General features: G+C 58.4%; 98 protein-coding genes and 1 tRNA gene (2 of these 99 only partly in view). 53 read left to right on the top strand and 46 right to left on the bottom strand.

Annotation, left to right across the window (positions count from 1 at the left end):
* From mutY to GRX76_RS03835, 6 genes are all read left to right on the top strand, one after another.
* On the top strand, positions 1–420 hold the final stretch of the coding sequence (mutY, locus tag GRX76_RS03860; RefSeq protein ID WP_160152104.1) for an A/G-specific adenine glycosylase. Its footprint begins 720 nt before the window's first position; 420 of the gene's 1,140 nt are visible here — the last part of the coding sequence; the start codon falls outside the window, past its left edge; the stop codon is at positions 418–420.
* A gap of 17 nt (positions 421–437) precedes the next feature.
* Positions 438–719, top strand: a complete 282-nt coding sequence (locus GRX76_RS03855; protein ID WP_160152103.1) for an oxidative damage protection protein — start codon at positions 438–440, stop codon at positions 717–719.
* Between the two features lie 109 nt (positions 720–828).
* Positions 829–904: transfer RNA gene (locus tag GRX76_RS03850), tRNA-Phe, on the top strand.
* A gap of 235 nt (positions 905–1,139) precedes the next feature.
* Positions 1,140–1,928: a hypothetical protein gene (locus GRX76_RS03845; RefSeq protein WP_160152102.1), complete on the top strand. Its 789-nt coding sequence runs from the start codon at positions 1,140–1,142 to the stop codon at positions 1,926–1,928.
* A 30-nt stretch (positions 1,929–1,958) separates the two neighbouring features.
* Positions 1,959–2,402: a hypothetical protein gene (locus GRX76_RS03840; protein WP_160152101.1), complete on the top strand. Its 444-nt coding sequence runs from the start codon at positions 1,959–1,961 to the stop codon at positions 2,400–2,402.
* A 218-nt stretch (positions 2,403–2,620) separates the two neighbouring features.
* Positions 2,621–2,995: a hypothetical protein gene (locus GRX76_RS03835; protein ID WP_160152100.1), complete on the top strand. Its 375-nt coding sequence runs from the start codon at positions 2,621–2,623 to the stop codon at positions 2,993–2,995.
* 114 nt (positions 2,996–3,109) lie between these two features.
* Here GRX76_RS03835 and GRX76_RS03830 read toward each other — a convergent pair whose 3' ends face one another.
* The 11 genes from GRX76_RS03830 to GRX76_RS03780 form a co-directional block, all read right to left on the bottom strand.
* Entirely contained in the window at positions 3,110–4,132 is a 1,023-nt protein-coding gene (locus tag GRX76_RS03830) for a FecR domain-containing protein (RefSeq protein WP_160152099.1), read from the bottom strand.
* Entirely contained in the window at positions 4,132–4,680 is a 549-nt protein-coding gene (locus tag GRX76_RS03825; protein WP_160152098.1) for an RNA polymerase sigma factor, read from the bottom strand. Before GRX76_RS03825 ends, GRX76_RS03830 begins: the two co-directional genes overlap by 1 nt.
* Before the next feature lie 124 nt (positions 4,681–4,804).
* Positions 4,805–7,699, bottom strand: a complete 2,895-nt coding sequence (locus GRX76_RS03820; RefSeq protein WP_160152097.1) for a TonB-dependent receptor — start codon at positions 7,697–7,699, stop codon at positions 4,805–4,807.
* Between the two features lie 155 nt (positions 7,700–7,854).
* Positions 7,855–8,694: a 23S rRNA (adenine(2030)-N(6))-methyltransferase RlmJ gene (locus tag GRX76_RS03815; protein ID WP_160152096.1), complete on the bottom strand. Its 840-nt coding sequence runs from the start codon at positions 8,692–8,694 to the stop codon at positions 7,855–7,857.
* Positions 8,695–9,002: 308 nt separating this feature from the next.
* A complete protein-coding gene (locus GRX76_RS03810; RefSeq protein ID WP_160152095.1) occupies positions 9,003–11,936 on the bottom strand; it encodes a VWA domain-containing protein in 2,934 nt (977 codons plus the stop codon).
* Positions 11,937–12,307: 371 nt separating this feature from the next.
* A complete protein-coding gene (locus GRX76_RS03805) occupies positions 12,308–13,468 on the bottom strand; it encodes a DUF3570 domain-containing protein (protein WP_370463945.1) in 1,161 nt (386 codons plus the stop codon).
* On the bottom strand, positions 13,455–13,622 hold the full coding sequence (locus tag GRX76_RS03800; protein WP_201276963.1) for a DUF4266 domain-containing protein: 168 nt from the start codon (positions 13,620–13,622) through the stop codon (positions 13,455–13,457). The genes GRX76_RS03805 and GRX76_RS03800 overlap by 14 nt, the downstream gene beginning before the upstream one ends.
* A gap of 72 nt (positions 13,623–13,694) precedes the next feature.
* Complete coding sequence (locus tag GRX76_RS03795) at positions 13,695–14,180, bottom strand: TlpA disulfide reductase family protein (protein ID WP_160152093.1); 486 nt, start codon at positions 14,178–14,180, stop codon at positions 13,695–13,697.
* A gap of 45 nt (positions 14,181–14,225) precedes the next feature.
* Complete coding sequence (locus tag GRX76_RS03790) at positions 14,226–14,882, bottom strand: outer membrane beta-barrel domain-containing protein (RefSeq protein WP_160152092.1); 657 nt, start codon at positions 14,880–14,882, stop codon at positions 14,226–14,228.
* The gene (locus GRX76_RS03785; RefSeq protein ID WP_236250539.1) at positions 14,852–15,742 is read right to left on the bottom strand and encodes an SH3 domain-containing protein; all 891 of its coding nucleotides are present in this window, start codon (positions 15,740–15,742) and stop codon (positions 14,852–14,854) included. The genes GRX76_RS03790 and GRX76_RS03785 overlap by 31 nt, the downstream gene beginning before the upstream one ends.
* A gap of 3 nt (positions 15,743–15,745) precedes the next feature.
* Positions 15,746–18,451, bottom strand: coding sequence for a PD40 domain-containing protein (locus GRX76_RS03780; protein WP_160152091.1), 2,706 nt, complete (start codon positions 18,449–18,451; stop codon positions 15,746–15,748).
* 298 nt (positions 18,452–18,749) lie between these two features.
* On the opposite strand from GRX76_RS03780, the gene GRX76_RS03775 reads away from it, so the two are divergent.
* The 15 genes from GRX76_RS03775 (at position 18,750) to GRX76_RS03705 (ending at position 37,015) form a co-directional block, all read left to right on the top strand.
* Positions 18,750–19,985 (top strand): hypothetical protein, encoded by a 1,236-nt coding sequence (locus GRX76_RS03775; protein ID WP_236250538.1) that lies wholly within the window; start codon positions 18,750–18,752, stop codon positions 19,983–19,985.
* A 4-nt stretch (positions 19,986–19,989) separates the two neighbouring features.
* The gene (locus GRX76_RS03770; RefSeq protein ID WP_160152090.1) at positions 19,990–22,563 is read left to right on the top strand and encodes a LamG domain-containing protein; all 2,574 of its coding nucleotides are present in this window, start codon (positions 19,990–19,992) and stop codon (positions 22,561–22,563) included.
* Positions 22,564–22,595: 32 nt separating this feature from the next.
* Entirely contained in the window at positions 22,596–24,167 is a 1,572-nt protein-coding gene (locus GRX76_RS03765) for a general secretion pathway protein GspF (protein ID WP_160152089.1), read from the top strand.
* Between the two features lie 41 nt (positions 24,168–24,208).
* Positions 24,209–25,258: an FAD:protein FMN transferase gene (locus tag GRX76_RS03760; RefSeq protein WP_160152088.1), complete on the top strand. Its 1,050-nt coding sequence runs from the start codon at positions 24,209–24,211 to the stop codon at positions 25,256–25,258.
* A gap of 166 nt (positions 25,259–25,424) precedes the next feature.
* A complete protein-coding gene (locus GRX76_RS03755) occupies positions 25,425–25,892 on the top strand; it encodes an AraC family transcriptional regulator (protein ID WP_236250537.1) in 468 nt (155 codons plus the stop codon).
* A complete protein-coding gene (locus GRX76_RS03750) occupies positions 25,864–28,050 on the top strand; it encodes a hypothetical protein (RefSeq protein WP_236250536.1) in 2,187 nt (728 codons plus the stop codon). The genes GRX76_RS03755 and GRX76_RS03750 overlap by 29 nt, the downstream gene beginning before the upstream one ends.
* Positions 28,047–30,998 (top strand): tetratricopeptide repeat protein, encoded by a 2,952-nt coding sequence (locus GRX76_RS03745; RefSeq protein WP_160152086.1) that lies wholly within the window; start codon positions 28,047–28,049, stop codon positions 30,996–30,998. The genes GRX76_RS03750 and GRX76_RS03745 overlap by 4 nt, the downstream gene beginning before the upstream one ends.
* On the top strand, positions 30,985–31,638 hold the full coding sequence (locus GRX76_RS03740) for a tetratricopeptide repeat protein (protein WP_160152085.1): 654 nt from the start codon (positions 30,985–30,987) through the stop codon (positions 31,636–31,638). Before GRX76_RS03745 ends, GRX76_RS03740 begins: the two co-directional genes overlap by 14 nt.
* Before the next feature lie 3 nt (positions 31,639–31,641).
* Positions 31,642–31,911, top strand: coding sequence for a hypothetical protein (locus GRX76_RS03735; protein ID WP_160152084.1), 270 nt, complete (start codon positions 31,642–31,644; stop codon positions 31,909–31,911).
* Positions 31,912–31,985: 74 nt separating this feature from the next.
* Positions 31,986–32,672, top strand: a complete 687-nt coding sequence (locus tag GRX76_RS03730) for a MotA/TolQ/ExbB proton channel family protein (protein ID WP_160152083.1) — start codon at positions 31,986–31,988, stop codon at positions 32,670–32,672.
* Between the two features lie 62 nt (positions 32,673–32,734).
* Complete coding sequence (locus GRX76_RS03725) at positions 32,735–33,274, top strand: biopolymer transporter ExbD (protein WP_160152082.1); 540 nt, start codon at positions 32,735–32,737, stop codon at positions 33,272–33,274.
* Positions 33,271–33,792: a biopolymer transporter ExbD gene (locus tag GRX76_RS03720; protein ID WP_160152081.1), complete on the top strand. Its 522-nt coding sequence runs from the start codon at positions 33,271–33,273 to the stop codon at positions 33,790–33,792. The genes GRX76_RS03725 and GRX76_RS03720 overlap by 4 nt, the downstream gene beginning before the upstream one ends.
* Before the next feature lie 16 nt (positions 33,793–33,808).
* Entirely contained in the window at positions 33,809–34,825 is a 1,017-nt protein-coding gene (locus GRX76_RS03715; protein WP_160152080.1) for an AgmX/PglI C-terminal domain-containing protein, read from the top strand.
* A 324-nt stretch (positions 34,826–35,149) separates the two neighbouring features.
* Positions 35,150–35,947, top strand: coding sequence for a LuxR C-terminal-related transcriptional regulator (locus tag GRX76_RS03710; protein WP_160152079.1), 798 nt, complete (start codon positions 35,150–35,152; stop codon positions 35,945–35,947).
* A gap of 273 nt (positions 35,948–36,220) precedes the next feature.
* On the top strand, positions 36,221–37,015 hold the full coding sequence (locus tag GRX76_RS03705) for a LuxR C-terminal-related transcriptional regulator (protein WP_160152078.1): 795 nt from the start codon (positions 36,221–36,223) through the stop codon (positions 37,013–37,015).
* Positions 37,016–37,400: 385 nt separating this feature from the next.
* Here GRX76_RS03705 and GRX76_RS03700 read toward each other — a convergent pair whose 3' ends face one another.
* A complete protein-coding gene (locus GRX76_RS03700; RefSeq protein WP_201276898.1) occupies positions 37,401–37,790 on the bottom strand; it encodes a DUF2237 family protein in 390 nt (129 codons plus the stop codon).
* Between the two features lie 2 nt (positions 37,791–37,792).
* On the bottom strand, positions 37,793–38,440 hold the full coding sequence (locus GRX76_RS03695; RefSeq protein ID WP_160152077.1) for a DUF2939 domain-containing protein: 648 nt from the start codon (positions 38,438–38,440) through the stop codon (positions 37,793–37,795).
* A 347-nt stretch (positions 38,441–38,787) separates the two neighbouring features.
* Here GRX76_RS03695 and GRX76_RS03690 point away from each other — a divergent pair, with 347 nt between their 5' ends.
* The 9 genes from GRX76_RS03690 (at position 38,788) to GRX76_RS03650 (ending at position 48,540) form a co-directional block, all read left to right on the top strand.
* Entirely contained in the window at positions 38,788–39,537 is a 750-nt protein-coding gene (locus GRX76_RS03690; protein WP_160152076.1) for a hypothetical protein, read from the top strand.
* Between the two features lie 146 nt (positions 39,538–39,683).
* A complete protein-coding gene (locus tag GRX76_RS03685) occupies positions 39,684–40,472 on the top strand; it encodes an RDD family protein (RefSeq protein WP_160152075.1) in 789 nt (262 codons plus the stop codon).
* Positions 40,469–41,467 (top strand): stage II sporulation protein M, encoded by a 999-nt coding sequence (locus tag GRX76_RS03680; RefSeq protein WP_160152074.1) that lies wholly within the window; start codon positions 40,469–40,471, stop codon positions 41,465–41,467. Before GRX76_RS03685 ends, GRX76_RS03680 begins: the two co-directional genes overlap by 4 nt.
* Positions 41,464–43,101, top strand: coding sequence for a DUF4129 domain-containing protein (locus GRX76_RS03675; RefSeq protein ID WP_160152073.1), 1,638 nt, complete (start codon positions 41,464–41,466; stop codon positions 43,099–43,101). Before GRX76_RS03680 ends, GRX76_RS03675 begins: the two co-directional genes overlap by 4 nt.
* Positions 43,098–44,465: a DUF4350 domain-containing protein gene (locus GRX76_RS03670; RefSeq protein WP_160152072.1), complete on the top strand. Its 1,368-nt coding sequence runs from the start codon at positions 43,098–43,100 to the stop codon at positions 44,463–44,465. Before GRX76_RS03675 ends, GRX76_RS03670 begins: the two co-directional genes overlap by 4 nt.
* Positions 44,462–45,490, top strand: a complete 1,029-nt coding sequence (locus GRX76_RS03665) for a MoxR family ATPase (RefSeq protein WP_160152071.1) — start codon at positions 44,462–44,464, stop codon at positions 45,488–45,490. Before GRX76_RS03670 ends, GRX76_RS03665 begins: the two co-directional genes overlap by 4 nt.
* Positions 45,487–46,815 (top strand): DUF58 domain-containing protein, encoded by a 1,329-nt coding sequence (locus GRX76_RS03660; RefSeq protein WP_160152070.1) that lies wholly within the window; start codon positions 45,487–45,489, stop codon positions 46,813–46,815. The genes GRX76_RS03665 and GRX76_RS03660 overlap by 4 nt, the downstream gene beginning before the upstream one ends.
* A gap of 38 nt (positions 46,816–46,853) precedes the next feature.
* Positions 46,854–47,327, top strand: a complete 474-nt coding sequence (locus tag GRX76_RS03655) for a hypothetical protein (protein ID WP_160152069.1) — start codon at positions 46,854–46,856, stop codon at positions 47,325–47,327.
* A 118-nt stretch (positions 47,328–47,445) separates the two neighbouring features.
* On the top strand, positions 47,446–48,540 hold the full coding sequence (locus GRX76_RS03650) for a hypothetical protein (RefSeq protein WP_160152068.1): 1,095 nt from the start codon (positions 47,446–47,448) through the stop codon (positions 48,538–48,540).
* A gap of 69 nt (positions 48,541–48,609) precedes the next feature.
* On the opposite strand, the gene GRX76_RS03645 is transcribed toward GRX76_RS03650, so the two are convergent.
* The 5 genes from GRX76_RS03645 to cysK form a co-directional block, all read right to left on the bottom strand.
* Positions 48,610–49,194 (bottom strand): outer membrane protein, encoded by a 585-nt coding sequence (locus tag GRX76_RS03645; RefSeq protein WP_160152067.1) that lies wholly within the window; start codon positions 49,192–49,194, stop codon positions 48,610–48,612.
* A 105-nt stretch (positions 49,195–49,299) separates the two neighbouring features.
* Positions 49,300–49,575, bottom strand: a complete 276-nt coding sequence (locus GRX76_RS03640; RefSeq protein ID WP_160152066.1) for a type II toxin-antitoxin system HicB family antitoxin — start codon at positions 49,573–49,575, stop codon at positions 49,300–49,302.
* A 248-nt stretch (positions 49,576–49,823) separates the two neighbouring features.
* Positions 49,824–50,114: a hypothetical protein gene (locus tag GRX76_RS03635; RefSeq protein WP_160152065.1), complete on the bottom strand. Its 291-nt coding sequence runs from the start codon at positions 50,112–50,114 to the stop codon at positions 49,824–49,826.
* A 117-nt stretch (positions 50,115–50,231) separates the two neighbouring features.
* Positions 50,232–51,068: a 3'(2'),5'-bisphosphate nucleotidase CysQ gene (gene cysQ / locus GRX76_RS03630; protein ID WP_160152064.1), complete on the bottom strand. Its 837-nt coding sequence runs from the start codon at positions 51,066–51,068 to the stop codon at positions 50,232–50,234.
* Between the two features lie 235 nt (positions 51,069–51,303).
* Positions 51,304–52,221, bottom strand: a complete 918-nt coding sequence (cysK, locus tag GRX76_RS03625; protein ID WP_160152063.1) for a cysteine synthase A — start codon at positions 52,219–52,221, stop codon at positions 51,304–51,306.
* A 145-nt stretch (positions 52,222–52,366) separates the two neighbouring features.
* Between cysK and GRX76_RS03620 the strand changes: the two genes are divergently transcribed.
* The 11 genes from GRX76_RS03620 to GRX76_RS03570 all read left to right on the top strand — a co-directional run bounded on the left by GRX76_RS03620 (position 52,367) and on the right by GRX76_RS03570 (position 63,395).
* Positions 52,367–53,074 carry a lysoplasmalogenase gene (locus GRX76_RS03620; RefSeq protein WP_236250535.1) on the top strand — a complete coding sequence of 236 codons (708 nt, stop codon included), beginning with the start codon at positions 52,367–52,369 and terminating at the stop codon, positions 53,072–53,074.
* 83 nt (positions 53,075–53,157) lie between these two features.
* The gene (gene yrfG / locus GRX76_RS03615; RefSeq protein ID WP_160152062.1) at positions 53,158–53,814 is read left to right on the top strand and encodes a GMP/IMP nucleotidase; all 657 of its coding nucleotides are present in this window, start codon (positions 53,158–53,160) and stop codon (positions 53,812–53,814) included.
* A 196-nt stretch (positions 53,815–54,010) separates the two neighbouring features.
* Positions 54,011–54,391 carry an RNA-binding S4 domain-containing protein gene (locus GRX76_RS03610; protein ID WP_160152061.1) on the top strand — a complete coding sequence of 127 codons (381 nt, stop codon included), beginning with the start codon at positions 54,011–54,013 and terminating at the stop codon, positions 54,389–54,391.
* 350 nt (positions 54,392–54,741) lie between these two features.
* A complete protein-coding gene (locus GRX76_RS03605) occupies positions 54,742–56,271 on the top strand; it encodes a serine protease (RefSeq protein ID WP_160152060.1) in 1,530 nt (509 codons plus the stop codon).
* A gap of 41 nt (positions 56,272–56,312) precedes the next feature.
* Positions 56,313–56,789, top strand: a complete 477-nt coding sequence (locus tag GRX76_RS03600; protein WP_160152059.1) for a DUF4124 domain-containing protein — start codon at positions 56,313–56,315, stop codon at positions 56,787–56,789.
* 140 nt (positions 56,790–56,929) lie between these two features.
* Positions 56,930–57,808 (top strand): Hsp33 family molecular chaperone HslO, encoded by an 879-nt coding sequence (hslO, locus tag GRX76_RS03595; protein WP_160152058.1) that lies wholly within the window; start codon positions 56,930–56,932, stop codon positions 57,806–57,808.
* Positions 57,809–58,198: 390 nt separating this feature from the next.
* Entirely contained in the window at positions 58,199–59,746 is a 1,548-nt protein-coding gene (locus GRX76_RS03590) for a phosphoenolpyruvate carboxykinase (RefSeq protein ID WP_160152057.1), read from the top strand.
* Positions 59,747–59,978: 232 nt separating this feature from the next.
* On the top strand, positions 59,979–60,659 hold the full coding sequence (locus GRX76_RS03585; RefSeq protein WP_160152056.1) for a DUF4381 family protein: 681 nt from the start codon (positions 59,979–59,981) through the stop codon (positions 60,657–60,659).
* A 28-nt stretch (positions 60,660–60,687) separates the two neighbouring features.
* Positions 60,688–61,419, top strand: coding sequence for a D-Ala-D-Ala carboxypeptidase family metallohydrolase (locus GRX76_RS03580; RefSeq protein WP_160152055.1), 732 nt, complete (start codon positions 60,688–60,690; stop codon positions 61,417–61,419).
* Positions 61,420–61,524: 105 nt separating this feature from the next.
* Positions 61,525–62,685: an AI-2E family transporter gene (locus GRX76_RS03575; protein ID WP_370463943.1), complete on the top strand. Its 1,161-nt coding sequence runs from the start codon at positions 61,525–61,527 to the stop codon at positions 62,683–62,685.
* A 170-nt stretch (positions 62,686–62,855) separates the two neighbouring features.
* Entirely contained in the window at positions 62,856–63,395 is a 540-nt protein-coding gene (locus tag GRX76_RS03570; protein WP_160152053.1) for a DUF3833 domain-containing protein, read from the top strand.
* A gap of 26 nt (positions 63,396–63,421) precedes the next feature.
* Here the strand turns inward: GRX76_RS03570 and GRX76_RS03565 are convergent, their stop codons facing one another.
* The 7 genes from GRX76_RS03565 to glnA form a co-directional block, all read right to left on the bottom strand.
* The gene (locus GRX76_RS03565) at positions 63,422–64,237 is read right to left on the bottom strand and encodes a hypothetical protein (RefSeq protein WP_160152052.1); all 816 of its coding nucleotides are present in this window, start codon (positions 64,235–64,237) and stop codon (positions 63,422–63,424) included.
* Positions 64,238–64,272: 35 nt separating this feature from the next.
* Complete coding sequence (locus GRX76_RS03560; RefSeq protein WP_160152051.1) at positions 64,273–65,061, bottom strand: hypothetical protein; 789 nt, start codon at positions 65,059–65,061, stop codon at positions 64,273–64,275.
* 85 nt (positions 65,062–65,146) lie between these two features.
* Positions 65,147–65,482, bottom strand: a complete 336-nt coding sequence (locus GRX76_RS03555; protein WP_160152050.1) for a zinc ribbon domain-containing protein YjdM — start codon at positions 65,480–65,482, stop codon at positions 65,147–65,149.
* Between the two features lie 165 nt (positions 65,483–65,647).
* Positions 65,648–67,066: a nitrogen regulation protein NR(I) gene (glnG, locus tag GRX76_RS03550; RefSeq protein WP_370463951.1), complete on the bottom strand. Its 1,419-nt coding sequence runs from the start codon at positions 67,064–67,066 to the stop codon at positions 65,648–65,650.
* A 101-nt stretch (positions 67,067–67,167) separates the two neighbouring features.
* Positions 67,168–68,250: a nitrogen regulation protein NR(II) gene (glnL, locus tag GRX76_RS03545; RefSeq protein ID WP_160152048.1), complete on the bottom strand. Its 1,083-nt coding sequence runs from the start codon at positions 68,248–68,250 to the stop codon at positions 67,168–67,170.
* Positions 68,251–68,575: 325 nt separating this feature from the next.
* Positions 68,576–69,292 (bottom strand): DUF4124 domain-containing protein, encoded by a 717-nt coding sequence (locus GRX76_RS03540; RefSeq protein ID WP_236250534.1) that lies wholly within the window; start codon positions 69,290–69,292, stop codon positions 68,576–68,578.
* Between the two features lie 164 nt (positions 69,293–69,456).
* The gene (gene glnA, locus GRX76_RS03535) at positions 69,457–70,863 is read right to left on the bottom strand and encodes a glutamate--ammonia ligase (RefSeq protein WP_160152047.1); all 1,407 of its coding nucleotides are present in this window, start codon (positions 70,861–70,863) and stop codon (positions 69,457–69,459) included.
* A gap of 427 nt (positions 70,864–71,290) precedes the next feature.
* On the opposite strand from glnA, the gene thiI reads away from it, so the two are divergent.
* The 3 genes from thiI (at position 71,291) to GRX76_RS03520 (ending at position 74,624) form a co-directional block, all read left to right on the top strand.
* On the top strand, positions 71,291–72,772 hold the full coding sequence (gene thiI / locus GRX76_RS03530; protein ID WP_160152046.1) for a tRNA uracil 4-sulfurtransferase ThiI: 1,482 nt from the start codon (positions 71,291–71,293) through the stop codon (positions 72,770–72,772).
* A gap of 169 nt (positions 72,773–72,941) precedes the next feature.
* Positions 72,942–73,325 (top strand): VOC family protein, encoded by a 384-nt coding sequence (locus tag GRX76_RS03525; protein ID WP_160152045.1) that lies wholly within the window; start codon positions 72,942–72,944, stop codon positions 73,323–73,325.
* Positions 73,326–73,463: 138 nt separating this feature from the next.
* On the top strand, positions 73,464–74,624 hold the full coding sequence (locus tag GRX76_RS03520; RefSeq protein ID WP_160152044.1) for a hypothetical protein: 1,161 nt from the start codon (positions 73,464–73,466) through the stop codon (positions 74,622–74,624).
* 115 nt (positions 74,625–74,739) lie between these two features.
* On the opposite strand, the gene GRX76_RS03515 is transcribed toward GRX76_RS03520, so the two are convergent.
* The 4 genes from GRX76_RS03515 to GRX76_RS03500 form a co-directional block, all read right to left on the bottom strand.
* Entirely contained in the window at positions 74,740–75,264 is a 525-nt protein-coding gene (locus tag GRX76_RS03515; RefSeq protein WP_160152043.1) for an energy transducer TonB, read from the bottom strand.
* Complete coding sequence (locus GRX76_RS03510) at positions 75,257–77,338, bottom strand: S9 family peptidase (protein ID WP_160152042.1); 2,082 nt, start codon at positions 77,336–77,338, stop codon at positions 75,257–75,259. The genes GRX76_RS03515 and GRX76_RS03510 overlap by 8 nt, the downstream gene beginning before the upstream one ends.
* A gap of 70 nt (positions 77,339–77,408) precedes the next feature.
* Entirely contained in the window at positions 77,409–80,213 is a 2,805-nt protein-coding gene (locus tag GRX76_RS03505) for a TonB-dependent siderophore receptor (RefSeq protein WP_160152041.1), read from the bottom strand.
* A gap of 94 nt (positions 80,214–80,307) precedes the next feature.
* Entirely contained in the window at positions 80,308–85,590 is a 5,283-nt protein-coding gene (locus GRX76_RS03500; protein WP_160152040.1) for a hypothetical protein, read from the bottom strand.
* Between the two features lie 398 nt (positions 85,591–85,988).
* On the opposite strand from GRX76_RS03500, the gene GRX76_RS03495 reads away from it, so the two are divergent.
* The 4 genes from GRX76_RS03495 to GRX76_RS03480 are packed head-to-tail and all read left to right on the top strand — an operon-like array spanning position 85,989 to position 89,179.
* Positions 85,989–86,864 (top strand): MipA/OmpV family protein, encoded by an 876-nt coding sequence (locus GRX76_RS03495; RefSeq protein ID WP_160152039.1) that lies wholly within the window; start codon positions 85,989–85,991, stop codon positions 86,862–86,864.
* Entirely contained in the window at positions 86,773–87,231 is a 459-nt protein-coding gene (locus tag GRX76_RS19385) for a DUF3019 domain-containing protein (protein ID WP_370463942.1), read from the top strand. The genes GRX76_RS03495 and GRX76_RS19385 overlap by 92 nt, the downstream gene beginning before the upstream one ends.
* Complete coding sequence (locus GRX76_RS03485) at positions 87,231–87,998, top strand: response regulator transcription factor (RefSeq protein ID WP_160152037.1); 768 nt, start codon at positions 87,231–87,233, stop codon at positions 87,996–87,998. The genes GRX76_RS19385 and GRX76_RS03485 overlap by 1 nt, the downstream gene beginning before the upstream one ends.
* Positions 87,998–89,179, top strand: coding sequence for an ATP-binding protein (locus tag GRX76_RS03480; RefSeq protein WP_160152036.1), 1,182 nt, complete (start codon positions 87,998–88,000; stop codon positions 89,177–89,179). Before GRX76_RS03485 ends, GRX76_RS03480 begins: the two co-directional genes overlap by 1 nt.
* Before the next feature lie 99 nt (positions 89,180–89,278).
* On the opposite strand, the gene GRX76_RS03475 is transcribed toward GRX76_RS03480, so the two are convergent.
* On the bottom strand, positions 89,279–89,860 hold the full coding sequence (locus GRX76_RS03475; RefSeq protein ID WP_160152035.1) for a hypothetical protein: 582 nt from the start codon (positions 89,858–89,860) through the stop codon (positions 89,279–89,281).
* Positions 89,861–89,862: 2 nt separating this feature from the next.
* Positions 89,863–91,104, bottom strand: coding sequence for a TIGR03032 family protein (locus GRX76_RS03470; protein WP_236250532.1), 1,242 nt, complete (start codon positions 91,102–91,104; stop codon positions 89,863–89,865).
* A gap of 406 nt (positions 91,105–91,510) precedes the next feature.
* Here GRX76_RS03470 and typA point away from each other — a divergent pair, with 406 nt between their 5' ends.
* Entirely contained in the window at positions 91,511–93,319 is a 1,809-nt protein-coding gene (gene typA, locus GRX76_RS03465) for a translational GTPase TypA (protein ID WP_160152034.1), read from the top strand.
* A gap of 68 nt (positions 93,320–93,387) precedes the next feature.
* Here the strand turns inward: typA and GRX76_RS03460 are convergent, their stop codons facing one another.
* The 6 genes from GRX76_RS03460 to GRX76_RS03435 all read right to left on the bottom strand — a co-directional run bounded on the left by GRX76_RS03460 (position 93,388) and on the right by GRX76_RS03435 (position 100,676).
* A complete protein-coding gene (locus GRX76_RS03460; protein WP_236250531.1) occupies positions 93,388–95,922 on the bottom strand; it encodes a TonB-dependent siderophore receptor in 2,535 nt (844 codons plus the stop codon).
* Positions 95,923–96,334: 412 nt separating this feature from the next.
* Entirely contained in the window at positions 96,335–97,807 is a 1,473-nt protein-coding gene (locus tag GRX76_RS03455; RefSeq protein WP_160152033.1) for a VCBS repeat-containing protein, read from the bottom strand.
* Positions 97,808–98,003: 196 nt separating this feature from the next.
* Positions 98,004–98,612, bottom strand: coding sequence for a hypothetical protein (locus tag GRX76_RS03450; protein ID WP_160152032.1), 609 nt, complete (start codon positions 98,610–98,612; stop codon positions 98,004–98,006).
* Positions 98,613–98,678: 66 nt separating this feature from the next.
* Positions 98,679–99,239 carry a glutathione S-transferase family protein gene (locus tag GRX76_RS03445; protein ID WP_160152031.1) on the bottom strand — a complete coding sequence of 187 codons (561 nt, stop codon included), beginning with the start codon at positions 99,237–99,239 and terminating at the stop codon, positions 98,679–98,681.
* A gap of 143 nt (positions 99,240–99,382) precedes the next feature.
* Positions 99,383–100,138 (bottom strand): VIT1/CCC1 transporter family protein, encoded by a 756-nt coding sequence (locus GRX76_RS03440; RefSeq protein WP_236250530.1) that lies wholly within the window; start codon positions 100,136–100,138, stop codon positions 99,383–99,385.
* Between the two features lie 7 nt (positions 100,139–100,145).
* Positions 100,146–100,676 carry a macro domain-containing protein gene (locus GRX76_RS03435; RefSeq protein ID WP_160152030.1) on the bottom strand — a complete coding sequence of 177 codons (531 nt, stop codon included), beginning with the start codon at positions 100,674–100,676 and terminating at the stop codon, positions 100,146–100,148.
* Positions 100,677–100,844: 168 nt separating this feature from the next.
* On the opposite strand from GRX76_RS03435, the gene GRX76_RS03430 reads away from it, so the two are divergent.
* Positions 100,845–101,945: a diguanylate cyclase gene (locus tag GRX76_RS03430; protein WP_160152029.1), complete on the top strand. Its 1,101-nt coding sequence runs from the start codon at positions 100,845–100,847 to the stop codon at positions 101,943–101,945.
* Positions 101,946–101,997: 52 nt separating this feature from the next.
* On the opposite strand, the gene GRX76_RS03425 is transcribed toward GRX76_RS03430, so the two are convergent.
* Positions 101,998–102,387, bottom strand: coding sequence for a thioesterase family protein (locus GRX76_RS03425; protein WP_160152028.1), 390 nt, complete (start codon positions 102,385–102,387; stop codon positions 101,998–102,000).
* Between the two features lie 281 nt (positions 102,388–102,668).
* Here GRX76_RS03425 and GRX76_RS03420 point away from each other — a divergent pair, with 281 nt between their 5' ends.
* Positions 102,669–104,348 carry an NAD-dependent malic enzyme gene (locus GRX76_RS03420; protein ID WP_160152027.1) on the top strand — a complete coding sequence of 560 codons (1,680 nt, stop codon included), beginning with the start codon at positions 102,669–102,671 and terminating at the stop codon, positions 104,346–104,348.
* A gap of 236 nt (positions 104,349–104,584) precedes the next feature.
* Here GRX76_RS03420 and GRX76_RS03415 read toward each other — a convergent pair whose 3' ends face one another.
* From GRX76_RS03415 to GRX76_RS03395, 5 genes are all read right to left on the bottom strand, one after another.
* Entirely contained in the window at positions 104,585–105,448 is an 864-nt protein-coding gene (locus tag GRX76_RS03415) for a polyphosphate kinase 2 family protein (protein WP_160152026.1), read from the bottom strand.
* Positions 105,449–106,051: 603 nt separating this feature from the next.
* Positions 106,052–107,947 (bottom strand): DUF885 family protein, encoded by a 1,896-nt coding sequence (locus GRX76_RS03410; RefSeq protein ID WP_160152025.1) that lies wholly within the window; start codon positions 107,945–107,947, stop codon positions 106,052–106,054.
* Between the two features lie 81 nt (positions 107,948–108,028).
* On the bottom strand, positions 108,029–108,883 hold the full coding sequence (locus GRX76_RS03405) for a mechanosensitive ion channel family protein (RefSeq protein WP_201276897.1): 855 nt from the start codon (positions 108,881–108,883) through the stop codon (positions 108,029–108,031).
* A gap of 266 nt (positions 108,884–109,149) precedes the next feature.
* A complete protein-coding gene (locus GRX76_RS03400) occupies positions 109,150–110,199 on the bottom strand; it encodes an NAD-dependent epimerase/dehydratase family protein (RefSeq protein WP_160152024.1) in 1,050 nt (349 codons plus the stop codon).
* 47 nt (positions 110,200–110,246) lie between these two features.
* Positions 110,247–112,373: a prolyl oligopeptidase family protein gene (locus tag GRX76_RS03395; protein ID WP_160152023.1), complete on the bottom strand. Its 2,127-nt coding sequence runs from the start codon at positions 112,371–112,373 to the stop codon at positions 110,247–110,249.
* A gap of 96 nt (positions 112,374–112,469) precedes the next feature.
* On the opposite strand from GRX76_RS03395, the gene dtd reads away from it, so the two are divergent.
* A complete protein-coding gene (dtd, locus tag GRX76_RS03390; RefSeq protein ID WP_160152022.1) occupies positions 112,470–112,916 on the top strand; it encodes a D-aminoacyl-tRNA deacylase in 447 nt (148 codons plus the stop codon).
* Here dtd and GRX76_RS03385 read toward each other — a convergent pair.
* Positions 112,847–113,962, bottom strand: a complete 1,116-nt coding sequence (locus GRX76_RS03385; protein ID WP_236250529.1) for an aminopeptidase — start codon at positions 113,960–113,962, stop codon at positions 112,847–112,849. The genes dtd and GRX76_RS03385 overlap by 70 nt on opposite strands.
* Positions 113,963–114,113: 151 nt before the next feature.
* Between GRX76_RS03385 and GRX76_RS03380 the strand changes: the two genes are divergently transcribed.
* Positions 114,114–114,347, top strand: a complete 234-nt coding sequence (locus GRX76_RS03380) for a hypothetical protein (protein ID WP_160152021.1) — start codon at positions 114,114–114,116, stop codon at positions 114,345–114,347.
* A gap of 90 nt (positions 114,348–114,437) precedes the next feature.
* Here GRX76_RS03380 and GRX76_RS03375 read toward each other — a convergent pair whose 3' ends face one another.
* Together GRX76_RS03375 and tatC are read right to left on the bottom strand one after the other, a co-directional pair.
* Entirely contained in the window at positions 114,438–115,073 is a 636-nt protein-coding gene (locus GRX76_RS03375) for an alpha/beta fold hydrolase (protein ID WP_160152020.1), read from the bottom strand.
* 236 nt (positions 115,074–115,309) lie between these two features.
* Positions 115,310–115,343, bottom strand: partial view of a twin-arginine translocase subunit TatC gene (tatC, locus tag GRX76_RS03370; RefSeq protein ID WP_160152019.1) — the 3' end only. Its footprint extends 716 nt past the window's final position; 34 of the gene's 750 nt are visible here — the last part of the coding sequence; its start codon lies beyond the right edge, outside the window; its stop codon occupies positions 115,310–115,312.

Here is a 115,343-nt window from a genome sequence, read left to right as displayed (position 1 = left end):
GAAAAGCCTGAGCGCCAGACTACCCTGTTGCTGATCGAGCACGACGGCGAACTCTACCTGGAACAGCGCCCCGCCAGCGGCATCTGGGGCGGCCTGTGGATACCACCACAGCTGGAAGGGGACGACGGCGGCGAAGCCAGCGCCCAGGAGTGGCTGGCCGCACAAGACCTGGATGCCAGCGAGGTTCAGGCCCTGCCGCCCATGCGCCACACCTTCAGCCACTTTCACCTGGATATCCACCCGGTGTGGATAAGTCTGCCGCGCAAACCCGCACAGGTGGCAGAAGGAGCCAGCGGCTGGTATAAACTGCGCCAGCTCGACCGGCCCAGATCCGGACAGGATCTCGGATTGCCGGCACCCATTGCCAAGCTGGTTAAACAGCTCGTAGCGTTTCGGGACCCTTTGCTGGCCCCGTGCTGAATAAGTTAGGAGAACCCATGTCCCGTACCGTCTTCTGCCGCAAATATCAGGAAGAACTGGAAGGCCTCCCCAATCCGCCCTTCCCCGGCCCCAAAGGCCAGGACATCTTTGAGAACGTCTCCGCCAAAGCCTGGCAGGAGTGGATGGCCCACCAGACCATGCTGATCAATGAAAAACGCCTCAACATGATGGAGCCCTCCTCCCGCGCCTACCTGGCAGAACAGATGAGCAAATTCTTCAGCGGCGAAGATTACGACGCCGCTGACGGCTATGTACCCGAGCAAGATGGCGACAAGTAAGCAACCGCTTACCAACTGAAAAAACTATTTATCAATCAAGGGGTTGACTCCCCCAGAAGAGCAGGTTTAATACGCGCCTCGCTGCAGGGGACACCCCGAATAAAGCGAAGCCCAGATAGCTCAGTCGGTAGAGCAGGGGATTGAAAATCCCCGTGTCGGTGGTTCGATTCCGCCTCTGGGCACCATACAAAAAAAGCCCCATTCGCAAGAATGGGGCTTTTTTTGTATCCGTTGTCCGGAGCCGGCTGAGAACCACCGCGGTTCGACTAATCGCGCCAGCGATTTGCAACGAGCACGAAGTGCGAAGCCCGCAGGGTCGTAATAGCCCTTAGGCTATTACGATTCTTCCGCCCCCGCAGAAGCCCGGCATCACTTCAACTCGACTACCCTGCACTAAAGCCCCCAATCCCTAGTGCACCCATGCCCAACCTCTTCAGACTCCTCCTGTTCCTCTGCCTGTCGCCACTGGCAACGGCCGAACCGCAAAAACTCTTCGAACAGGTAACTCCCGAAGAAGAACAAAGAATCTACCAATACAACCAGCCCTCCATCGACCGAAAAATCTACTACGCGTCCCGCTACCGCATTGTCCGCGTCAACACCAAGCTACTCGAATCCGAAAACAATGAATTCACCCTCAATCCATTCGAAGATCAACAAATGGATGTAGTGACTCTCAAGGTCAACAGGGATCAATCAGGCGGATCTATTCACTGGGAGGGAATCTGGAAGGACTGGGAGCGAGTAACCGGGAAAACGATGCCAACGGCCAAGGCGCCACAGAGCAAGCCACTCGAAAAAGACGAGATTCGCCGGACGCTCAAAATTGAACTGCGCGCATACGTCTGGCATTTCAACCCGGATACCGGCGAAGCAATCAATCCCGGTAATCTGCACCGCAAATACCAGGAACTCGATGGTAACGATGCCGAGGAACACCAAAAGCTCAAAAAAATCAGTCGACACTCTTTCAGGACAATTACCGGGAGATTTTTTATTCTGGGTGGCGACAGCTTTGTATTAACACCTCTCGAATTTACACCGAGGTACCACCTGATTTCCATCCCAAATCCGGATCGCTACCTGGGGATAGACACGCCCTACCACCAGCTGAGCGAGGAGAACCAGCGCAGAGTAAGAGAAGCGCAGGCTTTCATCGACAGCCTCCCCCCATCCAACCCGAACAAGAAAGTGCTCGAAGATATTTAACCTGCTCAAACAATACAAAGGAACAAGACCATGAAACGTATTATTTTCGTTTTATTTATTCTTCTCTCTGGCCCAAGCTGGGCTGAGAAGTTTGGTGTTAATAGTGGGAGCTTTAATTTCGAAGCTACAGAAATATTTGAGTGCAAGAGCCTCAAAGCAAGCGCCCAATACAGACATTATGCAAGCAAGTGTTTAGAGTTTTTCGAGAATAGCGCCAAGCAAAGTCTAGAGACGGAATATCTTAAGCTACTCTCAAGCATTACCAGTGTCACTGGTAATCTGGAAGATGCACAAATTAAATGGCATGAAGATTCAATTGTACAGTGCAAACTGGAAGACTCCGCAATCAGGTCAAGCTCCGAAACAGATAGTGATACGAATTGGAATAATAGAATGTGCATGCACAATCAATATATACAACGCACAAAGTATTTGAAGCGCAAACACATAGAACACTCTGACTTTATCAAGTGAAGTCCATCTCGCAAGCTTAAGCAGCATACTGCAGATTTTCAGGCGCTTACCCCAGCAGTTTCCGCGACGAACCAATCCACAAAATCAGCTCCCGGTGAATCGCACTTTAAATACAGAGAACGATAACCCCATCACACTATCAAGCCTTTCGTTCAGCATAAATTCATCCACATACGTCAGAATTACCCCTACAAATTTTCACAATTGTTGGAGAAACCATGAACAAGATTCTTACCGCCGCGGTGATCAGCCTGGTATTTTCTGCGCCAGCCCTGGCCGACAAGCCTGACGTTACCGGCAAGGAAATGAAGGAAGCCAAGGTATCTGCGGAAGCCAAAACCGGCACGGAAAAGCAGGCTTTGATAGCTGCAGAAAAGCGCCAGATGGCAGAAGACAAGGCGATGAAAGCCAAGGAAAAGCGCAATAGCGCAGAAGAACCAACGGAAGAAGGCAAGGAAAAAATGCCCAAGGGGCTCGAAGCACAGAGCGCCAAGAAGGCAGAGCAGGAACGCAAGGAAATGGACAAGGGATCCGAACAGGGCCAGGCCGCACGTGCTGAGAACAGCAAGAAGTGGTGGCAGTTCTGGAAGTAACTATTCTGAAAGTAATTATCTAAGCGTCCCAGACGCCCCCTGACCCAACCGCACCCATACAAAAAAGCCCGGGCATTCATAGATTGCCCGGGCTTTTTTGTCCGCTATGCGCGGCTATTCATCCACGGTTCCCGGCCAGATAACCACGCGCCCGTCTGGCTCTTTGAATACCCGGACCGGTAACGACTGCTCCAGCATCGCCACCAGGGTATCCGCCTGGTCGGCATTAAATGCAGTGGTTACCCGCAGTTTTTCCAGTTCGCGGGTACCGATAATAATGCGGTGCTTGCGGTAGCGGTTGGCATCGGCGACCACTTCTGACAGAGGTGCATCGCGGTAACTGAATTTGCCCTGGCGCCAGCCGGCCACCCGGCCCGATTCCACACTGCGCACCGGACTCAATCGGGATTCACTGACACTGACTTGCTGGCCAGCGAGCAGGCGGACTTTATCCGCCGGCGCATTGCCCGACTCCTTCTGCCGGGCGACATCCACAATACCTTCCTCAACGGTTACCTTCACTTCACTGCCGCTGCGCACATCAAAGCGCGTACCAACCACGCGTACCTCGGCACCCTTGGCGATGACATAAAAAGGCCGGGTCGGGTCTTTGGAAACGCGGAAGAAGGCCTGTCCTCGCAACAATTTTACGTCGCGCCGACCACTTGAAAAGCTTGTCTCGATGGCAGTATCGCCCCCCAGGGTAACTTCGCTGCCGTCCTCCAGGGTGATGTTGCGCACCTGGGCCAGTGCCGAAGTGTACGCCTGGGCGGCGGGCTCACTTTGCCAGGGCGCCAGGTACAGGGTGCCGACGGCGAGCATCAGGGTGCAGGCGAAGGCGAGGCCGGTTACCGGTGAGACACCGAGAAAACCCTGCAGCTTTGCCAACAGGCTGCCGAAGCCAAGCGGCTGGCGCAGGCGCGCGCCCTCTTCACTGGCGGCCAGCGCCGCGAGGCTGCGATCTATCTGTTGCAGACGCCGGTAGGCACCGCGGTTCTGTGCCTGCTGCATCCAGGCATCAAACGCAGACTGCTCACTGCTATCCAAAGCGCGCTCACTGCGGCGCATAAACCACTCGCGGGCCTCGGCTTCCACCTGCCGGATATCACGCTGCGGGTGACTGTTCCCAGCCGTCATCACAATTCTCCACCGTGCACACGCAGCGCTTCCTGACAGCCAGCCAGGGCTTTCGCTACGTGCTTTTTCACTACTGTTGCCGAGAGCCCTTCCCGGCGCGCGATTTCCGCGTAGGAGAGTCCATCGACACGATTCATCAACAATAATCGCCGCCGCTTGTGGGGCATATTCCACAGGGCACGGCTGATCAGTCCCAGAAACTGGCGGCCGGAAGCCACCCGCTCGGGGCTGCGACTGTCCTGTTCGCGATCTGGATCGCCCTGTACCGATTGCGCATAACTCTCGCGCACCTGCCCTTTGCGCAAGGTATCTATGGTGGCGTTGTGCACTGCGCGATACAGGAAAGCCCTGACGTGCTCTATGTCGCCGACGCGGAGCTGGGGCGCCATCCGCGCAAACGCTTCCTGCACCAGATCTTCGGCCTCGCTGTACGACAATCCGAACTTGCTTACCGCGTATCGACACAGCTCCTGGTGATACTCGCGGTAGTAATAATCCAGATCTTTGTCGTTATCGGTCGCCAATTGGCTGGCCCATGCTGTCGCCATGGATTCTCTTCACCATCATTTTTGTTGTATTTGGCTGCTTGCTTTAGCGAAATCTACTTCTCTCGCCGGTATGACGGCCAGGCCTCGGCAATCGTCCCCCTTTTGAAAAATAATCGGAGCCAAATCAATCGAACCGCAAGCCAACACGCAATCCGAACATGCGCGGCGCGCCATAGTAGTAAACGGGTGTTGCGGCATCGGCCTCCTGTACATCGTTGGCGGCGGCGATATTGGTGAGATTTTCGCCGTAGAGGTCAAGCCACCAGTTGCCCGCAAGTGGCTCCAGTTTGATGCCGGCGCTCCACAGGCTGTTGGCCGGGCGGCGGTCGATATTGCGCGCGGGGCCGGCAGGATCAGGCAGCCATTCTCCGCTTTGGTTGTCGAGCAGCAGGCCGTCGCGATCGCCGCGATTGGCTTCGGCGAAATACATGGCATCCGCATAGTGCAGGCCAAGCCGCGCGGTCGCCCGCCCCCAGCTACCCAGAGGCAACTGGTGGCGGTAGTTGAGGCCGAGACTCAGCTCCGGCACCTGTTTCAGCTGATTGCCACTGAAGTCCACCAGATCGGGGATCTCTGCATTGCCGGCATCGGGATTCCAGGTCTGGCCGTAGCCGGGGAATTCGTTATCCACGGCGAGGAAGCGGTTGTAGTGGGCATCCAGCCACGATAGGAACCCGGTGACGCGGCCGTTGCGGCTGCTGGCCCAGTTGAGCTCCAGTTCCAGGCCGCGAATGGTGGCCGAGGGCGCGTTGGTGCTGCGGATCAGCTCGGTGCCGTCCTCTTCGACGGCAACACCGGAGACCTGCAAATCCCGGTAGCGGGTATCGAACAGGGCGCCGTTCAGGGTCATGGCGCCATCCAGCAGCCCGAGTTTGAAACCCAACTCCACATTGGTGCTGGTTTCGGGGCCAACGTAGGCTTCACCCGCATTGTTGCGCGCGACCAGGGCCTGCAGGGCCGACTCGAATGCGGGGTCCTGGGGGCCGCTGAATGTTCCTTTGAGGCTGGCGCCGTCCTGCACAATACCGGGCTTGAAGCCCTCGGCGTAATGGAGATACAACAGGGTGTCTTCTAGCGGGCGGTAGGACAGCCGCGCCATGGTGGTGGTGCTCTGCCAGGTGTGATCCACGTCGTTATAGTTGGCCACATAGCACTGCCCCGCGGCCGCGGAAGCGCGGTTGACGGCGATCTCCCCCAGCTCGCCCCCGCGGTCGCTGCGGATCAGGTCCGGGCAGGCGATATTGCGACCGCCGCGGTCGTAGCGCTGGTCACGCCCGCTGCGGGCGCCGAGGCTGATCATCCAGCGCGACGTAAAATCGTAATCCAGCTGGCCGTAGAAGGCGCTGAGGCGGGTACCGCGATTCGGTTGCTGGAAGCTGTGCGCCGGGGCGCCACCCCAGCCGCTGCCGTCCGGATTCTGGTGCTCGAGATCAAAGCGGATACGGTTTCGTTCCTCAAACCCGAAGTAGGCCAGCATCCAGCGCAGGTCCTGCTCGTCATCGCTCTTCAATTGCAGTTCGTGCTGATGCCCGCGGTACTCGGACCCGATGGTGCGGTTGCTCTGGTGATAGACGGCGGGGTCCGTTTCACTGCCGACCGCGCCGGTGCCATCGGCATCCCAATCCTGTGAGCGCTCCAGCGTACCGAGACCGGCGATATACGCAAGACTCGCACCGCCCGGCAGCGTCCATTCCAGGCGACTGCGCAGGGAGTCCTGATTCAGCAGGGTTTTACCCGGGGTGTCGATGGTGACAGGGGTATCGTAATCCACCACCGGCAGGCTGCCGGCGCCGCGGTCTTCGAAACGCTCGTAGCTCAACCACCAGTGCAGGTCATCGCGGATCTGCCAGCTGGAACCGAGGCGATGGCTGAACAGGTCGGTGTTGTTGTAGCGCTCACTGCGGTCGGCAGAGACCGAATCCCTGGTATATTCGGTATAACTGTCTGCGCGTACGGATACCGCCGCCCAGCGCAGGGCCCAGTTGTCGGTCACCGGTGCGTTGGCAACCGCGGTGACTTTCTGCTGGTGATAATTGCCGAGGGTCACGGACAGGTCCGACGACCACTCCGGCTCCGGGCGCGCCGTGTGGTAATTGATTACGCCACCGGTGGAATTACGACCAAACAGGGTGCCCTGGGGACCGCGCAGCACTTCCACCCGATCCAGGTCATAGAGCAGCACCGCAGAACCCTGTACACGGCTGCTGAAAACCCCGTCCACATGGGTAGCCACCCCGGAATCCCCCGCCTCGGTGTGATTGTCGGAACCGACCCCGCGCAAATACAGCATGGACGCGGTGTGGTCCCCGTTGCGCGCCACCTGCAGACTGGGCACCTCGGCGGCCAGTTGCTCCAGGCTATCGATATTCCGCGCTTCGAGGGTGGCTCCGCTGAGGGCCGTCACCGTCATTGGGGTCTGCTGCAGATTAGTGCGGCGTTTGCTCGCCACCACTTCCACTTCTTCCAGTATTGGCCGGGTCTCTGGCGTGGCTGCCGGTGAAGCGTCTTGTTGCGGAAACTTTTGCGGAGCCTTGGGCGGCAGTATCACCATTCCCTGGCCGTCGACCTGGCGGTAGCGGAACCCGGACGGCCCGAGCAGTGCGGCCAGCGCCGCCTCTGCGGTAAAGCGGCCATTTAACGCTGGCGCCAGCTGTGTGCTCTGCGGCTGCGCCCCAAGCATTACTGCGAGACCGGTGTGGCGAGAAAACGCCAGCAGCGCTTGATCCAGCGGCAGCGGGGGAATTTCGAAGGTATAGAAAGTAGAGGTGGCAGTGTCTGGCGACGGCGTACTGGCAGCGGCATGGACGGTTTCCGACGCCGAAAAAGCATTATCCGCCACGGCAGCGGCCAGTGGGCAGACACCGATTGGTGCCGCCAACAGCAAAGTGCGGAATGACCTGTGGCAGGTCTTGAACATAGGCATGTCGTCATCGCTGCCCCGCACGCTGGCGGGAATTCCGGATACGCGATGGCGACACGCAAAACCGCTCTCAACCGCTACGCTCTGCAAAAGCAGCATGAGCAGTTAGAGAACCAGCGTCGAAAATCAGGTCACGTTCCGGCTTGATTATTGTTCTGGCCGGAAAACATACAACAAGAATCTGCGGGGTGACAAGTTGAGACGTGCCGCCCCGGGGGATCCGCCCCCTCTTTGGTAACTCCCGATCTGCAACCCTATTCGGCAGCGAGGGTCACACAGCGGTAATGGGAGCCACCATCGGCACTCAGATCTGCCGCCAGCTGGGGCAGCAGCTGGTCCATCTGCCCGCGCAGGGTCCAGGGCGGGTTGATCACGATCATTCCGGCGGAAGTCATGCCGTGCCCCTCGGCGTCGGCGCAGATACCCAGCTCGAACAATTCGATATTGCGAATAGCGGTAGCCGCCAGCTGCTTCTCCAGCGCATCGATGCGGCGGCGCTCCACTACCGGATACCAGAGGGCGACCGTCGCAGTGGCCATCTTGCGATGGATCAATTTCAGCGCGTCGACCACCCGCTGATAGTCGTCCTTCTGCTCATAGGGCGGATCGATCAACACCAACGCGCGGCGGGCGCGACTCGGCAGCAAGCTCGACAGCCCCTTGAAACCATCCTCCTCGCGCACCTGGTACTGGCGCCCGCGGGGCAGGTTCTGTCGCAGTTTTTCCGCATCGCTGGGGTGCAACTCAAACGCCCAGGCCTTGTCCTGCGGGCGCAGCATCTGTGCGGCAATCAACGGCGAACCCGGGTATTGCTGCAGCGCTCCCTCCGGGTTCAAACCCTCGATCAGGCGCAGGTAATTCTGCAGCCCCGGCAGCTCACTGGTTTTGAACAGGCGACCGATACCATTCAGGTATTCGCAGTTTTTCTGCGCCATGTCCGACGCCAGTGCATAACTGCCGGCACCGGCATGGGTATCGATATAGTCGAAAGGTGCTTCTTTCCTTTGCAGGTAAGAAATAACTTCCACCTGCACGCAGTGTTTGAGCACATCGGCAAAATTGCCGGCGTGAAAACCGTGGCGATAACTGAGCATAAGACCCACCCGGGGCAAACAAATTCAGAGGTAAAACACTGCCGGATAGGGCTGGGCAGTGGCGGGCAAGTCACCAAGAGAGGCCGGTGCTCACCGGGAGCGGGCGAACTTTAGGGGGCTTTTTAGCGGGTGACAATTATTTTTTGATCAGCGTGTTTGAATTGCCGCCTGTGAAATTTACCTAAATTACCGCAAACGAATTCTTCGACAATAAAAAAGGGGCAACCACTATGGATTGCCCCTTTTCTCAAAGTGGAAATGATTTTCCTTATTCAGTCAAATCATTTCCTGCACCGGTTTGCTTTTGCTTAAAGCCCTACCGGCACTGGAGTGTATTGGGTGGTGGTATCACCAACGCCCAACTTTCCATTGGCATTGTTACCCCATGCCCAGATGAAACCATCTGATTTGACGGCAAAAGAGCTGGCCTCATCGGCGTCGACATCGATCCAGTCAGATTCCAGCCCAACTTGCACTGGAACTGTTTGGGTTGCCGTCATGGTGCTGCCAAGCCCTAACTGGCCATTGCTGCCCAGTCCCCACGCCCACAGGGTACCATCCGATTTAACGGCCAAAGAGTGAGCGGATCCCGCGGCGGCGTTTATCCAGTCGGTATCGGTACCTACCTGGGTAGGTTCAGCGAGGTAACCTGCAGACAACAGTTCGCTGTCCACACCCAGCCTGCCATTACTGCCTTGTCCCCATGCCCACAAGCTGCCGTCAGATTTGATGGCGAGAGTATGATAATAACCACCTACCACACTGGACCAATCGGTATCTGTACCAACCTGAGCAGGGCTGAGCTTGTTTTCTCTATCACCAACACCCAGCTCGCCAGCATTATTGTAGCCCCAGGCCCACAGAGAGCCGTCGGACTTGATTGCGAATGAGGTGCTATACCCAGCAAATACATTTGCCCAATCGGTTTCCTCGCCCACTTGCGTGGGGACGTCGCGATGCACTTCGTCTCCAAGGCCGAGCATTCCGTAGTGATTGTTACCCCAAGCCCACAAACTACCGTCGGTCTTGGTTGCCAAATACGAGCTAGTACCAATGGCGGTGAAATTTTTCCAGTCGGTTGCAGAGTCAACCTGAACTGGAGCGTTCACATTGCGAAGAGACCAGAGAGTCCCATCGGCCTGCAGCCCTATATTGTCGGCGACTTTCACCCAGTTGGATTCAGTACCCACTTGAATCGGCAGCACTTCATTGGCACCCCAGCGCCACAAACTGCCATCAGCCTTTATTGCGAAGGTCCTATAGCTCGCAGCCACTCGCCCCTCTGAAGTGGATCCAACCTGGAAGCCCAGTTCTACCGCGTAGGTGGTCGCCATACCGGTATTGGGATCTCGAACCGTCAGTTTGGTCGCACCGGTACTGGTGCCGCCAGTAATCTGTACGCTTTCACCAGTGTCTTGCGACAAAGTGGCCAACGACGGATCTTCCAGAGACCAGCGACACTGTGCACAGGAAATTTCGGCGGTCAGTCTAATGGTTTGTTCTGACTGCAGGTTTATAGCGCTATCCACTGAAATGGAACCATCCGGACCACGTACAGGAATACCCACCTGCAGACTGGCTTGCTTGGAAAGATCGGGCAACTCGGCCACCTCGACTTTCACAGCACCCTCACTCAGTTGAGTCCCGGAAGCAATAGACAGCAGTGACTTACTGGAATCTTCAGAATCCACTGCCAAGCTCATTTGACCGTCGAGGTTCTCCAGCGTCCACATGAAATTGAACGGCGGGTTTGACCAACGCACTCGTGCAGAAAGCTCGTAGCTCTCACCAGGCAGCAGCGCATCCTTGGGAGCAGCAAACAGCAGTTCTGGCATTACATTGGTGAATCCAGTCGCGTCGAAACTACCGGTAAGAGAGGTGACACAGTTCACGTCCAGCTCGGAGCAAAGCAAATTGTTTTCAATGCTGATGGTAACGCTGTGATCACCTGCACGTTTGGGAGTCGCGTAGTAGAGGAAATATAGGCCCTGTGTCAGGCGCTCTACCTCGGCAGTGATCTGTTGAAGGCCATACTCGACTTCGCTGTAGTCATTCACGCTGAAGAGACGCTTAGATGCCAATTCACGATCAGCATCGGTGATGACGTCCAGCTTCTCGCCCAGAACAAGTTGAACCAGCGGATCCAGGTTGATTTCATTGCCAACCGTCAAGGCAAAGAAGTCTTTTTCACCTTTGACAGAGAGCGCCGCGTCAAGGGTAGATTTAGCAGCAGAGTCGTTACCGTCGGTAATAAGAATCAACGCACCATGATTTACCTGGCTCAGTGAGAAGCTGTTATCCCAGCGGCTGAAGCCATCGGCCACAGCTCCATAAAGGTTGGTAGAAGGACCGCCGCCAGTAATGCCGTCGATTGCCGCTTTTAGTTTCTCTTTATCGCTACTGAAAGTACTTACCATACGAATAGTATCGTCAAACACATATACCGCTATTCGCTGGTTCTCAATCAGGTTATCAACAATTTTTGCCGCTGCGGCTTTCACTTCCACCAGGTCGGCCGCAGTCAGACTCACACTGACGTCGAGCATCAATACGGTATCAAGCTGGTAGGGAATCTGGTCAATGGGTTCTAGGTCGAGGAAAGCCTCACGCGGAACAATCGGAGCGTTGTCCTCTTCCACAATGAAGTCTTCCACTTCCAATACAGTGACTGGCTCACCACTAGTGCGATCAACAACTCGCTGAATCATTGTCACAATGGACGGGCTAGTTGCGGTAATGGTGTAGGGAACAAGGTTCACCGCGAGTTGGCTGCTGGCCACAATTTCACAATCTGCAGAAATAGGGCCGGTAGTGTACACACCGGTAACGGCGTCATAACTACCATCACAGCCCATTACATCTTCTACGATATAGCCGGCGTCAGCCTGAGACAGGGTAAAGCTGGCAGTAGCGCCTTCTTCGACCGTTGCGGTGGCCGGTTCTGCAGCAAGGCCAAACCCAAGCGCAGTTGTTACTTCAAAAGTAGTGGTTTCGCTACCGCCACTGCTGCTGGAGCTGGAGCCACCGCTACTAGAACTGGAGCTACTGCTGGAACTGGATCCACCGCTGCTGGAGCTGGAGCTGGAGCTAGAACTACTGGAACTGGAACTGCTAGAACTGGAGCTAGAGCTGGATCCCCCACTGCTGCTCCCACCACCACTATCGGAACCTCCGCCGCCTCCGCCACCACAGGCGGCGAGTACCAGTGAAAACGAACAGGCGAGTAGCAATCGGCTGTACATAGAATCCCCCAAATTTAAATAAATTTCCGGCCCACCAATCGGTGTTGCAAGGCTGAGCTGGCAGTCTTTTTCGTTATGCGGATCAACACCTCTCGCAGATCCATGTCAGCACAGCACTCAAAAACAGCACTAAACGAGAGGAGAGAACAATACGCGCGGGTGGGAGGTTATCGATGGGGGAAAAAACCGACAATAGCCCTTTTTAGTCATTTTTCTCAGAAACTTTGCCAACTCGATCGGATAATGATCACATTGACTGCGTGATGCGCATCACAGTTAGCCCTAAAGAGGTGGGGATGCCAAGAAAGGAAGACTCAACATGCGGGCATGTAGCTACCTGATAGCCACTGCCCACAAATTGATCAGAACATCTAGAACCACATGGACCAGAAGAGGCGCACCACGTGGGCATTGAAGTGGTAGGCAGGCTCGTCACCGGGGAGGTAGTCGCCGCTGCCAGTGTGCACGCGCACATCGTGGAAGTCGTCGTAGTCGAACAGCACGTAGTCCCAGTAAAGATTAACGGTGTTCTTGCGATCAAACAGGGCCCAGCGTTCCGGCAGCAGGTAGGAAGCGCCGATGCCGATGGCGGTGCTGGTGAAGTCGCTCAGCTCTTTGTCGCGGGCGCGGAAGTTGGTGGCATCCAGGTAGGGAAAGAGGTCGCTGTAAAAATCCGCTCCGGTCTGTTTGTAGAAGCGCAGCTTGCCCTCGAGGATCAGGTTTTCCGCTTCCAGGGGGTGGGTGTAACGGAATTCCAGGTTGTCGGAACTGATGCCCCAGCTGTCGGCATAGCGACGGTACTCGCTTTTGATCGCTGCGCGGTAGGGCAGGTGGTATTTGGCCCTCAGTGCCACGGCATCGCTGTTGCGGGTGGTGGGGTAGAGTTCCGCCTGGTAACTGAAGCCGGTTCCGGAATTGGGGTCCAGGTAGCGCACGCTGCGATAGGGATTATTCAGAAAGCCCTCATCCGCCACGGTTTCTACGCTTAGTTCGGCGATCAGTTTGGTGGTGAGAATCTGGCTCCAACCGATGGAATAGCGACGGTGCTCGGCCTGGGCAAGAAAGTCCTCGTCGCCGTTGCGCATGACATCGTCACTACCCAGGCTGACGCGCATGGACAATGAACTGAGGTCGCCGAAGAAATCCTGCGATATGCCGAAACCGACAGTCTCGGCCTGGTAGTCGTCTTCACTGGAGTTGGTGTAACTCAGGCTCATGGTGGTTTTATCCACCAGATATTCCGCGCCCAATGAATACTCGTCCCGCTGCTCACTGTAGGGGCTGGCGGTGGCCTGCACATCGATGGAAGCGCCGGAGATCATGTCCACATAATAATTGGCAGAAAGAGATACCTTGTTGCCAATATTCTTGCGCACCAACACCGAAGGGCCATCAATGGTGACCCCGCCACCACTGTAGGAGTGGTACATGGTATCCGCGCGTTCCTCCGGCAACACCGCCGCAGAGGAGTGAATAGAAAATAAAAAGAGTGCTAGTGCACTGAGGCATTTTCTGTAATTAGTTGCAGCCACAACCGCCTCCGGATCCACCTTCTGCACCGCGTGCGGCTTCGCGCGCTTCATACACGTGGTTCATGTAGCCGGCGGCCACCGGATCGCGCTCGAAACTCATGATCGGGTCCGCGAGATAGTGCCGCTCGTAAGGTTTTACCCAGGGCTCCGGCATCACGGTTTCGCAACCGGCGAGAATCGCGAACAAAGGTAAAGACAGGCAGATAAGGAAGCGCTTGGCCATGGATTATTCCCGGATCAATTCCTTGATGATTTTTTTGTACTCGGCCTCATCGCCACTGCGGTAGCCCTTGTGCACGTAGCGCACCTTGCCGTCGCGGTCGATAAACACCGAGGTAGGCATGGCTTCAACGCCAAAGAGCTTGCTGACGTCGCTCTCGGCATCAAACAGCACCGGAAATTCCACCGGGATTTTTTTCAGCATAGCCTGGGCATCTTCGCGGTTGGCATCCACATTCACACCCCACACCTGAAAACCCACCGGCTCGTAGCGCGCGTGCAGATCACTCAGTAGCGGCATTTCCTCGCGACAGGGCCCACACCAGGATGCCCAGAAGTTCAGCATGATCACTTCGCCGCGCTGTTCGCTGAGCTTCAGGTTGCCGTCGTTAAGGGAAGCCAGGGTAAAGTCGCTGGCGGGGGCACTGGCCAGCGCCGGCGCGCCCGCGAGAAGGGCAGCACTGGTACAGAGGGCGGCAATCAGGTTACGCATCGGGTTACTCCATTTTTTCTTTTATAAGCCGTACAGAAATCAAATTTAGAAATAGATCGAAAAGCCCAACTGGGTAGAGAGATTATTAGTTCGCAGTGGCTCGCCAAAAATCTCGTGCTCGAAAATGTGATCGCGCACATCCAGGCGCAGGGCCAGCCAGTCCTGGGCCAGCACGCGCACGCCGGCACCGACGTTGTAGGTGAAGTGCTCTTCATCGGCGAAACTGGTATTGCCAATGCCGCCGATCAGGTAGAGGTTACTGTTCAGTGCCCACTTGTCGAAAATGAAAATTTCCCCGGGCATAAAGTTCCAGGCCAGGGACAGGTTATACATGGAGAGCTCGCGCTCTTCGTCGGTCAGCAGTGGGGCTGAGCCGCTCAGTTTTTCGTAACTGGTTTCCCCCAGCTTGGTCTGGCCGTAGCCCGCCTCCATAAAAAAATCTTCGTTGATATGGTAGGCCAGGCTGCCGCCGATCAGGCGACTGCTGCCGAAATCCTCGACACTGATGATACCGCCCGCATACACGGTTAACTCGAAGTCTTCGGTGTCGATTTTCGCTTCGCGAATTTCCCGCCGCTCCAGATCCGGCGAGATAATCTCGTCGATTGCTTCATCTCCCTGAGCCAGGGCGCCACTGGCACAGGACGCCGCCAGCAACAAGCCGGCGAATGTTACATAAATACGTCGAATCCCAATTTCCATTCGACTATCTCCTGATTGTTTTCCCGCGAGGTAAGCAGGTAGTGATTGGCAGCTTCCACACGCAAAGCAAAGCGACGGGAAAGATAAGCGGTAACACCGACACCGGTCAGCATGGTGGTGTCCTGGCGGTCTTCGGTGGCGACGATGGTGGCATTGGGGGAGGTGCTATTGATACCGGTGCCCAGCAGAAAATAGGGCGAAACCCGCCACTGAGGGAAGGGTTTGTGCAATACCGCCACTTGATAGGTCTGGCTATCGGAATAGGCACCGATGGTCTGCGCCGCGCGCAATTCCGCCGAAAGATTCGCGGTAAAGCGATACCCCAGTGACACCCCCAGGGAGTTGGCACCGGCAAAATCCCCGTAGGAAAAACCGAGACGGAGCCCCTGCTCACGATAGTCGTCGATCCCCGGGGTGGGCACCACCAGCTGCTCGCCCTCCGGGGTATATACTTCATCCAGTTCAGCGATTTTTGCCCAGCCGGTTTTACCGCTGCGGGTCATGACCTTGACCCAGTCGGTGCGGCGTTTCAGCAGCCACAGGGGCTCACCGTATTCCACTACGTGATCAATCACGTAACCGCGCCCGGGGCCGGTGTAAAGGTTCAGGAATACAGCGCCGACGATCACCTGCTCGGCGTCGCTGGCAAGACCTTCCGGCTGACGCCCGCCGAACTGCTGTGCGGAGAAGCTATCAATAACTCCCGCGCTATCTTCCTGCACCTGTAGATCTCGCCCATCCGCGTGACTCTCGCTGGCCAGGAGCGGACCGACAAACAACAGGCCGGCGACCAGTGCCGCCAGCCGCATGGATGTCGTTGAGAGTATACGGAAGGAATATTTTCCGGGCTGCCAATTCATGACTCAGTTGACCGGTGCTTCAAAGGGATTGTTGTAATACTGCGCACCGATATCCAGCCACTCTGAAATCAAACGCAATTCCGCAGCGGACAGTTCACCGGCGTGGAAGCCATCCGCTTCAAATACCTCGAAGAAGCGACTGGCATTCGCGCCATTGGTATCCATGATCCGCTGAATGTCGACGGTAACCATAACAGGAATCGGGTTGCCATCGGCATCCAGAATTAACTCGCCGTCCTCATCGGTTTCAAACAGCAGGTTGCCGTTGTCGTCGGTATCCTGCACCAGCACATTCTGTACCGCGCCGTCGCGCAACTCTTGAATGGGGTTGTCGAAGATCAACTCCACGTAGGAGGTACTGTAATTGGTGTTTACGCCGGACTGATCACTGCGCAGGTCCAGCTGCCCCGGCGGTACCTGGGCCATGCCGGCAGCATCGCGGTTGCTGTGGCAGCCAGTGCAGGTACGGTCTTCCAGTACCGTGCCCATATCATCGGTAATCTCCCGCGGCAGATCCCAGATGGGCTGGATGTGGGTGGGGTAGTGGATAACCGTGCGGCAATCCGCGCTCCAGGCGCTCTGGCAGGCGACGCTGATCGGCGCCGGCGTCAGCAACTCGCTCATCAACAGTTCGCTGCTGGGGTCTTTTGCCCGCAGCGCGGAATCCGTCCACAGGTCACTGAATTTCAAATCTCCTTCCAGTACCGGGTGCCCGGCTACCCGCGCCATCAGTTGCGCCATGGTCTCGCCCATTTGTGCATTCAGCGCGGGCTCGGTGTTGGCGAAGGGCGCCTCGCTGGTGGGCGCGCCGGCCCAGGCCGCTTCCGGCTGCTTATCGTCACGCCCGTGGGGCACTTCGCTGTCGCGGCTGTGGCAGCCCTGGCACTGCCTGATTTCGCCGGCGCGGAACTGCAGCCAGTTGTTGTGACGACCGACAATGCGACGGCCATTGGCATCCACCACCGAAATCGCCAGCGGCACATCCGCGGGCACCTTCACCCGCACCGAACCGTCTGGCTGAATCGGGGTGTAGCCGATGATCTCGCGCATCAGTTGGCTGCGGTTGCGACCGAAGGCACTGCGGTCGAAATCCAGGGTATCGCGATCGGGAATCCCCACCGCTTTCACTACTCGGAGGAAACGCGCCGGGCGCTCGCCGGCGGACGTCTGCAGCGGGTCTGCCACCGCGGCGATATCCAGTGCGGGCTCGCCGTCAAAATCGTAGACGCTGCGAATATCCAGAATCGCCATTCCCTCATCCACCAGGTCGCGGTCGATATCAATACCGGGGATAGGCTCGGGAACGAATTCGGCCACCGGACGGGTATCCGCAGTGACGGCTTCGGAAATCATCTGTCCCTCAACCGGCTGGATAATGGGCCGCTGGGTACCCTCGACATAGTCGTAAATCCACAGACCATACAGCGGATCCGCGGGCACGATATCCGGCGTGGCCAGCCACTCTTCGGTACAGGGTTGCGGCAGCTCGGTTTCCGGGTCGATTACCCGACACTCGCTCCAGCTGACCAGCAGGCGGCTGGTGCCATCGTGAAAGGCCCAGGCATTGGCAAACAGGCCGTGGGGGGAGAGACCACCGTCGGTGATGACCTGCAGTACCGACAGAGACTCCTGCCCCTGCAGCACGCCCGCCTGCTCCGGCTCACTGTAGGCCTCGGTGAAATTGTCGGCATCGATGACCACCATATCGCCGCCGAAGGTAATCCCCTCCGGGGAACGTAGGGTGACGAGAATGCGACCATCTGGCATCTGCTGGGGTTTACTGAAGGTGGCCACAACCGGGTCACTTTGCGGATTGGCACTGAGGCCGGTGGCCTGGCTGTGATAACCGTATTGGAACTGCAGGTCGGTGCCATCGGGTTTGACGGTGTACAGGCTCAGGCGATCGACACCGCCCATATTGTCCCAGCGATTGAACAGGATGCGGCCATTAAACAGAACCGTTGGGGAAAGATCGTGGCTCTGGTTGTAGGAAATCTGTCGAATATCGCTGCCATCCGCTTCCATCACGTGTAGTACGAAGGCAGGTTCATCCAGGTTTTCCGCCAGGGCAGAAAACTGTGGCTTGTTGTCATCCAGCAGTAACGCACGGGAGCGTCGCTGGCGAGTAGAGGTAAAAACGATGCGGCCATCGGGCAAAAATGCCGGGGCGATATCATCCCCTTCTTCGGCAATCAGGTCAGACTGGATGGCCCGCTTTAATTCCGCGGAAGCAAAATCGTACAGCCAGATATTCCAGCTGGGCTGTTCATCGTCATCCAGCCCTTCGATATCCGGCGCGCGCATGGCGAATGCCATGGTGCTGCCATCGGCGGATACCGTCAGGTCTTTAACGTCGTAACCGCCCTCGAAAATAACTCCCGCCTCTTCGTCGCTGACGAACAGATTTTCCGTCAATACCCGCTCATCGGCGCTGGCGGTGGCGCGATCGCGCAGCACCAGTTCAGCGCCGGGATTAAACGAAGAGGGCGCGTAGATACTGTCACCCATCAGCAGGTCGTCTTCGTTCCGGTTCAGCGTGCGGCGCACATAGGCTACCGGGTAATCCACCACCACCGGATCCTGCGCCTGATCACCACCGCCGAGACTGGAGCCTTCACCGCTGCCACCGGAACAGCCCGTCAGCAGCGCAAGCGTCCATAGCGCAGACAGTCCGCCAATCGTCCGCAGCTGTGTATAAAAATGATTCAAATAGGTACCCTCGTCCAAGTCTCCAATCAGCTTTTCCGTAGTGAACACTCACCTTGTTTACGTCGCTATAACTGGACTTACGTCTGCCATATTTACACAGAATAATTGCGCCTGATTCTCGCGATTGACCGCCTTAGTCTCAAGCGATGCACATGGTTTTTGCCAACCAGCACACGCTTTAAATTTTTACCGCTGGTGAATCCTTGTGCATTCATTAGTATCCGTTGCCAATTGCCTGACTGTTACAAAAGTCAATTAAACGCTGCGCTACAAGCACAACACCAAAGCGATCATTACCATGAAAATAAAATCGCCCGCTGCGCGCCTGCTATGCGCGGCGACCGCCTGCCTTGGCACCCTTGCCGCCATCAGTGCCAACCCGGCCCTGGCGGGAGCGGAAGAACAGGCAGCGCAAATCCACAGTCGTCTCACCGGGGTCAAGCCGAGCGTGGGCGTACTCACCGCCATGGCCGAAGAAATTGCCAATGGCAATGCCGAGGTAGCGGCGCATCTCGCGATGGACAACGATGCCTTCTATAACGTCACGCTGAAAAACCTCGTTACGCCCTGGACCAACCGCGACGGTGACAACTTCGCGCCGCTGAACGATTACACCGCAACCGTCATCGGTATGGTGCGCGACGATGTCGACTTCCGTGAGATTCTCTCCGGCGACATCCTCTATACCGGCACCGGCGCCTCCGGGCTTAACCTGCCGGCCTACAGCAACAGCAACAACAACCATTACGAAGCCTTGGAAAACAGTGGTTATCCGCTACAGAGCGCTCTCCAACGCCAGCCCCAATCCTCCGTAACCGGCCTGCCCAGCGAGGCCACCGCCGGGGTGATGACCACCCGCGGCGGCGCCAAGGCGTTTTTCTATGCGGGCACCAACCGCGCCATGTTCCGCTTTACCCTGATGAATCACCTGTGCCGGGACCTGGAACAGGTGCACGACACTTCAAGGCCGCCGGATCGCATTCGCCAGGATGTGAGCCGCAGCCCCGGTGGCGACAGCCGGGTATTCCAGAACAACTGTATCGGCTGCCACAGCGGCATGGATCCCATGGCCCAGGCCTTTGCCTACTACAACTTCGCCTACGATGTGGAAAATGACCCCACCGGGGAAAACGGCCAGATCGATTACAACCGCAGCGGCGATACCGACCCCGCAACTGGCACACGCGTACAGGCCAAAAACCACATAAACAGCGCCACCTTCCCCTATGGCTTTGTGATTCCCGACGACAAGTGGGACAACTACTGGCGGCAGGGACCCAACATGCACCTGGGCTGGAGCGAAACGCTGCCCGGCTCCGGCAATGGTGCCAAGTCCATGGGGCAGGAGCTGGCCAACAGCCAGGCCTTCGCCCAGTGCCAGGTGACCAAAGTCTTTGAACAGGTGTGCCTGCGTGCACCGGAAGATCAAGCGGACCGCGACCAGATCGAAAACATCACCAGCAACTTTACCGGCAACGGTTACAAACTGAAGCAGGTGTATGCGGACACTGCGGTTTACTGCGCGGGAGAATAAGAAAATGCACAACGATACCGCACAATTCCAGCTCAGCTTCAGCACCCTGTTTGCGCGCCCGCAACTGCGTAAGTCCGTGCTGCGCCGCACTGCGCTACTCTCCTGCGTGTTTGCATCAGCGCTGCTGGTCGCCTGCTCCGGCGGCAGCGGCCAGGCCACGGAAGAGTTGCCCAATACCAATCCCGACAGCGGCGACACCAGCTATTCCGGCCCGGCACCGGAAAGCGAAGATGTGCAGAATTACAAACGCTATATCTGGGACAACCTGGCAGCGGAAAACCGCTGCGGCAGCTGCCATATCGAGGGTAACCAGAGCCCGCGCTTTGTACGCGGCGACGATGTCAACCTGGCCCACGGCGAAGGTCGCGAACTGGTCAACCTCGGCAGCCCGGAAGATTCCCGCCTGGTCACCAAGGTGGCCAGCGGCCACAACTGCTGGCTCGCCAGCCCCGATGCCTGTGCGGAAATCATCACCAATTACATTGAGGAGTGGGCGTCCGCTGCCGGCTCTGTGGCCAGCAGCATTACCCTGACCGCGCCGACCGAGCGCGAAGTCGGTGCGAGCAAAAGCTTCCCCGCGTCCAGTGCGAACTTTGCAACGACCGTCTACCCATTGCTGGAAGAGTACTGCTCCGGTTGTCACAGCGAGGATGCCGGTACCGCACAGCAGCCGTATATTGCCAGCGCCGACGTCGACCAGGCCTACGAGGCCTCCAAGGCGCGCATGGACCTGGACAGCCCGGAAAAATCCCGGCTCGTGGTCCGCCTCGGTACCGACTTCCACAATTGCTGGAGCAACTGCAGCGAGAACGCCGATACCATGGCCGCGGCCATCAAGAATTTCGTCGACGGTATCGCGGTCACCGAAGTGGACCCCAACTGGGTGATCAGTAAAGCGCTCTACCTCACCGATGGCATCGTCGCCAGTGGTGGCGGCCGTATCGAGAACAATGCCATCGCGCTTTACGAGTTCAAATCCGGCAGCGGCACCGTGGCTTACGACACCTCCGGGGTTAACCCGGCGATCAATCTCAATCTGTCTGGCGATGTGGAGTGGCTCGGTTCCTGGGGCATTCAGCTGAACGGCGGCAAGGCCCAGGGCGCCACCGCCACCAGCAAACGTCTGTTCGATACCCTGAGCGGCACCGGCGAATACACCATCGAGGCCTGGGTAGCCCCGGCCAATGTGGTGCAGGAAGGTCCGGCGCGGATCGTGAGCTACTCCGGTGGCAACGACATCCGCAACTTCACCCTTGGCCAGGCGATGTACAACTACACCTTCCAGAACCGCAACGATGCCAGTACCGACGCCAATGGTATGCCCGCGCTAATCACCGAGGACATGGCCGAGCGGGCCCAGGCCACCCTGCAGCATGTGGTCGCCACCTTCGATCCGATCAACGGCCGCCGCCTCTACGTCAACGGCGAATTCACCGGCGACGCGGATCCGGTTGCCCCAGGCCTGCTCTCCACCTGGGACGATACCTTTGCGCTGGTGCTGGGCTCCGAGGCCTCCAACGATTTTGCCTGGCAGGGCTCTATCCGCCTGCTGGCGATCCACTCCCGCGCCCTGAACCAGGACGATATCCTCACCAACTTTGAAGCCGGCGTCGGCGAGAAATACATGCTGCTGTTCAAGGTGGAAGAGCAGACCGACGTACCCCAGGGTTACGTCATGTTCGAAGTGCAGCAGTACGACAACCACGGTTACCTGTTCAGCGAACCCAAGTTCATCACCCTGGAAGACGGCGTAACTCCCGACGGTGTAGTGATCCAGGGCATGCGTATCGGCATTAACGGCCGCGAGGCCGTGGTCGGCCAGGCTTGGGCAAATCTCGATACCACCGTGACGGCCACCGATTACGACCCGGCCAGCGGCCAGAAACTTTCCCCACTCGGCACCATCATCACGCTGGAAAAAGGTCCCACTTCCGACGAGTTCTTCCTGACCTTTGAACGCCTGGGTAACGAGGAATTTGTGCGCATCGAAGCCACCCCCGCGGCACCGGCTACGCCGGCAGACCTCGCCCCGCAACCGCGCATCGGCATCCGCCGTTTTGAACAGATTCACGCAGCGCTGTCTGCGGCCACCGGCATCTCCAGTGCCAATAGCGCCGTTGTCGAGACCTGGGAAAAGGTGAAACAGCAACTGCCTGTCGAAGCGGACGTGCGCGGCTTCCTCGCCGCACAGCAGATGGGTATTACCCAGCTGGCGGTGAAGTACTGCAGCACCCTGGTGGACGACACCAGCGCCCGTGCCAGCTACTTCCCCGGCTTTGATTTCTCCGCCGCAGCCAGCAGTGCGTTTGACACTGACGCCAAACGCGCGCAGATCATCGATCCGCTGCTGGAAAAACTGCTCGGGCGTCCGATTGCCTGGCCTGCGGCAGTTGGCGGCCACACCGCACAACTGGCCACGGCGCCGGATGAGAGCGCGGTGCGTGCGGAACTGGATGAATTGATCAACATCATGACGACCTGCAGTAGCGGCACTGCTTGCGACGCCGCCCGCACCGCGACCACCGTGAAAGCCACCTGTGCGGCTGCCATGGGCAGCGCGATGATTCTGATTCACTGATAACCGGCGCTACCGCACCGGGGAAATAGAACATGAGCAAGAAAAAACATTTCGAACTGGATCAGCCGCTGCGCCACCCGGACCACCACCGCCCGGTGAGCCGACGGGACTTCCTCGGCCAGGGTTTCCGCGCCGGTATGGCCACCGTTCTCGGTGGCTCTGTCTTCAGCCTGTTTGCCAACCCCCAGTTGGCCCGGGCCGAATTGTCATCGGACCTGGAAGCCATGCGCGCACTCTGTGGCGTGAGTAAAAACGGTGCTGGAAAAATTCCGTTTATCTGCTTCGACCTGGCGGGGGGCGCCAACATTGCCGGCTCCAATGTGCTCGTCGGTAAGCAGGGCGGACAGCTCGACTTTCTCAGCACCGCTGGCTACAACAAACAGGGACTGCCCGGGGACATGCTGCCGTCACTGACCGATGCCGCCGGTAATTCCTTCGTCAACACCGACCTTGGTCTCGCCTTCCACAGCGACAGCCAGATGCTGCGCGGTATCTTGGAAAAAGTCGCCGCCGGTACCGCCGCCTCCATCAACGGTGCGGTGATTCCCGCGCGCTCGGAAAACGACACCGGCAACAATCCGCACAACCCCATGTACGGTATCAACCGCGCCGGCGCCAACGGCTCACTGTTGGCACTGATTGGCTCCCAGACCAGCGAATCCGGCGGCAACTCCATGGCCCCCATGGATCTGATCAACCCGGAAGTGCGCCCCACCAAAATCGATCGTCCGTCCGATGTAACCGGCCTGGTCGACGTGGGTGACCTGGTGGGACTGCTGAGCCAGGAGGATACCGTTGCGGTAATGGAATCCATGTACCGCATCTCCAGCGCCAAGCTCGGCAAGGTCAACACCCGGGTCAGCAACGACGCGGTGATCAAAGACCTGGTGAAGTGCGGCTATATGAAAAGCGCGGACCTTGCCGACCGTTTCGGCAACCCCAGCGCGCTGGATCCGGCGCTGGATCCGGACATTGTCGGGGCCTCCGGTATTTTCTCCACCGAAGAATTTCTCAACGACCGCGAGTTTCAGAAAGCCGCCTCCACCATGAAACTGGTGGTCAACGGTTACGCCGGTGCCGGCACCATCACCATGGGTGGCTATGACTACCACACTGGCGACCGCGCCACCGGCGAGCTGCGCGATCTGCGCGCGGGCCGCTGTATTGGCGCCTGTCTGGAGTACGCCGCCAAAGTGGGCCAACCGCTGATGGTGTACGTGTTCAGCGACGGCTCCGTCTTCAGCAACGGCATGGTGGATGATTCCATCAATGGTCGCGGCAAGGGCGTCTGGACCGGCGACAACCAGCAGACCGCCGCCTCCTACTTCCTGGTTTACAATCCCGCGGGTCGTCCGGCACTGCTGGGTGGCACTGCGGACCAGCAGGCCCGCCACCAGCAACTGGGTTACATGCGCGCATCCGGTGATGTGGAAACCGCAGGCAGTCCGGCGGCCAACAACGTCAACCAGTTGGTACAGACGGTGGTACTGAATTACATGGCGCTGCACGGTGAGCAGGGGAATTTTGCCAGCCTGTTCCCCAACCATGGATTGGGTAATGCAAGCCTTATGGACAGCCTCACGGCGTTTGCTCCGATCCAGTAACCACCGCTCCAGCAACAAGCGCAGCAATAAAAGATCTAACGATGTACCTCGCTCGCCCTTTTTTTCCTTTTGTACTGTCTCTCCTCGGCCTGCTTAGCGCAGGCCTGGCACAGGCGGAACCGGAACAGGAAACCGGCTCCGACCACTGGCACTACGACAAGCAGGCCATTATGGGCACCGAGGTGCACCTGCAGTTCTGGATGGAAGACGCGGATAAGGCGGCGGAAATCAATCGCGCCGTTATGGATGAATTTCGCCGCATCGACAATCACTTTTCCCCCTACAAAAAAACCAGCGAGCTGTCGGAGCTCAATCGCATTGTCTCCGAGGGTGAAAAAAGGGTGGCCATTTCCCAGGAAATGCAGGACATCATCCAGAAATCGCTGTTTTACAGTGAAAAAACCGGCGGTGCCTTTGACATCACCTATGCCACCCTCGGCAGCCTGTACGACTTCCGCAAAGGCGAAAAGGCAGACCAGCAAACTACAGACTCCCTGCTGCCCGCGATCGATTACCGGCACCTGAAACTGGATCGGCAATACCGCATTCTCGAAGTCAGCGACAAACGCACCAAAATAGACCTCGGCGGTATCGCCAAAGGTTACTCGGTGGATCGCGCTGTCGCCATTCTGCAACACTACGGGATTGAAAATGCCAGCGTCAGCGCCGGTGGCGACGCCCGTCTGCTGGGTGACAAACGCGGTAAGCCCTGGCTGATCGGCATTCGCCACCCGCGGGACAAAAGTAAAAATGCAGCGGTGATACCGCTGGAAAACACCGCCATTTCCACCTCCGGGGATTACGAGCGCTTTTTTATCGATGACGACGCACACCGGGTACACCACATTTTCAACCCGGCCACCGGCAAGCCCGCGGATACCGATGCCAGCGGTGAACCATCTGACGAAGACAAGCTGATCAGTGTCAGCGTCATAGGTCCACAGGGCTTCGATACCGATCCCCTGTCCACCAGTGTCTTCGTACTCGGCAAGAAAAAAGGACTGGCATTGATTGAAGAGATGCGCGGCTTTGAAGCCATCGTCATTGACGCCAACCACCGGATGTTTTTCAGTAGTGGGCTGCAACCCTAATTGCCAACTGGATCACACCGGAAACGCGGAGCCCTGACATAATCACGGGGCATATTTTGTACTTTAAAACTATTAACATTCAGGCTTTTCCATGCTTTCCCTGCGCCGCCTTTTGAAATCATTCCGCCCCCTGCTGGCCCTGGCCGCCGTTTCAGCGGCCGCAACTGTGTCAGCGCAGAGCGATGACTTTCCCGGTAAGGATCTGGAAGACCTGAAGCAGGACGTTCTCAAACTGAACCGCGATCTGCTGGTACTGGAAGAAGACCTGCTGTTTCCGGCCCAGAGCCAGGTAGCCGTCTATGTCTCCATGGATGTGGGTCATTTTTTCGACCTGGACACCGTGAAGCTGCACATCGACAACAAACTGGTAGAAACACACCTCTACACCGAGCACCAGAAAAAGGCCTTGGTCCGCGGCGGCATCCAGCCGCTGTTCAAGGGCAACCTCAAATCCGGTGAGCATACGATTACCGCTTTGTTCACCGGTACCGGTCCAGAGCAGCGCGCATTCAAGCGTGCTGCGGCACTCACACTGAAAAAAACCGACGAACCCGCGGTAATCGAGCTGCGCATTTCCGACTCCAGTGGCAAACAGCAGCCGGAGTTTGAAGTGGTGCAGTGGCCAGCGCCCTGAACGGCCGGCCACCATGCAGATTGCTGCCGTGTTGAAGCCAAGCGCCCTCGCCCTGTCCATTACCCTGCCCATTGCCCTGGCCACGTTTTGTGCCAGCACCTCTCTGTGGGCCAGCGACAATGCACAGTCACTGGCACAGGCCAGGCAACAGGACCAGGCATCGCAACAGATGCAACCGGGTCAAAAATTCCAGCAGGCCCAGGACATGCGTTATGGCGCCGCGCTGTATCACTATTTTCAGGGCAATACCTTTGATGCCCTGAGCACCCTGATGGTGTCTGATCTCCGTGGCGGCATTGCCCATCACGCCGACAATGCCGACTTGATTCGCGGCGGCATCAGCCTCGCCTTCGGTCTCGAGCGCCAGGCTGCCGAACTGTTTGAACAGCAACTGCAGAAAGCGGCCGACGAAGACAACCAGCAGCGTATTGCGCGCTTTCGGGAAATCGCCTGGCTGAAACTGGCAACACTCAACTATCGCCATCAGAACTGGGACACCGCAGCGCTACAGCTGCAGAAGTCGGGCGCTATTCACCAGTCCAGCCTCACCCTGAACCTCGCCATCCGCAGTGGTGATCTCGAGCAGGCGCAACAGCTGCTGGCGATGTCAGATTTGCCGCTGGCGGAACAGGTGCTTGGCCACAGCAACCTGGCAGCGGCCTATGCGAGACAACAACAGCTGCCCACAGCGGCCGAGGAATACCGCCGCGCCGCCGCGCTGGTGGAACAGAATCCCGACGCTGACGACGAGCTGCACATTCTGCGCGACAAGGCCCGCATTGGCGCCGGTTACGCACTCGCATTGAACAATGACTACCCGGCGGCGGCGGCGGAGTTTCGCAGCGTCCGCCTCGATACGCCCTGGTCCGCCGACGCCCTGCTCGGTCTCGGCTGGGCATCGGTCAACAGTGGTTCGCATCAGCAGGCCGTTGATGCCCTGGGGTACCTGATCCAGCAGAACCCCCTCTCGCCCCAGGTACAGGAAGCGCTACTGGCACTGCCCTACAGCTACGAAGAACTGAAGCGCCCGAAGCTGGCGCTGCAGTCCTACCAGCACGCCGAACAGCAATATCAGCAGGCATTGCAGGATCTCGATGCCCTGCAGCAGGCCTCCGCAGAGCTGCCGTTTCCCCCGCCGCAAGACCACAGCACCCTGAATCTGCAGCGCTACGGCTGGCTGGAAGATGCGGAGACGCCGACACTGATCCGCGACAACCAGCGCTACCTGTTGCAGATGATGCAAAGCGACCGCCTGCAATTACAGCTGTCGGAGCTGCGCGACCTGCAGCAACTCACCCGGGTGCTGACCCGCTGGCAACAGCGGCTGCCGGAATTTCACAACCTGATCGACGAGCGCGAACAGCGCCGCGTTGGCATTATTCAGCAACACGACAGCGCGCAGTACGACCAGCAAGTACAGATTGCCGAGCAGCAGCTGGCAAAATTGCAGCAGTCCCTGCGGCGTATCGAGGCCGATGAAGACGGCCTTGCCATGCTCGCCAGCGTCGGTGGTGAAACCGCGGAATATCTGGAAATGCTGCGCGCAGCCGAGGCCCGCTACCAGCGGCTCAGCGCCGCCGGCAAAACCAGCAAGTACCAACAGCAGACCCTGGCGCGTGCCCGCGGCATTCTGCAGTGGCAGTCGGCGGATCAGTACCATGCAAACCTGTGGCAGCAGCGCAAAGCCGTCACGGCGCTGGAACAGGAACTCACAGAAGCCGCGCGGCGACAACGCAAGGTGGCAAGAATTTCTGCGAAGGCACCGCAGCTGAATCTGCTTACCGGTAGCGTGGATGACGCGGGCCTGCGCCTTGCGGAACAACAGCGTGCCGTTGATCGCGCAACCAGATTGATTGAAGGCCAGATCCGCCGCGACCTGATCGAGGCACTCACCAGTGCCAAACAGCGCGTGCAGCAGTATATGGCCCACACCCGCCTGGCAATTGCGCGGATGCAGGATGCCAGCATGCAGGGACTCTACAAGGCACCATCCCCTTCTCCCGCACCTGCACCTGCACCTGCAGATCAGGTTCCTGCAGATGCAGTGCCGACAGACGAGATGTCAGTAGAGAAGAAGCTGGTAGAAAACCCGCAAACAGGTCCCGGTACGCTCGAACAGCCGGCAAGCCCGACCAATGACACAGAGGCGGAGTTGTGAAGCCCGTTTTTTCCCGTCGCCAGCCACCGCAACTTGTAAGCGCACGCAAAAGATTACTGGCCCTGGCCATTTGCACCGGCGCCCTGATCAGCGGTTGCGCCAGTCAGTTCGACCCGGGCACCACCCTCGCCGACCTGCCTGCCGCCAGCCTGCCGCCGGTGGAGCCAGACGTGCAGATGCCAGCGGTCGAATTGCCGGCGCTGATCGCAAGCTATGAACGCGCCCTCGCCGCCAACAGCGACCCGAAAACCCGCCGCCAGATTCAGCTGCGTCTCGCGGATCTGGAAATGGAGCGCACCGAGCAGCTGCAGGAAGACAACCCGGAAATGGCCGTGGCCTACACCGAAGCGGTGCGCCACTATGAGGCGCTGCTGCAGACCTCGGCCGACGACGATTATCTCGCTTACCGGTTGGCCCGCGCACGCGCCCTCGATGGCAATAGCAGCGGTTCTCTGGCGGCACTGGAAAACATTGTCGACACCGCGCCGGAATCGCCCTTTATTGCCGAGGCCCTGTTCCGCCGCGGCGAGGCAGCGTTTGGGCAGAAAAAATACCGCGCGGCAGAGCGCGATTTCGCCGCGGTACTCGCTGAGGGTGACACTCCCTTTGCACAGAATGCCCGTTACATGCTGGGCTGGAGCCGCTTCAAGGACGCGCGCTACCGCGAGGCCAGTGACACCTTCCTGGTGCTGATGGATGAGCTGCTGGCAGAACAGCAGCCAGAAAAGCGTGCCCTCGATCAACTGGAAAAAGGTGAGCGCCGGCTGGCGGACGATACCCTGCGCGTGCTGGCACTGGGCTTCAACTATCTCGGCGGTGCCGAGGTCATCGAGTCTTTCAATCCCCAGTCGCCTACCGGCGCATCCACCGGCCGCAGCTACCAGCACCAGTTGTATCGTGCACTGGGGGACTGGTACGCAGAAAGTGAACGTTATCGTGACGGCGCCCAGACGTTCCTGACCTATGTCGAGCGCAATCCACAACACGGCCAGGCCCCGGCCATGCACGTGCGCGCGGTGGAGATCCTGCAGCAGGGCAACTTCCCCAGCGAAGTGCTGCCGGCAAAGAGAGATTTTGTCACACGCTACGGTATTCGCAGCCTTTACTGGCAGAATGCCGACGACAGTCTGCGCGACAGCTTGCGCACGCAACTCAAACCCTGGCTGGAAGAACTGGCGCGCTTCGATCACGCCCGCGGCCAGGCGCTGGCGAAAGAAGCGGCTACCGAGCGCAGCGGGCGAAAAAACCGCTCGCGCAACGACGTCAAGGTGATTGCCAAAGCCCAGCAGGAATCCCGGGCCGCTTTCCTCACCGCGGCCGCCCTGTACGGCGAATTTACCCAGACCTTCCCCGACGACGAAAAAACACCTCAGCTTACCTTCCTGATGGCAGAGTGTTTCAACGAGGCTGGGCACTACGCCCGCGCCTTTGACGCTTATACCCGTGTCGCCTGGGATCTGCCCGTAACCGGCGCAGCCAGTGCCCAGGCCACTGAGGCGGGATACGCGGCCATCCTGATGGCCGGGAAAATGCACCAGCAGGAGAAGAACCCGGAACAGGCCACCCTGTGGTTGGATCGCAAAACCGAAACCAGCCTGCGTTTCGCCGACAGCTGGCCCATGGACCGCCGCGCGCTGGCGGTTCAGCTGGATGCTGCACACAACCTGTTTGAACAGTACCGCCACGCCGAAACCATTGCCGCTACCGAAAAGGCGGCGGCCTGGCAGCCGCCCCCCGATGCCAAACAGCGCCGCACCATCATGATGCTGCTGGGGCACAGTTACTTCGAAATCGACAATTTCTCCGCGGCGGAAAATGCCTATACCCAGCTGCTCGCAGGTATGGCGTCCACCGACCCGGAATATCTCAATACCCGCGACCGCCTGCAGTCGTCCATCTACAAACAGGCCGAAATCATACTGCGGCAGGTGCACCTGACCACCAGCGACATGGAATTTGTCGCGCCCACGGAAGACGCCATAGCGCTGCTGCTGCGGGTGCGCGAGAGCGGTCGCTCCAGTATCGCAGCCACCGCCCAGTACGATGCCATCACCCAGTTGGTGCGCTTGCAGCGCTGGCCGCAGGCGCGCACCGAGCTGGCGGATTTCCGCCAGTATTACCCCGACCACAAACTCACTCCGTCCCTCGCCGCCAAGGCGGTCGCCATATACCAGGGCCTGGAAATGCCTGGGGCGGCGGCAGAAGAATTGATGGCACTGGCCAATAGCGATAGCGACCCGGCGGTGCGCCGCGACTCCCTGTACCTGGCCGCAGAGCAGTTCGAGCAATCCAACAACCCGGCAAAAGCCATCGAGGCCTATCGCCAGTATGCGCGCCAGTGGCAGGCACCCGCGGTACAGAACCTGGAAGCCCAGCGCAAACTGGTGTCCCTGTATGAAAGCGCCGGGAACCAGCGCGAGCGCAACCTGTGGCTGCAAAGCCTCGCGGGCAACAAGGTTTCCGAGCCCCGCGGCCGCTATCTGGCCGCCTTTGCCCAGACCGAGCTGGCCGGACAGAGTTACGCCCGCTTCCAGCGCCTGGCGCTGACCCTGCCACTGAAGCAAAGCCTGAAAAACAAAAAACAGGCGATGGAAGCCACCGTGGCCGACCACAAAAAAATACTGGCTTTCGGGATTGCCGAATTCACTACCGCAGCCAACTTCCGCCTCGCGGAAGTCTACCGCCAGCTGAGCCGTGCACTGATGGACTCCCAGCGCCCCAACGGGCTCAGCCCACTGGAACTGGAACAGTACGAAATCCTGCTGGAAGAACAGGCCTACCCGTTTGAGGAAAAAGCCATCGAGCTGCACGAAGCCAATGTCAAACGCACCGCCGACGGTGTCTATGACGACTGGGTGAAGAACAGCTTCTCCTCCCTGGAAAGCCTGCTGCCAGCGCGCTACCGCAAACCGGAATCCACTGTGGAGTGGAGCGATGCTGCATACTGATATGAAAAACCTCAAACACCTCGGACTGGTCGCGGCACTCTCGGTATTGCTCGCCGCCTGTTCCAGCAATCCGGAAACCCCGCAGGTATCCGACATACCCGCAGCGGTTGTGGATGAAAGCGGCCAACGGATCGTTTCCCCAAACCCCTATTTAGCGGAAAAAGCGAGCGTGCCGGATGCCGCGCAACAGGCGCTGTTGCGCGCACGACAGTATTTCGAAGCCCAGCAATTCAGCGCGGCGGAGACCGAACTGCAACAGCTTGTGGCACAATGGCCGGCACTTTCCGGTGCCTGGTTGAACCTGGCCAAGGTGCAACTGAAGCTGAAACAACCGGAACAGGCGGAGGCAAGCCTCAAGCAGGCAGTCGCCGCCAATGAAAATAATGTGTTTGCCTGGAACTCACTCGGCGTTTTACTGCGTGACCAGGGTCGATTTGACGAGGCGCGCACTGCGTATGAAAGTGCCTTGGCGCGCTGGCCAGACTTTGCAACAGGCCACCGCAACCTGGGTATTCTGTTTGACCTGTACCTGCACCAACCGGATCGCGCTTTGCAGCACTACCGCGAAGCCAAGGCATTGGAAACCGAAGAAGACCGGGTACTTGCGGGCTGGATTGTGGATCTGGAGCGGAGGCTGTAACTGATGAAACAATGGTTAGCAGTGTTACTGCTCCCGCTGTCCTTTTTTGCCAGTGCCCAGGAGGAAGGCGGTGAAGTGATCACCCTGGAATCCACCATCATCGGCAGCCAGGAACAACCCAAGGTGCTGTACATCATTCCCTGGAAACAGGCCAACAGCCTCGAGAAAATTGAAAGCACCTTACCCAATGCCATCAACCACAGCTTCCAGCATCAGGAATACTCGGAATTGCAGAGGGAAATAAAGCTTTTGCAGCCCGAAAAAAGTGAATAAGAAACCATTCACGAATAAATCACGAATCATCAAATTTTAAAATCATAAAATCTTTAAGTCCCGGAGATTTGACCATGGAATTCATCAACACACTGCTGCGATTCTTCCAGAACGGCGGCGCCTTTATGTATCCCATTGCCCTGGTGCTCGTTATTGGCATAGTGCTGGTGGTGGAGCGCTGGGTATTCCTGTCGCGGGCCAAAATCGCCAACCGTCGCGCCTATGGCCAGATACTGCCAATGATGCAGCAACGCAACTTTGCTGCCGCCCTCAAATTTTCCCAGAACGAAAAGGCCCCCATGGGCCAACTGGTGGCTGCCGGCATTTCCACCGCGCAGCACGCGCGCAAGGATGAAAATATCGCAATGGCCATCGAAGAAAGCATTCTCGAAGCCGTGCCACGCCTGGAAAAGCGCACCAACTACCTGGCCACCCTCGCCAACATCGCCACCCTGCTGGGCCTGCTCGGTACCATCATCGGCCTGATCGCCGCGTTTACCGCCGTGGCCAATGCGGATCCATCAGAAAAAGCCAGCATGCTGTCTTCCAGTATTTCCGTGGCCATGAACACCACCGCATTCGGCCTGATTTCCGCGATCCCGCTGCTGCTGGCTTACTCCATGTTGCAGAACAAAACCAATGAAATCATCGACAGCCTGGAAATGGCCGGCGTGAAGTTTCTTAACCTGATTACCCTGACCCGCGGTCAGAAAGCGGATGCGACCGCTCGCCCCGCGACCAAAGCCGGCACCCCGGCCTGAGCGTGGACCGCGCGTCTTCAACGCGACACCGCAATCGTTAAGAAACCGAACAAGAGAGAGCCATGGCTATCCGACGCAGGCTGGAAACCGATCCGGATCTGGACATCACCTCATTTATGAGCCTGATGACCGTACTGGTGCCGGTACTACTTCTGAATATGGTGTTTTCCCATATCTCCGTGCTGAACCTGAATCTGCCCGGATTGAGTGACGCCAGTACCCAGGAAGAAAAAGAAAACCGGCAACTGGAATTGGTGCTGCGCGCCAGCCACATCGACATCAACTATCCGGCGGGGATTCGCGTGAAACGAATTCAGCACCGGGACGGCAAGCCGGATTTCAAGCTGGTGTCGGATGTATTGCAGGAAGTGAAGCGCAGCCTACGGGAAAAAGATATCGACAAAAAAGACCTGGTTATTCTCTCTGAGCCGGGCACCCCTTACCGCACCCTGGTGAGCGCCATGGATACCGCGCGCTCCTTCCGCACGGTAGTGGCGGCCTCGGTGGTGGATGCGGAATTGTTCCCGCAGATTTCCCTCGGCGATGCCCCGCTTCAGGGTGGGCAGGCGCAACAAGAACAGCGAGCAGGCAACGGCATATGAAAGCGACGATCGGCGGCAAGCTGAAAGGACGCAAGCAGCGCAGGCACAAGCAGACCAAGCTCAACCTGGTTTCACTGATGGATATTTTCACCATTCTGGTGTTCTTCCTGCTGGTGAACTCCTCGGACGTAGAAGTATTACAGGCAGACAAAACCATCACCCTGCCGGAATCCACTTCCACACAAAAGCCAGAAACCACTACGGTGGTACGAGTGAACGGTGACCAGTTGATGGTGGGTAACCGCGTGGTCGCCAGGGTGGGCGAAATCCCCCAGAGCCACGAACAGATCAAACCGCTGCTGGACGAGTTGAAATACCTCGCCAGCCGCGCGGAGCCCTTGCCGGAAGACAAGCAAGCGGTCGGCCGCCCCATCACTATTCTGGGGGATGAAGAAGTGCCCTACGCACTGCTGAAGCAGATCATGAACACCTGCGCTGCGGCGGACTACCGGGATATCGACCTCGCGGTAACCCAAACCGCAGCCCAGGATCCCGCCGCACCTGCGGCCGGCAGCTGAACGGAGGCCGTATACGATGAGTCATGCAGCCACCGCCGGCAGACCGGCACTGATGCCCTGGCACTATTACAACTCCATACTGCCCTGGGCCTCGACGGAAGAAGAGGACCAGCGCTTTAACAAATTTCTCAAGGTGGGTTTCGCCGCCTTTGTAGTGGTTGGGGCCCTGTTTACGTTTATTCCGGCAGCGGAGCTTACCCGGGAACAAAAAGAGCAGTTACCGCCGCAACTGGCACGGGTGATTCTGGAGAAAAAAGAATTGCCAAAGCCGGTAGAAAAACCCAAGCCAAAACCGGTTGAAAAGAAAAAAGAAAAACCCAAAGAGGTCAAACAGGAAAAGCCCAAGCCAATCGAAAAACCAAAGCCGGAGCCGATAAAAACCGTCAAGCCCAAACCCCTGACGGAAAAGGCACCCGCCGCGGAAGTGGCCAAGGCGCGGGAGAAGGCCGCCAACAGCGGCCTGATGCAGCTGCAGGACGAGCTGATGGATATGCGCGATAGCCTCGATGTATCCGAGGTAGCCAATGCCAACAGCCTGGCCAGCGGCGCCGCGACCGCACAGAAGATCGATCGCTCGCTGATCAGTGACAAATCCAAGGCCTCCAGCGGCGGTATCAACACTGGGCAGCTGAGCCGCAATACCGGCGGTTCCGCCCTGTCCGGTCGCGAGACGACTAAGGTGCAAGTGGCCGAGGCCACAGCCGCGGCAAAATCCAGCGGCAAAGAGGCGCGCCGCGAGCGGGGCACTCGTGGTGAAGAGTCCATTCGCCAGATTATGGAGGCCAACAAGGGCGCCATTTTTGCCATCTACAACCGCGCCCTGCGCCGGGATCCTACCCTGGCCGGCAAGGTAACGGTAAAACTGGTGATCGAGGCCAACGGCACCATCTCCGGTATTAGCCTGGTGAGCAGTGAGCTTGGCGACGAGGACCTGGAGCGCAAGCTGCTGGCGCGGATCCGCCTGATCAACTTCGGTGCGGCCAATGTGGAGAAATCGACCCTGAATTATTCCATCGACTTCCTGCCCTCGTGAGAGAGTAGCGTCTCTCGCGTTCCCCCAAGGCGTCAGCGCCCGCTGACGCCTGCTAGTCAACACCGACACCCGGTAGCGCTAGAGGTAGTACTCCTGCCGAGCCCGCCGGGGATCCAACAGCCCCGGACTTTCCTGTCTTTCCTCTAGCAGTTAGAGCAATTTCTTCGCGCTTAACAGATTCCGTTTGCGTATCCTCCCGCAGTTCTGGTACAAAAGTCTCACAAATAAAGTGACGACGATCACAAAATACGCACACCTCAGGCGACACGTCGGTTAATCCAGTCGCATCAGGGTGCTTGGGGCGATATCAAGGGATCTGTACTGGTGACCAGGGAAATTCTCGACAACAAACCGCAAACCAACTTGTTGACCGATGTCTGGGATCAGCGCAAAGAAACCTTTGCCAACGCAAAGGCAGAGCCCTCAGAGTTCCGGGCGGACGAGTTGATGGGAGCCATGTTCCGCAATGGCCCGGGTTATCACTATATATTCGACCTTTATGACTTGAGTCTGGTACACATCAGCCCCAAGGTTGCGGAAATCCATGACCTGGATCCGGAGACCGTCACCTTCCAGGATATCCTCAACCAGGTGCACCCGGATGACATGCCGTTTGTCGCCCGCGCGGAGGAAGCCGCAATCCGGATGTTTCAGGATGAAATTGGCATCGACAAGGTTAAGGACTACAAGATCTCCTACTGTTTTCGCTTTCGCGTCAAAAGCGGACAGTACCGCCTGTTCAGCCATCAAGCCGTCGTTCTCTCTACCGACAACCAGGGCGCTATCAGCAAGGCGCTAAATATACATACGGATATTTCACACCTGGTCAGCGAAAATAATTACCAGTTGTCGCTGATCGGAATGAATGGCCATCCCTCCTATCTCAATATTGATGTGGAAGGCCCGCATTCATCGGCACAGTCCAACAACCCCAAATTCAGCGAGCGGGAAATTTCGGTGATTCGCCTGATCGCCAAGGGACTGACCAGTGCGGAAATCGGTCGTCGCCTGACGCTCTCGGAATACACCATCAAGAATCATCGCAAGCGGATCTTAAAAAAGAGCGACTGCCAGAATATGAGCCAGCTGTTGAGCAGCGGCATGCTGGACGGTTTATTGTGAAAAGCCCGTGATTTCGGCATGACTGATTGCACCTTCTTCTGCATGACCGACTGCCATTAGTGAACCAACTGACAAAAATACCTTTTTATGACTCACAATCTTCGAGTCGTCTACAAATACTGCGTACCGAATTTAAAGTTATCTGTGCCAAATAGCCCTTTTTTGCTATAAATGTCACCTCAAATCTGTGCTACGCATCAACATTTTTGACGCAGAAGGCAGCTTTGCCAAAGTCACAGGCAGACCAACAATAAAACGAAGCGGGCAGTCACCATGGAAACGATGGATCTGCAACCGGAACAGAGTCTGATTCACCGCGCCTGGTGTAATGTTCCAAGTTTTTTTGCCTCCCGGGAAGTCGCGCAGCAGCGGCAAAAGCTGGATCAGTTTATTGCCTCTGTATTCAGTTCCGGTGCCTGTTACTACTACGTCCTGGACTTTTTCAGGCTCGGCGAGCCAATGCTGGTTAGCCCCTCGGTAGAAACCATTCTCGGCCTTGATCCCCAGGCCACCACTATTCAGTCGATCATCGAAAGAGGGCACCCGGACGACCTGCCGTTCGCTTCCAGTGCCGAAGAAACCGCGCTTTACATCCTCAGAAACCAGATCGGTATGGATCGGGCCAAAAATTACAAGATTTCCTATAGCGGGCGTCTTCGTGTGGCCGATGGTAGCTACCGGCTATTCAATCACCAGGCACTGATTCTGGATACCGACGACGAATTTGGCGTGGCCCGGGTTCTGGGTATCCACACCGACATCACCCACCTCACAAAAAAAAGTAATTACAAGTTATCGCTGTTAAACATGCTGGGTGGAGAAAGCTTTTTAAATATTGATGTGTTTGCGGACAAGCAGAGCATCATGGCGTCGCCGCCGCCGTTTACCGCACGGGAAATGGATGTAATCACGCTGCTGGCAGAAGGTAAGACCAGCGCTGTCATCGCGGACGCGCTGAACATATCGACCAACACGGTAAAAAATCACCGGAAAAATATTTTGCAGAAAGCCGACTGCAAGACCACCGGACAGCTGATGTCCAAATGTATCAGTGAAGGATTGATCTGATATTAGCTACTAGTAGCCACTACAGAACCACCGCGGTAAATTTGGTCGCGAACTGCATCACCCTTTTTCCAAGATGATTCGAAAGGGCTATTGCCTGAGCGGCGGAGTGAGCGCATCCTAACTCCTGAGCACACCGGTTTCAGATATTTATTGTTTGACCGGTTTGGAAAGGACACCGCGCTCACCAACATTTTCTCATCCTGTGAGTTGGTATTAGCCGCAAGGCTGGCTCTGAGTAAGCCGGGATCGCTTGCTACAGAGCTTTTTTATTTTGTACATCGTTTCGGGTCTTTTATCCCGTTCAGTCCGGCCACCCCGGGCTGGTCTCTCCTTTCAAAACCCCGGTTAAAATCCCCATTCAAATTCGCTGTTCGATTTCACCGGTTTAATTCAGGTCCGCCGCATAGCGACGCAGAATTTCCAGGGGCACGATTTCCAGAGCTTTCATATGTGTGCGCTGTAAATAAACGCGCGGTGCCATATCGGCTTTCTCGGCCTCAAGCCAACGCGCCGCGCACAGACACCAGCGGTCTCCCGGGTTCAAGCCGGGGAAACCGAATTCTTCCACCGGGGTACTGAGGTCATTGCCGCGCTCCCGGGAAAAGGTCAAAAAATCCTTCGTGACCTCCACACACACCGTGTGAGAGCCCAGGTCCTGATCGTTGGTGTTGCAGCAACCGTCACGGAAGAATCCGGTCAACGGGTCGGTGCTGCAGGGTATCAGCGGATCGCCGAATACATTGACTGATTCGTGCATTTCCAGTGCCATGGCCATATTTATTCTCCCCCGGATTGTTCATTGATCAGGCTGATATCCACCAGCCGCCAGCGCAGTCCGTCGCGACGCAACTGTAATTGCACGCGCCTGCGCTCCGCCTCGGAACCACAGGTGACTTCCACCGTATTCACACTGCTAAAGGCCCAGCTTTGCAGCTGCCAGCGCCGGTTGCGTTCATTGCGCTCGGCTGACTCCGGACTTTGCGCACTATCCGCAGGCTGCTTGCCGCTCGGCGCCGGTGAACCCGAATGCGGTTGCTCACGCGGAGTTTGCGCCCTGCCACCCAACGCCGACTCCAGATTGCGTTCCAGTTGCCGCCAGTCACGCCGCCCCTGAATCAGGTCGGAGATACCTTGCGGGCTGACCAGCCTTTCCACCAGCGGCTTGAGAATCAAATCGGAACCCGCTGTGAAGAGCCCGTCCAGTTCCGGCGGCAGGTTCGCCCCCATGGACCCGCGCATTTCCTCGCGCAGGTCCTGCAGAATATTGCTGCGCAGCGTGGGAAAGTCCACATAGCGTTCCAGTGTGGCTACATCTTCACTCTGTGCTGCCGCAATCAGTTGCCGGGCGGAATACCAGGGCAACGCCGCGTAAACAACCCCCAGCAATATCACCAGCAAGCTGCCGCGAGCCAACCATTTTCCCATTTCTATACCTCGTTCATTCCTGATCGCTACCCGGCTGTGGTCGACCAACAGATCCCGGGCCTGGCGCAGGATAGCCACGAAATAGTCGCGAAATAGCCGCCGGACAGTTGTTGTTCAAGTAGCGGTCACCATGGAGCGCAATAGTATCCTCGCAAGGCCCCCAATTACAGGCGCTTACACCACCGGGGATATGGCGCCAAAGGGGCTAATACCTGTGTTATCGTTGCAGACCCTGTTACTGATGCCCGCGTCCTGCCAAGCGGGTACAGGAACTTCGGCTGGTGACGTCACCGCGACCCACCGCCAGTAAAAAAAGACAAAAAACGTTCGAGCAAGGAATTTCGACCATGAGTGATATTTATAACGCGCCCCAGGCTGAGCTGGCGGCGGATGAAGTCAGCAGTGCCAACATGGGTTCCATTCCCAAGGCACTGGCGGGGGACTACCAGGTTAACGTCGGCGACACTATCAGCGAAGCCTGGGCGCGCACCAAGGGTAACAAGGGCACCGTATGGCTGGGCGTCCTGCTGTACCTGGTGGCTTATATCGGTATTTCGGTGGTCGCCACCATGATTACCGGCCAGTCCATCACCGACCCCGATGCCAACCAAGGCGTCGGTGCCATCCTCTCCAACCTGATTATTGTGGCTGCCAGCGCACCGCTGGGTGCCGGCATGATGATGATCGGGGTCAAGATCGCCCGCGACGAACAGGTTTCCGGCACCGAGGTGTTTGCGCACTTCGACAAAATCCTGCCGCTGGCAGTGTGCATGATCCTGACTTATCTGCTGGTTACCCTGGGCTTCATCCTGCTGGTGCTGCCAGGTATTTACCTGATGGTGGGTTACTGCATGTCGATTCCGCTGATCGTGGACAAGAACATGGGCCCCTGGCAGGCACTGGAAACCTCCCGTAAAGCCGTTACCAAACATTGGTTCCCGGTATTCGGTTTCCTGATTGTGATGCTGCTGTTGTACGTGGCCGGCTTCCTGGCACTGCTGATCGGTCTGATCTGGGCAATCCCCACCCTGGCCATTGCCTACGGCGTGCTCTACCGCAACATGTTCGGCGGTGCCGAGTCCAATCCGGAAGTCTGAACAGACAACCCGTGATCGCCGTCAGCTCTTTCGGGCAACAGGGTTTCCGCACTGGCATATTGCCAGGGGGAAACCCGACCCCGGATTGCACTGACGGCGCTTCGCGGCTCCAGTGACTCGACCGCTTAACTGCAGTACACACCCCCATGCAAAACCATTCCTTTTCCAGCCCACCACAAGATTCCGCCGACAGCCCCGGGCTCGACACCCTGTACGAGATTGAAACCCCAGAGGGCATCGACCTGACCGCCCAGGTGGCCGGACCAGTGCCGCGCATCCTCGCCTACGCGGTGGACCTTTTCTATCGCACGCTGGTGCTGCTGGTGCTGGGTATTGCCCTGGCGTTTGCCGGCAAGGCGGGCGTCGGTTTCTGGCTGCTGGGTTCTTTTTTGCTGGAGTGGTTCTACCCGGTCATTTTTGAAGTGTTCCGCGGCGGGCAAACCCCGGGCAAGCGGGCATTTTCCCTGGCGGTGGTGAACGATAACCTGACCCCGATTACCTGGGGCGCTTCCATCATGCGCAACCTGTTGCGCTTTGCGGATTTTCTTCCCTTCGGTTATTGCGCCGGTATTCTCAGCATGTCCTGCAGTCGCCACTTTCAAAGACTGGGCGATTTTGCCGCGGGTACCATCGTCATCTACCGCGAACAACCCGCGACGGCCGCAGAGCTACCCAAAGTGGCACCAGCGCCACCACCGCGCGGGCTGCGCACCGCGGATCAGCAGGCCATAGTCAGCCTCACCGAACGCAGCCGCGAACTGAGCCTGGCGCGCCAACAAGAACTCGCAGACCTGCTACAGCCGATTACCGGCAAAGACTGCGAGGCAGGGCTTAAACAGTTGCACGCGATCGGTCGCTGGCTGCTGGGTGCCAGAGACTCCGGAAGCGACACACCACAGCAGAAAAACCAGCACAATAAAACGGATCGCCCATGAAGCAGCGGGACTTTGAGCAGCGCCATCAGGAGCAGTGGCTACAGCTGGAAAACTGGCTCGCAGGCTATGAAAAAAATACCGTGCAGCATGGCGCGGCGCTGCAAGATCTCCCGGCCAGTTATCGCCGCCTGTGTCAGCAGCTGGCGGTCGCCAAGGAGCGTCATTACACCAGTAATCTGGTGACGCGACTGAATCAACTGGTGATGCAGTGCCACCAGCGTATTTACCAACAGAAATCCATTTCCAGAAATCGCTGGTTGGAATTTCTGTTCGCCGGTTTCCCCCGCGCGCTGCGGGAACAGGCGCGCTTTGTATGGCTGGCTTGTGGGCTTTTCCTGGCCCCGGCACTGGTGATGGGGCTGGGCAGCTACTGGAATGACGCACTGATTTACGCGGTCATGTCCCCGGAGCAGGTCATGCAAATCGAATCCATGTACGACCCCGCCAACCGCGTGCTGGGCCGCGAGCGGGGTTCCGACTCGGACCTGCTGATGTTCGGCTTTTATATCAAGAACAATATCGGCATCGCCTTCCGCACCTTCGCCTCCGGCATTCTGTTTGGCCTGGGTTCGATTTTTTTCCTGGTATTCAACGGCATTTATCTCGGCGCGGTATTCGGGCATATCACCCGGGTCGGTTTTGTCACCACTTTCTATCCGTTCGTGATTGGCCACGGCGCCTTCGAATTGACAGCCATTGTGTTCGCCGGCGCCGCCGGGCTGCTGCTGGGACATTCGCTGGTTAACCCCGGCAACCGGAGCCGGCGACAGGCACTGCGGGAAGCCGGTCGCGAGGCGATGAAAATCATGTACGGCACTTTCCTGATGCTGGTGATCGCCGCGTTTCTCGAGGCTTTCTGGTCGTCCAGCACCCAGGTTAGTATCGCGGTAAAACTGGCGGTGGGCGCTTTCTTCTGGCTCATCGTAATAAGCTACTGCCTGCTCGCCGGTCGCAATCAGACACCAAGCGCAACCGCCACCGGAGGTCCACTGTGAACCTCGATCGCCTCGCGGTACATGCGCGTCTGCGCTCCAACTGGGAATCCGTGGATCTCGGCATACTGCTGGCCCGTCGCCACTGGCTGCAAATGGCCATCCTGTGGCTGCTGCCCGCCGCCGCCATATTCCTGCTACTCGCCCTGTTGTTTCCCGACAGTCCCAATTGGGTAGCCACCTTCCTGTGGTGGCTGAAACCAATGTTCGAGCGCTTGCCACTGCTTGTGCTCAGCCGCGCGCTCTTCGCCGAGCACATTGGCTACCGTCAGGCTCTGGGATTGTTTCGCCGCGCCAACGGCCGCGACTGGTTTTCCTGGCTGAGCTGGCGCCGCCTCAGTTTTACCCGCAGTTTCGATATGCCGGTTACGGTACTGGAGAATTCCACCGGCAAAGCGCGCACTACACGCCTCGCCCTGCTACATCGCAAAACCGCCAGCACCGCCAGCTGGCTGCATATTGTCGGTGCCCATATCGAAATGATTCTGATACTCGGTCTGGCGGCACTCTTTTATCTGCTGATACCGGAGCAACTGGAAATCGACTGGCTGCCAATCCTGAGCCAACAGGACCCTATTTACAGCTGGATTGCCAATGGCTCTACCCTGCTGATCATGGCTGCGGTAGCGCCTTTCTATATCGGCGGTGGTTTCATGCTCTACATCGGCCGCCGGGTAGACCTGGAAGCCTGGGATATCGAAATCCACTTTCGCAAAATGCGCGCCCGACTCGACAGCAAAAAACATGCGGCGACGGACAAGTCCCGCGCCCATGACAAACCCACCGTTGGTGCGGCCACCGCGCTTGTGTGCGCGGTTATCCTGGGCAGCGCCGCACTCATGGGCACTCCGCAACCGGCGCTCGCCGACCCAGTCACGCCCGCCCAGGCCCAGGAATTGATCGACGAAACCCTGGCCGAAGAAGCCTTTCACCAAACGGAGAGTGTCAGCGGCTGGCGCCTGAAGGAATTTGAATCCCGGGAATACCGCTTCCCGGAGTGGATGATTGCGTTTATCGAGTTTTTGGAAGGTCTTGGCGAAGACGACGACGAACTAGAAGCGGACACCGAAACCGACAGCGCCATAGGACCGCTGCTTGCCGGGATCATTGAAGTGCTACTCTGGGCCATCGCCGCAACGCTGGTGCTTTACCTGTTGTGGCAATTCCGAAACACCATTCGCCGCGGTATCGGCTTCAGGCCGCGAAAAAAGGCGGGTTCAACACAACAGCGCCCGCAAACCCTGTTTGGGCTGGACGTACGCAGTGAAAGCCTGCCGGATGATGTCACCGCCGAGGTGCTGAATCTGTGGCACGGCGGTGCCCAGCGGGAAGCCCTGGGGTTATTGTACCGGGCCAGCCTGTCCCATCTGATTTCCCATTTTGAATGCGATTTTCAGGATCACTTTACCGAAGCGGAATGCGCGCAGCTGGTGCGGGAAGAGGCAGAGCAGGATGCGCGCCTGCAGCCGGCACTGGTGCAATTCTTTGGCCTGCTGACCGCCACCTGGCAGCAACAGGCCTACGCCCATCGCCCGCCGGCCAGTACAAAACTGGAATCTCTCTGCGATCAGTGGCAAAGCGTGTTTTCACCGCGGAATATTCCCGCTGCGCAGAATGATGGGAGGGCAACGTCGTGAAGCTTGGACGCATCGCCATCGCCTGGGTGCTGTTGCTGCTGGCGGCCGCCGCGACACTGTTTCTGTTTTTCTTCGAGCGTTATACCGAAGAGCTGGATCGGGGATTTGGCCCCGAGGCCCGGCGCAATCCTTACCTGGCCGCCGAGCAATTTCTTACCCGGGTAGGGATTCGTTACCGGCGCGCCGACAATATTGCCGCGGCGAGCGCCCTGGGAGACAACGATATCCTGTTCCTCACCAGCTCCAGCCAGATCTACAACGCCAGCCGCGGCCAGGAGCTGTTGGGCTGGATAGAGCAGGGCGGTCAGGCCATTGTCATCGCCCACGGCAGCGATGCGGACAACGAACAGGATTACCTGCTGGATATGCTCGGGCTGGAAATAGCCCGCGGCGAAATGGATCTTTATTTCAACCAGCAGGTGCGTGAAGTCTTCGGCGATGAAATCACTGAGATAGAAATCAAAAAAACCAGTGACATGATGCGCGATCACAACCGCAAATTGGCGGAGCGCGAGCAGAAAAAGGAAAAAGAACAGGAAGACGAGGAGGCAGCAGACTCTGCCGAGGAATCCGCGCAAGAAAACATCGAACCCCGCAACCCGGACATAGACCCGGAGCGACTGATCAATCTCACCAGCGACAGCGGCGCCAGCTACGCGCTGTTTTTTGACACCGCTAAAGTGTTCACCCACGAAATGATGAATGGTGAATACACCGATACGCAGGTCGAAGGTAACCGACTGCACTGGGTTCCGTTCCAGAGAAACACCACACAATCCCCGCTGGTGCACTACGAGTACGGACGCGGCCGCCTGACCCTGATGGCCGACGGCGGCCTTTGGCGCAACCACCGTATCGGCGATTTCGATCACGCCTATTTTCTCGCGCATCTCGTGGGTGAGCGAGAGCTGGTGATGATCACCCGTCCCCACTTTGATGACCTGGGCACCCTGGCCCAGCGCTATGCGCTGGAGTTTTTTGTTGCCGGCCTGCTGGCGCTGATGGCCTGGATTGCCAATCGTAGCCGCCGCTTCGGACCGATGACACCGGCACCTGCCAGTGAGCGCCGCTCACTGTTGGAGCACATTCGCGCCTGCGGTCATTTTTACTGGCGCAACGACCGCGCCGAGCAGCTGTTCGAAAAAGCCCGCGCGCCCCTGCTGCAGAAGCTCAGCGGCCAGCCGGCGCATATGGCCCAGCAGTTACCGCCAGAAAAACAGCGTCAGATCGCCGAGTCCGTCGCCGAGCGCAGCGGACTTGGCCGTGACGACATCTACACGGTGCTGTGGGCATCGCCCCCCCACAGCGAAGAAGACTTTACCGCGCGACTGCGCAGCATTCAGATTATCGAGGCCGCCCTATGAGTGAATCCACCCTGGACCAGAACCCGGTCACCACCAACAACGATACTCAGCACCAGGCGCAAGCCGACAGCCGCTGGCAACAAGCCAGTGCGCGGGTGAATCAACTGCGGGAGCAGATCAACCAGGTGGTGATTGGCCAGCAGGCGGTGGTCGATCAGGTGCTGATTGCCCTGCTCGCCGGCGGTCACGTGCTGCTGGAAGGTGTTCCCGGCCTCGGTAAAACCCTGCTGGTGCGGAGCCTGGCGCGGGGTTTTGGCGGCGACTTCCGCCGTATCCAGTTCACCCCGGACCTGATGCCCGCGGATGTCACCGGCCACGCCATCTACCATGCGGCGGAGAGCCGTTTTGAGGTGCGCCGCGGGCCGGTGTTCACCAACCTGCTGCTGGCGGACGAGATCAACCGCGCCCCGGCCAAAACCCAGGCGGCGTTGCTGGAAGTGATGCAGGAGCAGCAGGTCACCATCGACGGTGAAACCCACCGCACCCCGCGGCCGTTTATGGTGCTTGCCACCCAGAACCCCATCGAGCAGGAAGGTACCTACCCGCTGCCGGAAGCGGAACTGGACCGTTTCCTGCTCAAGGTACTGATCGACTTCCCCTCCCAGCAGGCGGAAGAGCAACTGGCGGCCGCTGCCAGCAGCGGACGCATTGAACAAAAGCTGCAGCATGGGGTGCAGGCAGTCTTCGACGCGGAACAACTGCAGCAGCTGCAGGCGCTGATTCCCCAGGTCCAGGTGGACCAGCAGGTACTCAGTTACGCCGTGCGCCTGGTGCGCGCCACCCGCGAATCCTCCCAGCTGCGCCGCAGCGCCGGCCCCCGCGCCAGTATCGGCCTGATGCTGGCGGGGCGTGCCCACGCGTTGATGCAGGGTCGCGAGTTTGTACTGCCGGACGACATCAAGGCCATGGCCATTCCGGTGATGCGCCACCGGGTGGCGGTGTCACCGGATATGGAAATCGACGGCGAAACCGCCGATTCAGTGCTGGCGCAGATCATTGAATCCGTGGAGGCACCGCGGCTGTGAAGCCCTCTCCGTTACTGATCCGGTTGTTGCTGATTGCCTGCGCCAGCGCACTGGCGGTCAGCGCCGCGCGTATCTGGTGGCCGGGTATCGCCGGCGGCATCGCCAAGCTGTGGTGGACCGGGCTGGCGCTATTGACCCTGGCGGCCCTGCTGGATTTTGCCACCGGCCGCCACTGTCGCGGCCTCAGCGGCCGCCGCGAGCACCCGGGCAACCTGGCACTGGGAGTCGATGAGGCGATACAGCTGACCCTGTTCAACGGCGGCAGCAGGCCCCTGTCCCTGCAGGTCACCGATCAGGTACCCGCTGAGCTGCGCTGGGCCGGGCTGCCGGTGCGGATGCAACTGAACCCCCAGCAGGAAATCGTTACCCACTACACCGCCACGCCGGTGCGGCGCGGCCTCGCCGCCTTCGGTTACATCGAAGTACTCGCCAGCTCGCCCTGGAACCTGTGGCAGCGCAAGGTGCTGCTGGGGGAAAACCAGGACGCCAAGATATATCCGAACTTCCTCGGTATCTCCTCGCTACAGGCACTGTCTACGGAACAGACACTGCGCTACATGGGGGTTCATCAGCAGCAGCGCCGGGGCGAGGGACTGGATTTCCGCCAGCTGCGGGAATACCGCCGCGGCGACAGCCAGCGGCAGATCGACTGGCGTGCCAGTGCGCGCATGCAAAAGCTGATCAGCCGCGAATACCAGGACGAGCGCGACCAGGAGATTATTTTCCTGCTGGACTGCGGCCGCCGTATGCGCGCCCGCGACGGCGATCTCAGCCATTTCGACCACGCCCTCAATGCCCTGTTGCTGTCTGCCTATGTGGCCATTCGCCAGGGGGATGCCGTGGGCCTGCAGTGTTTTGCCGGCAGCCACAGCAGTCTGCCGCCGGTAAAAGGCGAGGGCAGTATCAACCTGTTGCTGAACCACGTGTACGACCTGCACTCAGGCACCGCCCACAGTGACTACACCGCTGCCGCCGAGCAACTGCTGGCCCGCCAGCAGCGGCGCGCACTGGTGATACTGCTCACCAATGTGCGCGACGAAGACAGTGAAGACCTCACCGCCGCAGTACAGCAGCTTTCTCGCCATCACCTGGTGATGGTGGCCTGCCTGCGGGAACGTGCCCTGGATGAATTGCTGGAAGCGCCGGTTGTGGATTTTGACGCGGCATTAATGCACAGCGCGGGGAAAGATTTTGTGCAGCGCCGCGGCCGGCTGCTGCAGGAATTAAAGGCCCGCAATACCATTCTTGCGGATGCCCTGCCATCGGAGATGCATATGTCGCTGGTGGAAACTTACTGGCAACTGAAACGCAGTGGTAAGCTGTAATACCTGCTGACCGTTACCGAGAGAAAAGTAACGCCCTTGTGAAACAGAGCCCGGCACCGCTGATACCGCTGACACAGTCCCACCGCAAGCCACTGCCTCCATGGTTGGCAGTGGTATTGCTGGGTTTGTTCCTCAGTGTGCGCGGGCTGGTACCTGCGGGCTTTATGCCCGCACCGGTTGCCGGCGGCTCTCTGTACGCTTTGTGTCACGGCGACAGCCGCAGTGCCCTGCTGCTCAACCTGCTCTCGCCCCCGGTCGCAGACGCCCACCTTCACCACCACGGCGGGCCCGCGGCACCCGCCGGCCACGACCACGACACCGCTACCGCCAAAAATTTTGCCGAAAGCCACTGTACTTTTTCTGCAGCCGGCAGCACGGCAATTGCCAACAACACAGCACTACCCGACTTCGCCACTCGACTCTGGCTGGCACGACCACCAGAAACAAGAGGCGAGCGATATACCCCCGATTACTTCACCCCTCCCGGGCGCGCACCACCCGCCATTTCCTGACGACGTCTCTCAAAGCAATTGAACTTCCTGCCGAAGCCGGCAGGGCGTTGGCTTGTGCGCGCCCGTATCTATCTGCGGTCTGCGGCGGCGCCAAGCGTTCATCATTCAGGAAACAACCATGTATAGCTTCAATGTAAAAAAACTGTCCGTCGCGCTGATCGTGATCTCCCCAATGATTGCGAAAGCGCACGATGTCGAATCGCCCTCTTTTCTGCCAGAGAGCCACGCGCCCGCCGGCGTAATGAGCGACCACCTGCACAAACAAGGTGAGTGGATGGTTGGTTATCGATTTATGCGCGAGAATTTTTCCGGCCTCTATTACGGCTCAGAAAAAGTGACCGGTGCCGAACTGAATGCTGCGGGCTATTCCATGCAGCCCCGCAGTATGGCCATGGAAATGCACATGCTGGATATCATGTACGCGGTGAGTGACAACCTCACCCTCATGCTGATGCCACAGACCATGTCCATGGACATGACCATGAAGATGACCGAAGGTAGCCATATGCATGGCGATATGGCCATGGATGGCATGGGAGCAATGGGAGAAATGAGCACTGCGGAGGAGGCTAAGCCAGCCATGCACGCCAGCCACAGTCACGGTACCAGTGGCATCGGCGATACGGTCTTCGCCGGGCTTTTCCGCCTTGCCGACACCAGTGGCTACAAGCTACACACCACCCTGGGGATCAGCGCCCCCACCGGGGACGTGGACCTGAAAAACACCGACGGCACCTTTACCCACTACGGTATGCAGCTGGGCAGCGGGACCTGGGATTTTATGCCGTCGATTACCTATTCCAGCGGTCGCGAGCGGTTGAGCTGGGGCGCCCAGGCCAGCGCGCGATTGCCGATGGAGGATAAAAACGATTCAGGGTTCCGTTTTGGCGAGCGCTACGCAGCCACCGCCTGGAGTGCCTACCGCCTGACAAACTGGCTAAGTCTCTCCAGCCGCCTTTCATATACCAAACAACTGGACATCAACGGCCACTACAATGGCCCGCACAATCACTCCAGCCCTGCGGACCTACAGAAAAATTACGGTGGGGAATTCGTGGATGCTGCAGTGGGTGCCAACATGGTGCCACAAGGCGGTGCACTCGCCGGTGTGCGCTTGGGGCTTGAATGGAGCTCCCGTGTGTCCGGTCACTATAACGGCTATCAGTTGGGTCGAGATGATGGGCTCAATATGAGTCTGTCTTACGCATTCTGATTGAAGCAAATGGAATCAGGCCCTAACCGGGCCTGATTCACTGCTAACAGCGGGTCATTTCGCTGCGGATTAAAAGCGGTAGGCAAAGTTTACCGTCAGGGTACGCAGGTGTCCCAAATCAAAACGCACATCGGAGACGCCATCGTTGAATCGAATTTTGGTGTCGATATCGTTGTAGTTGTATTCGATGGACGTATCGAAATCCTCGGTCCACTTGTAGCGATAACCGACACCCGCATTCCAGTAGTTGTCGTTTCCGTCATCGAATACATCGTAGATCACGTCGTGCTTTTCAATGGTATCCAGCTCAAACTCACCGTAGTTCCAGCCCACCATCCAGTAGAGACACTGCACATCGCAGGTCACCGTGAAATCCACCTTGGCGCCAATGCCCCACTGGTCCACCGAAACACTGCCGTCGTCAAATCCGGTGTAGCGTAATTCCACCTGCCAGATTCCCGCGGCAGGGGTCACGCCGATACTGGCGTAACCGGCAAAGTCCTGTTCGTCATTGATCTGCAATTCGCCCACGCCCAGGCCGAGTGTACCCACTACGCGATATTCGCCATTACAGTAGCCATCAATAGGGTTGTTCCACTGGGCCATGGCCGCACTGGATGCCAACAGGGCCAGAAGAAAAATCACACCTTTCATTGTCACCGTCCTTGGTTCAGAAATCATTGCTCAGTGAAAGTCTTTATGCGGCAATCCCAGCAGCAAAATCCGTTGCGCATTTTCGGTCAGCGTCCAGCTGAGCTGTTAAGAGCGCGGGCTCATTGCATTACTTTCAATGTCGATAATCGCCCAGACACCACCGACAAAAGCGGGGTTTTTTCGCAGCTTTTCCAGGTCGCCCGGTTGCGGCGGTGGATCACCGGCGGCCCTTAATTCATCCAGCCGTTCAACGATGGTTTCCGCCATTTTCTGCAGAGCAGTTTCCAGGGTATCGCCGTGGCAATGGCAGTGGGGGAGATCCGGCGCTATGGCACCGTAACCGGCAAATTCGATGTTATGGACTACGACCGGATAGCGCATGGGACTTTCTCTTTTAAGTTAACTTTTATCCCACCAAGCGTAGACCCAAATGTTGCAAGTTGAACAAAATTCTCAACAAAGAAAATATTTACGCGACGACAGCCGGGAAACCTGCGCCGCCGGCGAAATAATTTCCGAACACTCGCAAAATACGCGCACAAAAAATTCCCCCGGGCCGCAAAGCTCGGGGGAATTTTTCTTGAATGAATGTTTTCTGCGGCAAGCCAGCCGGCTTGCCGGTATCGATATCAGCGGGGGATTCGCCCGAGTAGCGCGCGGCGGGAAAAAATCATTTCTCGATAGGTCTGGCGCAACGACAGGTCCACCGCTTCCTCAGCGCCCTGCAATTCGTCCAGCTGCCGCGCCAACCAGGTAATCTCAACCTGCAGGCGATGACGCAACTGGCGGGTTTCTGTTTCACTGATATTCACGTGATGGCAGACCTGCGCCCCGTAGGCACCGCTGCGGGCGCTCGAATGGCCGCCGAAATGCCCGGAGGCATGACCGGAAGAATGTGCACCGTGATCGAATGAAGTCATCGCTTTACCTCGCATGCGGGACCCAGCCGGCTGTCGCATAAAGCAACACAACAACCGGCCGATAAGGTAAAGCCTAGACCAGAATTATCCGCCCGTGCGGATTAGCGGCCTCGGGAGTCAGGCAAGCAGCAGCGACTTCCAATCGAAGGATTGGTCACCGATAACGTAAAAGAAGGGATTCAGCAGCTCGTCTTTCTGGTTGTAGCGCAGCAGCTCGAATTTGTCGTCCACCACAATACCCCCAGCAGCCTCTACCACCGCCTGGGCCGCCGCCGTATCCCACTCGCAGGTCAGCGCCAGACGCGGATAGAGATCCGCCGCACCTTCCGCCACCAGGCACAGTTTCAGCGAACTGCCCATATTCTTCAGGCCAGTCTCACCCAGGCTGCTTTCGATGCGCTCCAGCAGCGCGTCTACCGCACCGGCGCCGTGGCTGCGGCTGGCAACCACCTCGATGGGCGACTTGCTGTCCAGACGCGGCTGCATTGCACGCACCGCAATCGCCTTCTCACCACTGGCATCCTGCTTGATCGCCCCCAGAGACTTGGCGCCCGCATAGGTAATATCCAGCACCGGCACATGCACCACCCCCAGTACCGGCTCACCCTTCTCGATCAGGGCTACATTGACCGTGAACTCACCGTTGCGACGGATGAATTCCTTGGTGCCGTCCAATGGGTCGATGATCCAGTAGCGATCCCACTGGCTGCGCACATCATAAGAGGGCATCTCTCCTTCTTCGGAAAGTACTGGCACACCGTCGAGCAGTTCCGCCAGTGCCGGCGCGAGAATCTTGTGCGCCGCGAGATCCGCCGCAGTGACCGGAGAGTCGTCGGACTTGGTATCCACTTCCAGTTCGCCGCTGGCGTTGTACACCTCGAGGATCGCCTTGCCGGCTTTGGCCGAGATGTCGATGACCTGATCCAGTAGCGCCCTGTTTACAACCTTGTCCATGATTCCCCCAAGTACGAATAGTTATGCAAATTAAGCGGGGGATTATACGCAGGCTAAGCCCGCATTTCTGTTTATAGGTTGAGGTTAGATACGAAGGTGGCGATAGCGGGTACACCCTTTGGAGACCGTCTGCGGCCAGGACGGCCGCAGCCGAGCCCCCATGGATGGGTATACGGCGTGTCTCCAAAGGGTGTACCCGCTAGCGTCACCGCCACCGGGCTATCCCCATGGAAAGTCAGGCCGAGAATAAATCTTCAATAGAAAGGTAGCGCTCCCCAGTGTCGTAGCTGAACACCAGCACCCGGCTGCCGGGAGCCAGCTCCTGCTCACGCTGCTTCAGCGCCGCCAGCGACGCCCCGGAAGAGATACCCACAAAAATCCCCTCCTTCAGCGCACACAGCCGGGCCATCTCAAAACTGTCCTCTTCAGACACCGGAATAGTGCCATCCAGAATGCCCTTGTTCAGCACCTCCGGCACAAAGCCCGCGCCGATGCCCTGCAACCGATGCATCCCCTTCTCCTTGCCGGCAATCACCTGAGACTTCTCCGGCTCCACCGCAAACACCTTCAGGTCCTGCATGGACGCCTTCAGTACCTCACCACATCCCGTGATATGGCCACCAGTGCCGACACCGGTAATCAGGTAATCCAATCCCTCTGGAAAATCCGCCAGAATCTCCTTCGCCGTGGTATTCCTGTGCGCCGTCACATTGGCCGGGTTCATAAACTGCTGGGGCATCCAGCTGTTCTCGTGCTGCGCCAGAATCTCCTCCGCCTTGGCAATCGCGCCCGGCATACCATTCTCTTTCGGCGTCAGCACCAGCTCGGCACCCATGGCCTTCATAATTTTGCGGCGTTCCACCGACATCGACTCCGGCATCGTCAGAATCAGCCGGTAACCCTTCACCGCCGCCACCATCGCCAGCCCGATACCGGTATTGCCCGAGGTCGGCTCCACAATCACCCCACCGGGTTTGAGCGCACCGGACTTCTCCGCATCCTCGATCATGCCCAGGGCAATCCGGTCCTTGATACTGCTGCCGGGATTGAACCGCTCCACCTTCATCCACACCTCGATATCGTCCCGGAACAGGTGGTTGATCCGAACATGGGGGGTATTGCCGATGGTTTCGAGGATATTGTTGGCCTTCATCTGTCACTCCCTGCAAAAGATGTCTGGTGAATTATCAGGCAGTCGATTGAACCGCCTGCGGCTTTCGCGAATACTCGGGCAAGAATACTCTGCTCGCGCAAAAATAGAAAAAACCAAAAGCATAAGAAAACCGGAGCCTTCGATCATGTCCAATTCCGCGATGACCACCGACATACCCGCCAATCCACCCCGGGAAGCACAGGCCTCCAGCCTGCGCCCGGCACTGATCATCTTCGCCCTCAGCGGTGCCCTCTACATGCTGCTGGATGCTGCGAATGCCGAGGGACTGTGGATGGCCGCACTCAAGATAGTGCCCATCGCTACCCTGTTGTGGCTGGCCGCCAGCTCCCTCGTGGGCACTGGCCGCACCCTGGCCCTGGTGGCACTGGGCTTTTCCGCGACCGGGGATGTCTTGCTGGCCATCGATTTTCCCAACCACTTTATCTTCGGTCTCGGCGCCTTTCTGCTGGCGCAACTGACCTACGCGGTCACCTTTGGCCGCCGGGCGCATTTCAGTCTGTGCCTGGCCGGGCGCGCCTTTGCGATTCTGGTGGCGGCGGGCATGCTCGCGGCACAGGTAGTACCCGCCGCCGGCGACCTGGCACTGCCGGTGAGCTTCTACATAGTGGCCATTGTGACCATGGCATTGTGCGCCGCCGCCTACCGCGGTGGCTCTTCGCTGCTGTTCGGCGGCGCCCTGACGTTTATGGCGTCGGACGCGCTGATCGCGATCAACCGTTTTGTCGAGCCGGTGGCCCTGGCAGGCACCTGGATCATGCTGACCTATTATCTGGCCCAGGCACTGCTGGTTTGCGGCCTGATCCGCGCAGAATTGGCGGCGCGGGCGGCTTGAGGGCATAATGACCGGCCAATTTTTGTGCAACCCGGCCGTGCAGTGCGGCCGCGCGCGCCCTCAAGGGTAAGTCAGAGGTAAACATGCTGGACTGGAGCCGGATTGATACGGTGCTGCTGGATATGGACGGCACCCTGTTGGATCTGCACTACGACAACCATTTCTGGATGGAGCACCTGCCGCTGCGCTATGCGGAGGCCAATGGCATTTCGGTGCCGGAGGCGCAGGCGCTGGTGATCCGCATGACCGATGAGTTGCGTGGCACTCTGGACTGGTACTGCCTGCACTACTGGTCGGATGCCCTGAAGCTGGATGTGCCCGCGATTTACCGCGAGATCGAAGATCGCATCGCGTTGCGCCCGCACACGGATAATTTCTTGCGCAGCCTGCGCACTATGCAAAAGCGCGCACTGCTGGTGACCAATGCCCACCCGGACGGTTTGAATCACAAGCTGGAAATCACCGGCATCGACCAGTGGCTGGACGAGATAGTGTCCTCCCACGACCTGGGCCACGCCAAGGAGAGCAGCCTCTTCTGGCATTCCCTGCAGGAGCGCCAACCGTTTGATCCCGAGCGCACACTGTTTGTGGATGACAACCTGCATGTACTCGGTGCGGCGCGGGATTACGGCATCGCAAATCTACTGTGTATTCGCCAGCCGGACAGCAAAAACCCTGCCCGTGAGATTACCGAATTTCCGGCGATTCACGACTTTGACGAGATACTCTGGTCTCCGTAGTTTCTCAGCTCGTGCTCCGGTCTTACCGTCAGTGGCGGCCGGGCACCGGGTAAGGGTTTTCAGGACCGCTGTGAACCCATCCCTGGGCGCTTCGGCGCAAACATCCTGTTTGCGACGCTCCTGAAAACCCTTACCCGCCGCCCAGCCTTCGCATTAAGTTTTTCGCTTCGTAGCTTTAGTGGTTCTGAATTTTTTGATGGAAAAAGTACGTATTGATAAGTGGCTCTGGGCCGCCCGTTTTTTCAAAACTCGCAGCATCGCCAAACAGGCCATCGAAGGCGGCAAGGTGCACGCCGAAGGCCAGCGGGTGAAAGCCAGTAAAGAAATCACCACCGGTACCCTGCTAACCATTCGCCAGGGTTGGGATGAAAAAGTGGTTGAAGTCATCGCGCTTTCCGACCAGCGCCGCGGCGCCGACATTGCGCAGACGCTCTACCGGGAAACCGAAGACAGTGTTGCAAAACGGGAGCAGTTCACCGCGGATCGCAAGGCCAATAATGCGGTCATAACCAACGAGCGCCCGAACAAGAAGCAACGCCGGCAGATTCACAGATTTATCCGTGAATCTCAGGATTGAGGACTCGCGTTCTTCCAACTTACAAAGCACGAAAGTCAGAAATGAAGGCCGAATGCCTTGTGCTCTTGGATTTGAGCGGCACAACCATGGGAGAAGGCATCGATACCGGGTGCGGTCTTGCGAGACCGTCTGCGGCCAGGACGGCCGCAGACGAGCCCCCATGGATGGGTTTACGGCGTGTCTCGCAAGACCGCACCCGGTAGCGATGCCGCCACTGTGAGAGTTAAGTAAGCGCAACCCGGCCGCCTCAAAAGGCAAAACAGAGCGCCCTCTGAACCGGGCCCCAAAAGAGCAAACAAAAGCCAAAGTGCTAAACTGCCCCCAAACCAACGAATAAACACGACGCCGCAATGAAACAACTGCTGACCTTCTGCCTGCTGATCCTGTGCTTCTCGCAAGCCGCCAATGCCGACAACCGCGAGCGGGAGCAGCTCAAGCGCTCGATCATCAAGATCTACACCACCGCCGCCGCCCCCGACTACTTCAACCCCTGGGCCCTGCTCAACGCCCAGCAACTGTCCGGCTCCGGCGCCGTCATCAAAGGTCAGCAAATACTCACCAACGCCCACGTCGTTGCCAACGGCAGCTTTATCCAGGTACAGCGCCACGGCGACGCGCAGAAATTCCGCGCGCGGGTCAAATTCGTCTCCCACGATGCCGACCTCGCCCTGCTTACCGTCGACGACGAAGAATTCTTTGACGACACCCAGCCACTGGCCTTCGGCAAACTCCCCGAGCTGCAGGAAGAGGTCACCGTCTACGGCTACCCCATCGGCGGCAAATCCCTCTCCATTACCCGCGGCGTCCTCTCCCGGGTGGAACACCAGTACTACGCCCACGCCGAAAGCTACCTGATGGCCGGCCAGATTGATGCCGCCATCAACCCCGGTAACAGCGGTGGGCCGGTGATTTCCAACGGCAAGATCGTTGGTGTCGCCATGCAGACCAACAACAGCAACGGTGCCGAAAACCTGGGTTACTTCGTGCCCCCGAGCGTCATCAGCCACGTACTGGAAGATGCCAAAGACGGCGTGCACCAGGGCTTCCCCGAGCTGGGCGCGGTTACCCAGAGCCTGGAGAGCCCGTCCATGAAAGCCGCCGCCGGTCTTACCGAAGATCAGGAAGGTGCGCTGATCGTGCAGGTATTTGAGGATGCGCCCGCCGCCCAGGTGCTGCAGGCCGGCGACGTGCTGTTGCAGGTGGATGGCTTTGACGTGGCCGCGGACCGCACCATCGAGTGGCGTGAAAACCAGCGCACCAACTACCACTATGCGGTGGATCACTACCACGTGGGCGACCAGTTGCCGGTGCGCTTCTCCCGCGATGGCGAGATCCACAACGCCAAGATCACCCTGGCCGCGACCCCACCCTCGCGCTCCCTGGTACAGGGCGAAAAGTTCGACCAGCGCCCGCGCTACTACATCTACGGCGGTGTGGTGTTCGTGCCCCTGAACATGAACCTGATCAAGCGCTGGGGTAACAACTGGCACTCCAAAGCGCCCATCGAGTACCTCTATGCGCGCAACCAGTGGTCCGCCCCGGAGCAGCGCGAGCTGGTGGTGGCGCTCAAGGTATTGCCGGCGCCGGTGAACCTCGGTTACCACGACTGGAAAAACTGGATCATTGAGTCCGTCAACGGCGAGAAGATTCGCGACTTTCAGCAGTTCTCACAGCTGATGGAGTCCAATGAACAGGGCTTTGTCGAGCTGAAAGACAGCTCCGGTTACCGTATGGTGCTGGACTCCGCCGCTGCACTGGAGCAACAGCCCTTCATTCTGCAGACCTACCAGATTCCCGAGCGCCACTCACAAGGTCTGTTCAGCACCCTGGCCGATAGCGACAACCAGGATGCGGATCTCGGGCAGGTTCAGGTAAATTAGGCGTGTAATCACCCTCTAGATAGCTCAACGGGAGACTGGGAATGGCTGCCGCGATATCCACGACACGCTATACCTTCCTGTTGCTCGCCCGGTTGCTGGCGGGGTTCGTGCTGGTCTTCAGCACCAGCGCTTCCAGCGCCGACGGGCTCTACCGCTGGGTAGACGCGGACGGCAAGGTACACTTTGGCGACCGGCCACCACTTGAAGCCAAGGTGGAATCCCTGGACGGCAAGCTGAAGCCGGTCAACGGCGCCACCCCCACCCGCCGGGAAGACTATCCCGACCCCAAACGCGCCGAGGATATCGAGCGCGAATACGCCCAGCGCACCCAATCGCAACAGGCAGAAGCCTGGCGCCAGCAACAGCAGGCCTGCGCCCAGGCCCGCCGACAGCTGCAAATCCTCAAGGGCCCGGTCTATTTCGTGGATGAAAACGGCGAGCGCTCAACCATCAGCGAGCGCCAGCGGCAGATAGAAGCCAAGAAGCTGGAAGACCGGGTTCGCCAGCACTGCGGTTGAGGCGCTCCCAACACTCGACGGTCACAGGCCGCAACCATCTCCCAGCCGCAGCGCCTATCATAAACAGCCTCGCGGGCATCGAATTTAGCGTCCACAAGCCCTAAAATCGCCACCCTCAAATTTCAGCGAGGCGCTTTGCTATGTCGGATCAGTTGGAACGCTTTATCTTTTCCAAGCACGATGTCCGCGGCCAATTGGTCACTCTCACCGATGCCTATCGGGAAGTACTCGAGCACAACCAGTTACCAATGCCGGTTCAGCGTCTGCTGGGTGAATTTCTCGCCGCCGCCTGCCTGCTTTCCACCACTCTCAAATTTGAAGGCATCCTGATGCTGCAGGCCCGCGGTGAGGGCGATGTGCCCTTGCTGGTGGCGGAGTGCACCCACCACAGCGATGTGCGCGGCCTGGCGCGGGTCGCGGAAGGGGCCGAGATCAAGGAGGGCGCCACCCTGCGGGAGCTGGTGGGCAACCGCGGCGCACTGGTGATTACCGTGGACCCCCAGGAGGGCGAGCGCTACCAGGGCATAGTGCCGCTGGAGAAAGACACCCTGGCGGAATGCCTGGAAGATTACTTTACCCAGTCCGAGCAGCTGCAAACCCGCTTCTGGATCGAATCCAGCCCGGATACCGTGGGCGGTATCATGCTGCAGGTACTACCGGGCAATAACGCCGCCAGCCCGGAGGAAAACGAAGATGCCTGGGAAACCGGGGTGCACCTGGCTTCCACCGTCACCGCCGAGGAGCTGCACAGCCTGCCCCACGACGAGCTGCTGGTGCGCCTGTTCCACCAGCTGGAGCCGGCGAGCCTGGGCACCGCCAATATCCGCTTCAAGTGCAGCTGCTCCCCCGAACGCAGCGCCCGCGCGCTGATCGCCATGGGCCCGGAAGACGTTTACCAGTTGCTGGAGGAGCAGGGCGGTGAAATCACCGCGGACTGCCAGTTCTGCAACCGCACCTACCGCTTCGATCGCGACAAGATCGAAGACCTGTTCAACGCCCCGCCGCACACCCTTCACTGAATGCATCCATCGATGGGTAACCATCGTGAATACCCATTCACCAAAGCGCGCCCCCGGGCGCGCTTTTTTTGTCTCCACCCGCTGCCACCAGCGCATTCTCACCGCTCAAAACTGACTGTAGTAAAAATTACAGAACAGCCAATATTTCCCAAAATTATGAAGTAAAAAAACTACATCATCATTTTGAATAAAAAAATGCAAAAAACTTTCTAAAAACCATCCTGACAACGCTGTCTTAGATCAAAATTTATTCAGTTTTTCTGTGATCGCAAATTGAAGTTTGCCATAATGCGCGCGCCAGCCCGCCCGAGTCGCGGCATTCGTTCGCAGTATCGGGTGGCACCCCCTACTATTTATTTCACTGATACAACTTTCACGGGTAATAAACGAATGGCACAGCAAGACGACACGGTGCAGGTATTGTCCAACCTGGCGCCCGCTCAACTGGTAGAGCAGGCACTGAAGCGCGGTGAAGGTCACCTCACCCATACCGGTGCTCTCTTGGCCGTGACCGGCGCCCGCACCGGCCGCTCTCCCGCAGACCGTTTTGTGGTTGAAGAGCCCTCCACCGCCGACAGCATCGAGTGGGGCGGCGTGAACCGTCCTTTCCCTGCCGACAAGTTCGACGCCCTCTGGAGCCGCGTTGAAGACTTCGTCGCCAGTCACGACAGCTTTGTACAGCAGCTGCACGTGGGCCAGGACGAAGACCACTATATCCCGGTGAAAGTCACCACCCAGACCGCCTGGCACAACCTGTTCGGCCGCAACATGTTTATCCGCGCCGAAAAGTACAACCCGAAAGGCAAGGAAGAGTGGCGCATCCTGCACGCCGCCAACTTCGAGTGCGATCCGTCCCGTGACGGCACCAACTCCGAAGGCTGCGTGATCATCAACTTCGCCCAGCGCAAGGTGCTGCTGGCGGGTATGCGTTACGCCGGTGAGATGAAGAAAGCCATGTTCTCCGTGCAGAACTTCCTGCTGCCGGAAAAAGACGTGATGCCGATGCACTGTGCGGCCAACGTGGGTGAAGACGGCGATGTGTGCCTGTTCTTCGGCCTGTCCGGCACCGGCAAGACCACCCTGTCTGCCGACCCGGCGCGCTACCTGATCGGCGACGATGAGCACGGCTGGGCCAAGGGCGGCGTGTTCAATATGGAAGGCGGCTGCTACGCCAAGACCATCAACCTGAGCCAGAAGAACGAGCCGGTGATCTGGGACGCCATTCGCTTTGGCGCCATCGTAGAGAACGTGGTCACCGACGACGCCGGCAAGCCGGATTACGACGACACCAGCCTGACCGAAAACGGCCGCTGCTCCTACCCGCTGGAGCACGTGGAAATGCGCCAGCTGGAGAACCGTGCCGGCGAGCCGAAGAACGTGATCTTCCTGACCTGCGACGTTACCGGTGTACTGCCTCCGGTTTCCATCCTGTCCAAGGAAGCCGCGGCTTACCACTTCCTGTCCGGTTACACCGCCCGTGTGGGTTCCACCGAGCTGGGCGCAGAAGCGGGTATTCACCCGACCTTCTCCACCTGCTTCGGTGCGCCCTTCATGCCGCGCGCCCCGCGCGAATACGCCGACCTGCTGATGAAGCGCATCGAGGACTTCGACTCGAAAGTGTACCTGGTCAACACCGGCTGGACCGGTGGTTCTGGCGAGCAGGGCAAACGTTTCCCGATCCCGGTGACCCGCGCGGTGATCGCGGCGATCCAGAGTGGTGCTTTGGAAAGTGCCGAGACCGAACACCTGGAAGCCATGAACCTGGACATCCCGGTAGCGGTCGAAGGTGTGGACAAGTCCTACCTGAACCCACGCAACGCCTGGGCCGACGCCAGCGCTTACGATGCAGCGGCGAAAAAGCTCGCAGGCCTGTTCGCGGAAAACATCGAGAAGTTCTCTGTCTCTGACGAGATCAAAGCCGCAGGCCCTCAGGCCTGACGGATTTCTTGCTTCCGGCAAGAAACTCGAACCGAGAACGAAAAGGCGGCCCACCCGGGCCGCCTTTTTTTGTGCCCGCCATACCCTGGCCACAGCGCGCCGAAACCAGCCAGCTGACACCAGACAGCTATAGTCATTAGAGTGCCTGTTTTCCCCCTGACGCGATCAGCAGTACCCGGGGAAAACGGAGCGCGGAATTCAGCAAACCAACCCAGGTAACCAGGCTGTAGGCATGCCGGCGGGCAACCCCATTTCCAAGGCGAAGCGCCACTTCAATCACCTGCCCCCGAATCAGCAGGCCAACTGGTGGGTGTTGGTGGGCGTGGTGCTGCTATTGCTGTTGCTACTGCTGGGGCTGTGGCTCTACCTGCAGTACAAAGCGGCAGAAAAGCCCTACTACGAACTCAAGGGCTACCGCGTGGCCACTCACGCCAGCCTTAACCAGTTTCTGCGCCAGGGCAACCACCGGCGCGAGTTCGGACAGCTGGCGCGCTTTCTCAAGGAGGCCGGGGTAGCGGGCACCACCGAGCCGGAAAACCTGCTGCGGCAAGGCTCAGACTGGCTGGATCTCAAGGAGCCGCCCTTTGCCATTCCACCGCAGGCTGTGTGGGCCAACATGGTGCCCACCCTGAAGCTGATCCGCGATGAACTGGAACCGACCATTGGCCCGGTGGATATTGTCTCCGCCTTCCGCACCGACCAGTACAACCGCAAGGCCGGGGGATCCAGCAAAAGCAAGCACAAGACCTTTTGCGGTGTGGACCTGGTACCGAGATCCAATATCAGCCGCAAGGAGCTGGTGGAGGAATTGCGCAACCTGCATGCGCGCCTCGGCCCCGACAGCCATATGGGGCTCGGGATCTACAGCGGTGTGCGGTTTCACGTCGATACCTGTGGTTTTCGCCGCTGGTAAACAGCAAGCAGTCAGGCAGTAGTCAGCGATGGATATCAAAGAGACCCCGGATCACGAGTTTATCGACATCCATATTGAGCGCCGCCGCGTTATCTGGATCGTCGCCCTGGTTCTGATCAGCCTCCTTGCGCTGGTGGTGCTGACGGTGGAAAAAACCCGCGAGCTGGCCGAGCGCGTGGTCAGCCCGGTGGAATTTATTCCGGAGCCGCCGCCCCTGCCCAAAGCCCCGGACCTGCCGCTGATTTTCAAGATCAAGGGCTACTCCGCCGCCTCTTCCAGCGCTTTTGACAAGTTCCTCGATAGCGGCAACAACCGCGAGCAATTCGACGAGCTCAAGCAGTTCCTGGAGGTCAACAATGTCGGCGATGTGGTCCCGATTTTTGAATTGATGCGCCAGGGCACCGACTGGCAGGAAATCGGCGAACAGCCATTTGCGATCCCTCCCCGGAAAGACTGGAAAACCATGGTCGCAACCCTGCGGGTAATACGCGATCACATCATTCCCGAGCTGGGTCAGGTGACCGTACTCTCCGGCTGGCGCACCCCGGGCTACAACGCCAAAGCCGGCGGCGCCCGCTCCAGTAAACACCTGCACTTTTGCGGTGTGGACCTGATTCCGGAAGCCGACTTCACCCGCGGCGAGTTACTACCCAAATTGCGCAAAATCCACCAGCGTTACGGGCGCAAGCGCAATATCGGCCTCGGCATTTACAGCGGGGTACGTTTCCACATAGATACCTGCGGTTTCCGGCGCTGGTAACCACCGGTCTATCTGGGTACATTAGCTGCACCTGATACGGGCATAAAGTTCGGTTAAACCCGAATAAAATTCCCACCCGTATAAAACCCATAAAAGCTAGCAAGGATGTTCCCGGTGCAGGAAAGACTGGAAAGACGCTCGTTTATTTTTACTCTGCTGCTGGTCACTGTGGCCTTCGGCCTGTTGCTACAACCCTTCTTTACCGCCATCTTCTGGGCCTGCGCCGTCGCGCTGATATTCCATCCGCTGTACCGCTACCTGCTGAACCGCTTTCCCAAGTGGCGCAATCTTACCGCGCTACTGACCCTGGTACTGTGCATCGTCGTGGTGGTGATTCCAGTTTTGCTGGTGGCCAGCTCCTTTATCAGCGAAGTGGCGAACCTGTATCAAAAAGTGCAGTCCGGTGAGATCAACCTGGGCGCCAAGGTAGAACAGGTGCGCGCCGCATTCCCCGGGATTAACGCCGCACTTGAGCGTATCGGGATGGACTTCGACGGCCTGAAGGAGCGCCTGCTGGGCGGCCTGATGACCGCCGGCAGTCTGATTGCCAAAAATGCCCTGGCGCTGGGCCAGAACACCCTGAACTTTTTTGTCAGCCTCGGTCTGATGCTGTATCTGACCTTCTTCCTAATCCGCGATGGCAACGCGCTGGTGGCACTGCTGATCCGCGCCCTGCCTCTGGGTGACGAGCGCGAAAAGCTGTTACTGGCAAAGTTCGCCGAAGTCACCCGCGCCACCATCAAGGGCAACCTGGTAGTCGCCGTTACCCAGGGCACCCTGGGCGGTTTGATTTTCTGGGTACTGGGATTGCCCGCGCCGCTGCTGTGGGGTGTGGTGATGACGGTACTGTCACTGCTGCCCGCAGTGGGCGCGGCGATTATCTGGTTTCCCGCGGGTCTCTACCTCTACGCCACCGGGGACTCGGTAAAGGCCACGGTGCTGATGATTTACGGTGTGGCGGTGATCAGTCTGGTGGACAATATCCTGCGCCCGATCCTGGTCGGCCGGGATACCAAACTCCCGGACTATATCGTGCTGTTTTCCACTGTCGGCGGTTTGCTGATGTTCGGCATCAGCGGATTTGCCATAGGGCCACTGCTGGCCGCGCTGTTTATGGCGTTCTGGGAAATTTTTATGCGCGAGTTTATCGCCGAGGGAGAACCTTTGATCCCACCACCGCAAGAATCGCCGCTCGATGAGTTGGAGGGCCTGGAAGCTCCGGAACGTATGAAAGGCGCCAAGGCGCCAACATCCAGCAGCAACTGACAACCCCGGCTTTCTGGCAACATTTCCTTCAATGGCCTCCCTGGCCCGCTGTCACAGCGGGCCATTTCATCCCAATCAACCCACAACTAATTTCTCCCCTGACTCATCCGATAGCGCGCTGCTTCCGTAGGATATTGCTCAGTGCACTTACAGGCTCGAGAGTCGCGGCCATGAACAAGCTTTTCTCCTTATTACTAGTAACCGCAGTCATCTGTACTGGTTGCAGCGGCCCCAGCATCGAAAATTATGCGGACAAATCACCGAGATTCGTGGCGGAAGAGTTTTTCTCTGGCCCGATGAAGGCCTATGGCGTGGTGAAAGACCGCAGTGGCAAGGTCACAAGAAAGTTCATCGCGGAACTGGACGGAAGCTGGGAAGATGGACGCGGTTTATTGCGCGAAAAATTCGAGTTCGACGACGGAGAAATCCAATATCGAAACTGGCAGCTGGTACCCGCCTCACAGAAGGATATTTCGCCCCGCCAGTATGTCGCCACGGCAGGCGACGTGGTTGGCAACTCGACCATGTCGGTGGCCGGCAATGCCGTGTTCATGCGATATGTACTGGAAGTTCCATACAAAGGCCGAACCATAAATGTGAACGTGGATGACCAGATGTTTCTGATCGCGCCGAATATTCTGCTGGCAGAATCAAAATTGACCAAATGGGGATTTAATGTGGGTGAAATTCAGCTCACCATCATTAAGTAAGCCAGGCCATCAAGTAATACAGAGTCTCACGGCGCTGGCGAGCGTATTTTTTGTCGCTCAGCCTCCTCGAGAATCAGGCCCATTTCGGCCATCGGCGTCTGGTCCACAATAATCACCCCCTCCGTGGCACGGTCCAGGTCCGCAATCAGTAAAATCACCGTGGCAAACGTCAGTCCCAAGGTAACCGCCAGCTGGCCCGAACCGCCCTTGCTCACCCCAAATTGAAACCCGATCGCCAGCATCGCCAGGCCGGTAAGAAAATACAGCGCTATCCAGATAGGCCCGGGAATCCGGTATTCCAGCCCGATTACAATGCGCGAATTGTGTGAGTTGATGATAGCGGTCACCGGCTCCACAAACTGGCGCAGGTAGCCCGGCTCGTAGTCCTGGACCACATGCTGCTGCACCATCGCCCACAACTGATCCTGGATGGCGACACTCTTGGCCAGCCCCTCCGGGGTAATTTCATCTTTGCGTGGATGGAAAAAACGCAGCTCCGCATAATCCAGCAACAAAAGCTGCGCTTTGCGCGCCGCTGCGGGTTCGAGAAAGTCGGCGTGCAGGTAGGCGGTGTGAATGGCATTGACCTCATCCAACAGGAGGGCCTTGCGCTTGTCGTAACGCGCCGCGGTCATGTTGAACGTAAACGCCAGTAGAAAGGCCAATAACCCCAGAGTTGCGGTTACCGCACTGCCAATGGAAGGCTCCTTTTCCGAGCCCAGCAGACGCATATAACGACGCCCCAGCAGCAGGCCAAAACCCATGGTGGCAATCACCATGATCACGGTAAAAAAATACACCGCTGCCAGTGGAATCGAGTGGAAAAAATCGTCTGCAAACATCAGCCGCTCCCTGGCCCGTTTCTCGACACCCTCACCTAATCTGAGGCGCGCAGTTTCTCTGCCAGTGCCTGCATGGGTCCCTGGTCCACCAGCAGCAGTCCTTCATTGGCGCGATCCAAATCCGCGATCATCAGAATCACCAGTGCAAATGCCAGCGACATACTCAAGGCCACCGGAATCGAGCCCCTGGCATTGAGGCCCAGCTGCACACCAATACCAAATACCGCGAGGGCAGTGATCGTATAGAGCGCCATCCAGATTGGCGTGGGAATTTGGTACTCGGCACCGACCTGAAGCCGCATGGTGTGCAGGTCTATGACCTGGTTCAATGGCTCGTAAAACGCCTTGAGACGCAGCTCACTGTCATTATCCTGCAACCCCTGCTCGACCAGTTGCCACAGTGCACTGTGGATTTCATCACTGCGCGCCATAGCCACCCGGAAGTCTTCAGCGGTAATCGTGGCCGGATCGTGACTGCGCAATGTCGCATACTCGACCAGCAATGCATGCGCCTGCTGCCGGGCTTTTTCCTGCAAAAAGTCCGCGCGTAAGAAAGTGGTACCTATCGCGTTCACCTCCTCTAACAGCAGCGCTTTGCGATGTGCGAAGCGCTCGGCGGTCATATTGAAGGTTAACGCGAGCATAAACGCCAGCAGCCCGAGGGTGGCCGCTACCGCACTGCCCAGAGAGGCATCATCACCCCTGCTGTGGTGGCGCCGCATGTATCGACCAATGAGATAACCAAATGCCAGCGCCAGCAGCACCAACAGGATCGCGCTCAGGTAAACACCCAGTAGGGAAATGCCATTAAAGATCTTGAACATCCGCGCTCGAATCTTGCTGCGAAAACGAAAATCACCTTCCAGTCTGGATCATTGACGCAACTTCCGCCTCTCGAGCGCGGCACAATCAGGCTTTCTTTACAAATTCCGACTTCAATTTCATCGGACCGATGCCGTCGATCTTGCAGTCGATGTCGTGATCGCCTTCCACCAGGCGAATATTCTTGACCTTGGTACCCACCTTCACCACCAGCGAGGAGCCTTTCACTTTCAGGTCCTTGATCACCGTCACCGTATCGCCATCGGCCAGCGGATTGCCGTTGGCATCCTTGATGTTCAAGCCCTCGTCTTCTGCCGATTCTCCGGCAGTCCATTCGTTGCCGCACTCGGGGCATACGAACAGATCGCGGTCTTCATAGGTGTAGGCGGACTGGCACTTGGGGCAATTTGGAAGTTCACTCATGGGACTTTCTCGGATAACGGTCACAGATATTAGTTATTACGGGGAATACTGGCAGTAAAGCAGAAGCGGACACTACGCCGACGTGCCAGTTGCCGAATGTGCGCGCACTATAACGAAAACGGGCACCCGAAGGTGCCCGTTTTCAACATTCCTTGACGACGGGTATCAATCCTCGCCGCCATTCATCCCCAGCTCCTTGAGCTTGCGGGTCAGGGTATTGCGCCCCCAACCCAGCAATTCGGCGGCGTCGCGTTTGCGGCCGGCGGTGTGCTTGAGCGCAATTTCGATGAGCGCGCGCTCGAACGCGGGTACCGCTTCACTGAGAATTTCCCGCTGGCCGGTGGCCAGCGCCTGGTCCGCCCACAGGCGCAGGGCGCGCTGCCAGTCCTGGGGTGCTTCGCTGGTCGCGCTCTGCTGGTGCAGTTCCGGCGGCAGGTCGTCGATATGCACTTCACGCCCCGAGCCCATGACCGTGATCCAGCGACAGGTATTTTCCAGCTGGCGCACGTTGCCGGGCCAGTCGAGGCCAGAGAGGTATTCCTCGGATTCTTTCAGCAGGATTTTGGGTTCGACCCCGAGGTCCTTGGCGGCACTGTTGAAGAAGTGGCGCACCAGGCGGGGGATGTCTTCGCGGCGATCGGCGAGGCGGGGGATGTGAATGCGGATAACGTTGAGGCGGTGGAAAAGGTCTTCGCGGAATTTGTGTTCTTCGACCAGGCGCTCCAGATCCTGGTGGGTTGCAGCGATGATACGCACGTCGACTTTTACCGGGGTGTGGCCACCGACCCGATAAAACTCCCCGTCTGCCAGCACCCTCAGCAGACGGGTCTGCGTCTCTGCGGGCATATCCCCGATTTCATCCAGAAACAGGGTGCCGCCATTGGCCTGCTCAAAGCGGCCGGCGCGCTGGCTGCTGGCACCGGTGAAAGCCCCTTTCTCGTGGCCGAACAGCTCCGACTCCATCAGATCCTTGGGGATCGCCGCCATATTCAGGGCGATAAACGGCTGGTTTTTGCGCGGGCTGTGGTTGTGCAGCGCCTGCGCCACCAGTTCCTTACCAGTACCGGATTCACCGTTGATCAGCACGGTGATATTGGAGTGGGAGAGGCGGCCGATCGCGCGGAAAACTTCCTGCATTGCCGGCGCTTCGCCGATGATTTCCTTGTTGCCGGTGCCGTTTTCAATCACCACCGGCTCTTCCGGCTGCTGCTCATTGGCGTGGGCCAGGGCACGGCGGGTAACCGCTACCGCCTCGTCCACATCAAAGGGTTTTGGCAGATATTCAAATGCACCGCCCTGGTAGGCCGCTACCGCACTGTCGAGGTCCGAGTGCGCGGTCATGATGATGATCGGCAGTGCCGGGCGTTCCGCCTGAAAGCGCTGCAGCAGCTTGAAGCCGTCGGAACCCGGCATGCGGATATCGCTGATCACCACATCTGGTGATTCGCTGTAAAAATCGTCGAGGGCGCGATCGCCATTTTCGTAGCAGGTGGTATCTATCCCGGCGCGGGAAAGTGCACGCTCCAGCACCCAGCGGATGGAGCGGTCGTCATCAATGATCCAAACGCGATTGTTCATAATAATTGTCCGGCTCTGCGATTACTTTTTAATAGTTTTGTTGAATATTCTTGGTTCTCTTCCCTGCCTTGGCTTCCTGTCGTTGACCGTCCCAATGGTGCAACTTTTTAATCCGTTGCCAGTGGCAAATAAATCTGAAACTCCGTCTGCCCGGGTTCACTTTCACACTTAATCAGCCCGCGGTGCTGATTGATGATGTGCTGGGAAATGGAAAGCCCCAGCCCCGAACCCTCGGCGCGCCCGGAAATCATCGGGTAAAAAATTCGCTCGCGAATCTCTTCCGGAATTCCCGGGCCGTTGTCGACAATATCGATACGGCACACCAGTGCGCAGTGACGGCGACCGATGGTGAACTGGCGCTGGACCCGGGTGCGGATGGTCAGATCGCCTTCGGCGAGGCCGATATTCTCCCCAATGGCCTGCATGGCATTGCGGGCAATATTCAGCACGGCCTGAATCAGCTGCTCGCTGTCTGCCGGAATATCCGGAATCGAGGGGTCGTAATCGCGCTTGATCACCAGCGCGCCGTCGCACTCGGCCTCGATCAGCTGTGCCACCCGCTCGGTAATGGTGTGTACATTTACCGGCTGTAATTTCACCGGCTTGCGCGGCCCCAGCATGCGGTCCACCAGGTTGCGCAGGCGATCCGCCTCTTCGATGATGATCTGGGTGTACTCCGCCAGATCCTCTCCCTCGGGCTGCTCCAGCTCTTTCAACTCTCTTTGCAGCAACTGTGCCGCACCGCGAATACCGCCCAGGGGATTTTTCACTTCGTGGGCCATACCGCGCACCAGGTTGCGGGTGGTTTCCTGGGCGGAAATCAATGCGTCTTCGCGGGCGATGCGCAACAGGCGGTCCATGGACTGCACTTCCAGCAACAACAGTCCCAGTTCTGTCAGCGGCGTGACCGAGTAATCGACAGTGCATTCTTCCAGGTTGTGCAGGAACCACAGTGCGCGGCGTACGGTGTACTTCTCGCCACTGGCCAGGGCCCCGCGCAGCGCCTGCTCGGCGGAACGGGACTCGCGCACCACCTCCTCCAGCGGCAGGCCGATGGAGCGGGCACTGGACGCAGCCACCAGATCTTCCGCGGCGGAATTCAGGTAACAGAGCGACAGGTTTTCATCCAGCACCAATACAGCAGACGTCAGGTTGTCCAGCAGCAGGCGTAACTGGCGGTCATTGAGCATTGAGGCTTCCGAGGTTGAGCGTTCCAATTCTGTTCACATCTCCGGTTCGCCTATTGGCGGTGCAAAAAGCAAACCAAAATGGCGCAGAAAACCGGGCAATTACGAAGTTTTCACCGGCAGCGGCGGCGAAGGCCACAGGCATGCGCACCATTATGGTGCGCAGAGCAAAAAATAGCCAGAGTTAGGATTCACAAGAGGGCGCCGGGTCAATTCTGGGGCAGGGGCTGGAGCAGACGTAGAAGCAGGAGCGGCGAAAAAGAGACGATGGGGAAAGCGCCGGCCGGGGCGCTGGGCCCCGGCGAGCAGGTGGCCACGCAGGCCAGGCTCAGCGCGGCTGGGGTTTCGGTGGCTTGGCCACGCCCGGTGCCTGGGGCATTTGCGGCATCTGTGGCGCCTGTTCCGCGGGGAAGTCCGGCAGCTGGCCTCCGGGGCGCTTTACAAAGATCTGGATCGCCTGCGACTGCGCCAGGGGCTGGCCGCTGGCGCTGAGCAACACGGCCTGCACCGTGTGGGTACCGCGCTCCAGTGCGGAAATATCCAGGCTGCTACCGGAGGAAGTACCGGACCAGCGCTGACCATCGATCACCGCAAAGAACTGATAACCATCCCTGGGCATTGGATTCACCGCCACCTGCAGCACGATAAAACGCTGTCCGGGGGGGATGGTGGCGCCATTTGCCGGGCTGAGGATGGTGATGTTGGCCGGTCCCTGCTCGTATTCCCTGCGATCTTCCTCGTCATAGCCGCCGCCCTCGATCTCCCGCGGCGACAGCTTGCGCGTGGGCATGGGCAGTGGCGGCGCTATGGGCTGAACATTGGTGGGGCCTATCTGAATTTTCTCGGCCTTCTGGCCCGCCGGCGGGCTGTCACTGAAGGTCACCTTGCCGTCCGGGCCGACAATTTTGTAGACGCTGTTGCCGGAGGACTGTTTCGCGCCTTTAGCGTCAGAATCGTCGGCCTTTTCCTGCTGCGCCATCAGCGGCAGCGCGATCAGCAGCGCCAGCAGTGAACAGAGCGCTGACAGCGAAATCCGTTTGTTCATGGGCTTTCCCGCCTCTTTCTCGCGTTTATTTAAGGCTAGTGTACTCCGACACGCCCGACCGGCATAAAAAAAGCCCACACCGTGAAGGTGTAGGCTTTCTCGTCATCTTTGCACCGTTCTCACCAGAACAAATCCGGCGGCGGCACGCTGATGATACCTGCTACTTAGCAGGAGTAGTACAGTTCAAACTCAACCGGGTGAGTGGTCATGTTGACACGTTGTACTTCTTCGCGCTTCAGGGAGATGAAGGCGTCGATGGCGTCGTCGGTGAATACGCCACCTTCGGTCAGGAAGGCGCGGTCCTGATCCAGTGCGTCCAGGGCCTGTTCCAGGCTGGAGGCAACGGTCGGGTACTCGGCCAGCTCTTCCGCCGGCAGGTCGTACAGGTCTTTGTCTGCAGGGTCGCCAGGGTGGATCTTGTTCTTCACGCCGTCGAGGCCAGCCATCAGCAGCGCTGCGAAGGCCAGGTAAGGGTTGGCGGTCGGATCCGGGAAGCGGGTCTCGACGCGCTTGCCTTTCGGGCTCGCCACGAACGGGATGCGGATGGATGCGGAGCGGTTGCGCGCAGAGTAGGCCAGGATTACCGGCGCCTCGAAGCCCGGCACCAGACGCTTGTAGGAGTTGGTGGACGGGTTACAGATGGCATTCAGGGCGCGCGCGTGCTTGATGATACCGCCGATGTAGAACAGGGCAGTTTCAGACAGGCCAGCGTAGGCGTCACCGGCGAACTGGTTTACACCGTCTTTGCTGAAGGAGTGGTGCACGTGCATACCGGAACCGTTGTCACCTACCAGCGGCTTCGGCATGAAGGTGGCGGTTTTGCCGTAAGCGTGCGCTACGTTGTGTACCGCGTACTTCAGGATCTGAACTTCGTCCGCTTTTTTGGTCAGGGTGTTGGCACCAACGCCGATTTCACACTGGCCAGCGGTGCCCACTTCGTGGTGGTGCACTTCGATTTCCAGGCCCATGGCTTCCATGGCGGAACACATGGCGGCGCGGATGTCGTGCAGGGAATCGACCGGCGGAACCGGGAAGTAGCCGCCTTTCACGCCCGGGCGGTGGCCCATGTTGCCATCGGTGTAGCTGGCGCCGGAAGACCAGGCCGCTTCTTCAGAATTGATTTTGTAGAAGGCGCCGCCCATTTCGGCACCCCAGGTGATGTCGTCGAATACGAAGAACTCGGGCTCCGGACCCATCAGCACGGTGTCACCCAGGCCGGTGGACTTCAGGTATTCCTCGGCGCGCAGCGCGATGGAACGCGGGTCGCGCTCGTAGCCCTGGCCGGTGATCGGGTCAACGATGTTACAGCGAATGATGACAGTCGCTTCATCGGTGAAGGGGTCCAGGAAAGAAGTTTCGTCGTCCGGCATCAGAATCATGTCGGATTCGTTGATGCCCTTCCAACCAGCGATGGAAGAACCATCGAACATTTTGCCTTCTTCGAAGAACTCGCCGCCAACTTCCTTAGACGGAATGGAAACGTGTTGTTCCTTACCTTTGGTATCGGTGAAGCGCAGGTCTACCCATTTTGCTTCGCTCTCTTTGATGAGTCCGAGCGTTTTCGCTGACATTGCAGTCCTCCAAGAATGAAAATTTATGTATCGCGCCAATTCGCTTTATCTTGTGGCAACAGACAAAGCAAGGAGTGTGCCAAATTGGGGCAAACTGGCCGCTAATTGAATCCGATGCGCGGAACAGGCCGCCAGAGGCGAAAAAAACCAAACGCGAAGCCTGATTCAGCACCATTGCTGGCAACGCAGGCCCACGCTAGTCCCAAAAATGGTGCTCCCAAACCCCATTTTGCACCATTATTGGGCTTGCCAGTCACGCAAAGCACCACTTTGGTGCTGACGTATCAGGCGCGCCGCCGACCTCACAAGCAAATTGCCGGCGGCGAGTTTATAATTCGCCACCTTTGCAATCTTCTCGTCCAACGAAGCACGATTGACCAGACCCAGCAACCCCAAACACCCCTAACCGCGGTATCCGGCACCTTCTATGCACTTCGTCGTCAAATTTTTCCCAGAGATCACCATCAAAAGCAATCCGGTGCGCAAGCGCATGTCGCGCCAGCTCGCGGACAACCTGCGCAAACTGATGCGCCAGTTAGACGACCGTATCCAGGTGCGTAAAGACTGGGAAAAAATTGATGTCACCTTCGATGAAGCACACGCGCCAGACGCAGTATCCCATCTTTCCGAGCGAATAGAAGAGGTATTGGCGCACACTCCCGGTATTGCCAACTTTGCCCGGGTGCAGCAGTTCCCGCTGGGTGATCTGGACGACATTTACCAGAAGACCCTCGCCATCTGGGGCCCGCAACTGGCCGGCAAAACCTTCTGTGTACGGGTAAAGCGTACCGGCAAGCACGATTTCCAGTCCCTGGATGTGGAACAGTACGTCGGCGGCGGCCTGAATCAGAACACCGACGCTGCCGGGGTAAAACTGAAAAATCCGGAGATCACCGTCAAGCTGGAAATCCGCCACGACAAACTGAATGTGATCGAGCAGCTGCACCAGGGCCTCGGCGGTTTCCCGCTGGGCACCCAGGACCCGGTGCTGTCGCTGGTCTCCGGCGGCTTCGACTCCACCGTGGCCAGTTACCTGACCATGAAGCGCGGTATCCGCACCCACTTCCTGTTCTTCAACCTGGGCGGCCGCCAGCACGAGCTGGGGGTAAAAGAAGTCGCCTTTTATTTGTGGGACAAGTACGGCGCGTCGCACCGGGTGCGTTTTGTCACTGTGCCATTTGATGAAGTGGTCGCGGAGATTCTTGAGCAGGTCGACGACTCCTACATGGGGGTCACCCTGAAGCGCATGATGCTGCGCGCGGCCTCCGCCATCGCCAAGGAGCTGGAAGTGGATGCCGTGGTCACCGGTGAGGCCATCGCCCAGGTCTCCAGCCAGACGCTGAAAAACCTGGCGGTAATCGACAGCGTGACCGATACCCTGGTGCTGCGCCCGCTGATCGCTTCGGACAAAACCGACATCATCCGCACCGCCCGCGCCATCGGCACCGAAGATTTTGCGGCGAACATGCCGGAGTACTGCGGGGTGATCTCGGTAAAACCCACCACCCGCGCGAAAATGGAAAAAGTCGTACACGAGGAAACCCGCTTCGACTTCACCGTACTCGATCGCGCTATCGGCAACCGGGTGATCCAGAATATCGACGAAGTAATGCAGGACCTGGGGGAGGACACCCCGCCGGTGAATATCGTGGCCGAGCCGGGCGAAGCCATCGTCATCGACATTCGCCACCCCACGGAAGAAGAGGTGAACCCGCTGGAGCTGGACAACGCTACAGTGGAAACCATCCCCTTCTACCGTTTGAGCACCGCCTTCCAGAAACTGGATAAAGACAAGCAGTACCTGCTGTACTGCGCGCGCGGGGTGATGAGCCAGCTGCACGCGTCGCATTTGCTGGACGAGGGCTACCGGAATGTCGGTGTGTACCGCCCGGTAAAGCCCAAGCACTAAACGCCCCTGAACCAAGGTTAAATCGCACGTCCAAAAGCCCCGGTCGCAGCCGGGGCTTTTCTTTCAGGGACGACGAAACCGCAAATGTTGCTGGACACTTTCGTCTAGTAACCGGCACCGGATACCGGTGTACACTGGTCCCCCACTTCCATACTCAGAAGGAATCACGATGTTCAGCCACATCATGCTCGGTGCCAACGACATTCAGGAATCCAAGGCATTTTACGATGCGATTCTCGGCGTACTGGGCCACAAGCCCGGCGTCATCGATGCCAAAGGCCGCTGCTTCTATTTTACCGACAGCGGCGTTTTTGCCCTCACCAAACCCATCGATGGAGAGGCGGCGAGTTGCGGTAACGGCAGCACCATCGGTTTTTCTGTCGCGAGCCCGGAGCAGGCCGACCTGTGGCATGCCACCGGCGTTGCCAATGGCGGCAGCACCTGTGAAGAACCACCGGGGGTACGCGAGGGCGGTGGCATGAAGCTGTACCTGGCTTACCTGCGCGATCCATCCGGCAACAAGATCTGCGCGCTGCGCCGTATGGAAGCCTGATCGCAAGGCTCTCAGCCATACAGGTGTAAGTCACTGACACATCATAAAAAGCCCGGCCAGCTCGCCGGGCTTTTTTTGTGCCTGCGGCAACCCGCTATGCTGAGGACTGGTTAGCTTGTGTTCTGAACAGGGGAAAGCATGCAGCGCAAACCCGCCATCAATCACCGCGGCAACCCACGGGCGCTTGTGCGGGCAACCTGCACGCCACTGGCATCGATCTTCGGCAGCGGCTTTCTGGTTATGGTACCCATTCTCGCCGGAGCAGTTGGAACCTATGCCGTATTGGCCATGGCGCTGGTATGCGCGCTGGCGTTTTGTGTGGGTAGTGTTATCCGCTTCAACATTCGCCACGCGGAACCCGCGCTCGCGGCAAGCCCCAAGGAATCCACCCTGGCGTTTGAGCGCAGCTCAGACCTCGCGCTGGTCATGGCCTATGTGATCTCGGTCTGTCTCTACCTGCATATCCTCTCCGCGTTTGTACTTGGCAGCCTGCATCTGGATACCGGGGTCAACGAGGATGCTCTCACCACCGCCGTCATCGTATTTATCACAGTGATCGGAGTGACCCGGGGGCTGAAAAGCCTTGCGGCACTGGAGGGAATCGCGCTGGCGGTCACCCTGGTGATTATCGTGCTGTTGATCGGCGGCTTCGCGCTCTACGACCTGCACGCCTGGCGGTCGCCGGCGGGGCTGACGCTTTTCCATCCCAAACCCCACAGCCTGTGGGAAATACTCACCATTGTTGCCGGCACCCTGATCGTGGTGCAGGGGTTCGAGACCACCCGCTATCTGGGGGACAGCTTCCAGGCCGACACCCGTATTCGCGCGTCGCGCTGGTCACAGCTTATTTCCACCGGCGTCTACCTCGTATTTATTGCGGTGGCACTGCCGCTGGTGCATACCTTGAACGGCAAGTACGGCGACAACAGCCTGATTCATCTCGCCGCCGCAGCCTCTTCCGTACTGGTGGCACCGCTGGTCATTGCCGCGGCCATGAGCCAGTTCTCCGCTGCGGTGGCGGATACCCTCGCGGCCACCGGCAATCTCGAGGAAGTGACCCATCACCAGCTCAAACTGCGCTTCGCCACACTGCTGGTCGGCGCTGGTGCCATCGCACTGACCTGGTCCGCGGACACCCTCGAAATAGTGGCGCTGGCTTCGCGGGCATTTGCCTTTTACTACCTGCTGCAATGCCTGGTCGCGATCAGCGTCAGTCAATCCGCTGGGCAGCGCACACTATTTGCCACTGTAGCCGCGGCCCTCGCTTTTATTACCGTTTTTGCGGTTCCCGCCAGCTGACCAATGACACGCCGCTAACGACCATTTCCAGACACAAAAAAGCCCGGGCAATGCCCGGGCTAAACTGGGGGTCCGGCAGCCTACCGCTACCGGGATCTCGACCAAGAGAATTTTTTCAGCTTTCGCTTTCGGTGTTTTCTTCAGTATTTCCTTCGGCTTTGTCTTCACAGGCTGTCGCCGGCTCTTCGCCGTCGCACGCCTTCGGCTCAAAATAAAACTGGTAGCGCCACTCCAATCCTTTCCAGGAGGTTTCCGCAGGCACAAACTGCCAGTTCTTGATCGCCGCCAGCAAGGGCGCCGCGTATACCGCCACTTCCTCGCTGGTTTTGTGCTTGAGTGTCAAACCCGACACCGAACCATTTTTTTCCACGTCGAAAGAAAAGAAGAGGGCACCCTCGACCTTGTCTTCCAACGCTTTTTCAACCGCTTCATTTTCAGAAAAGTCCGGGCGCTCGTAATACCAGAAGGAAAGCCCCTTTTCGCGAAATTCCTGCTGCTTGCTCTGGCGGTAAGCATTTTTTTCCGCGTTGCGGCACTCGCTGAAACTTTCGTAGGCGGAGCAGTCCGGGCGCTGCCAGTCCAGGCTGAAAGCCTGGCTGGCGAACAGCATGGAAGCCACGATCAATACTCGCTTAACCACGCTTCACCTCATCGTAGAAGGTGTAGTCGAGGCCGCGTGCACCTTGCGGTACACAATCAGCGGCGGGCGCGTCGGTGGCCTTGCCGTCGCCAATGTGGCGATTGAAGAAATCGATCATGCGGCAATAGATTTCTTTCTGGCTGTCCTTCTCGCGGGCGCCGTGGAAAGCGCGCGGGGCGACCAAAGTTTCCAGTGCGTGGTCCTGTTTCTCCAGGGCATCGCGCATGGCCCAGTAGTGCTCGATGGGTACGCGCACGTCGCGGGCACCCTGCACCAGGAAGACCGGTGCCTTGATGCGCTCGGCGTTGCGCGCCGGGGAGCGCTGGCGATGCACTTCCGGATCGGTACCGGTGGCTTCCGCCAGGTACTTGCGGCCCGCTTTACGCAGACGGATATCGCCGTGGGTACTGAAAATTTCCATGTCGTATACACCCACGTAGCCGATACCACACTGATACAGATCCGGCTCTTTGGTAACGCCCTGCATGGCCGCGTAACCACCGTAGGAAGCACCGTAGATACAGATACGATCCGCATCGGCGATACCCGCCTGAATCGCCCAGTGAGTGGCGTCAGTCAAGTCGTCCTGCATTTCCATACCCCAGTGGCCGTACCAGTCGAACAGGAAGTCGCGACCATAGCCGCCGGAGCCACGGTAGTTCACGTGCATCACGGCGTATCCAGCGTTGGCGAATACGATGCGCTCCTTGTTGTAACCCCAGTAGTCGCGCGGACCGTGGGGACCACCGTGCGGCAAGATGATCAGCGGCAGGTCTTTCGCTTCCTTGTTCACCGGCAGGGTAAGGTAGCCATTGATCTCGAGACCGTCGCGCGCGGTGAAGCGCACCGGATGGGTCGCCGGGATATTGGCCGGGTCGATCCACTCCGCCTGGTTGGCGAGGAACTTCAGCGCACCGTCGAACTGGTTGTACACGTAGTAGCTGCCCGGGTGACGGTCGTCGCCCACGTGCACCACCCACTCGTTACCGTCGCTGGTACGATTGAGGATCTGGATGTGCTTGTTGGCGAAGGTACCCTGCAAACGCTTGTGGGTCTTGGCGTAGTGGTTGTTTTCATCGATGTAGACCATCTGCGGATAATCGTAATTGATCATCGCGCCCCAGGGGTTGCCGTCTTCATCGTAGAAAATCTTGTCGTAGTCGACCTTCGGGTGACGGTAGACGAGCTTTTTCTCACCGGTTTTCACATTCACCCTGTAGAGACCCTTGGTCGGCGCTTCCACAGTGTCGGAATACCACATCCAGTCTTCGTCTTTGGTCCACGCCAGCGGTGCGAAGACACCGTCTTTGTTGTGGAACACGGTTTCGTCCCAGTCACCGGCAGCATTGCGGCTGGCCACCACGGTCGCATCGAAGTCGTCCGGCAGTTTGCCGACCCAGTGGGTAATTTCGCCTTCCTTATTGAAGATCGCATTCGGCATGCGGATCGGCGAACGGGCGATACGGGTGGTTTTGCCGGTGTAGATATTCAGCTTGTAGATGTACTGCAGCGGGAAGCTCATCGCGGAGCCGGAGGGGTACACGGCGATGCGGTAGTGATCGTCATCGATCTTGCCCAGCAGCTGCGCGCCTTCCGCACCGTCGTAATCGCTGGTGCCGCGGAACACGATTTCCTTGCGCGAACCGTCGATGTTCATACCGGCGATCTGCGAGGTGCTCGCATCTTCCGCCACCGCGGACTTCATGGTGAAGCTGAACAGAACACGCTCTTTGTTGGCCCAGCGGATGCCGCTGACACCCACGTCACCGGACATTTGCAGGGTGGATTTCACTTCCATGGTGCGGCGGTCGATGATCAGGCCATCGGTCATGCCGTCTTCACGCATGCGGCCGGCGGCGAAGTATTTGCCGTCCGGAGAAATGCGGATATTGGTGTAGGCCACCGGGCGGAACAGGTCCTCAAACGGCACCGGCATCTCACCCAGGCTGGCGAAAGGCTTTGCCGCTGATTTTTTTGCCACAGATTCTTTTGCCACTGCCGGCGCCGGCAGCAGGCTCATCGCCGCAATCGCCCCGGTAACCACCGCGGCGCTCAGCATTGATACTATTTTCATTGTTTTCTCTCCTGTGGCCGGCGCCCGGCAAAAAAGTCAGGCACCGACCGACACATCAGCAGGATCTCGGTTATTCGCTCAGGAAGTAGCTGAACGACAGGTTTACGCTGCGACCGTAGGGCTGCTGCAGGTAGCTCCAGTAGTAGGGCCAGCGGTTGGTCGTGTCGTTATTGGGCATTTCATCGGTCAGGTTTCTGATGGTGAGGCCCAGGTTCATACGTGCGTTCGGGCGATAGTTCGCAGACAGGTTGGCGGTGTAGTAGGGATCCATCCGCTCGGTGCTGGCGAAGTTTCTGACACTGCCCTGGCGCTGAATGAACAGGGACGCCCCCACGGAACGGAAACCGGCCAGCGGGTTGTCCCAGGTCAGGGTCAGGTTGCTGTTATTGGCCGGGGTCGCCTGGCCGGGCAGGCCATTGCGCATTTCCACCGGCTCGTCGCCCGCAAACTGCAGCCACTCGTAGGACAGGATGTTCACGTACTTGAACTGGGCGCCAAAGTTACCGAAGCGGGCAGAATCAAACTGGCCGGCCAGGGTCACATCGACACCTTCCATATCGGTGTATTCGTGGTTCTGCGGCTCGATGATGATGCGCTCAACGGCACCGGACGCATCGCGAATCACGCGGTTGTTCACGTCCTGACAAAAGTTGCTGCCGCTGGCGTAAACGCCGGTGGCACACTGCCATTCGTTGCGCATCAGGCCGGCGGCACTCTCGGTTACCACCAGGTCTTCCAGGCGCACGTTGTACCAGTCAACCGCGAGGCTGATGTCATTGGTCGGGGTGAAGACAAAGCCGAAGCCGACATCCTTACCTTTTTCCTCTTCCAGGTCCTGGCTGCCACGACGGGTGGAAACCACGTTGTAAACCGCACAGTCGCTGGTGTCTTCGTCCAGGTAGCAGTTGTTGCCAACCAGGTCGGCGACCACGGTGAAACCGGTGGACTCACCGTAAATGTTGAACATGTCCGGGGCGCGGAAAGTCTGCGCCACGCTGCCGCGGAACTTCAGCATGTCCATCGGGCTGTACAGGAACTTCAGCGAGGACGTGTTGCGGCCACCGATCGCGGTGGAATCGTCGTAGCGATCCATACGGGTGGCGAAGGTCAGCTCCAGGTCTTCCACTACCGGAATCAGGAATTCGGCACCAATGGCGGTGCGATCGCGGCTGCCGCCGGCTTCGATGGCACCCAGGTTCAACCAGCCGTTGCCGTCCAGGTTCAGGGAGCGCTCGTCCGGACTGATCTGGCTGGACTGGGTCGCCCAGTCGGCAATCACCGCCACGGTAACCGGGTTGTACAGGAAGCCGAAATCGCTCAGCTCACCCACCGCTTTGGCGCTGATGCTGTCGGCACTGGAGCTGGCATAGGTGGTGGCCATACCCATCAGTTCATCGATATCACCGGAGGCATCGCGGAAGATATTGTTCACCAGCTGGTTGTCGAAGAAGCTGTTATTCACCACGTAGACGTTGTTCGACAGCTCCTGGGAGTACTGGGCGCCGTCGAGAATCCAGTCGCGCAGCGCGTCTTCACGGATGGCACCGTACTTCTGCACCATGTTGTAGCGCGCTTTGGAGTAACCCAGGTCCCAGTTCCAGGTGGTGTCGCCGAGTACGGTTTCACCTTCGAGGCCCAGCATCAGCGTCCACATTTCCTGGTCGTAGCCGGAAGTGGTGTAACCCAGGTCGTGCACAAAAGAGCGCGCAACATTCACTGCGCGGCTGCCGTCGGCACTGATGATGGTGCCATTCCAGTTGGCCGCCGGCGCGGAGCTGGAAACGTCCTGCTTGGAGCCGAGGAAAGTGGCAAAACCGGAAATGTTGTCGCTGAACTGGTAGCGACCGTCCACGAAGGTAGAGGTGCGTTCCATTTCCGGCTGCATGGCAATGCCACCGGAGGCGTCGAAGTTACACACGGTCTTGCCGTCTTCACCGTAGGTCTCGGTGGTCACCAGGCCAGCCGCTTCACAGTCGTAACCCATCGGAGAAACCGGGCCCTGGGTGCCCGCGTTCAGATCGGTCAGGGTAACGCCAACACCGGTGGTCAGGTATTTGCGGTCGTTCAGGAATTCAATGTCATCGGCGTAGATGGCGTCGGAAGAACGCTGCTCCAAGCTGAAGGTCACGGAACCGCGATCGAACACCTTACCGGTAATGAAGGAGGTGTTCTTGGTCAGGCCGTAGCCGTCTTCGTAAGCGCCGACATCGGCAGTGACAATGGTCTGCTCCATATCGCGCTTGGTGATCACGTTGATCACACCACCCACGGCATCGGAACCGTAAATGGCGGAGGCACTGCCATTCAGAATTTCAACGCGGGAGATAGAAGTAGCGGGAATAGTACCCAGGTCCGCGCCGTTCTGTTCACCGCCGAAGGGCAGCGGATAGTCGGCGATTCGGCGGCCGTTGACTAGCACCAGGGTGCGGCCGGCACCCATGCCGCGCAGGTTGGCTTCGGAAGCGCCCACGGTAAAGCCGGACAGCAGGTTGCCCGCTTCGCCTTCGCGGTAGCCGGTGTTCGCCGCCAGCGAGTCGATCACATCGGCAACGGTGTTCAGGCCGCGCGCCTTCATGTCTTCTTCGCCGATCACGGTCATGGGATCGGGGCCGTCGAAGGTGCTGCGCGGAATCAGGGAGCCGGTCACCACCACGTTTTCCATGGTTTCGGCGGAACGCACCACCAGTCCGTCTTCGGATTTAGCAACCTTCTTGGTTACTTTTTCGGAAACAAGCGTTTCCTGCAGTTCGGTTTTTTCGATTTCCTGCGCTTCGCTGCTCTCTTGTGCCGACAGCGGCATTGCCGCAGAAACACCCAGTACCAGCGCTACGCAGAGCGAGAGTTTCTTTTTTTCAAACATTGTTTTTTCAAACATGGTCAATTCCCGTGGGCGTACACCCATCTGAAATTTTTAATTCTTAAACCGGGGGTGCAGTGCACCCCCAGGGCCAGGACGAACGGATCAGCCGTTACAGGCTGCGGGAGATGGACAGGTGGCCGCTGATGCCATTCTTGTCCACGTCACCGCTGTGTACGCCCAGTCCAGATTTGAAGGTCCACAGCTGGTATTTGCCGTCGATACCGAAGTCCACATTGAAGCCAGTGCCGGACACATCGCTTTCGAAAGCGATACCGTTGGCGTGCAGGTTGTGGATATCGGCGTTGCGACGCTCAGATACACTGAAGGTGGCGTAAGGCATGGCGAAGCCTTCGCTCAACTTGAACGACTTGCGCATGTTCAGGCCCAGGCGCGCGCGCTTGCTGCTGTTCAGTGCGTAGTCGTAATCGAAGTTGCCATCCGCGGTGCTGAAGGAATCGACGTCGACACCGACGTTGTCCCACTGCGCGAACGGGGTCACGGCCATGCCGGAATCCGCCAGGTAGGTCCAGCCCGCTTCCACGCTGACACCGTCGGCTTTACCGGAAGTGGCCGCGGCGGAATCGTGCGCACGCACGCTGGCGTCGAAGCCCACCACCTGGTACATGGCATTCGCGTAGAAGTCGCGCATGCTCCAGCTACCGGTCAGGGCGTAGGTTTTGGTATCCAGTTTGGCGTTGGCGGATTGCTCCAGCTGGCTGCCGTCGGCGGTACCCAGGCCCACCATCGGGCTGATGGACAGCCAGCTGTCGCCTAGCTTGGTGGAGTAAGTCGCACCGGCAACCTGGCCACCCAGGGACTGACTGAAGGTCAGGTCCTGCGCCGCCAGCGCGCCGAGGGCGGCCACATCGCTGTTGGTGGTGAACATGCTGGACCAGGCCTGCAGGCCTTCGATACGACCAGTCTCGCTGCCGTTGGCAGAGCGCTCGCCGTCGAAGAAGGCAGAGGAAGAACGCAGCCAGAAGCTTTCCGCCAGGTGGGAAATGGAGCTGGCCGCGGTGCCCAGATCAGACAGACCCGCGGTGTAATCCACTACCCAGTTGCCGCCGCCGTCCTGGCGCAGTTCGGCGCTGAGGATGGTGTCGGCAAAGTCGCCGCCGATGTTGGCCAGCTGGACGCTGTCCATATCCTGCTCACCGTTGATCACCAGCACCGGGCCGGACACGATGCGGCCCTTGCCCTGGTCGGTCACGTTCAGTGCCAGGCGCAGGTTGGAGGACTGGGTGGTGCCCGCTTCGACGTCGAGGATTTCGTTCGCGGTCACGTCGCCGTGAATCACGATGCGGTCGCTGCCGCGGGAGCCGATGTCGGCCAGCAGCAGGGTGTTCTGGCCCTGGAAGCTGGTGAATTCCACATCGCCGCGAATGGTCAGCTTATCGCCGATCTCGTCGTTCACACTGGAGATGGTGACGTAGCTGCCGCGGTAGGACTGGTTGACCATGGTGCCCTTGGCACCCACGTCGATGCGGCTGTCGCCGGAGAAGACGATGTCACCAGACTGGTTGCTGAAATTGTTGGCACCGGCACCCATGTCGATGCTGGCATCATCGAGGATGAACTTGCCCACGCCCACGATATAGCCGTCGGCGTCGTAGCGGAAACCGTTGAGGATAAAGTCGTCGCCCGCGCCCATGGACACGGAGCCTTCAATCAGACCGCGGTTAACGATGTTCGCCGCAAAGTCTTCGGTAGACTGGATCGCAAAGCTGCCTTCGCCGCTGGCGAGGATAGTGCCCTGGTTCAGTACGGTACCCGCGCGCACGAACTCTTCACCGGTTTCCGCGTCAATCGCATTAAGAATCGCGGAAGACAGCTGCACACCCACGGCGTCATCACCGACCGTCACGGTGCCGGTATTCACCACCTGCGCCAGGCTACCGAAAGCCTGGATACCCAGGGACTCGTTACCCACGGTTATCGAACCGGTGTTGATCGCAGTGGCGTAGTTGGCGCCGTAATTGAAGTTGGTGCCCATGGCCTGGATGCCGGTGGAACCATCGCCGGTTTCGATAACGCCGGCGTTCTCGGCGATCGCCTGGGTCTGGCCGCGCGCTACCAGGCCCGCAGCATTGTCGCCGACGATGATGCTGCCGGTGTCGCTCTGCACACTGCGCGCGAAGAAGGCTTCGGCGAACATGCCAGCCACTTCGTCGCCACCATTAATGTCGCCGGTGTTCAGCAGGGTCGCGGTCAGACCGCTATCGGTGAGGGTGCGCATACCTGCAGCGATTTCGACATCGCCCAGGTTTTGCATCGGGCCGGTGCCGATACTGATACTGCCGCTGTTGTAGCCCAGCGACATATAACCGTTCACGCCCATACCGGTGGAGTAGTCGCCGGTACTGATCACGCCGGTGTTGATCGCCGCCGCGGTGTAGTTGTGCGCAAACTCTTCACTCAGGAAGGCACCAGTGGTGAACACGTTGGAAGAAACCATGCCAAAGGCGCGATCACCAGTGGTCACATTGCCGCTGTTATGGGCCAGGGCGTAGGCATCGTTACCACCGGCAACCACGGAGGAAATACCATTGGCGACGGAACCGTGGGCACCATTGCTCTCAGTCGCCTCCAGCAGGTTGCCGCTGCCAACGGTGACATTGCCTTCGTTGATGACGGAGCTGGAACCGTGCCAGCTTTCGGAACGGATACCATTGGCCAAGTCGCCGGCAATCACATCACCGCTGTTGACCACGTAATGATTCGCCAGACCTTCGATACCGAAGTTGCTGACGTTGATGGCGCTGGCTTTGATTGCGACCGCACCGTAGGTCTCCGGCGCCCGGCCATGCACGCCGTTACCAACGGAGACGGTACCCTGGTTTTCCACCACTACGTCGCCGTATTTCGCCGAGACATTGATACCGCGGGCCATGTCGGACAGGGCGATATCACCGGTATTCAGGATGCTGGTGGTGGTCAGCTCGATGCTGTCATCGATCTCGATTTTGCTGTACTCGTACACCTCATCGATGGTGATTTCACCGGCGAGATACGACTCCATATCCGCCTGGGCGCGGGCGTAATTCGCGGCATTAACCTTGTCCACACTCGCCTGACCGTACTGGGTCCACTTGTTGGCGCTGCCAACCCGGTTTGAGCCCAGCGCAGAAACATTGATACCAAAACTGGTAGTGGCAAAGGATTCCAGCGCGCCGTTTTCGTTGTAAGAGGCCAGATGGCTGGTGTCAGCACCAGTGATGGAACCGGAGCTGGCAATAATCACGTCGCCATTCTCAAAGCCGCCAAATGCTTCCACGGTGGCTTCGTCAATACCGGCGCCGGACTGCTCAACACTGTCCATATCGAATGGAGAGGCCGTCACCTGGATCGCCGCACTGCCGGCACCGTTCAGGTAAATGTTGCCCTGGTTGTCGATCACGGTCTCGCCGACGCCGCGGGTGGCGATGCCCGTACCCAGCGCACCGGCTTCAATATCACCGGTATTGAGGATGGTCTTGGCACCGTGGCCTACAGCAGTAATGCCGGAGGCGCGGTAGGTACCGGACAGGTCGATAGAGCCGCTGTTGGCGATGGCAATATCACCGCGGTCGTCGAAATAGCCGGTGGCGTTCCACTGCACAACGTCCACGTAGTGCTGGGTGACTTCTTCGGTGTAGTTGCCTGTTGGGCGGCCGATAAAGTTCAGTTCCGGCACCAGGTGGGTGTAGTACTCACCGTTGGCATTGTGGCTGTAGATGTTGTCTTCGCGATCGCTCAGGCCGTAGGCCACGTTCAGTTCATTGGCCTCGCCCACTGCCACAGTGAAAGCGTCATCTCCCGTGCAGACATCGAAAAACGGATTGCAGGCTGCAACTTCTGCCTGTTCTTTCTTGGCGCTCAGGCCGGCGGAGGTGGAGGCGTAGATACCAGCACCGCCAACGCCGTCGGCGACTTCGATATCACCGGAGTTGACGATGGTAATGCCCGCACCGGAGGGGTTTTTCGCATGAATGGCGACACCCGCCTCACCCACGGAAATGCTACCGGTATTGCCGATCTCGATAACGCTGTCGGTGCTGTCGACGATTTTCGAGCCGACGGTGTATTCGCGGTAGAAATGGGTGTAGCTCGGGTTCTGGAAGCCACCAAAAAAGCTCAAGCGCCCCGGGGTGTGCTCAACGGCGTAGGCAGTACCGCTATCCTGGGTGTTATAGCTGTAAGAAATACCGGAATCCACAGCCTGCACTGCGCTGCCCGCGCTGATGCCGTAAGAGGCATCACCAGTAGCGATATCGCCGCTGTTGCTGATGGCGATGTCACCACTCTCGGTAAAGACGTTGATGCCCTTGGAAATATCACCCGCGCTGATAGCGCCGGCGTTTTCAATCGCAATATTGCCAGTGGTGCTGCTGGCGCTGATGCCACCGGCGAATACGGTGGCGGTGTGAACGTTGAGCGGATCAACGAAAATGGTGTCTTCACCCGTAAACACGCTGATATCGTCGACGCCGTCGCCATCGACATCGACGGCATTGATACGGCTGAATGGGTCTTCCCCCCGTTTCACCAGCTCGTCGTAAGTGTTCTCGTGTATCTCGGTGAACGCGGAGTAATAGGTGACGGACTGGCCGCCGCCGACACTGATGTCACCGGTGTTGGAGATAGAAATACTGCCCGCTTCGGTTTCCGCGCTAACCAGCGCACTCACGCCACCCTCGAAGGTGCCTTCATCGGCCACCAGGAAAGTGATTTTGTCTTCGGGGCCATTCTTAACCCACTTGCCGTAGTCGGCACTGTTGGGGTCCACCCCCAGGTAGCTACCGAGTTCGTCAGCGCCGACCTTGATCGGGTTACCTTCGGCGTCGCTAAACAGGATACGCTCACCGGTGGGGTCACCGTTTTCATCCAGCTGGACATAGCTGTCAAAGAAATGGCCGCCGTCATTGGAGTTTGCACTGCCGACACGGATACCCATGTCATAACGGGTCTGCTCGACCCCGTCCGGAACCTCGATACCAGCGTCGCCGTCTTGGGCGATATCACCGTGGTTCTCGATCACTATGGAGCCAGTGGCCTCGGTGTCGACAATGGCCGTGGTAACCGAGGTAACGGTAATGCCGCTGGCGCTGCTGCCTTCGGCAACCACCACATTGATGTCGCCGGGGAGAATGCTCTCGGCCGCGGTTTCCGGATCGATGACCGTCGCATCGACCACGTCGTAGTTGATGGATTCATCGAATACGCCGCTGCAATTGACGGTGTCGCCGGCTGCCGGTGTGCCCAGCTGACCCGGTGCGCAGGCAATTTCTGCCGCGGCAGCGTAGCCCGGGGCACCCATGGCGATGGCGGTTACCGCCGCGGACGTGAACAGAGCCTTGCGGACCGCGGAGGTCAGCTGACTCTGGGAACTGGGAAAGCCTTTGTTATCGGCCATAGATTCTCTCCCCAATGTGAATGGTTGCGATCGTGCGCTGTTATCGGAAGTTTCTGAGCAGCGGATAAAACCACGGGCGGAATCAAGGTCTCCAAGGCTTTCACGTAACAGTTTGTCAGCGCACCGGTGTGGCGCGCGCAACAGGGGAAATGCACCATCAGCGGGCAATTCCGTACGGTCGTTCAATATTGAAAATCGGCGGGAGAATCAGACCGGAAAGTCAGTCATTTTTTGTACAGATAATTAGTTGGACTATCGTCCGTTTCTAGGAGATTTTTCCTCACAAACCTGCGCTTTGTAACAGTTTGTAAGGATTCGGTAGAGGCTATGGAGCGGCCAGTTACGCTGTGATACAAACGATCAAAATACAACCAGAACACTGTTCACGCGCTGCCTAGATGACCAGACTTACCCCCAGATTCCTGCTGACTTTCCTCGGCGTTTTTTCCGCCGTGGCGACTTCCCATGCAGCCGTACAGCCCAAGCCGGCGCGCACTACCAGTCTGTCCGAGGTTTCCACCTCCACTTGGGAAATCAGTATCGCCAGCGGCTATGGCTACCTGGAAAATCCCATCGCCGGAAAACGGGATAGCGAAACCTATTTGCTACCTTCCTTCAGTTACTACGGAAAACGTTTCTTTGTCAGCGACCTGACGGTCGGCTATAGCCTGCTGGAAAACAAAAACGTTTATCTGGATCTGGTCGCACGCCCCAATGAAGACGGGCTTTATTTCCAACTGGACAAGAACAAAGCTGCCGATGGCCTGGTGACAAACTGGTTTACGCACTTCCAGGCTCCCAATCCGGAAGATGTAGAGCGCAAGGTTTCCGTTGTCGGCGGCCCCAGTGTGACCCTGGTTTCGGACTGGGTAGACGTTTCCTTTTCCTGGTTTCACGACCTGAGCAATGTGCACCACGGCAGTGAAGCCCACCTGAGTTTCGACAAGCAGTATCCCCTGTTTGCCGGCGCCATCGGCTTCGGTATTGGCGCCATCCAGAAAGACGCAGACCTGGTGAGTTACTACTACCAGTTCAGCGAGCAGGAAGCGGACATTTTCTACAACCGTTACCTCGCCGCTCACCCTGCGGACGATGCCACCGACACCTACGCACGCGTGCATTTTTCCTACCCGCTGGGCAAGCACCTGTCTCTGCGCCTGGCGGCGCGCTACAACGACTTCGATGAGGCAGGCAGAAATGCGCGCTTTATCGACAAGCCCCATACCCTCAGCTGGTTTGCGGGCCTGCAGTACGCGTTCGGTAGCGGGCACTGAACATGAAGCGGCAATTCTTTTTGCTCCTCATGGCAATCGCGCCCGCGCTGGTGAAAGCCGCGGAATTGCGCCTCACCCCAGCGTTTGCGCGGTGGATGAAGGGGAGAGCAGCTGCAACGTGTCGGTCAAAATCGATTTCGATGCGGACGATAACGCCCGCTATTGCCTGTCCATTGCCGGCCGCGGGCTGGTGCGCTGCTTCTGGGGCGACGCCGAAGAGCTGAAGGTATACGTCAATAGCCCCGGCGATCTTCGCTTTCAGGTGACTTCCGGTGAGAGCGGGGAGGGGGTGGCCGCGGCCATTCTCAAGGTCGCGCAATATCAACCAAAACGCCACCGCCGCCGCTACGGCTGGGGGCTGCTGTAATGAACGCCATGTCGAGCCCTGCCAATATCGCATTCCAAGCTGATAACGCCCATCCAGAAACCGAAGGCGTTTCGGGTAAATACCGGATTTTACTGCTGGAAGACGACCAGCAATTGGCGGAACTAATCGTGCGCTTCCTGTCCGATCGGGATTGCGACGTCACCTACGCGGCCAATGGCAGCGAATTTATGCGCGCGGTGCACCACCGCGAATACGACCTGATCATCGCCGATGTGGTGCTGCCGGATGCCAGTGGCTTCCAGTTACTGGAGCAATTCCGCAGCCAGTTGAGCTGCCCGCTGATTTTCCTCAGCGCACTCAGCTCCGTCGATGATCAGGTCGCCGGCCTGCGCCTGGGCGCCCATGACTATCTGGTTAAACCGGTGGACCCCCACCTGCTGTGGGCAAAAATTCAGGCGCACCTGCGCACTGCCAGCAGTCAGGCGTCCTCCGGCGACGCCATTACCTTTGGCCCGCTTCAAATAAACCTCGTGAGTCGTCAGGCCCAGGTACACGAGCAGCCACTGCCGCTCACCACCAATGAATTCGATCTGCTGCAGATTTTTGCCGAACAACCGGCGCGCCTGCTGAGCCGCGAGTATCTGTTCCGTCGGGTGATCGGCCGCGAGTTTGACGGCTTGGATCGGGTAATCGATATGCGCGTGAGCCGCCTGCGCAAAAAGCTGGAAGCCATTGCCGACGGCGTTGCCATTCAGTCCATCCGCGGCCGCGGTTACTCCCTCAACACCGTGCACAGTCACTCCTGATGCGCCTGCAGATGTTGCGTATGGTCAGCGTACTGGCGCTGGCTTTAGTGGTGGTTTACTCATCGGTGGCGGCGCTGTTCAACCTCTACTCCACCGCGCCCCACGAGTACACCATCAGCGCCGAACAGCTGGCGCGAGCGCTGGAGCGCGGCGATGCGCCCCTGGCCCAGAGTTACTCCGCCGACGCCATCCACTTTTCCGGTGCCCTGCGCCAGCGCCTGGACAATGGCGAGGTAGTGGGCCTTGATGCCGGCGACGGACAGATCCTGTTTTACCACCGCAACGGCAATACCGTACTGGAAATCGGCCCCTTTCCCCACGAGCCGGCGCAGAGCGTTACCCAGTGGCGACTGCTGTTTATCGGCGCCATGCTGGTGGTGCTGCTGCTATTGATCTGGCCCATGTTCAGTGACCTCAGTCGGCTGCAAAACCAGGCCATTCGCTTCAGCAAAAAGCCTTTCCATATTCCCGGCCAGTTCAGCCGTCGCTCCACCATTTACCCGCTGGCGGAAACCTTCCGCCGCATGGCCAATATCGTTACCGGCCATTTCCAGATGAACCAGGACCTGGCGCGCACCATCGCCCACGAGGTGCGCATGCCGCTGGCACGGATCAAGTTTCAGCAGGCACTGACCGACAGCGACTCGGAAAGCCGCCGGGTCATCGACAGGGCTACCCGCGATATCGAAGAGCTGGTGGACAAGTATCTGAGCTTTGCCCAGGTGGAAGTGCACGAGCAGTTTCTCGCGCGCAAGGCCGTCGCCCTGGAAACCTTTTTTACCGACCTGGCTTCACACCTGGAAGTCCAGTGTCCACAACTGGAAATTGCCTACTACTTTCCCGATGGCGATGCCTGGCTGGAGCCGGACTCGCTGACCATCGCGATTCAGAACCTGGTAGTGAATGCCGGCAAATACGCGCGCGACCGTGTGGATATCCGTTTCGCGCACGAGGGTGGTTTCTGCCATCTTGCGGTGGAAGACAACGGTCCCGGCCTCGGCGGTGACGCGCTGGAACTGACCGATGCCTTTACCCGCTCGGCGACCGACGACCAGGGCTACGGACTCGGCCTGTATATCGTCAAGAAAGTAATGATGTGGCACGAGGGCGAGCTGCGCCTGGACCAGTCCCCCAGCCTCGGCGGTACCCGCGCCACCTTGCGCTGGCCCAACCGGTCCTGATCGCGGGCCTGATCGCGGGCCGGACCACGGCCCGGATCACGGATAGAAGCAAGCGCCGCGCTGCTCGGGTGTCGGTATTGCCAGATGTCGGTACTGTTATTAAACGTCGGAATTGACTGGCAGACTGGCACCCGGAGAGATCTGATGTTCGGTGACCGATTCATCAAACTTGCGCCCGACAACCGGAGCGCCGCCGGGGCGCAGGCCGAGAATAAAGAAGCCGATCTCGCTGCCCGCCTGCAACTCACTGTCCGCAAGCACATCCGCACCTTGCGGCGAAACAAGCACACCGAACGGCTTGCGCGGCAGGTACCTGGGCTCCCAGGCCTTGAGAATGGTGTAACTCTGCGTCAGTAACGCCCGCCACACTGAGTCGGTTGCGGAATCGGTCTCGCCGCCCGGCCCGAAAAAGGCGCGGTAGAAGTAGTACTGCTGGCCATCGTGCGGGGCGAAGTCGACATGCGCCGAGCTGAGGGCGACGATGGCGCCTTCACGCAACACCGCTACCACCACCTCGTTTGCCCGACGACGCAATTCCATTAACGTCAGGCCCGCTGGCAGCGACCTGTTACGCAGCCAGAAGTCGATGACGGCATTGATATCCGCTGGTGTCAGCTTGCGGTAGACATCCAGCAACTCAACGCCGTCGCACTCCGCCAGGCGCGGATAATTGCCCTGCATATTCAGCCGTTGGCTTGCGCGCTGGCCGCCGCACCGGTGGCGTCTTCAAAGGTCACCATGGTGAGGTTTTCCCTGCTCTGCTGGCCGATGCCCATGGGGCAGCGGGTACCGGCAAGTACCGTGAGGTCAAACAGTTCGCTGACCGGCCCATCGAGGCGGATCCAGTGTTCCACATTGCCGTTGGTCAGGTTGATGAACTGCACCCCGCACCAGGCCTCCGAGTCCTTGTCCGCCAGGTTCTGGTCCAGCTGCAGGCCCTCGAAGCGCTCGTAGCGCGGCTTGGACAGACCGACGATGGCGTAGTTGCCGTGCATGGCCAGGCCGCGGGCAAAGCCCGGGCAGAAGGTGTGTGGTACGAAGGATTTGTTCTCGAAATCCACGTAACCCAGGTAGCCGGTGCCGCTGTTCAATACCCACAGCTTGCCATTCACCCAGCGCGGCGAGTGCGGCATGGACAGGCCTTCACACACGATCTCGTTGCTTTCGATATCGATGATGATGCCGCCGTTATCGCGGCGCTCGCGCCAGCCATCGATGGTGTCGGACTTGCACACCGCGGTGACATATTTTGGCCTGCCATCCACCATCGCCAGGCCGTTCAGGTGGCAGCGGTCTTCCGGCACGATTTTGCTGATGAATTCCGGTTTCCAGAGCACGCGGAAACTGTGGGTCAGGCTCGGCTCTGCCAGGCAGTTGTACTTGGTATTCACAAACACAATCTTGCCGTTCTTCTGGATGCCCAGCTCGTGGATATCCACCTCGCCGGTGAACTGCGCGTTGCGCGGCACATAGCAGGCGTCAAAGATCTTGTTCGCCACCTGCCCCGGCTGCAGTACGTTCTCGAAGCGCCAGATCTGGTAGAGGCCACCCATGTAAATACGGTTGCGGTTGCCCACAATACCCATAGCGCGCTGGAAGATGCGCTCGTGGAAAGACAGCTTGCCGCCGGGCTCAGCACCCACCATGTAAACGCGGCCGGACTGGTAAGAGGTGAAGGCAATGGACAGCTGGCGCTGGTGCATCCACTGGGCCAGGCCGGCGGAACAGGATTTGCGCACTGGCTCGGGCTTGGCCGCCTGCTGCTCGCCGGCGGTCGGTTCGGTGATCTCTTGTGGCTGCTGTCCCTGCGCCGCGGTGTTCCCTTGGCTTGCCTCTGCACTCGTCTCTGAGCTTTTCTCTGGCTGGCTTTCTGCCTGATCTACCGCCGGCATTTGCGCCTCGGCGGTTGCGTCTACTTCACTCATTTCGGTACCACGGAGTTACTTGGTGGGGCGTTACTTTGTGGCCCGCAGCCGCGGACCCGGTCATTATTTTTTTGGCCAGTTTTCAGCCACAGGAGACTGTACCGCGCCTTAAGACGTGACCGGGGGACCGACTGTAACAGTTTGTAGCAAGCGCGCCGGCGCTAACCGAAACTCGCCAGTCGCAGCAGCTGCAGAGCCGATGGAATCAGGGCTACAGGCCGCAAACGCACAAATTTCCGCCAATCCGACTCCCAATTGCCACACTTCACCTCTATAATGCGCGCGCCTTGGCCGGATAGCCGCTGTTTTACCCCTCAGCCCAGCCCCCGCCTGACCCAATTTCCCAGGTGTGACCACGCTTAACCTAGTGCCACACCCAATCACGCAATACGCCCAGAGGCCCCCAGTGATAGACAATCTTCGCAATATCGCGATCATCGCCCACGTTGACCACGGCAAGACCACCCTGGTGGACAAGCTGCTGCAGCAGTCCGGTACCCTGGACCGCCGCAGCGCCGACTCCGAGCGCGTGATGGACTCCAACGACCAGGAAAAAGAGCGCGGTATTACCATCCTCGCCAAGAACACTGCGATCCGTTGGAACGACTACCGCATCAACATCGTCGACACCCCCGGGCACGCCGACTTCGGCGGCGAGGTAGAGCGCGTACTGTCCATGGTGGACTCGGTACTGCTCTTGGTCGACGCAGTGGACGGCCCCATGCCGCAAACCCGCTTTGTGACCTCCAAGGCCTTCGAGCAGGGCCTGAACCCGATCGTGGTGATCAACAAGATCGACCGCCCGGGCGCGCGCCCTGACTGGGTAATGGACCAGGTGTTCGACCTGTTCGACAGCCTCGGCGCTACCGAAGAGCAGCTGGACTTCCCGGTCATCTACGCTTCCGCCCTGAACGGCATCGCCGGTCTCGACGAAACCGATATGGCGGACGACATGACCCCGCTGTTCCAGATGATCGTCGACAAGGTGCAGCCGCCGCAGGTAGACAGCAACGGCCCCTTCCAGATGCAGGTTTCCGCACTGGACTACAACAGCTACGTGGGCGTGATCGGCGTTGGCCGCATCACCCGCGGCACCCTGAAGCCGAACCAGCAGGTCGTGATCCTCGACCGCGAAGAGAACAAGCGCAAAGCCAAGGTCCTGCAGGTGATGGGTTACCTGGGCCTGGAGCGCGTGGAAGTGGAACAGGCCAGCGCCGGCGACATCGTGTGTATCACTGGTGTGGGCGAGCTGAACATTTCCGACACCCTGTGTAATCCAGAGCACCCGGAAGCACTGCCGCCGCTGTCGGTCGACGAGCCCACCGTAAGCATGACCTTTCAGGTGAACGACTCGCCGTTTGCCGGTAAAGAAGGCAAGTTCGTGACCTCGCGCAATATCAAGGATCGCCTGGACCAGGAACTGATCCACAACGTGGCACTGCGTGTAGAGCAGGGCGACTCCCCGGACAAATTCAAGGTATCCGGCCGTGGTGAGCTGCACCTGTCGGTACTGATCGAATCCATGCGCCGCGAAGGTTTCGAACTGGGTGTTTCCCGCCCGGAAGTAGTACAGAAAGTCGTCGACGGCGAAGTACAGGAACCCTACGAGCAGGTGGTGATCGACGTAGAAGAGCAGCACCAGGGTCCGATTATGGAAGAGCTGGGTCTGCGCAAGGCCGACCTGACCAACATGGAACCGGACGGCAAGGGCCGCGTGCGCCTGACCTTCATCGTGCCGTCTCGCGGCATGATCGGTTTCCGCAACCAGTTCCTGACCATCACCAGTGGCTCCGGCATCATGACCAGCATCTTCGACCACTACGGTCCGGTGAAGATGGGTGACGTAGCCAAGCGCATCAACGGTGTGCTGGTGTCCATGACCAAAGGCAAGACCCTGGCCTACGGCCTGTTCGCACTGCAAGACCGCGGCCGCCTGTTCCTGGGCCACGGTGAAGAAGTCTACGAAGGCCAGGTGATCGGTATTCACTCCCGCGGTAACGACCTGGTGGTGAACCCGACCAAAGCCAAGCAGCTCACCAACGTGCGCGCTTCCGGTACCGACGACGCGCTGACCCTGTCACCGCCCATCCGTCACACCCTGGAGCAGGCACTGGAATTCATCGAAGATGACGAACTGGTGGAAGTGACTCCGGAAAGCATCCGGGTTCGCAAAAAAATCCTGCAGGAAAACATGCGCAAGCGTGCGAAGAAGTAATTCTTCGGGAAAATAAAAAAGCGCCCCATGGGGCGCTTTTTTTTTAACCTCCAAAACGGCGAACGGTTTTAGAACTCATAACCGGCTTTCAGGTAGTAGAAGCCACCGCCAATACCGTAGGGCGAAGTTTCGTAGTACTGGCCACCCAGTACATTGTTCGCCTCACCGACAATGGAGCCATCGATCTTTCCGCCTTTCTCATCCAGCAGGTTGGATGCACCGGCGGTCAGGAAAATGGATTCGGTTGCCCGGTAGGAAGCTTCCATATCCAGGGTAAACGCGGAACCCAGCTGCTCACCAAACCAGTCGGCGTGTACACCGACATACTCGCCATAAAAGTTTGCACGCACGAAGGCGCTGAGCTTGTCCCAGTTTTGCGCCATGGTGAAGGAAGCCCGATGCTCAGGCAGCCCGCGCTCCAGACGCACCGCTTTACAGATCTCGCCCTGATTATTCAAAAAGGCCCCACCACAGGTGGCGTCACCGCCATTGACCTCGGTCTTGGTCCAGTTGTAGGCCAGGCTGAAGTCCGTGGCACCACCCATCAGCTCCGCACCGTAGGTTGCCACGACATCGACACCGGTGGTTTCGGTATCGAAGTCATTGGCAAAGTAGTTGATCTGTCCGATCAGCTCCGGATTGGGCACGCCGGCTAACGCCATTGCCGTGCGCTGGGCATCGGTGGGAGCGGCGTTATCGGTCAGCGCAATGCGATCTTCCACCTCGATGTAAAACGCATCGATGGTCACATCGACAGCACCTGCGGACATCACCAGACCCGTAGCGAAGTTGACGGACTCTTCCGGCATCAACTCGGCCTCACCCAGCTTGGTAGCCGGCAGGGTCTGCGCCTGGGTCAACTGGCCGCCTACGATGGAGGTCTGGGTATTCACCACAGAGGCCTGGCCCATGGTCGGTGCGCGGAAACCGGTGCTGTGGGAACCACGCCAGGCGACGTTATCGGTCAACTGCCAGTTAAACGCCAGTTTGTAATTGGCGGTATCGCCGAAGGTATCGAAATTCTCGTAGCGTACGGCCCCGCCCAGCAACAGGTCATCGGTAACCTGGTTTTCAACGTCCATGTACAGCGCGTAGTTACTGCGCTCGGCGGTGCCCGCGGAGTCAATCGAGAAACCGGCAAAACCGTGGGAACCAATATTGAAGCCCTGCTCTGCCAGCGGTCCCACCTGCCAGGACATACCCTCACCGGCAATAATCTGGAAGGATTCTTCACGCCACTCGGTACCCATGGCCAGGCTCAGGGTATCGAACTGCTTTTGCAGGTCGAGGTTCAGGGTCTTTTCCAGCTGGATGTAGGCGCCGGTATCGAAGTCGCGCTTGCTGTCTGGACCAAACGACGGGTTGATGGTGTTGTTCAGACCAAAATTCGCCTCGTTGCGACCGACGGACGCGCTGACGTCATAACCCCAACCCTGCATAAAGCCATCACCAAAGTCACCGCGGCGACCCGCGGTAATCGAGGTGTCGGTAATGTCGCCGACAAAGCGCGGGGTATAACCGCCGGGGATCATTTTGTTGAAGACAAAGCAGTTGTCATCGGCCGTCAGCCCAGAAACCACCATGTCGGAACCATCAGCCACGGGGATGGTGCGGTAGGCATCGCAGCTCGCCGCATTGCCATCCAGAGCACCCACAAGTCGCACCCCGTCACCGTCGGTATATACACCTTCACGGCCGTTCGGGTTGCGGTAATAAAATCCACCGTCGACCATGCGGTTGGAATAGTTGGCAAACGCATAGATTTCGCTGCCGTCTTTCAGGTCGATACCGAAATTACCAAACAGGGTCAGGTCATCTTCGACCTTCGGCGAACCCCAGATTTGCGCCGGCTCCGGCACTGCGGTATTACCGGCGTCGATCATTGCCTGCGCATCCGGGCGCTGCACCGAACGCGAGGTATCGTCGGCATTCTTCAACTGGAAGCTCAAATTCAGGAAACCGGAGTCGGTCATGGGCATGCCGTAGTTGCCCGACATGGTCGTGGTCTGGCCGTCCCCTTCAAAAAACTCGCCGCTTTTGATTTCCAGGGAGCCGCCCTCGGCATCGTCTTTCAGCACGAAGTTCATCACCCCGGCAATGGCGTCGGAACCGTACTGGGCCGCCGCGCCGTCGCGCAGCACTTCAACCTGCTTGAGCGCGATGCTCGGGATCACGGAAATATCAGGACCCTGGGCGCCATCGTTCAGACCTCCACCCTGGAAGGCAATGACAGAGGCGCGATGACGGCGCTTGCCGTTCACCAGAATCAGGGTGGAATCCGATGACAATCCGCGCATATTGACCGGGCGAATCATTGAGGCAGCATCGCTAATCGGTTGGTCGTGTACGTTGAAGGAAGGGACTGAGCCTTTCAGCAGGTCAAGCATATCGCTGCTGCCTGATTTGGCCAGGTCATTCGCGTTGAGCACATCCACCGGTACCGGTGATTCGGTCACGGAACGGGGTTTGGTTCTGGAACCCACGGTAACTACTTCTTCAATCACTTCCTGGGCATCGCCACTGGTCTGCGCAAATGCAGGCATTCCCAGGCTGCCGGCCAGCGCCACCAGGGAAAGCGAAGTCACTATTTGTTGGACCTTCATGGTTTCTCTCCAATGAGTATTTATTATTTTTTGGCGCGAAATTTCATTTAACGTATAAGGATGAATGAAATTTTCGCAATGATCACAAAGAGCTAAAAAATTCTGTTGCGAGCGGAATTATTGGAATGCATTCACGCGATGAAGTCTACCGAAAGGCTCCATGTGGACTTCGCGATAAAATCAGTAGATCCCGAAAAAACACCAGAGACAAGAAAGCAACAAAAGACAGCTTGGAAGGCCAATCACAACAGGAATGATGCTGCAGAAAAGTAGGTAGAAGCGCGCGAAGAAGTAATTCTTCACAAAAATAAAAAACGGGCCTATCGGCCCGTTTTTTATTGCTGGTAAACATCGAGAATTCAGATCAAAAGCTCGCGACGGAGATTTAATCCGATCAACCCTTACCCGGCTATCAATTAAACGTAGGCTCTACTGCCTCAAACTCGCCAGAGCCATCCGCCTTGTTGATCCAGAAGCGTTCTTCCGATGCCGCATCCAGACCGTCACTCCATGCGTTATTAAAGAAAATATCCACGGCACCATCGCCATTCAGATCTCCCACACTTGCGCCATGGGAAAAGCTATTCACAGCACTCAGCGCGGTGCTCGCTCTATTTTCCAACAGACCTTCTGCAGTGTAGAACAGCAATAAATTCGGTGCGCCAGGGAAAGGTTGCTGATCGTAACCGTGATCCGCAATAACAACCTCTTCACTACCGTTGCCGTCAACATCGACTGCATGCCACTCCCGCGCATGAACGACGCCCACACCGGCAGCAGAGCGATCGTGCTCCAGAATGAAAGTACCACTGCCGTCGTTTAAATAGGTGTGTACGGGTACCGTAGTCACATCGTAGGAGATTGCCTTCGACCCGATAAGGTCCGGAAAAGTATCCCCATTGATGTCAGCAAGGATTGCGTTGTGAATCTCAGGATAGCCAAGGCTCTCCTGAACATCGTAAGGAATTCCCTCTGTATACTTGATCGTAAAACTCAGATTGCCCGGCGTGCTGGTATTGATAAAACTCGGCATATACATGTAGTCCAGCGCCGGGTACAGGAGATCGGGCATCCCATCCTGATCCAGATCACCGACCAGAATATCTCCACCGTGGGGCGTAGGTCGGCTTAACGGTTCGCGAACGACATTACCTCGGTCATCCCAGGTGAGAATGTCTGCGGTAAAGGTATCATTTACATCGGTGAAGGTGATCGTAGCTGGAGTCAGGTTACCCTCCGCATCGTTCAAATAAATCCTTCCGCAGATATCTTCACAGGGACCAGAAGTAGACAGGATGAAATCATCGTAGCCGTTGTTATCGAAGTCAGCCACTCTCGCCCGTTCCGGCCAGCCGGAAAACTGGTTTGGAGAAACACCGGCGCTTGCATCCGAAAAACTGCCGTTACCGTCACCGAAGAAAAGCTGGATCTTACTTTCTTCATAACCCGCTGAGACGGCTATTGCCAGAATATCGACATTGCCATCACCGTTGAAGTCGCCACTTTCCATCGCTACTGTGGTGCCTTCCTCTGCAAGGTCACTCTGGCCAGTAAAACGCAGTGGCAGCGCATCCGGGTGTGGCTCAAAGTTCAGATTGCCCTGGTTGATCAGCAGCAGGTCCCGCGTATCCGACTCTGAATCATCGGTATCAACAATTAAATCGTTCAGCCCATCATTATTCACATCAACGATCAGTGAAGCTCGCGGCTGTAGCGGGAACTCCCATTGGCCGGCGCTGCCACCGCCATCATTCCCACCACTACTATTATTGCCGTTATTGACATTATTGCCGCCGTCGCTGTCACTCCCGCCCCCACCACCGCAGGCCAATAGCGCCCCCGACAAGCCACAGACCAGCGCCCGACGTAAAAATTTTGTTCGCATACCTACCCCTGAAAATGCCATCTACGAGTGTAAATATGTCTTATACCGTTCAGGCTATCGGATCTCTATAGCCCTTTTTAGGCATTTTTGGGGAACACCTCGTAATCACCCGAAGACAACCACGTTAATTCCTTGCGCATAAAAAAACGGGCTTTAAAAGCCCGTTTTTTGCCATTAGCTTTACATCAATACACGATCAATAGGGAAGCCCAACATAAGCGGCATAAAGGCCAAACAACAGCGCCGCCCAGATCGCAAAGCCGATGGCCAGCCAGATAAAGTTTGCCGGGGTAAAACTTGCATTGCTGCTTGCCTGCGGGTCATCGCACGCAATATTCGCAGCGACCTGAATCCGGTACAAACACCAGATGAGCACCGGGAAAACACCGAACGCGACAAAGCTTACCCAGATAGACACGCCATCCATACCGGACAACCGGTCTCCGATACTGCTGACCAGGCTAAACACCACATACAGTGTTGCCACCAGCGTCGGTGACCAGCTGTGTTTTTTGTGTGTCGACAGCAGGCTTGCATCAATTTTGCTGCACAGGGAGTGCGCAAAGAACAGGAAAAAAATAGCGCGCATTACCGGCCACATGGCTGCCCGATGGCTGTCGCTGTAGTTTTTCCAGTGGCGATAGGCCCAGTACAGCTCGTAAAGACCAAAGGTACCGATCATCAATACCAGGAATTTGCGCCCCGATACCACATAAAATTCCCGGTCTTCTGCGGCAACCGCCTGCCCCTGGTCGGTGTCCTGCCGCAGGTCGGCTTCCGGCGCCTGATAAATATCACTGGTCATGCTTGGCTTCCTTTTTATTTTTCTGATAGTAATTCAATTGGCACTCACCCCTGCCATAACCTTCACTTACGCCGGCGGTGCCGTCGCCAAGAAAGTGGCATCGTCTCCAGCAATCTGCAGCAGCTGTTGCAGATTGGGGTGCGCGTCGATGGAGAAGCGGTTACGGAACTGCCCCCAGGCGACACCAACGGCCACGCGGTAGTCCGCATCACCCAGCTGTCCGGATTCGGGCAGCGGGGCGGAGTCGAGCTCCTTGAGCACCAGCTCGATACGCTGTTGCTGGCGGCGGGTGTACACATTGGTGTCGATATCCAGGCCACTGCGCTCCAGCAGGAACAGATTGATCGCCGCATCCAGCAAAGTATTCGCCAGGCAGTAGCGGTCGAGATCTACCGCATCGGGAATAAACACGTCACCGGACTTCTCGCGCACATATTTCACGATCGGGGTTGAGTCGGTCAGCTTGAATGCACCGTCTTCAAGGAAGGGCACGCGCAGGGTGGGCGTGCCGGGGTCCTTGCTGGTATGGATATCCAGCTCCACCATTTCCCAATCGAGCCCGGATTGCATCAGGGCGATACGGCAATGGCGCACGTAAGGGGAAGTAAAACTGCCAAATAGCTTCATGTTACGGTTGATCCTTTTCGTTGATGCACAATCCCGGGGACGGGAGATAGATCATGGCGAAAAGGTACTGCTTCGGCAAATAAAACGCGCTTGCAATGCTCAGCGTTACTGAATCACTGCCATCACTGAATCACTGTCATTATTTAAATGTTGCCAAACAGACGCTCCGCGGCCTGACCGACGAAATAGGCAACAGATGCGGCACAGCTGCCAAGCAAGAGTGTGGTCATGCCCGCACGCAGGGGGGAGCTGTCGTAAACCCAGCCTTTCAGCAGGCCGATGGTAAAAAACACCAGTGCCGCCAGTAGACTGCTGGCAATAAACTGCCGGGAAAAGTCGAGCACAGGAACAAGAAAGGGCAGTAGGGGAATCACGCCCACCACAATAAACGCGATAAACGTCCACCAGGCAGAGGCAAGGGGGTTGGGGGCGCTACCGCTGAGGCCGTATTCCTCGATCAGCATGGTGTCGATCCACAGGCCGCGATTGGCGGTAACCGTTTCGACGATATGCTCCAGGTTCTCTCCGCTGAAGCCCTTGTTGGCAAAAATCTGCCGGATCTCCTCGCGCTCGCCTTCGGGCACCAGGTGAATATGCTCTTCTTCCGTGCGGCGGGCGTTCTCGGCAAACCGCTGCTGCGCATTCACCGCCTCGTAGTTACTGACCGCCATGCTGATGCCGTCTGCCAGCAGGTTCGCCATGCCCATGGCCAACACCACCAGCGGCGAAAAGCCCGCGCCAAAGGCGCCGGAAGCGATCGCAAAAGTAGTAACGCAGCCGTCGATGGCCCCCAGCACCATATCGGACAGCCGCTGGGGCCTGGGTGTTTTCGCGAGGCGGCGCGCGATATTTTCCGGTCGGTGTTCGCGCTGTAACTGTCGGCGCCTGGAGGCTTTCACGAAAACCTCACGGTTGCTGTTGCCGGCCGAAAAAGCGCGCGTCCACCTTGCGCCACTCCGCCAATGCCGCCGGTGAGTGCAGGCACACGGTCAGCAGTGCAAAGTCGTCGAGCGCGCCGCGCAGTACTTCCAGCCCCTGATGGGCGGCGATCTCGTGGGGAAAGCGGTTGGTGCCGGCCCCCAGGGCGGGGAACAGCAAGCGCTGCAATTGCCGTGTTTTTGCCAGCGCCAGTACGCTCTGGTAGCACTGGCGCAATTCGACCACCGCCCTGGCGCCCCACTGGTCGCCACTGCTCCATTGCGGGGTCACCGTATGCAGCAGATAGTGCACCGGCAGGTTGGGTGCGCTGGTGATACGAGCCTCGCCCACGGCGCACTCGGGCAGCTGTGAGCACTCACTGACCAGCGCCTCCCCGGCGCGATCGTAGACCTGTGCCGACAGCCCGCGCCCCCGGATCAGGTGTTTGTGAGCCGGGCACACCAGTGCATCGGCCTCAATTGTGAGAACGTTGTCACAAATCAGTTGCAGTTGCCCCATGCAGGTCTCCGCGCCAAAGCTGTTCGCCATTACTATAGTTCGCTCGCCTCCAGTGCACTGGGAAACCGTGGATTGAGGCGCCCGTGGTCGCGGACAAAGCTTCGCCGCCCGGGAGAAATACGGCCGAGGGACGCGGTCGCAACGACAATCTCTAACGACATAGAGAAGATGGACATCACAGCAGAACACAATCACACCGCCGGCTATCGCGGCACCGAAATCGCCGATCCGGTCGCCCAGGCGCGCAACCTGGATCTGCGCCGCCGTATCCAGGCCTCGGGCTATATGCTGATCTTTGCCCTCGCCATTACCGGCGCCATGGGTGTGATCGCGCTGATGGCCGCGGATCTGTTCCTGGCCGGCACCCTGTTCAGCGTTGCCGGGGTGATCCTGCTGGCCTATGTGGGTGTCAATATTGCCGGCTCCAGCCGCAAGACACCGGTACTCGTCGGCGCACTGCTGCTGGTGCTGTATTTCTATCTACTGCTGTCCGGCGGCGTAAACAATACCGGCCTGATGTGGGCGGTGATGCTGGTGCCCGGATTCATCAACCTCTATGGCTACAAGTGGGGCACGGTCACCCTCGCTGGCGTCGGCGCCATCACCGCACTGATCCTGTTTTACCCCGAATTCCCCGGCCTGCTGGCACAGTACGATACCGCCCACCGGGCGCGCTTTATCGCCGTGTTCGGCGCGCTGACGGCACTCACCGCGATCCTCGACAGCAGCCGCCACCAGACCCAGCAGATGCTGCACAAACTGACTGCGGAACTGGAAAGCCACGCCTGCACCGATGCCCTCACCGGTCTCGCCAACCGCCGCGAGGCCTACAAGGCCATCAGCGAGCTGGAGCGGCGCAACCGCGATCTGGCCGGGCGCTATTCGGTGTTGATTGGTGACCTGGACAGTTTCAAGGCGATCAACGATACCTTCGGCCACAGCTTTGGCGACCGGGTGCTGCAGGATGTCGCCGAGGTGCTGCGCAACAATACCCGCGCCGACGATGTGGTGGCGCGCTGGGGCGGGGAGGAATTTTTGATCCTGCTGCCGAACACCGATGTGGAAGGTGCCGGCGTGCTGGCGGAAAAGCTGCGCCGCAAGGTGGAAGCGCTCACCGCGCAGTATCAGGAAGACGTGAATATCTCCATCAGCTTCGGCGTCGCCGAGGGCGGCTCCGGCCAGGACGGCCAGAACCAGATGCTGACCCAGGCGGACTCCCGCATGTACCGGGCCAAGGATGCCGGACGCAACCAGGTTGTCTGCGACTGAGACAGGCGCAGATTAGCGCCCGCCTGTCGCTAAACCTGGCCCACCCCCTGGATCAGGCGAGGTGCTGCAATAACTTCTCTTTGACCTCGGGCGGAATCGGCGCCTTGGCCTGCTGCTCGTAGTCAAAATGCACCATCACGCAGTCCCCCTGGGCCACCAGCTGGCCCTTCTGCCATACCTCCTGGTGAATGGTCATCGAGGTGTTACCCACCGCGCTCAGGCTGGTGCGGATCTCCACCGGTGAATACAGGTAGATCTGGGCGACGAAATCCACATCCATTTTCTTCAGGATCAGATTCCATTTGTTCAGGCTCAAGTCCGGGTTGAACAGCTGGAAAATAGGCGTGCGTCCCTGCTCGAACCACACGGGTACCACGGTATTGTTAATGTGCCCCAGGGCATCGGTTTCGCTAAAGCGGGGCTCGACCTGATAGGTGAACATACAACTCCTCGGATTCATTGTTCTGGCTTGTGTGTACCTGGAGCATTTAACCAGCGTTGCGGGTTTTCGGCCACTTGGGCCGACACTCGCGCCGAATATCCGGGCACTTTTGCCAATTCAAAAGACATCTGCGGTCAAGCCGGCGTAAAATGCCGCACCCTGATCCGCTACGCTTCCTGTAGCGCTGCTGACCGTATCGCCTGTCACTGCAAAGCCAGCCGATACACATCGCACTCGTACAATGTCGTACACAGCCCCAAACCGTTTCCAGTTTTTGTTTTATGAGCCAGAAAGACAAACGTCCCCTGTACATTCCCCACGCCGGTCCCTCCCTGCTGGAGATTCCCCTGCTCAACAAGGGCAGCGCCTTCTCCCTGCAGGAGCGCATCGAATTCAACCTGATCGGCCTGCTGCCGAACAATGTGGAATCCATCAGTGAACAGGTGCGCCGCGCCTATCACCAGTACCAGCAGTGCCGCACGGACCTGGAGCGCCACATCTACCTGCGGGCGATTCAGGACGACAACGAAACCCTGTTTTTCCGCCTGATCGAGCAGCATATCGAAGAGATGCTGCCGATCATCTACACCCCCACCGTGGGTGCCGCCTGTGAAGAGTTCTCCAATATCTACCGCAACCACCGCGGGCTGTTTGTGTCCTACCCGGACCGCAAGCACATGGACGATATTCTGCGCAGCGCCACAAAAGAGAATGTGAAAGTGATCGTGGTCACCGATGGCGAGCGCATTCTGGGACTGGGCGACCAGGGCATCGGCGGCATGGGCATCCCCATCGGCAAGCTGTCCCTGTACACCGCCTGTGGCGGCATTAGCCCGGCCTACACCCTGCCGGTGACCCTGGATGTGGGCACCAACAACCGCACCCTGCTGAACGACCCCATGTATATGGGCTGGCGCAACGAGCGCGTTTCCCAGGAGGAATACGACGAATTTGTCGAGGAGTTCATCGCCGCGGTCAAACGCCGCTGGCCCAAGGTGCTGATTCAGTTCGAGGATTTCGCCCAGACCAACGCCATGCCGATTCTCAATCGCTACCGCGACGAGGTGTGCTGCTTCAACGACGATATCCAGGGCACCGCGTCCGTGGCACTGGGCACCATGCTCGCCGCGTGCAAGGCGAAAGAAGAGAAACTCAGCAAACAGAAAGTGCTCGTGGTTGGCGCCGGCTCCGCCGGCTGCGGCATTGCCGAGCAGGTGGTTTCGGCCATGGTCAATGACGGCCTGAGCGACGCCAAGGCCCGCGAGCGTATTTTCATGTTCGACCGCTACGGCCTGGTCACCAGCGATATGAAAGGCCTGCACGATTTTCAGGAAAAGCTGGCGCAGAGCACCGACAAATACCCGCAATCCCCGGAGTGGGATCTGCAGACCCTGATTGAGCAGGTGAAACCGACCATCCTGATCGGCGTATCCGGCCAGGGCGGCCTGTTTACCCAGCCGGTGATCGAGGCCCTGCACAAGGGCTGCAAGCGCCCGCTGGTGATGCCGCTGTCCAACCCCACCTCCCGCGCGGAAGCGACACCCCAGGAAGTACTGGAGTGGACCCAGGGCGAAGCCATGGTGGCCACCGGCAGCCCGTTTGAACCGGTGGAGCTGAACGACAAAAAATACCCCATCGCCCAGTGCAACAATGTGTATATCTTCCCGGGCATCGGCCTCGGTGTGATTGCCGCCAACGCCAACCGGGTGACCGAGAATATGCTGATGGCGGCCTCCAATGCACTGGCGGAACACGCACCGGTGGTGCAGAAAGGCAGCGGTGCACTATTGCCATCGCTGTCCGATATCCGTGAAGTGGGTAAGGCGATCGCCATGGCGGTGGGCCTGCAGGCACAGGAAGACGGCGTGGCACCGGGCATCACCCGGGAGAAACTGGAAAAAAATATCGAGAAGAATTTTTGGTCGCCCAATTACCGGCGCTACCGGCGAGTGGCTTTTTGATTCGCCGGCCAATCTCTTAGCCAGACATAAAAAACCCATGCAATCGCATGGGTTTTTTATTTGGATCCGGATCACCAGTGTATATACCTAGGGCACCATCAGCGGCGCCGGCCGCGCCGGAATCCTCTGATGAAACACGTCGAGGCTTAGTCCGGGGCTAAGAACCGGAGTTTTGTGAAAGAATCCCGCGGCCGTACCAAACAGGCCACTTCCGTTTTTCCGGTGATAATGACCGACTATCTCTTCTTTTTGTTGTCATCGTCGGCTTCGGTCGCCTTGCTCAGTGAATGGTATTTTTTCCGGATCTCGTCGATATCCACCGAAGGTGCGGGGAACTTCATTTTCAGTGACTCCAGTGCGCGCACCACTATGTGGGAGATGGCAAGGTTGCGGAACCATTTGTGGTTGGCGGGAATAACAAACCAGGGCGCGTGCTCGGTGCTGCATTTCTTCAGCACATCCTCGAAGGCAGCGGTGTAGTCGTCCCAGTAGTGCGCCTCGGAATAGTCACTATCGCTGATTTTCCAGTGCCGCGCCGGGTCGTCGATGCGCTTTTTGAAACGCGCCAATTGCTCCTCAGGATCTATGTGCAGATAAAACTTGAGTACCGTAGTGTCGTTATCGGCGAGCAGCTTTTCAAAATTGTTGATGTGCTGGTAGCGCCCGGACCAGATTTTTTTCGGCACCATTTTGTGTACCCGCTGGATCAACACATCTTCATAGTGCGAGCGGTTGAAGATGGCAACATGCCCGCGCCGCGGTGTCACCTTGTGACAGCGCCATAAAAAATCGTGCTCGCGCTCCGCAGTGGATGGCTGCTTGAACCCGGTTACGGTGCAACCCTGGGGGTTCATGGCTCCAAGCACATGATTGATGGCCCCATCCTTGCCGGCGGCGTCGCGTCCCTGCAGGCAGATCAACAGCGAGCGTTTGCGCTCTGCATACATCAGGTACTGAAGCTCGCGCAGTCTTTTCTTGTATTCCTCGATCAGCGGATATGAAGATTCTTCATCATGTTGTTCACCGTGAAAGGATGCATCAATTTTTTCCAATCGAACCTTGCTGCCGGGCTTCACTCTGAATTCGTCAAAATAGTCCATCAGTGCCCCGCCTCTCGAGATGCTGGATACGTCATAAAAATTTTGCTTAATCAATTTCCGATGTTCAGCGCACACGCCGTATCAACAGGCGACAGCGGCATCGGAATTTCTTTGAAACCACCTCTTCAATCTAGCAGCTGGCCATTTCGGAATGGAGCAGGGTGAACTCGCCCGCGCAGTGAAAACCCGGGAAAAGAAAAGCCGCCTGGAAGGCGGCAAAGCGGGGCAACTCAGAGGTACGCAGGAAACTGCGCCCCCAGATGAAGGCATTGGATTGGACAAGGCGTCCCGACCTTGTTCAACCCGGGATTCGACAGAAGAATGCTCTCAAGGCTTGAAGTGCCAGCAACGTCTGGTTTCGGGAAAAATGACTCATCCCTGTTGGTGATTGGGTACATGCTAAGTTACGGTCTGCCACTCGAATCGGATTACATTTTTTCACCCGCCGTTGTTATACGCGCCCCTTTTTCGCCGCTTTCAAGATTTGGCGTAATTCAGCTCATCTGAGTTTTCACTCCCTGCGCTTGGTCACGCCGGGTTTTTGCAGGCAAAAAAATAGCGGGCATTGCCCGCTATTTTCTTCGTCTCTTTTAACGTCTCAGGTCATCCGTTTTTTACGCTGTCGACCCAATTATTCACACGCTTCTCCAGCAGTGGCAACGGCAGTGCACCACCACCCAGTACGGTGTCGTGGAAGCTGCGGATGTCGAACTGGTCGCCCAGTGCCTCTTCGGCGTTGCCGCGCAATTCTTCGATCTTCAGCATGCCGATCTTGTACGCAGTGGCCTGGCCGGGAACCGTGAGGTAACGGCGCACCTCGGAACGCACCGCGCCTTCCGGGATCGCGGAGTTATCCAGGAAGTACTGTACCGCCTGCTCCTGGCTCCAGCCCTTGGAATGCATACCGGTATCCACCACCAGGCGGATGGCGCGCCACATTTCCGCGGTCAGACGTCCGAAGTCCCGGTAGGGGTCGCGGAACTGGCCCATTTCCTTGGAGAGTTTTTCCGAGTAGAGCGCCCAGCCTTCCACGTAAGGGGTGAAATGCGCCTGGGTGCGGAACTGCGGAATATTTTCCAGCTCCTGGGCAATGGAGATCTGCATGTGGTGACCGGGGTTACCTTCGTGGTAGGTCACCGTTTCCATATCGGTAGTCGACAGCGCACTCATGTCCGACATGTGTACATAGTAAGTGCCGGGACGGGCGCCGTCCGGGGTACCGGGCACATAGTGCTGGGCGCCACCGGGCACTTCGCGGAAGGCCTCAACGCGCTTAACCACCAGATCCGCTTTCGGCAGGATGCCGAAATACTCCGGCAGTTTTTTCTGTACATCGGCGAGGTAGCTGCGGGTTTCTTCCAGATACTTCTCGCGGCCCTCATCGGTGTTGGGGTAGTAGAACTGCTTGTCGGTGCGGATAAACTTGAAGAACGCCGGCAGATCGCCGTCAAAACCTACCTGATCCTTGATACCTTCCATTTCCTTGCGGATACGCGCCACTTCGTCGAGACCGATCTGGTGCACGTCATCGGCGGTCAGCGGCAGGGTGGTGTAGTTGGCCAGGCGGTTGGTATAGAAGCTGTCGCCGTCCGGCAGGTTGGAAACACCCTTGGGCTCTTTATCGGCGTTGACACGGTCTTCCTGCAGCCAGGCGATATAGCCATCGTAGGAAGATTTCAGGTCACCGGTGAGGGCTTTTTCCACCTGCGCCTGCAGGTCTTTGGCGGTGGCTTCGTCGATCTTGCCGCCGTCTTTCAGGGCGGCAATTTTTTTCTTGGCATCGGCCATCAGCGGCGCGTCATCGCCCTCGCCAAACGGCTGGCCAGTGGTCACCTTCTGCGCGCGCTCGATCGCCAGATCGTAGGCGAACTGCGGCGGGCGAATGCCTTTCTTGGCGGAACCCTGGGCGCGCTCCAGCAGCTGGCCGAGGGCGACGCTGATACCGCCGATACGGGTGATGTAATCCCGCATATCCTGCTCGGTATCCACTTTGTGCTGGTTGATCAGGAAGGTGGGGAACTGGGCCTCTGGGCCACCCAGCTCGCTGGCGAAGTAGCCGTAGTCGGAGAAGGGCTGGTTGGCCTTTTCCTGTTCATACTGCAGGATCCACAGGTCGTAGGATTCCTTGCCTTCGGTGGTCAGCTTGTCGTAGTCGAACTGGCTTTTCATTTCCTCGACGGTGGCTTTTTTCCAGGCCAGCTCGCGCTCATCGGCGGCCTTGGTCATATCGTCGATTTTGTCGTACTGCTCCTTGCGACCCAGGTAGCTGAGCTGGATCGGGCTGAACTGCAGCTCTTCTTCGTATTTGCTGTCGAACCATTCGCCCAAGCGCTTGGTTTCCGCTTCCTGCTCCGCACTGGCCGATGCGGTTTCTGAAACCTGCTGCTCGACCTGCGCCGCACCGGCATCTACCTGTGTATTCTGCTGCTTGGGTTCTTCTGCTTTCTGGCAGCCGGCAACCACCGACGCGATAACCAGACTCAGGAGCGCTTTGCGCATAGCTTTCGCCTCTTTACTGTTTTAAAGAAAATACGTTTATGAACGCGTTATTAAACAACCAGCTTTGATACAAAGCCGAATTCATTCCTGTTCCAGGGCATCGGCCCCGACCATTTTTTTCTCGGTTCCGGTGATGATGTGCAGATCCCGCTGCGGGAAGGGGATTGTCAGCCCCTCGGCTTCCAGCGCCGGCTTGAGCTTTTTCATCAGCGCCCAGTACACATCCCAGTATTCATCGGTTTTTACCCAGGCCCTCAGGTGCAGGTTCACCGAACTGTCCGCCAGCGCCCGCACCGCATAGGCGGGTTCAGGGTCCGCGAGAACCCGCGGCTCGTCCGCCACCAGTTTTCGCAGTACATTCATGCCGGTTTCGATATCGTCACCGTAGGCAATGCTGGCAATGATCTCGATTCGGCGGCTGGCGTTGCGGGTGAAGTTGGTCAGGGTCTCGCCCCAGACCTTGTCGTTGGGGGCCGAGATGCGCAGGCCGTCCGGGGTGTCCAGCTCGGTGGTGAACAGGCCAATCTTGCGCACGGTGCCAATAATGCTGCCGAACTGAATGGTCTCACCCACACGAAAGGGGCGCAGACCCAACAGCACAAAGCCCGCGGCAATACTCTGCAGGGTGTCTTTCAGCGCGAGGCCGATGGCGAGGCCGGCAGCACCCAGCAGCGCCACCAGCGAAGTGGTATTCGCACCAAAGATGTCCAGCACCACCAGGCCGCCCACCACGTAGGTGCCCCACACGGCGAGGGTTTCAAGCACCGGCACCAGGGTTTCGTCAATTCCGCGCTCGGTCAGGCGGTTGACCGCTCGCGACACCAGTTTGGCGGCAACCCAGGTGATGACGAGTGCCAGTATCGCCCAGAGCACATTCAGCCCGACGTCCATCACTACCGGCCAGAGTTCCTCGAGCTGTGCTTTGAGTCCTTCCACGAATACATCTCCTGTGCGTGAATTTATTTGACGGAATTTATGACAGTAGGACGCAAGAATATGACAAGGGCAGCGGCCAGGGCCAGCACACTAGTGCGCCAGGCCTCCGCGACCGACAATCCTGTTTAGCGGAATGCCAAAAATGCCAGTTGGTTCCGGGTTTTGGTGGAACCCGTCAGGCCGGGCCGGAAAAGAAATAGTGCTGGATCAACTGCAGCACCAGCAGCGTCATCACCAGAATAAAGACCAGATTGCGCCGATTCACCTTATCCCCCGCTTGCGCCCAGCTCGTCCGACCGGGAGCCGGACAGCTTGAGCAGCCCCTCAGCCACCAGCCAGTCCCGGGATTCCCGCAGCATTTCGTCGAGACTCACCGTGTCGCGGTAGCCCAGCTCGCGCTTGGCCTTGTCACTGCTGGCCACCACCCGCCGGGTGATCATCGCGGCCTTTTGCGGGGTTAGCGCCGGTTCACGGCCGCTCAAGCGCGCCGCAAGATCCTGCAGCTGTGCCATGGCACGAATCAAAAGTGCCGGCGTAGTGCTGGTGGGGGCCGGCTTGCCCACCAGCTCGGCAATTTTCCCGAAGAATTCCAGGAAGCTGGCATCAGTTCCGGCGAGAATATAGTTTTCGCCACACCGGCCTTTATGGAAAGCATCGATATGGGCGCGCGCCACCGCACCGGCGTGGCAGAAAGAACCGGAGCCCGGCGGCACACCCGGTAGCCGATCCTGCTGAATCATAAAGAAGGTCTGCGCCCAGCTGGACACATCGTACTTGCCGACAATGCCACAGGGGTTCAGGAATACCGCATCCAGTCCCTGCGCAATCTCCTCACGCACAGCAAGCTCCGCACGCTTTTTGCTGTAGTGGTAATGGTGCTTCGGATCGTCCGCCAGCTTCGCACTTTCTTCATCGATGGGGCTGGTGTGGTAGCCATAGGCGGAAATAGAGCTGGTGACAATCAGGCGTCCGGGCGCGCCCTGGCTGGCAAACTGCTGGCGCGCAACCCGGGCAATATTGCCCGCGCCCACCACATTGTCCTGCCACTGCTGCCTGTCACCACCGCGCCACATGCTGGTATTGGCGGCCAGGTGAAAAATCGCATCGACCTTTTTATCCACATTCGCAGTCATGGCGCGCTGCAGGGAAGCCACATCATCCAGCGAGGCCTCGACCGGGGTCGCTCCCAGGGCCTGCAGCCGCTGGATATTGGAGCCTGGGCGATGCATGGCGGTTACCTGCCAGCCATCGGCAATCAGTTGCTCAATCAGATTGGCACCGAGAAAGCCGGTACCGCCGGTTACAAAAGCGTGCATATCACCCCCATTAACCGGGCGGCACAAGCCGCCCTAAAACACCCAGACTACCGAATTTCCAGCCCCAGTTCATTGGCCAGGAACGCATACTGGTTGGTGAAATCTTCCACCTGCATCCACACAGGCTTGCCGGCGCCGTGACCCGCGCGGGTTTCCACCGCGAGATAGATGGGATTGTCACACCCCTGATCCCGCTGCAGTACTGCGGCGAACTTGTAGCTGTGCCAGGGCACCACGCGGTCATCGCGATCGGCCGTGGTGATCAGGGTAGCGGGGTAGCAGCGGCCTTTCTTGGTGTTGTGCACTGGCGAGTAGGCGTAGAGCGCTGCGAACTCTTCCTTGTTTTCCGACAGGCCGTAGTCACTGGACCACTGACGCGCGTTGGCGGAAGCGGTGTGGTAGCGCAACATATCCAGTACGCCGACGATGGGCAGGGCAACCTTGAACAGCTCCGGGCGCTGTACCTCGGTGGCCCCCACCAGCAGGCCGCCGTTGGAGCGCCCCATAATGCCGAGCTTTTCCGGTGAGGTGACTTTTTTTCCGATCAGCCACTCGGCCGCGCCGATAAAATCGTCGAACACATTCTGCTTCTGGAGCTTGGTACCGGCCTTGTGCCAGTCACCACCGTACTCGCTACCGCCGCGCAGGTTCACCATCGCGAAGGTGCCCCCCATATCCAACCAACCGGCAAAACGGGTGTAGAACTGGGGCAACTGGGCGGCGTTGAAGCCGCCGTAACCGTAAAGCAGGGTCGGGTTGCTGCCGTCATTTTTCATTCCTTTTTTATGCACCAGGAACATGGGCACCTTGGTGCCGTCCTTGCTTGGAATAAAATGCTGGCTGACGGTGTAATCAGAAAAATCCGCCGGGTAATCTGGCTGTTTTACTTTTTCACTTTTCCCGCTGGCAACATCCAGTTTGTAGATGCTGGGCGGCGTCAGGAAATTACTGAAAGCGTAATAGGTTTCGCTGTCGCCCGGCTCACCGTAAAAGCCTTCCACCGTACCCATGCCCGGCAGTTTCAGTTCGTACTGCTGTTTGCCATCCAGGTCCGTCACCACTACTTTGGAGGTGGCGTCTTTCAGGTAGTGCAGCACAAAACGTCCGCCGATCAAGCTGGCACCTTGCAGTGCCTCTTTCTGTTCCGGCACCAGGGTTTTCCAGTTGGATTTCTGCGGCTTGTCCAGATCAATGGCAACAAGCTTGCCGTTGGCGGCACCGGCATTGGTCTCGAAATAAAAGGTTTTTCCGCTGTTGCCGAGATAGGTGTAGAGCCCATCCCAGTTATCGAGCAATTTCACTAGCGGCACCTTGTCATCGCGCAGGTCCCGGTAATAAACCCCGTTGCTGTCGTAGCCATCAAAAATACCGAAAACCAGGTAGTTGCCGTCGTCGCTGACCTGCGCTTCCGGGTTGCGGGTTGCGTGATCGGTGATTTCGTACACCAGCTGATCGCGGCTCTGGGGCTCGCCAATTTTGTGGAAATACACCGCCACCTGTTTGCTGTCGTCCGCGCTGCCGTCGGCGTTAAACGGATAACGGCTGTAGTAAAAGCCGGATTCGTCCTTGGCCCAGCTGGCGCCACTAAACTTGATGCCGGTCAGGCGATCGGGAATCAGGCGGCGGGTTTTCAGGTCGCGCACCTGGTAGTCGGTCCAGTCAGTGCCGCCGTCGGAAGTGCCATAGGCCAGATAGCGGCCGTTGGGGCTGACCGAATAACGCTTGGCGGCGATGGTCCCGTCCTTACTCAGGCTGCGGGGGTCGAGCACCACGCCGCCTTCCTTGTGGATATCCCGGGTGCTGTAAAACACACTCTGGTCCCAACTGCCGTCGTTGTACTCGTAAAAAACCTGTCCGGCTTTTTTGTAGGGCACCCCGTACTGTTGGTACTGCCACAGTTCGGTGAGGCGGTCGTTGATTTTCTGCCAGCCCGGCAGTGCTTTCAGTTTCGGCAGGGCGAAGTCATTTTGTGCCTTGACCCAGTCATTCACCGGCTTGGAGCCCTGATCTTCCAGCCAGCGGTAGGGGTCGCTCACACTGGTGCCGAAATAGTCATCTGTCTGCGGGACGCTGGCGGTCTCCGGGTACTTGGATGGTGACTGTTCGCTGTTGGCGGCAATCGCGGCAGCGGCAGCAATACCCACGGCAATCAGGGCCAAGGCGGTTTTCTTCATGGGGGTTTCCGGTTTTTTATTGGCGATCAGTGGGCTAATCTAGGGAATTCGCCGCCAGGCATCCAGCGACTAGTAGCATTTTAGAAGAGGTTATCGATGAAAGGCCTGATTCAGCGGGTAAAGCACGCGAAAGTGGAAGTAGACAGTGAATCTGTCGGTGCCATCGATCACGGGATTCTGCTGTTGCTGGGTGTGGAAGCAACGGATTCTCCGGAGACTGCGGACAAGCTACTACACAAGGTATTGCACTACCGCATTTTCAGCGATGACCAGGGCAAGATGAACCTGAATGTGCAGCAGGCGGGTGGCGGCCTGCTGGTGGTGAGCCAGTTCACCCTGGTGGCGGATACCGCCAAGGGACTGCGCCCCAGCTTCAGCCGCGGCGCCACGCCGCAGCAGGCTGAGGCACTGTATGAATATTTCCTGTCCCAGGCGCGCGCCAGGCTGCCCGAGGAACTGCCCGTGGCCGGCGGTCAGTTTGCCGCCGACATGCAGGTGTCGCTCTGCAACGACGGGCCCGTGACCTTTTTGCTGGAAGCCTGATTGTTTGCCGTTTGGCGGGCAGCAGCCTGAGCGCGCTGGCTCAACGCCTCGAGCCGCGCCTTGCGCTCGTCTTGCGGGCGCGCACCCAGTTGCTCCACCGCCATATAAAACGCATCCCAGTCTTTACCGGTGTCTTTGAACAGCTGTACAAACGCCGGCACCTTGGATTGATACTCGCTCACCAGTGCCAATGTAGCGTTATTGGTCTGCTCCACCAGACTGGAAAATTTCTTGTCCTCCACCCAACCTTCGGACATTTTCCGGTAGCAACTACGCAGCTGCTGCAGTGTCTGCGCTTTTTGCACGCGCTTTTCCGCATCGCTCTTGTCCGAGCTGTACAGCGCCTGCAATTGTTTGCGCGCGGCCACCATCAGGCCATTGACGCGCCTCGCCTGTTCGACACTTTTTACCTTGGGCGCAGGAATGCCCTGGCGCCGGCGCCAGTCCGGTAGCGCCAGTTGCGATACCGCGGTGGCGAAACTTTCGTTGAAGGCAGTATCCCCGCCGATGTACACCCGCCGGTGTGCCAGCTCGTGAAACAGCAGGCTCGCCAGCCGCTCCGGCTTCCAGTTCACGAAACTGGACAGCACCGGATCATCGAACCAACCGAGGGTGCTATACGCCGGTACCGGCCCCAGGTAAACGTCATAGCCTTCAGCGCGCATGCGCCCGGCCTGGTTTCTGGCGTCCTGCTTGTCAAAATAGCCGCGGTAACTGGCACAGCCGGCAATCGGGTAGCACCAGCGTTTGGGCGACAGGGAAAACTCCGGTGCCGCCACCAGGTTCCACAACGCGTATTCGTCTTTGAGCTGGGTAAATTCGCTGTAAGCGGTTCCCACCGGCAGGTGCAGCTCGGCGGCGGCGTAGGCGCGGATGGATTGCACCAGTTGCAGCTGTTTTCTCAGCTTGGGATCTGTCTGCTCATCCGCCACCAGTCCATCGATGGATTTGCGCCCGGCGAGAATTTTCAGCTGTCCGGTAGCCGCCTGCGAGTAGAAGTGTACGGTTTCACACCCGGAAACCAGCAGCGCCAGCAACAGCAGCAACAGTAGCCCGCCATGCTTCAGGGCAGATTTACGCCATCTGGATACACGCCCGCCAGAAACAGCTAACTTTATTTTTGCCAGGCACTTATTCGGTAAAGTGTTCTGGAGAGTGTTCGGGAAGGCGTTCGAGAAAGTATTTGGGAAAGTTTCCATGCAACCTGTCGCGGCGGTTTCACTGATCTTCACGCTGGTATTGGGCGTCGTGCTGTGGATTTATCTAATGCGGCTCGCGTTCCGGGATTCCACACTACTCGGCGTGCTCGCCATTGCACTGCCCCCACTGGCACTTCTCATCATAGTGGCACAAGGTGCACACAATCGGGAGCTGATCGCCGTGACTGTCGCGTTTTTCTGCGCCGCGTGTCTGTTCCTCACTGCACACTGACCCACCTGTCACCTCACCCCACCTACACATCGCACTTTATATCGCGACTTTTTGTCGTGGCTTTTTGTCGTGGCTTTTTGTCGTAATTTTTTATCGCGACGTATCGTTGCCGCAACGGAAGTACTCCACCTGCTCACCGGCGAATGTTCCGGATTGCAGGTAGTGCACCACCTGATCAATAACACGCGGGTCATCGGTCAGGTTGTCGTGGGTAACGGGGTACTGCACCCGCGCACAAACACCTTCCACATAAGTGCTCGGCAATCCCACAATGCCGTCGTCGTCGCCGTGGATGATCGCCGAGAACAGCGGGTTGAATGAGCGGGTTCCGGCGACAACTCCCAGAGGGAACTTCACCGGGCCCAGGCGGCTGGGCACACTGCGCTCATCCACCCCCATCTGCTTGCCCGCGGGACCGTTGACGTCTTTGATCCAGGGAATACAGGACAGGAAGTTGCCCAGGCGGCTGCCCCGGTTGGGTGGGCCCAGCATGACGACGCCAGCCAGCTGACTGGTGTCGCGGCTTTCGTAATACTGCCGCACCAGCAAACCACCCATGGAGTGCGCAACCATATACACCGGTGCTGCATTAGCTTTTTCACAGGCTGCAAGGCCGCGGGGAATGGTCTCTACCGCCAGAGTTTCGATCGGGAATTTTCGTGAGGGGTAGTCGAGGTTTATCGCAAAAAAGCCTGCATCGACCAGGGCTTTTTCAATGGCGACCATGGAGGAGGAATCCTTGGTGATGCCGTGGATCAATATCGCGCAGGGGGGCTTCGTGTTGGCCCCATGGCTAACAGTTGCCGGCAGCAAGCCGAGCAGGCTCAGCAGCAGCGCGACTCTTAGCGCGACTCTTAAGGTTGGAAAGGTCGGAAAGTTCAGGCACTTCCCGGACGGTATCCTCGACTCCTGCATCTGCTCTCCGTGCCAGGCCCCAGAAGTGGCCCGGCAGCCTTGCCAGCTTAGGCTTCGCGTTCGGACGCCTCTTCGTCGCGC

Source organism: Microbulbifer sp. ALW1, assembly GCF_009903625.1.
Classification (GTDB): Bacteria; Pseudomonadota; Gammaproteobacteria; order Pseudomonadales; family Cellvibrionaceae; genus Microbulbifer.
The sequence above is the reverse complement of the archived record's forward strand: the minus strand, read 5'-3'. Positions and strand labels throughout refer to the sequence as shown.

Coding starts and splice junctions, on each gene's coding strand:
- GRX76_RS03395 (WP_160152023.1), bottom strand. CDS start 112,373: ATGAAGAAAACCGCCTTGGCCCTGATTGCCGTGGGTATTGCTGCCGCT.
- GRX76_RS03680 (WP_160152074.1), top strand. CDS start 40,469: ATGAAGCAGCGGGACTTTGAGCAGCGCCATCAGGAGCAGTGGCTACAG.
- GRX76_RS03380 (WP_160152021.1), top strand. CDS start 114,114: ATGCAACCTGTCGCGGCGGTTTCACTGATCTTCACGCTGGTATTGGGC.
- GRX76_RS03425 (WP_160152028.1), bottom strand. CDS start 102,387: ATGTTCACCTATCAGGTCGAGCCCCGCTTTAGCGAAACCGATGCCCTG.
- GRX76_RS03470 (WP_236250532.1), bottom strand. CDS start 91,104: ATGAGTGAAGTAGACGCAACCGCCGAGGCGCAAATGCCGGCGGTAGAT.
- GRX76_RS03475 (WP_160152035.1), bottom strand. CDS start 89,860: ATGCAGGGCAATTATCCGCGCCTGGCGGAGTGCGACGGCGTTGAGTTG.
- GRX76_RS03735 (WP_160152084.1), top strand. CDS start 31,642: ATGAAACAATGGTTAGCAGTGTTACTGCTCCCGCTGTCCTTTTTTGCC.
- GRX76_RS03420 (WP_160152027.1), top strand. CDS start 102,669: ATGAGCCAGAAAGACAAACGTCCCCTGTACATTCCCCACGCCGGTCCC.
- GRX76_RS03525 (WP_160152045.1), top strand. CDS start 72,942: ATGTTCAGCCACATCATGCTCGGTGCCAACGACATTCAGGAATCCAAG.
- GRX76_RS03495 (WP_160152039.1), top strand. CDS start 85,989: ATGACCAGACTTACCCCCAGATTCCTGCTGACTTTCCTCGGCGTTTTT.
- GRX76_RS03555 (WP_160152050.1), bottom strand. CDS start 65,482: ATGAGTGAACTTCCAAATTGCCCCAAGTGCCAGTCCGCCTACACCTAT.
- GRX76_RS03605 (WP_160152060.1), top strand. CDS start 54,742: ATGAAACAACTGCTGACCTTCTGCCTGCTGATCCTGTGCTTCTCGCAA.
- GRX76_RS03435 (WP_160152030.1), bottom strand. CDS start 100,676: ATGGGGCAACTGCAACTGATTTGTGACAACGTTCTCACAATTGAGGCC.
- GRX76_RS03450 (WP_160152032.1), bottom strand. CDS start 98,612: ATGACCAGTGATATTTATCAGGCGCCGGAAGCCGACCTGCGGCAGGAC.
- glnL (WP_160152048.1), bottom strand. CDS start 68,250: ATGCTCAATGACCGCCAGTTACGCCTGCTGCTGGACAACCTGACGTCT.
- GRX76_RS03585 (WP_160152056.1), top strand. CDS start 59,979: ATGCCGGCGGGCAACCCCATTTCCAAGGCGAAGCGCCACTTCAATCAC.
- GRX76_RS03540 (WP_236250534.1), bottom strand. CDS start 69,292: ATGAACAAACGGATTTCGCTGTCAGCGCTCTGTTCACTGCTGGCGCTG.
- GRX76_RS03520 (WP_160152044.1), top strand. CDS start 73,464: ATGCAGCGCAAACCCGCCATCAATCACCGCGGCAACCCACGGGCGCTT.
- dtd (WP_160152022.1), top strand. CDS start 112,470: ATGAAAGGCCTGATTCAGCGGGTAAAGCACGCGAAAGTGGAAGTAGAC.
- GRX76_RS03445 (WP_160152031.1), bottom strand. CDS start 99,239: ATGAAGCTATTTGGCAGTTTTACTTCCCCTTACGTGCGCCATTGCCGT.
- GRX76_RS03775 (WP_236250538.1), top strand. CDS start 18,750: ATGAAAATAAAATCGCCCGCTGCGCGCCTGCTATGCGCGGCGACCGCC.
- GRX76_RS03430 (WP_160152029.1), top strand. CDS start 100,845: ATGGACATCACAGCAGAACACAATCACACCGCCGGCTATCGCGGCACC.
- GRX76_RS03765 (WP_160152089.1), top strand. CDS start 22,596: ATGAGCAAGAAAAAACATTTCGAACTGGATCAGCCGCTGCGCCACCCG.
- GRX76_RS03620 (WP_236250535.1), top strand. CDS start 52,367: ATGTCCAATTCCGCGATGACCACCGACATACCCGCCAATCCACCCCGG.
- GRX76_RS03725 (WP_160152082.1), top strand. CDS start 32,735: ATGGCTATCCGACGCAGGCTGGAAACCGATCCGGATCTGGACATCACC.
- GRX76_RS03375 (WP_160152020.1), bottom strand. CDS start 115,073: ATGGTCGCCATTGAAAAAGCCCTGGTCGATGCAGGCTTTTTTGCGATA.
- GRX76_RS03740 (WP_160152085.1), top strand. CDS start 30,985: ATGCTGCATACTGATATGAAAAACCTCAAACACCTCGGACTGGTCGCG.
- GRX76_RS03810 (WP_160152095.1), bottom strand. CDS start 11,936: ATGTACAGCCGATTGCTACTCGCCTGTTCGTTTTCACTGGTACTCGCC.
- GRX76_RS03505 (WP_160152041.1), bottom strand. CDS start 80,213: ATGTTTGAAAAAACAATGTTTGAAAAAAAGAAACTCTCGCTCTGCGTA.
- GRX76_RS03415 (WP_160152026.1), bottom strand. CDS start 105,448: ATGGACTATTTTGACGAATTCAGAGTGAAGCCCGGCAGCAAGGTTCGA.
- GRX76_RS03400 (WP_160152024.1), bottom strand. CDS start 110,199: ATGCACGCTTTTGTAACCGGCGGTACCGGCTTTCTCGGTGCCAATCTG.
- GRX76_RS03640 (WP_160152066.1), bottom strand. CDS start 49,575: ATGCGCTATCCGGTCGTAGTCCATAACATCGAATTTGCCGGTTACGGT.
- GRX76_RS03845 (WP_160152102.1), top strand. CDS start 1,140: ATGCCCAACCTCTTCAGACTCCTCCTGTTCCTCTGCCTGTCGCCACTG.
- GRX76_RS03580 (WP_160152055.1), top strand. CDS start 60,688: ATGGATATCAAAGAGACCCCGGATCACGAGTTTATCGACATCCATATT.
- GRX76_RS03770 (WP_160152090.1), top strand. CDS start 19,990: ATGCACAACGATACCGCACAATTCCAGCTCAGCTTCAGCACCCTGTTT.
- GRX76_RS03795 (WP_160152093.1), bottom strand. CDS start 14,180: ATGCGTAACCTGATTGCCGCCCTCTGTACCAGTGCTGCCCTTCTCGCG.
- GRX76_RS03560 (WP_160152051.1), bottom strand. CDS start 65,061: ATGTTCAAGATCTTTAATGGCATTTCCCTACTGGGTGTTTACCTGAGC.
- GRX76_RS03460 (WP_236250531.1), bottom strand. CDS start 95,922: ATGAAGGTCCAACAAATAGTGACTTCGCTTTCCCTGGTGGCGCTGGCC.
- hslO (WP_160152058.1), top strand. CDS start 56,930: ATGTCGGATCAGTTGGAACGCTTTATCTTTTCCAAGCACGATGTCCGC.
- GRX76_RS03575 (WP_370463943.1), top strand. CDS start 61,525: ATGTTCCCGGTGCAGGAAAGACTGGAAAGACGCTCGTTTATTTTTACT.
- thiI (WP_160152046.1), top strand. CDS start 71,291: ATGCACTTCGTCGTCAAATTTTTCCCAGAGATCACCATCAAAAGCAAT.
- GRX76_RS03500 (WP_160152040.1), bottom strand. CDS start 85,590: ATGGCCGATAACAAAGGCTTTCCCAGTTCCCAGAGTCAGCTGACCTCC.
- yrfG (WP_160152062.1), top strand. CDS start 53,158: ATGCTGGACTGGAGCCGGATTGATACGGTGCTGCTGGATATGGACGGC.
- cysK (WP_160152063.1), bottom strand. CDS start 52,221: ATGAAGGCCAACAATATCCTCGAAACCATCGGCAATACCCCCCATGTT.
- GRX76_RS03815 (WP_160152096.1), bottom strand. CDS start 8,694: ATGCTCAGTTATCGCCACGGTTTTCACGCCGGCAATTTTGCCGATGTG.
- GRX76_RS03840 (WP_160152101.1), top strand. CDS start 1,959: ATGAAACGTATTATTTTCGTTTTATTTATTCTTCTCTCTGGCCCAAGC.
- GRX76_RS03645 (WP_160152067.1), bottom strand. CDS start 49,194: ATGAAAGGTGTGATTTTTCTTCTGGCCCTGTTGGCATCCAGTGCGGCC.
- GRX76_RS03665 (WP_160152071.1), top strand. CDS start 44,462: ATGAGTGAATCCACCCTGGACCAGAACCCGGTCACCACCAACAACGAT.
- GRX76_RS03635 (WP_160152065.1), bottom strand. CDS start 50,114: ATGACTTCATTCGATCACGGTGCACATTCTTCCGGTCATGCCTCCGGG.
- GRX76_RS03715 (WP_160152080.1), top strand. CDS start 33,809: ATGAGTCATGCAGCCACCGCCGGCAGACCGGCACTGATGCCCTGGCAC.
- GRX76_RS03720 (WP_160152081.1), top strand. CDS start 33,271: ATGAAAGCGACGATCGGCGGCAAGCTGAAAGGACGCAAGCAGCGCAGG.
- GRX76_RS03600 (WP_160152059.1), top strand. CDS start 56,313: ATGGCTGCCGCGATATCCACGACACGCTATACCTTCCTGTTGCTCGCC.
- GRX76_RS03855 (WP_160152103.1), top strand. CDS start 438: ATGTCCCGTACCGTCTTCTGCCGCAAATATCAGGAAGAACTGGAAGGC.
- GRX76_RS19385 (WP_370463942.1), top strand. CDS start 86,773: ATGAGGCAGGCAGAAATGCGCGCTTTATCGACAAGCCCCATACCCTCA.
- GRX76_RS03510 (WP_160152042.1), bottom strand. CDS start 77,338: ATGAAAATAGTATCAATGCTGAGCGCCGCGGTGGTTACCGGGGCGATT.
- GRX76_RS03685 (WP_160152075.1), top strand. CDS start 39,684: ATGCAAAACCATTCCTTTTCCAGCCCACCACAAGATTCCGCCGACAGC.
- GRX76_RS03570 (WP_160152053.1), top strand. CDS start 62,856: ATGAACAAGCTTTTCTCCTTATTACTAGTAACCGCAGTCATCTGTACT.
- GRX76_RS03790 (WP_160152092.1), bottom strand. CDS start 14,882: ATGGAAATTGGGATTCGACGTATTTATGTAACATTCGCCGGCTTGTTG.
- GRX76_RS03785 (WP_236250539.1), bottom strand. CDS start 15,742: ATGAATTGGCAGCCCGGAAAATATTCCTTCCGTATACTCTCAACGACA.
- GRX76_RS03480 (WP_160152036.1), top strand. CDS start 87,998: ATGCGCCTGCAGATGTTGCGTATGGTCAGCGTACTGGCGCTGGCTTTA.
- GRX76_RS03690 (WP_160152076.1), top strand. CDS start 38,788: ATGAGTGATATTTATAACGCGCCCCAGGCTGAGCTGGCGGCGGATGAA.
- GRX76_RS03825 (WP_160152098.1), bottom strand. CDS start 4,680: ATGGCGACAGCATGGGCCAGCCAATTGGCGACCGATAACGACAAAGAT.
- GRX76_RS03485 (WP_160152037.1), top strand. CDS start 87,231: ATGAACGCCATGTCGAGCCCTGCCAATATCGCATTCCAAGCTGATAAC.
- GRX76_RS03695 (WP_160152077.1), bottom strand. CDS start 38,440: ATGGGAAAATGGTTGGCTCGCGGCAGCTTGCTGGTGATATTGCTGGGG.
- GRX76_RS03650 (WP_160152068.1), top strand. CDS start 47,446: ATGTATAGCTTCAATGTAAAAAAACTGTCCGTCGCGCTGATCGTGATC.
- GRX76_RS03610 (WP_160152061.1), top strand. CDS start 54,011: ATGGAAAAAGTACGTATTGATAAGTGGCTCTGGGCCGCCCGTTTTTTC.
- GRX76_RS03800 (WP_201276963.1), bottom strand. CDS start 13,622: ATGCCGGAGCCCTGGGTAAAACCTTACGAGCGGCACTATCTCGCGGAC.
- GRX76_RS03730 (WP_160152083.1), top strand. CDS start 31,986: ATGGAATTCATCAACACACTGCTGCGATTCTTCCAGAACGGCGGCGCC.
- GRX76_RS03565 (WP_160152052.1), bottom strand. CDS start 64,237: ATGTTTGCAGACGATTTTTTCCACTCGATTCCACTGGCAGCGGTGTAT.
- GRX76_RS03835 (WP_160152100.1), top strand. CDS start 2,621: ATGAACAAGATTCTTACCGCCGCGGTGATCAGCCTGGTATTTTCTGCG.
- GRX76_RS03700 (WP_201276898.1), bottom strand. CDS start 37,790: ATGGCCATGGCACTGGAAATGCACGAATCAGTCAATGTATTCGGCGAT.
- GRX76_RS03590 (WP_160152057.1), top strand. CDS start 58,199: ATGGCACAGCAAGACGACACGGTGCAGGTATTGTCCAACCTGGCGCCC.
- cysQ (WP_160152064.1), bottom strand. CDS start 51,068: ATGGACAAGGTTGTAAACAGGGCGCTACTGGATCAGGTCATCGACATC.
- GRX76_RS03410 (WP_160152025.1), bottom strand. CDS start 107,947: ATGCGCAAAGCGCTCCTGAGTCTGGTTATCGCGTCGGTGGTTGCCGGC.
- glnA (WP_160152047.1), bottom strand. CDS start 70,863: ATGTCAGCGAAAACGCTCGGACTCATCAAAGAGAGCGAAGCAAAATGG.
- GRX76_RS03820 (WP_160152097.1), bottom strand. CDS start 7,699: ATGCTGCTTTTGCAGAGCGTAGCGGTTGAGAGCGGTTTTGCGTGTCGC.
- GRX76_RS03830 (WP_160152099.1), bottom strand. CDS start 4,132: ATGACGGCTGGGAACAGTCACCCGCAGCGTGATATCCGGCAGGTGGAA.
- GRX76_RS03455 (WP_160152033.1), bottom strand. CDS start 97,807: ATGCGAACAAAATTTTTACGTCGGGCGCTGGTCTGTGGCTTGTCGGGG.
- GRX76_RS03705 (WP_160152078.1), top strand. CDS start 36,221: ATGGAAACGATGGATCTGCAACCGGAACAGAGTCTGATTCACCGCGCC.
- GRX76_RS03760 (WP_160152088.1), top strand. CDS start 24,209: ATGTACCTCGCTCGCCCTTTTTTTCCTTTTGTACTGTCTCTCCTCGGC.